Annotated in this window: 105 protein-coding genes and 1 tRNA gene (2 of these 106 only partly in view); 53 read left to right on the forward strand and 53 right to left on the reverse strand. The window is 65.1% G+C overall.

Going from position 1 to position 112,424, the window contains the following annotated elements; translation table 11 throughout:
- Together LK542_RS11995 and rpoD are read right to left on the reverse strand one after the other, a co-directional pair.
- On the reverse strand, window positions 1-206 hold the beginning of the coding sequence (locus LK542_RS11995; protein WP_227812086.1) for a transporter. The gene continues 571 nt to the left of window position 1, outside the view; 206 of the gene's 777 nt are visible here — the first part of the coding sequence; the start codon lies at window positions 204-206; its stop codon lies off the left edge, out of view.
- 192 nt (window positions 207-398) lie between these two features.
- A complete protein-coding gene (gene rpoD / locus LK542_RS12000) occupies window positions 399-3,044 on the reverse strand; it encodes an RNA polymerase sigma factor RpoD (protein WP_227812087.1) in 2,646 nt (881 codons plus the stop codon).
- Between the two features lie 577 nt (window positions 3,045-3,621).
- Here rpoD and LK542_RS12005 point away from each other — a divergent pair.
- From LK542_RS12005 to LK542_RS12015, 3 genes are all read left to right on the forward strand, one after another.
- The gene (locus LK542_RS12005) at window positions 3,622-4,155 is read left to right on the forward strand and encodes a ProQ/FINO family protein (RefSeq protein ID WP_227812088.1); all 534 of its coding nucleotides are present in this window, start codon (window positions 3,622-3,624) and stop codon (window positions 4,153-4,155) included.
- On the forward strand, window positions 4,155-4,763 hold the full coding sequence (locus LK542_RS12010; protein ID WP_227812089.1) for a 3'-5' exonuclease: 609 nt from the start codon (window positions 4,155-4,157) through the stop codon (window positions 4,761-4,763). The genes LK542_RS12005 and LK542_RS12010 overlap by 1 nt, the downstream gene beginning before the upstream one ends.
- A gap of 84 nt (window positions 4,764-4,847) precedes the next feature.
- Complete coding sequence (locus tag LK542_RS12015) at window positions 4,848-7,229, forward strand: FG-GAP-like repeat-containing protein (protein WP_227812090.1); 2,382 nt, start codon at window positions 4,848-4,850, stop codon at window positions 7,227-7,229.
- A gap of 18 nt (window positions 7,230-7,247) precedes the next feature.
- Here the strand turns inward: LK542_RS12015 and LK542_RS12020 are convergent, their stop codons facing one another.
- The gene (locus LK542_RS12020) at window positions 7,248-7,973 is read right to left on the reverse strand and encodes a methyltransferase domain-containing protein (RefSeq protein WP_227812091.1); all 726 of its coding nucleotides are present in this window, start codon (window positions 7,971-7,973) and stop codon (window positions 7,248-7,250) included.
- A gap of 109 nt (window positions 7,974-8,082) precedes the next feature.
- Here LK542_RS12020 and LK542_RS12025 point away from each other — a divergent pair, with 109 nt between their 5' ends.
- From LK542_RS12025 to LK542_RS12035, 3 genes are read left to right on the forward strand one after another with little or no spacing between them, the layout of a single operon-like run.
- Window positions 8,083-8,793, forward strand: a complete 711-nt coding sequence (locus LK542_RS12025; RefSeq protein ID WP_227812092.1) for a c-type cytochrome — start codon at window positions 8,083-8,085, stop codon at window positions 8,791-8,793.
- Window positions 8,790-10,049, forward strand: coding sequence for a cytochrome c (locus LK542_RS12030; protein ID WP_227812093.1), 1,260 nt, complete (start codon window positions 8,790-8,792; stop codon window positions 10,047-10,049). Before LK542_RS12025 ends, LK542_RS12030 begins: the two co-directional genes overlap by 4 nt.
- A 12-nt stretch (window positions 10,050-10,061) precedes the next feature.
- Window positions 10,062-10,628: a hypothetical protein gene (locus LK542_RS12035; RefSeq protein ID WP_227812094.1), complete on the forward strand. Its 567-nt coding sequence runs from the start codon at window positions 10,062-10,064 to the stop codon at window positions 10,626-10,628.
- A 24-nt stretch (window positions 10,629-10,652) separates the two neighbouring features.
- On the opposite strand, the gene LK542_RS12040 is transcribed toward LK542_RS12035, so the two are convergent.
- Together LK542_RS12040 and LK542_RS12045 are read right to left on the reverse strand one after the other, a co-directional pair.
- The gene (locus tag LK542_RS12040; protein ID WP_227812095.1) at window positions 10,653-11,417 is read right to left on the reverse strand and encodes a DUF3108 domain-containing protein; all 765 of its coding nucleotides are present in this window, start codon (window positions 11,415-11,417) and stop codon (window positions 10,653-10,655) included.
- Window positions 11,418-11,515: 98 nt separating this feature from the next.
- Entirely contained in the window at window positions 11,516-12,400 is an 885-nt protein-coding gene (locus LK542_RS12045) for an EamA family transporter (protein WP_227812096.1), read from the reverse strand.
- A 131-nt stretch (window positions 12,401-12,531) separates the two neighbouring features.
- Between LK542_RS12045 and LK542_RS12050 the strand changes: the two genes are divergently transcribed.
- The gene (locus tag LK542_RS12050; RefSeq protein ID WP_227812097.1) at window positions 12,532-13,416 is read left to right on the forward strand and encodes a LysR family transcriptional regulator; all 885 of its coding nucleotides are present in this window, start codon (window positions 12,532-12,534) and stop codon (window positions 13,414-13,416) included.
- Here the strand turns inward: LK542_RS12050 and LK542_RS12055 are convergent.
- The 3 genes from LK542_RS12055 to LK542_RS12065 form a co-directional block, all read right to left on the reverse strand.
- On the reverse strand, window positions 13,409-14,278 hold the full coding sequence (locus LK542_RS12055) for a PhzF family phenazine biosynthesis protein (protein ID WP_227812098.1): 870 nt from the start codon (window positions 14,276-14,278) through the stop codon (window positions 13,409-13,411). The genes LK542_RS12050 and LK542_RS12055 overlap by 8 nt on opposite strands.
- Window positions 14,279-14,382: 104 nt before the next feature.
- Entirely contained in the window at window positions 14,383-15,504 is a 1,122-nt protein-coding gene (locus LK542_RS12060) for a type IV pilus twitching motility protein PilT (protein WP_227800785.1), read from the reverse strand.
- A gap of 88 nt (window positions 15,505-15,592) precedes the next feature.
- Window positions 15,593-16,066: a DMT family transporter gene (locus tag LK542_RS12065; RefSeq protein ID WP_227800784.1), complete on the reverse strand. Its 474-nt coding sequence runs from the start codon at window positions 16,064-16,066 to the stop codon at window positions 15,593-15,595.
- Window positions 16,067-16,285: 219 nt separating this feature from the next.
- Between LK542_RS12065 and LK542_RS12070 the strand changes: the two genes are divergently transcribed.
- On the forward strand, window positions 16,286-17,062 hold the full coding sequence (locus LK542_RS12070) for a head GIN domain-containing protein (RefSeq protein WP_227812099.1): 777 nt from the start codon (window positions 16,286-16,288) through the stop codon (window positions 17,060-17,062).
- A 57-nt stretch (window positions 17,063-17,119) separates the two neighbouring features.
- Here the strand turns inward: LK542_RS12070 and LK542_RS12075 are convergent, their stop codons facing one another.
- Complete coding sequence (locus LK542_RS12075; RefSeq protein WP_227812100.1) at window positions 17,120-17,569, reverse strand: copper chaperone PCu(A)C; 450 nt, start codon at window positions 17,567-17,569, stop codon at window positions 17,120-17,122.
- A gap of 37 nt (window positions 17,570-17,606) precedes the next feature.
- Complete coding sequence (locus LK542_RS12080) at window positions 17,607-18,149, reverse strand: YaeQ family protein (protein WP_227800781.1); 543 nt, start codon at window positions 18,147-18,149, stop codon at window positions 17,607-17,609.
- Window positions 18,150-18,252: 103 nt separating this feature from the next.
- On the opposite strand from LK542_RS12080, the gene LK542_RS12085 reads away from it, so the two are divergent.
- The 9 genes from LK542_RS12085 to LK542_RS12125 all read left to right on the forward strand — a co-directional run bounded on the left by LK542_RS12085 (window position 18,253) and on the right by LK542_RS12125 (window position 27,316).
- A complete protein-coding gene (locus tag LK542_RS12085) occupies window positions 18,253-19,284 on the forward strand; it encodes an NADP-dependent oxidoreductase (protein WP_227800780.1) in 1,032 nt (343 codons plus the stop codon).
- Window positions 19,285-19,486: 202 nt separating this feature from the next.
- Window positions 19,487-20,053, forward strand: coding sequence for a hemerythrin domain-containing protein (locus tag LK542_RS12090; protein WP_227812101.1), 567 nt, complete (start codon window positions 19,487-19,489; stop codon window positions 20,051-20,053).
- 127 nt (window positions 20,054-20,180) lie between these two features.
- Window positions 20,181-20,507 (forward strand): KGG domain-containing protein, encoded by a 327-nt coding sequence (locus tag LK542_RS12095; RefSeq protein WP_227800778.1) that lies wholly within the window; start codon window positions 20,181-20,183, stop codon window positions 20,505-20,507.
- Between the two features lie 116 nt (window positions 20,508-20,623).
- A complete protein-coding gene (locus LK542_RS12100) occupies window positions 20,624-21,145 on the forward strand; it encodes a M48 family metallopeptidase (protein ID WP_227812102.1) in 522 nt (173 codons plus the stop codon).
- Between the two features lie 180 nt (window positions 21,146-21,325).
- Complete coding sequence (locus LK542_RS12105) at window positions 21,326-22,600, forward strand: hypothetical protein (RefSeq protein WP_227812103.1); 1,275 nt, start codon at window positions 21,326-21,328, stop codon at window positions 22,598-22,600.
- A gap of 8 nt (window positions 22,601-22,608) precedes the next feature.
- Window positions 22,609-23,046 carry a phosphate ABC transporter substrate-binding protein gene (locus LK542_RS12110; protein WP_227800775.1) on the forward strand — a complete coding sequence of 146 codons (438 nt, stop codon included), beginning with the start codon at window positions 22,609-22,611 and terminating at the stop codon, window positions 23,044-23,046.
- Between the two features lie 4 nt (window positions 23,047-23,050).
- Window positions 23,051-25,774: an EAL domain-containing protein gene (locus LK542_RS12115; RefSeq protein WP_227812104.1), complete on the forward strand. Its 2,724-nt coding sequence runs from the start codon at window positions 23,051-23,053 to the stop codon at window positions 25,772-25,774.
- On the forward strand, window positions 25,771-26,868 hold the full coding sequence (locus tag LK542_RS12120; protein WP_227812105.1) for a diguanylate cyclase: 1,098 nt from the start codon (window positions 25,771-25,773) through the stop codon (window positions 26,866-26,868). Before LK542_RS12115 ends, LK542_RS12120 begins: the two co-directional genes overlap by 4 nt.
- A gap of 64 nt (window positions 26,869-26,932) precedes the next feature.
- Window positions 26,933-27,316 carry a response regulator gene (locus LK542_RS12125; protein WP_227800772.1) on the forward strand — a complete coding sequence of 128 codons (384 nt, stop codon included), beginning with the start codon at window positions 26,933-26,935 and terminating at the stop codon, window positions 27,314-27,316.
- A 3-nt stretch (window positions 27,317-27,319) separates the two neighbouring features.
- Here LK542_RS12125 and LK542_RS12130 read toward each other — a convergent pair whose 3' ends face one another.
- The 9 genes from LK542_RS12130 to LK542_RS12170 form a co-directional block, all read right to left on the reverse strand.
- Entirely contained in the window at window positions 27,320-28,474 is a 1,155-nt protein-coding gene (locus LK542_RS12130; RefSeq protein WP_227812106.1) for a DUF1501 domain-containing protein, read from the reverse strand.
- Between the two features lies 1 nt (window position 28,475).
- Window positions 28,476-29,846 (reverse strand): DUF1800 family protein, encoded by a 1,371-nt coding sequence (locus tag LK542_RS12135; RefSeq protein WP_227812107.1) that lies wholly within the window; start codon window positions 29,844-29,846, stop codon window positions 28,476-28,478.
- Between the two features lie 129 nt (window positions 29,847-29,975).
- Complete coding sequence (locus LK542_RS12140; protein ID WP_227801136.1) at window positions 29,976-30,518, reverse strand: TIGR00730 family Rossman fold protein; 543 nt, start codon at window positions 30,516-30,518, stop codon at window positions 29,976-29,978.
- A 28-nt stretch (window positions 30,519-30,546) separates the two neighbouring features.
- Window positions 30,547-31,242 carry a TetR/AcrR family transcriptional regulator gene (locus LK542_RS12145; RefSeq protein ID WP_227800769.1) on the reverse strand — a complete coding sequence of 232 codons (696 nt, stop codon included), beginning with the start codon at window positions 31,240-31,242 and terminating at the stop codon, window positions 30,547-30,549.
- A gap of 74 nt (window positions 31,243-31,316) precedes the next feature.
- Window positions 31,317-31,790 (reverse strand): phasin family protein, encoded by a 474-nt coding sequence (locus LK542_RS12150; protein WP_227812108.1) that lies wholly within the window; start codon window positions 31,788-31,790, stop codon window positions 31,317-31,319.
- An 84-nt stretch (window positions 31,791-31,874) separates the two neighbouring features.
- A complete protein-coding gene (locus LK542_RS12155; RefSeq protein WP_227812109.1) occupies window positions 31,875-32,645 on the reverse strand; it encodes a response regulator in 771 nt (256 codons plus the stop codon).
- Between the two features lie 70 nt (window positions 32,646-32,715).
- Window positions 32,716-33,669 (reverse strand): triacylglycerol lipase, encoded by a 954-nt coding sequence (locus LK542_RS12160; protein WP_227812110.1) that lies wholly within the window; start codon window positions 33,667-33,669, stop codon window positions 32,716-32,718.
- Window positions 33,666-35,288, reverse strand: a complete 1,623-nt coding sequence (locus tag LK542_RS12165) for a GMC family oxidoreductase N-terminal domain-containing protein (RefSeq protein ID WP_227812111.1) — start codon at window positions 35,286-35,288, stop codon at window positions 33,666-33,668. Before LK542_RS12165 ends, LK542_RS12160 begins: the two co-directional genes overlap by 4 nt.
- Window positions 35,285-35,803: a twin-arginine translocation signal domain-containing protein gene (locus LK542_RS12170; RefSeq protein WP_227812112.1), complete on the reverse strand. Its 519-nt coding sequence runs from the start codon at window positions 35,801-35,803 to the stop codon at window positions 35,285-35,287. The genes LK542_RS12165 and LK542_RS12170 overlap by 4 nt, the downstream gene beginning before the upstream one ends.
- Window positions 35,804-35,965: 162 nt before the next feature.
- Between LK542_RS12170 and LK542_RS12175 the strand changes: the two genes are divergently transcribed.
- The gene (locus LK542_RS12175) at window positions 35,966-36,586 is read left to right on the forward strand and encodes a DUF6058 family natural product biosynthesis protein (protein ID WP_227812113.1); all 621 of its coding nucleotides are present in this window, start codon (window positions 35,966-35,968) and stop codon (window positions 36,584-36,586) included.
- Window positions 36,587-36,599: 13 nt separating this feature from the next.
- Here LK542_RS12175 and LK542_RS12180 read toward each other — a convergent pair whose 3' ends face one another.
- Window positions 36,600-37,361 carry an RNA methyltransferase gene (locus LK542_RS12180; protein WP_227812114.1) on the reverse strand — a complete coding sequence of 254 codons (762 nt, stop codon included), beginning with the start codon at window positions 37,359-37,361 and terminating at the stop codon, window positions 36,600-36,602.
- 176 nt (window positions 37,362-37,537) lie between these two features.
- Here LK542_RS12180 and LK542_RS12185 point away from each other — a divergent pair, with 176 nt between their 5' ends.
- From LK542_RS12185 to LK542_RS12220, 8 genes are all read left to right on the forward strand, one after another.
- On the forward strand, window positions 37,538-38,317 hold the full coding sequence (locus tag LK542_RS12185) for an inositol monophosphatase family protein (RefSeq protein ID WP_227801135.1): 780 nt from the start codon (window positions 37,538-37,540) through the stop codon (window positions 38,315-38,317).
- Window positions 38,318-38,687: 370 nt separating this feature from the next.
- Complete coding sequence (locus tag LK542_RS12190; RefSeq protein WP_227812115.1) at window positions 38,688-40,070, forward strand: DEAD/DEAH box helicase; 1,383 nt, start codon at window positions 38,688-38,690, stop codon at window positions 40,068-40,070.
- A 186-nt stretch (window positions 40,071-40,256) separates the two neighbouring features.
- A complete protein-coding gene (locus LK542_RS12195; protein ID WP_307728964.1) occupies window positions 40,257-40,727 on the forward strand; it encodes a MarR family winged helix-turn-helix transcriptional regulator in 471 nt (156 codons plus the stop codon).
- Between the two features lie 89 nt (window positions 40,728-40,816).
- A complete protein-coding gene (locus LK542_RS12200; protein WP_227812116.1) occupies window positions 40,817-42,109 on the forward strand; it encodes an MFS transporter in 1,293 nt (430 codons plus the stop codon).
- Between the two features lie 33 nt (window positions 42,110-42,142).
- Window positions 42,143-42,949, forward strand: a complete 807-nt coding sequence (gene hyi / locus LK542_RS12205; RefSeq protein WP_227812117.1) for a hydroxypyruvate isomerase — start codon at window positions 42,143-42,145, stop codon at window positions 42,947-42,949.
- 40 nt (window positions 42,950-42,989) lie between these two features.
- Entirely contained in the window at window positions 42,990-43,358 is a 369-nt protein-coding gene (locus LK542_RS12210) for a VOC family protein (RefSeq protein ID WP_227812118.1), read from the forward strand.
- A 111-nt stretch (window positions 43,359-43,469) separates the two neighbouring features.
- The gene (locus tag LK542_RS12215; protein WP_227812119.1) at window positions 43,470-44,327 is read left to right on the forward strand and encodes a hypothetical protein; all 858 of its coding nucleotides are present in this window, start codon (window positions 43,470-43,472) and stop codon (window positions 44,325-44,327) included.
- Window positions 44,328-44,346: 19 nt separating this feature from the next.
- The gene (locus tag LK542_RS12220; protein WP_227812120.1) at window positions 44,347-44,862 is read left to right on the forward strand and encodes a hypothetical protein; all 516 of its coding nucleotides are present in this window, start codon (window positions 44,347-44,349) and stop codon (window positions 44,860-44,862) included.
- Window positions 44,863-44,868: 6 nt separating this feature from the next.
- Here the strand turns inward: LK542_RS12220 and LK542_RS12225 are convergent, their stop codons facing one another.
- From LK542_RS12225 to LK542_RS12240, 4 genes are all read right to left on the reverse strand, one after another.
- On the reverse strand, window positions 44,869-45,426 hold the full coding sequence (locus LK542_RS12225) for a glycine zipper domain-containing protein (protein ID WP_227800755.1): 558 nt from the start codon (window positions 45,424-45,426) through the stop codon (window positions 44,869-44,871).
- A gap of 97 nt (window positions 45,427-45,523) precedes the next feature.
- Window positions 45,524-46,408 carry a zinc-dependent peptidase gene (locus tag LK542_RS12230; protein WP_227812121.1) on the reverse strand — a complete coding sequence of 295 codons (885 nt, stop codon included), beginning with the start codon at window positions 46,406-46,408 and terminating at the stop codon, window positions 45,524-45,526.
- 1 nt (window position 46,409) lies between these two features.
- The gene (locus tag LK542_RS12235; protein ID WP_227812122.1) at window positions 46,410-47,177 is read right to left on the reverse strand and encodes a glutathione peroxidase; all 768 of its coding nucleotides are present in this window, start codon (window positions 47,175-47,177) and stop codon (window positions 46,410-46,412) included.
- 206 nt (window positions 47,178-47,383) lie between these two features.
- On the reverse strand, window positions 47,384-47,998 hold the full coding sequence (locus LK542_RS12240) for a winged helix-turn-helix domain-containing protein (protein ID WP_227800752.1): 615 nt from the start codon (window positions 47,996-47,998) through the stop codon (window positions 47,384-47,386).
- 404 nt (window positions 47,999-48,402) lie between these two features.
- Here LK542_RS12240 and LK542_RS12245 point away from each other — a divergent pair, with 404 nt between their 5' ends.
- Window positions 48,403-49,440, forward strand: coding sequence for an OmpA family protein (locus LK542_RS12245; protein WP_227812123.1), 1,038 nt, complete (start codon window positions 48,403-48,405; stop codon window positions 49,438-49,440).
- Window positions 49,441-49,544: 104 nt separating this feature from the next.
- Complete coding sequence (locus tag LK542_RS12250) at window positions 49,545-50,495, forward strand: YihY/virulence factor BrkB family protein (RefSeq protein ID WP_227812124.1); 951 nt, start codon at window positions 49,545-49,547, stop codon at window positions 50,493-50,495.
- A 184-nt stretch (window positions 50,496-50,679) separates the two neighbouring features.
- Here LK542_RS12250 and LK542_RS12255 read toward each other — a convergent pair whose 3' ends face one another.
- The 3 genes from LK542_RS12255 to LK542_RS12265 form a co-directional block, all read right to left on the reverse strand.
- Complete coding sequence (locus tag LK542_RS12255; protein WP_227800749.1) at window positions 50,680-51,939, reverse strand: AI-2E family transporter; 1,260 nt, start codon at window positions 51,937-51,939, stop codon at window positions 50,680-50,682.
- A 45-nt stretch (window positions 51,940-51,984) separates the two neighbouring features.
- Window positions 51,985-52,299 carry a BON domain-containing protein gene (locus tag LK542_RS12260; protein ID WP_227800748.1) on the reverse strand — a complete coding sequence of 105 codons (315 nt, stop codon included), beginning with the start codon at window positions 52,297-52,299 and terminating at the stop codon, window positions 51,985-51,987.
- Window positions 52,300-52,389: 90 nt separating this feature from the next.
- Window positions 52,390-52,938: a hypothetical protein gene (locus LK542_RS12265; protein ID WP_227800747.1), complete on the reverse strand. Its 549-nt coding sequence runs from the start codon at window positions 52,936-52,938 to the stop codon at window positions 52,390-52,392.
- Between the two features lie 216 nt (window positions 52,939-53,154).
- Here LK542_RS12265 and LK542_RS12270 point away from each other — a divergent pair, with 216 nt between their 5' ends.
- Both LK542_RS12270 and LK542_RS12275 read left to right on the forward strand, forming a co-directional pair.
- Window positions 53,155-53,613 carry a glycine zipper 2TM domain-containing protein gene (locus LK542_RS12270; protein WP_227800746.1) on the forward strand — a complete coding sequence of 153 codons (459 nt, stop codon included), beginning with the start codon at window positions 53,155-53,157 and terminating at the stop codon, window positions 53,611-53,613.
- A gap of 157 nt (window positions 53,614-53,770) precedes the next feature.
- Window positions 53,771-54,133 (forward strand): hypothetical protein, encoded by a 363-nt coding sequence (locus tag LK542_RS12275; RefSeq protein WP_227812125.1) that lies wholly within the window; start codon window positions 53,771-53,773, stop codon window positions 54,131-54,133.
- A gap of 391 nt (window positions 54,134-54,524) precedes the next feature.
- Here the strand turns inward: LK542_RS12275 and LK542_RS12280 are convergent, their stop codons facing one another.
- The 6 genes from LK542_RS12280 to LK542_RS12305 all read right to left on the reverse strand — a co-directional run bounded on the left by LK542_RS12280 (window position 54,525) and on the right by LK542_RS12305 (window position 57,724).
- The gene (locus LK542_RS12280; RefSeq protein WP_227812126.1) at window positions 54,525-54,911 is read right to left on the reverse strand and encodes a hypothetical protein; all 387 of its coding nucleotides are present in this window, start codon (window positions 54,909-54,911) and stop codon (window positions 54,525-54,527) included.
- 24 nt (window positions 54,912-54,935) lie between these two features.
- Entirely contained in the window at window positions 54,936-55,322 is a 387-nt protein-coding gene (locus LK542_RS12285; protein WP_227800743.1) for a phage holin family protein, read from the reverse strand.
- Between the two features lie 18 nt (window positions 55,323-55,340).
- Window positions 55,341-55,694: a YqjD family protein gene (locus LK542_RS12290; RefSeq protein WP_267877544.1), complete on the reverse strand. Its 354-nt coding sequence runs from the start codon at window positions 55,692-55,694 to the stop codon at window positions 55,341-55,343.
- A 43-nt stretch (window positions 55,695-55,737) separates the two neighbouring features.
- Complete coding sequence (locus tag LK542_RS12295; protein WP_227812256.1) at window positions 55,738-56,271, reverse strand: bacterioferritin; 534 nt, start codon at window positions 56,269-56,271, stop codon at window positions 55,738-55,740.
- 28 nt (window positions 56,272-56,299) lie between these two features.
- The gene (locus LK542_RS12300; protein WP_227800742.1) at window positions 56,300-57,220 is read right to left on the reverse strand and encodes an OmpA family protein; all 921 of its coding nucleotides are present in this window, start codon (window positions 57,218-57,220) and stop codon (window positions 56,300-56,302) included.
- Window positions 57,221-57,304: 84 nt separating this feature from the next.
- Complete coding sequence (locus tag LK542_RS12305; RefSeq protein WP_374040136.1) at window positions 57,305-57,724, reverse strand: DUF4398 domain-containing protein; 420 nt, start codon at window positions 57,722-57,724, stop codon at window positions 57,305-57,307.
- Window positions 57,725-57,914: 190 nt separating this feature from the next.
- Between LK542_RS12305 and LK542_RS12310 the strand changes: the two genes are divergently transcribed.
- The 3 genes from LK542_RS12310 to LK542_RS12320 are packed head-to-tail and all read left to right on the forward strand — an operon-like array spanning window position 57,915 to window position 60,670.
- Complete coding sequence (locus LK542_RS12310; protein ID WP_227812127.1) at window positions 57,915-60,008, forward strand: AsmA family protein; 2,094 nt, start codon at window positions 57,915-57,917, stop codon at window positions 60,006-60,008.
- A 46-nt stretch (window positions 60,009-60,054) separates the two neighbouring features.
- A complete protein-coding gene (locus tag LK542_RS12315; protein ID WP_227812128.1) occupies window positions 60,055-60,426 on the forward strand; it encodes a BON domain-containing protein in 372 nt (123 codons plus the stop codon).
- Window positions 60,427-60,448: 22 nt separating this feature from the next.
- Window positions 60,449-60,670 (forward strand): glycine zipper 2TM domain-containing protein, encoded by a 222-nt coding sequence (locus LK542_RS12320; protein ID WP_227800738.1) that lies wholly within the window; start codon window positions 60,449-60,451, stop codon window positions 60,668-60,670.
- A 57-nt stretch (window positions 60,671-60,727) separates the two neighbouring features.
- On the opposite strand, the gene LK542_RS12325 is transcribed toward LK542_RS12320, so the two are convergent.
- Complete coding sequence (locus LK542_RS12325; RefSeq protein WP_227812129.1) at window positions 60,728-61,456, reverse strand: Crp/Fnr family transcriptional regulator; 729 nt, start codon at window positions 61,454-61,456, stop codon at window positions 60,728-60,730.
- A gap of 206 nt (window positions 61,457-61,662) precedes the next feature.
- Here LK542_RS12325 and LK542_RS12330 point away from each other — a divergent pair, with 206 nt between their 5' ends.
- From LK542_RS12330 to LK542_RS12355, 6 genes are all read left to right on the forward strand, one after another.
- Window positions 61,663-62,466 carry a glycine zipper 2TM domain-containing protein gene (locus LK542_RS12330; protein ID WP_227812130.1) on the forward strand — a complete coding sequence of 268 codons (804 nt, stop codon included), beginning with the start codon at window positions 61,663-61,665 and terminating at the stop codon, window positions 62,464-62,466.
- A gap of 153 nt (window positions 62,467-62,619) precedes the next feature.
- On the forward strand, window positions 62,620-62,844 hold the full coding sequence (locus LK542_RS12335; protein ID WP_227800735.1) for a hypothetical protein: 225 nt from the start codon (window positions 62,620-62,622) through the stop codon (window positions 62,842-62,844).
- A 102-nt stretch (window positions 62,845-62,946) separates the two neighbouring features.
- Window positions 62,947-63,093, forward strand: a complete 147-nt coding sequence (locus LK542_RS12340) for a lmo0937 family membrane protein (RefSeq protein WP_020652694.1) — start codon at window positions 62,947-62,949, stop codon at window positions 63,091-63,093.
- Window positions 63,094-63,198: 105 nt separating this feature from the next.
- Complete coding sequence (locus LK542_RS12345; protein WP_227800734.1) at window positions 63,199-63,867, forward strand: OmpA family protein; 669 nt, start codon at window positions 63,199-63,201, stop codon at window positions 63,865-63,867.
- Between the two features lie 348 nt (window positions 63,868-64,215).
- On the forward strand, window positions 64,216-67,041 hold the full coding sequence (locus LK542_RS12350) for a TonB-dependent receptor domain-containing protein (protein WP_227812131.1): 2,826 nt from the start codon (window positions 64,216-64,218) through the stop codon (window positions 67,039-67,041).
- Window positions 67,042-67,141: 100 nt separating this feature from the next.
- On the forward strand, window positions 67,142-67,720 hold the full coding sequence (locus LK542_RS12355; protein WP_227812132.1) for an NUDIX domain-containing protein: 579 nt from the start codon (window positions 67,142-67,144) through the stop codon (window positions 67,718-67,720).
- 79 nt (window positions 67,721-67,799) lie between these two features.
- On the opposite strand, the gene LK542_RS12360 is transcribed toward LK542_RS12355, so the two are convergent.
- Window positions 67,800-68,636: a branched-chain amino acid aminotransferase gene (locus LK542_RS12360; RefSeq protein ID WP_227800731.1), complete on the reverse strand. Its 837-nt coding sequence runs from the start codon at window positions 68,634-68,636 to the stop codon at window positions 67,800-67,802.
- A 123-nt stretch (window positions 68,637-68,759) separates the two neighbouring features.
- Here LK542_RS12360 and LK542_RS12365 point away from each other — a divergent pair, with 123 nt between their 5' ends.
- Together LK542_RS12365 and cls are read left to right on the forward strand one after the other, a co-directional pair.
- Window positions 68,760-70,865: a site-specific recombinase gene (locus LK542_RS12365; protein WP_227812133.1), complete on the forward strand. Its 2,106-nt coding sequence runs from the start codon at window positions 68,760-68,762 to the stop codon at window positions 70,863-70,865.
- Complete coding sequence (gene cls, locus LK542_RS12370) at window positions 70,862-72,250, forward strand: cardiolipin synthase (RefSeq protein ID WP_227812134.1); 1,389 nt, start codon at window positions 70,862-70,864, stop codon at window positions 72,248-72,250. The genes LK542_RS12365 and cls overlap by 4 nt, the downstream gene beginning before the upstream one ends.
- A 179-nt stretch (window positions 72,251-72,429) precedes the next feature.
- Here the strand turns inward: cls and LK542_RS12375 are convergent, their stop codons facing one another.
- Together LK542_RS12375 and LK542_RS12380 are read right to left on the reverse strand one after the other, a co-directional pair.
- Window positions 72,430-73,266 carry a metallophosphoesterase gene (locus LK542_RS12375; protein WP_227812135.1) on the reverse strand — a complete coding sequence of 279 codons (837 nt, stop codon included), beginning with the start codon at window positions 73,264-73,266 and terminating at the stop codon, window positions 72,430-72,432.
- A gap of 16 nt (window positions 73,267-73,282) precedes the next feature.
- A complete protein-coding gene (locus LK542_RS12380; protein WP_227812136.1) occupies window positions 73,283-74,035 on the reverse strand; it encodes a phosphatase PAP2 family protein in 753 nt (250 codons plus the stop codon).
- Window positions 74,036-74,196: 161 nt separating this feature from the next.
- On the opposite strand from LK542_RS12380, the gene LK542_RS12385 reads away from it, so the two are divergent.
- The 3 genes from LK542_RS12385 (at window position 74,197) to LK542_RS12395 (ending at window position 77,063) form a co-directional block, all read left to right on the forward strand.
- Complete coding sequence (locus LK542_RS12385; RefSeq protein WP_227800726.1) at window positions 74,197-74,409, forward strand: hypothetical protein; 213 nt, start codon at window positions 74,197-74,199, stop codon at window positions 74,407-74,409.
- Between the two features lie 274 nt (window positions 74,410-74,683).
- Window positions 74,684-75,697, forward strand: a complete 1,014-nt coding sequence (locus tag LK542_RS12390) for a sulfate ABC transporter substrate-binding protein (RefSeq protein WP_227812137.1) — start codon at window positions 74,684-74,686, stop codon at window positions 75,695-75,697.
- Between the two features lie 343 nt (window positions 75,698-76,040).
- Window positions 76,041-77,063 carry an SDR family oxidoreductase gene (locus tag LK542_RS12395; protein WP_227812138.1) on the forward strand — a complete coding sequence of 341 codons (1,023 nt, stop codon included), beginning with the start codon at window positions 76,041-76,043 and terminating at the stop codon, window positions 77,061-77,063.
- Here the strand turns inward: LK542_RS12395 and LK542_RS12400 are convergent.
- The 4 genes from LK542_RS12400 to LK542_RS12415 form a co-directional block, all read right to left on the reverse strand.
- Window positions 77,025-77,459 carry a hypothetical protein gene (locus LK542_RS12400; RefSeq protein ID WP_227800723.1) on the reverse strand — a complete coding sequence of 145 codons (435 nt, stop codon included), beginning with the start codon at window positions 77,457-77,459 and terminating at the stop codon, window positions 77,025-77,027. The genes LK542_RS12395 and LK542_RS12400 overlap by 39 nt on opposite strands.
- Before the next feature lie 94 nt (window positions 77,460-77,553).
- Window positions 77,554-78,540, reverse strand: coding sequence for a porin (locus tag LK542_RS12405; protein WP_227812139.1), 987 nt, complete (start codon window positions 78,538-78,540; stop codon window positions 77,554-77,556).
- A 343-nt stretch (window positions 78,541-78,883) separates the two neighbouring features.
- On the reverse strand, window positions 78,884-79,615 hold the full coding sequence (locus LK542_RS12410) for a helix-turn-helix transcriptional regulator (protein ID WP_227812140.1): 732 nt from the start codon (window positions 79,613-79,615) through the stop codon (window positions 78,884-78,886).
- A gap of 22 nt (window positions 79,616-79,637) precedes the next feature.
- Window positions 79,638-81,332 (reverse strand): sensor domain-containing diguanylate cyclase, encoded by a 1,695-nt coding sequence (locus LK542_RS12415; RefSeq protein ID WP_227812141.1) that lies wholly within the window; start codon window positions 81,330-81,332, stop codon window positions 79,638-79,640.
- 238 nt (window positions 81,333-81,570) lie between these two features.
- Between LK542_RS12415 and LK542_RS12420 the strand changes: the two genes are divergently transcribed.
- Window positions 81,571-82,449: a LysR family transcriptional regulator gene (locus LK542_RS12420; RefSeq protein WP_227812142.1), complete on the forward strand. Its 879-nt coding sequence runs from the start codon at window positions 81,571-81,573 to the stop codon at window positions 82,447-82,449.
- 24 nt (window positions 82,450-82,473) lie between these two features.
- On the opposite strand, the gene LK542_RS12425 is transcribed toward LK542_RS12420, so the two are convergent.
- The 4 genes from LK542_RS12425 to LK542_RS12440 all read right to left on the reverse strand — a co-directional run bounded on the left by LK542_RS12425 (window position 82,474) and on the right by LK542_RS12440 (window position 87,129).
- Window positions 82,474-83,121, reverse strand: a complete 648-nt coding sequence (locus tag LK542_RS12425; RefSeq protein WP_227800719.1) for a YitT family protein — start codon at window positions 83,119-83,121, stop codon at window positions 82,474-82,476.
- Window positions 83,122-83,417: 296 nt separating this feature from the next.
- The gene (locus tag LK542_RS12430; protein ID WP_227812143.1) at window positions 83,418-85,319 is read right to left on the reverse strand and encodes a TRAP transporter large permease subunit; all 1,902 of its coding nucleotides are present in this window, start codon (window positions 85,317-85,319) and stop codon (window positions 83,418-83,420) included.
- A complete protein-coding gene (locus tag LK542_RS12435) occupies window positions 85,316-85,903 on the reverse strand; it encodes a TRAP transporter small permease subunit (protein WP_227812144.1) in 588 nt (195 codons plus the stop codon). Before LK542_RS12435 ends, LK542_RS12430 begins: the two co-directional genes overlap by 4 nt.
- 71 nt (window positions 85,904-85,974) lie before the next feature.
- Complete coding sequence (locus LK542_RS12440) at window positions 85,975-87,129, reverse strand: TRAP transporter substrate-binding protein (RefSeq protein ID WP_227812145.1); 1,155 nt, start codon at window positions 87,127-87,129, stop codon at window positions 85,975-85,977.
- Between the two features lie 316 nt (window positions 87,130-87,445).
- Between LK542_RS12440 and LK542_RS12445 the strand changes: the two genes are divergently transcribed.
- The 5 genes from LK542_RS12445 (at window position 87,446) to LK542_RS12465 (ending at window position 94,856) form a co-directional block, all read left to right on the forward strand.
- On the forward strand, window positions 87,446-87,832 hold the full coding sequence (locus LK542_RS12445; protein ID WP_227800715.1) for a hypothetical protein: 387 nt from the start codon (window positions 87,446-87,448) through the stop codon (window positions 87,830-87,832).
- On the forward strand, window positions 87,829-89,496 hold the full coding sequence (locus LK542_RS12450; RefSeq protein WP_227812146.1) for a M48 family metalloprotease: 1,668 nt from the start codon (window positions 87,829-87,831) through the stop codon (window positions 89,494-89,496). The genes LK542_RS12445 and LK542_RS12450 overlap by 4 nt, the downstream gene beginning before the upstream one ends.
- The gene (locus LK542_RS12455) at window positions 89,493-91,055 is read left to right on the forward strand and encodes a CHASE2 domain-containing protein (protein WP_227812147.1); all 1,563 of its coding nucleotides are present in this window, start codon (window positions 89,493-89,495) and stop codon (window positions 91,053-91,055) included. Before LK542_RS12450 ends, LK542_RS12455 begins: the two co-directional genes overlap by 4 nt.
- Before the next feature lie 92 nt (window positions 91,056-91,147).
- Complete coding sequence (locus LK542_RS12460) at window positions 91,148-92,239, forward strand: acyltransferase (protein WP_227812148.1); 1,092 nt, start codon at window positions 91,148-91,150, stop codon at window positions 92,237-92,239.
- Window positions 92,240-92,306: 67 nt separating this feature from the next.
- Entirely contained in the window at window positions 92,307-94,856 is a 2,550-nt protein-coding gene (locus LK542_RS12465; protein ID WP_227812149.1) for a chemotaxis protein CheW, read from the forward strand.
- A gap of 58 nt (window positions 94,857-94,914) precedes the next feature.
- Here the strand turns inward: LK542_RS12465 and LK542_RS12470 are convergent, their stop codons facing one another.
- The 3 genes from LK542_RS12470 to LK542_RS12480 all read right to left on the reverse strand — a co-directional run bounded on the left by LK542_RS12470 (window position 94,915) and on the right by LK542_RS12480 (window position 98,111).
- Window positions 94,915-96,009: a hypothetical protein gene (locus tag LK542_RS12470; RefSeq protein ID WP_227812150.1), complete on the reverse strand. Its 1,095-nt coding sequence runs from the start codon at window positions 96,007-96,009 to the stop codon at window positions 94,915-94,917.
- 22 nt (window positions 96,010-96,031) lie between these two features.
- Window positions 96,032-96,442 (reverse strand): hypothetical protein, encoded by a 411-nt coding sequence (locus LK542_RS12475; protein ID WP_227812151.1) that lies wholly within the window; start codon window positions 96,440-96,442, stop codon window positions 96,032-96,034.
- Between the two features lie 106 nt (window positions 96,443-96,548).
- Entirely contained in the window at window positions 96,549-98,111 is a 1,563-nt protein-coding gene (locus LK542_RS12480) for a methyl-accepting chemotaxis protein (RefSeq protein WP_307728965.1), read from the reverse strand.
- A gap of 360 nt (window positions 98,112-98,471) precedes the next feature.
- On the opposite strand from LK542_RS12480, the gene LK542_RS12485 reads away from it, so the two are divergent.
- Window positions 98,472-100,241 carry a methyltransferase domain-containing protein gene (locus LK542_RS12485; RefSeq protein WP_227812152.1) on the forward strand — a complete coding sequence of 590 codons (1,770 nt, stop codon included), beginning with the start codon at window positions 98,472-98,474 and terminating at the stop codon, window positions 100,239-100,241.
- Between the two features lie 162 nt (window positions 100,242-100,403).
- On the forward strand, window positions 100,404-105,527 hold the full coding sequence (locus LK542_RS12490) for an NACHT domain-containing protein (RefSeq protein WP_227812153.1): 5,124 nt from the start codon (window positions 100,404-100,406) through the stop codon (window positions 105,525-105,527).
- A 138-nt stretch (window positions 105,528-105,665) separates the two neighbouring features.
- On the opposite strand, the gene LK542_RS12495 is transcribed toward LK542_RS12490, so the two are convergent.
- The 5 genes from LK542_RS12495 to LK542_RS12515 form a co-directional block, all read right to left on the reverse strand.
- Window positions 105,666-105,755: transfer RNA gene (locus LK542_RS12495), tRNA-Ser, on the reverse strand.
- A gap of 49 nt (window positions 105,756-105,804) precedes the next feature.
- Window positions 105,805-107,850 carry a bifunctional diguanylate cyclase/phosphodiesterase gene (locus LK542_RS12500; RefSeq protein ID WP_227812154.1) on the reverse strand — a complete coding sequence of 682 codons (2,046 nt, stop codon included), beginning with the start codon at window positions 107,848-107,850 and terminating at the stop codon, window positions 105,805-105,807.
- Between the two features lies 1 nt (window position 107,851).
- A complete protein-coding gene (locus LK542_RS12505; RefSeq protein WP_227812155.1) occupies window positions 107,852-109,015 on the reverse strand; it encodes an HDOD domain-containing protein in 1,164 nt (387 codons plus the stop codon).
- Window positions 109,016-109,117: 102 nt separating this feature from the next.
- Entirely contained in the window at window positions 109,118-109,756 is a 639-nt protein-coding gene (locus LK542_RS12510; RefSeq protein WP_227812156.1) for a response regulator transcription factor, read from the reverse strand.
- Window positions 109,753-111,117: a cache domain-containing protein gene (locus tag LK542_RS12515; RefSeq protein WP_227812157.1), complete on the reverse strand. Its 1,365-nt coding sequence runs from the start codon at window positions 111,115-111,117 to the stop codon at window positions 109,753-109,755. Before LK542_RS12515 ends, LK542_RS12510 begins: the two co-directional genes overlap by 4 nt.
- A 337-nt stretch (window positions 111,118-111,454) precedes the next feature.
- Between LK542_RS12515 and LK542_RS12520 the strand changes: the two genes are divergently transcribed.
- Window positions 111,455-112,424: the 5' portion of a carbon starvation CstA family protein gene (locus tag LK542_RS12520; RefSeq protein WP_227812158.1), read on the forward strand. 1,097 nt of this gene lie beyond the right edge of the window; only the first 970 of its 2,067 coding nucleotides appear in the window; the start codon lies at window positions 111,455-111,457; its stop codon lies off the right edge, out of view.

Consider the following 112,424-nt stretch of genomic DNA (forward strand, 5'->3'; position numbering starts at 1 on the left):
AGGGTCGGCGTCGCCACCAGGCGCTCGCGGGCGGGGCCGCTGCGGTCGCGTTCGAGCAGCAGGCTGGTTTCGACCTGCAGCCGGCTTCTGCCGACCACATTGCTCGATTCGACGAAGTCGGGACGGTCGGTGGCGATCGTGTCCTGGGCGTGTACTGCGGGAGTAGCGATGATGGCGAGCGCGGCGAGGGTGGCAGAAGGCTTCATGGGATTCCGGAAATGTACAGGGAGCAGCAGCAATTGCTATATGGCATGATCCGCCCCTTCGTAATTACACGTCAATGAATCCGACAGTTAGTGTGTCTATATTGTTAATGAAGCGTTGTGAACAGGTTGAAACAGGCAAAAAAAATACCGCCGGGCCTCAGCCGGGCGGTATTTTTTACCAAGCGGTAAAAATCACTGGTTGTGCAGGAAGGTCTTGAGCTTGTCCGAACGCGAAGGCTGGCGCAGCTTGCTCATCGCCTTGGCTTCGATCTGGCGGATGCGCTCGCGGGTCACGTCGAACTGCTTGCCCACTTCTTCCAGCGTGTGGTCGTTCGACATCTCGACGCCGTAGCGCATGCGCAGCACCTTGGCTTCGCGCGGGGTCAGCGAGTCCAGCACTTCCTTGATCACGTTGCGCATCGACGCATGCAGCGCGGCATCCAGCGGGGCCAGGGTGGTGTTGTCCTCGATGAAGTCGCCCAGCTGCGAATCGCCGTCCTCGCCCATCGGGGTTTCCATCGAAATCGGCTCTTTCGCGATCTTCATGATCTCGCGAACCTTGTTCTCCGGCATTTCCATCTTGGCCGCCAGGGTCGGCAGGTCCGGCTCGCTGCCGGTTTCCTGCATGATCTGGCGCGAGATGCGGTTCATCTTGTTGATCGTTTCGATCATGTGCACCGGCACGCGGATGGTACGGGCCATGTCCGCGATCGAGCGCGTGATGGCCTGGCGGATCCACCAGGTCGCGTAGGTCGAGAATTTATAACCGCGACGGTACTCGAACTTGTCCACCGCCTTCAGCAGGCCGATATTGCCTTCCTGGATCAGGTCGAGGAATTGCAGGCCGCGGTTGATGTACTTCTTCGCGATCGAGATCACCAGGCGCAGGTTGGCCACCGTCATTTCACGCTTGGCCTGGCGCGCGCGCTTCTCGCCTGCCGCCATCTGCTTGTTGATGCGGCGCAGGTCGGCCAGCGGCAGCGCCACGCGCGCCTGCAGGTCGATCATGCGCTGCTGCAGTTCCTTGATCGCCGGCAGGTTACGGCTCAACACGGCGCTGTACGGATAGGCGCAGTCGACTTCGCGGTCGCCCCATTGCAGGTCGGTCTCGTTGCCCGGGAAGACCTTGATGAAGTGGGCGCGCGGCATGCCGCAGCGGTTCACGCAGATGTCCAGCACGGCGCGCTCGATCGACCGCACTTCGTCCATCTGGCCGCGCAGGGTGTCGCACAGCTTCTCGACGATCTTGGCGGTGAAGCGGATGCCCAGCAGCTCGTTCGAGATGATGGCCTGGGCTTCTTCGTACTCGTCCGAACCGTAGCCGGTGGTCTTGAAGGCGTGGCCCATGCGGTCGAACTGCTGCTCGATCAGGGTGAACTTCTCCAGCGCGCTCTTGCGCAGCTGGGCCAGCTGCTCGGCCGAGTAGCCGGCCGCGCCGCCGCCGGCAGAGCCTTCTTCTTCCTCTTCCTCGACTTCTTCTTCCTCGTCCTCGTCATCGCTTGCCGCGCTGGCGGCCACCGGCGCCGGGGCCGCATCGTTGAGGTCGACGAAGCCGTCCACCACATCGTCGATCTTCATTTCGTCGCTGGCGATCTTGTGCGACAGCGCGATGATTTCCGAGATCGTCGTCGGGCAGGCCGAGATTGCCTGCACCATGTCCTTCAGGCCTTCTTCGATGCGCTTGGCGATTTCGATCTCGCCTTCGCGCGTCAGCAGCGACACCGCGCCCATTTCGCGCATGTACATGCGGACCGGGTCGGTGGTGCGGCCGAAGTCGGAGTCGACGGTCGACAGCGCGGTCGCGGCAGCGGCTTCCACTTCGTCATCGGTGGTCGCGGTCGGCACGTTATCCGACAGCAGCATCATTTCCGCTTCCGGCGCGCGCTCGTAGATGGCGATGCCCATGTCGTTGAAGGTCGCGATGATCCCTTCGATCGCTTCCGGATCGACGATGTTTTCCGGCAGCTGGTCGTTGATCTGCGCATGGGTCAGGTAGCCACGCTCCTTGCCCAGGTTGATCAGGTTCTTGATCTGCTGGCGGCGCTTTTCCAGTTCCGCTTCCGAGAAGCCGCTGTCCGCACCCATCATGCCGGCCAGGCCCTTGGCCTTGCGCTCGCGCAGCTTCGACGCGGCCTTCATTTCGGCGCGCTCGACCGCGTTCAGTGCCGCGACCTCGTCGTTCTCCGGCACGAACTCGCTCGGCTTGCGGCCGCGGCGGCCCGGGACCTTCACCTGCGGCAGCAGGTAGCCCGAGGTGTCGATCGCGGCCAGCGCGGCGGCGTCGGTGGTGGCGCTGACGGCGCCCACGGCGGTCGGGGCCGGCGCCGGCAGTGCGTTGGCGTCGGTGCGGCGGGTGCGGGTGCGCACCGCCTTCGGCGCGGCGGCCGGAGCTTCCTCGGCCACTGCCGGCGCCGGGGCTTCCGTGACAATGGCGGCGCTGTCCGCCTGCGGCTCCTCGGCGGCCTTCAGGGCAGCCAGCTTCGAACCGCGCTTCTTGACCACGACGGTCGCGGCGGCGTTCGGCACGGCGGCGGTATAGTCCTCGAACGGGGCCGGTTCGGCGGCCGGCGCCGCGGCCTCAAGCTGCGCCGGCGCAGCCTCGACAGCTTCAATCACAGCCACTTCCGGCGTCTCCAGGACCTCGTCCTGGCCGGTGCCGGCTTCCAGCGCGGCCTTGGCCGAGGCCAGGCGCGAACGGGTCTTCACCACCGTCACCTTGGCCGCCGCTTCCGTCTCGAGGAAGTAGGAGGTCGCGGTTTTCGGCACTGCCAGCTGTGCCGAAGCCTTGGCGGGCGCTTTTTTGGCGGTCAGTGTCAGTGTCTTGGCGGTGTTTTTCATAGTGAAGCTCTCTCCAGTCGAGGCGCACGGCGCGCCTGCGAAGTCAATGTTCTACCAACCCGCGGGCGGGTCCGGTGTGTTTTCGGGAAGCGGAAGTGGCCCTACCTGAGGGCGGACACGCGGACTTCAAGCACGCGTTTCCCGGCGTCGCCCACCATCCTCGAAGGATGGCAGCAGGCTAATGAGAAACGAACAGTGTTTGAAATCACGGTGTGCATGTCGGAACGAAAAAAAGCCCGTCAGGTGAAACGGGCTTGCATCTCTTGTTCAGGGAACAGAAGGAAGGCGATATTATGCCGCATTGCAAGATTTGGTGATAATTGAAATATCCGATAAGGGATATCACCACATTGAATATGACACGGAGCTCTTCGGCTATCTCCCGGCCGATCTGCGGCGGCGCAAGCCACGCGCAAGGCAAGGGGCGGATCATACACGATTTCGCGCACGCACGCCTGCCGCCGCCGCTCTATCACCTAAGTTAATCCTCAAGAATAATGGAACAAGTACAATACGCCCCGCACTGGCGTACGGGCGCCGTGCTATCCTTCGTTTTCCCGTTCTTACAATGAAGTCAATGAATACCACTACCGCTGCCGAGACCGTCGACAATACCACTCCCGCAACCCCGGATTCGCCGTCGACGACCACCCAAGCACAGGACACAGCGGCCGGCGCCGCCCCTGCAGCCGAGGCGAGCCCGGCGGCCGCGCAGCCGCTGTCGGCACGCGCCCTGCTCAAGCAGCTCCAGCAGGAGTTCCCGGCCTTCCGCGACTGCCTGCCGCTGGCAATCGGCATCGACAAGCAGCTGCTGGCCCGCATGCCCGGCCTCGACCGCAAGACCATGCGCGCCGCCCTCGGCATCCACACCGGCTCGATGCGCTACCTGCGCGCGATGGAAAAGGCGAAGCTGCGCTACGACCTGGACGGCACCGCCGGCGCCGAAGTCACCGACACCCACCGCCAGCACGCGAAAGAACAGCTGCAGCAACGCTTCAAGAAAGAAGCCGAGCGCAAGAAGGCCGAGCGCGAAGCCGCCGCGGCCGAGGAAGCCGACCGCCAGCGCCAGGAAAAGCTGAAGGCGCTGGCCTCCAAGTTCTCGCGCAATTGATGACCGCGCCCGGCGCTGCCGACCCCGACGAACTGCTCCCCGCCTACGACGGCATCCGGCTGGCCGACGTGCGCATCGTGCGCACCCCTGGCGAGGCCGCTGCCGCCCTGGCGGCCCTGTCGCAGGCCGACGTGATCGGCTTCGACACCGAATCCAAGCCGACCTTCGCCAAGGGTGAAGTCTCGACCGGTCCGCACCTGGTGCAGCTCGCGACCGACGAGCTGGCCTACCTGTTCCAGATCGGCAGCGCAGCCAATGCACAAACCGCGCTCGAGGTGCTCAAGCCGGTGCTCGAGTCCGAGCAGATCCTGAAAGTGGGATTCGGCCTTGGGGACGACCTGAAGCGCCTGCGCGCCAAGCTGGGCGTGGAAGCACGCAATGTACTGGACCTGGCCACCGCCATGCGCCGCCGCGGCGAACGCAACACGCTCGGCGCCAAGACGGCAGTGGCGCGCTTCTTCGGCCAGCGCCTGCAGAAGTCGCGCCGCATCACCACCACCAACTGGGCCCTGCCCCAGCTGAGCGAAAAGCAGGTGCTGTACGCGGCCGACGACGCCCACGTGGCGCTGCGCCTGTACCGCTACTGGCATGCGAACCCGCCGGCTTAGCGCTCGCAGGTTTTTTATTTTCTTTTAGCAATAACAACCCTACAATGAATTGTCGGGGTGATTCCCCATTTCTACGCGACGAACATGGACTATCAAGGCAGCAAGGGCGACGACATCATTGACCAGCGGGCGCTCGGCCTGCCCGACGACACGCAGATCGACGCCGGCGAGGGCAACGATACCGTCATCTTCGGACGCGCGACCGTGCTGGGCGGTCCGGGCAACGACCGCTACGTGTCCCTGGGCTCGTCCGGTGCCCTGGTATTCTGGACCTCGCCGCAAGGCATCAAGGTCGACCTGGCCAAAGGCACCGCCAGCGACGGCTTTGGCGGCACGGATACCTTGGAAGGCGTGGTCAACGTCCACGGTACCGGCTACGACGACGTCTTCATCGGCAACGCCAGCGACAACAGCTTCTTTGGCAATGGTGGCAGCGATACGTTCGATGGTAGCGCCGGCGTCGACGTCGTCAACTACCATGACGTGAAGTCGAGCGCGGTCGCGGTCAGCTACGACGCGCCCACCGACACCTTTACCATTATCAAAAAGCTTGCCAACGGCCAGTCGGCCGTCGACCGCCTGACCGGCATCGAGCGCATCCAGTTTGTCGGAGCGAACTCGGACCATGTCACGCTGGAGCGCGACCAGTTCACGCCGAACCAGGGCTTCATCCGCGCCGCGGCCGGGGTCAGCGCACCCTTGCCGGACAAGTCCTTCCTCAGCCAGATCAAGGCCGGCGATTTCAACGGCGACGGCCATGCCGACTGGATGCTCGCGGCCCAGTTCGGGACCGGCACCGCGCCGGCTCCCTTGTACTTCTTCCTGGGCGACGGCAAGGGACATTTCAGAAGCGCCGACGCCGACCTGCTTCCGGGTGGCGCACTGTCGATCGACGGCGGCGGACGTATCCTGGTGGCCGACTTCAACAAGGATGGGCGTTCCGACGTCTTCCAGTTCAACTTCGGCGACGACGCCCCGCCTTTCGATGGCGGCTACAACACGCTGCTGCTCTCGTCCGCGGCCGACGGCAAGCTGCACAACGTGTCGAGTACCCTGCCCCAGCTGCGGCAACTGAGCCACGCGGGCAGCGCCGCCGACCTCAACGGCGACGGCTATCTCGACCTGCTCATCAATACCTTGGGCCCGGGCGGCGACCTGCTCTACATCAACCAGGGCAACGGCCAGTTCACGCCACGCGCCGGCCTGCTGCCGGCAGTGGCACAAGCGCCGAACACCCATACCGCGTCCGGCATCGTCGACGTCAATGGCGACGGCGCGCTGGACCTGATCGTCGGCCGCTGGGACAACGGGCCATCCGAATCCTGGGTACTCCTGAATGACGGCAGCGGCAACTTCACGCGCCAGGCCCCTGTCACCCTGCCCGGCAGCGGTATCGCGCGCGAAATCGTCCTTGACATCCAGCCGATCGATCTGAACGGCGACAAGCTGCCGGACCTGATGCTGTCGGTGACGAACGGCGATCCCGCCAAGTTCTACCAGACCCCCGGCATCCAGCTGCTGCTGAACAAGGGACAGGGGCAGTTTGAAGACCAAACCGCGCAGCGCCTGCCGGCCTCGGTGCAGGCCAGCTTCGGCAAGGGCGGCTGGATCATGTCCCTGGAAGGCACCGACTTCAACAAGGACGGACGCGAGGACATCTTCGTGACCTCCGCGTCCGACCCCATCGATTCTTTCGTGCTGATGCAGCAGGCCGACGGTAGCTTCGCGCGCACCTGGACGTCGAATGGCGCCTCGCGCAGCATCGCGCTCGACGCCAACAACGACGGCATGGACGACCTGGTCACCTTCTACATGGATGGGCGTCCGGTCGCGATCGACCTGAACGTGATGGGGAGCCAGCTGTCCGGCGGCGCGGGCAACGACCGCTTGACGGCCACTGCGGGCAGCGACGTACTGGACGGCCAGGCCGGATTCGACCTTGCGCGCATGGCGGGCAAGCGCGATGCCTACAGCATCGTCAAGTCGGCGGGCGGGTTCACGGTGCAGGAAACCGGCAAGGCATACAACACGGATTCGCTGCGCGGGATCGAGCGCCTGCTGTTCGACGATGTCGGAGTGGCCTTCGACATCGATGGCGCGGGCGGCCAGGCCTACCGCATCTACCAGGCGGCATTCAACCGCGCGCCGGATTCCGGGGGCATCGGCTACTGGATCGGCGTCATGGACCGCGGCAGCAGCCTGGCTGACGTCGCGCTGTCATTCACCCAGTCGGACGAGTTCCGCGCCATGTACGGGGCGGCGCCGGGCAACCGTGAGATCGTCCAGCGCCTCTACCAGAACGTCCTGCACCGCGAGGGGGATACGGGCGGGATAGAGTACTGGACCGGGCTGCTGGAGCGGAAGACGCTGACGGTGGCGCAGGTCCTTGTCGGCTTCAGCGAAAGCACCGAGAACCAGGCGGCGCTGATCGGGAAGATCGAGAACGGCTTCGAGTATGGGCTGTGATGGCGCCCACGCTACGCACTAGGCGGCGCGCTTCCTGACCACGAAATAGGCTTCCGGGCAGATCGCCGTTCCCAGCAGTGGGAACGGGCTGGCGCTCGCCTTCGTCACCGCGAACTGCTCGCCCAGGGCCTTGCGGAATACGCGGTGGTCGAAACCCATGTGCTCGTTGTGGACCTCGACGTCGGGCGGCAGGTAACCGATCGGGCGGTCCTTCGGCGGCATGCCGAGCGTTGCCTTCAGGACGTGCATCGGCTTCGCATCATAGGCGCCATATCGCCGGCTCATGCGGAACATGCCCTTGTACAGGGCCGGCAGGCCGACTTCGACCGGCACGCCGAACACGGCCTCGCCGTCTTCCCTCAAGAGTGCCCCCACTTCGCCCAGCGACCTGGCGCGCATCGACAGCGGGATGTGCTCGAACACCTCGAGGCAGAACAGCAGGTCGACCTGCCCTTGCGGGATGGTGTCGAAGGAAGCGTGGAACTCGACCCGGGGCAGGCCTTTCAGCTCGATCTTCGCCTCTTCCAGCAGGTCCGAACAGGGCTCGTAGCAGATGATGGTCGCGTTGGGATATTCATGGACCAGGTACTTGCACAGCTCACCGCTGCCGGCGCCGAAATCGAGGACGCAGCGTACGGACTCGCGCGCCTGTTGCGCGAAGCCGATCGCGCTGTGCAGGCGCTGCTGCTGCAGCCAGCGTTTGATCGGATTGCGGTCCCTGAACACCCCTTCCGTATAACTCACTCCCATCCTGCGCCCCAGCGGTCCAAAGGGAGGGGATTATAGCAAGGCGACGAACACCCTCAACTCGATAAGCGTTATCATTCGGGCATTGCTACTGCCGGGTTCACTCATGAGTCATCGTCGTACGCTGTTTGTCGGTCTAACGCTGGCTGCAGGCGCCTTGCATGCCGCACCCCAGACAGTTCCCGACACCCTCGCCCAGCGCCTGGTCGCCTGCACGTCCTGCCACGCCCGCGTGGACGCGCGCGGCAATCCGGTCAACGACAGCTACTTCCCGCGCATTGCCGGCAAGCCGGCCGGCTACCTGTACCACCAGTTGCTCAACTTCCGCGAAGGCCGGCGCCAGTACCCGCTCATGACCTACCTGGTCGACCACCTGCCCGACCCTTACCTGCGCGAGATCGCCGGCTACTATGCTGCCCAGCCGCCGGCCGCGCATGCCCCTGAGACGACCAACGCCGCACCCCAGGTGCTGGAACGCGGCCGCCAGCTCGTGATGAACGGCGACAGCGCGCGCAAGGTCCCGGCCTGCGTGGCCTGCCACGGCCTGCGCCTGACCGGCGTGGAGCCCGGCATCCCCGGCCTGCTCGGCCTGCCGCGCGACTACGTCAACGCACAGTTCGGCGCCTGGCGCAACAAGGCGCGCCGCGCCCATGCGCCCGACTGCATGGCCGAGGTCACGGCGCGCCTCTCGCTCGAGGATGTGAACGCCGTCTCGAGCTGGCTGGCGGCCCAGCCGGTCCCCGCCGATCCGCGTCCGGCGGCAGCGATCGCCCGTCCCCTGCCCTTGGCATGCGGCAGCGCCCCGGAGCAGCCATGAAGAAGCTCGCCCTGCTCCTTGCCGCCCTCGCTGTCGTCCTGGTGGCCATCGCCTGGCCGCGCGAAGACTTCGTCGCCTCGACCTCGCCCGCCGCCTGGGGCCCGTCACCCGAAAACATCGCGCGCGGCGCCTACCTCGCACGCGCCGGCGACTGCATTGCCTGCCACACGGCGCGCGGCGGCGCGGAGTATGCCGGCGGGCGGGCGCTGGACACGCCCTTCGGCCGCCTCTACGGCCCCAACCTGACACCGGACATGGAGACCGGCATCGGCGCCTGGTCTGCCGACGACTTCTGGAACGCCCTGCACAACGGCAAGTCGCGCGACGGCCGCCTGCTCTACCCGGCCTTCCCCTACACGAACTACACCAAGGTCTCGCGCGCGGATTCGGACGCCCTGTATGCGTACTTCCGCAGCCTGGCGCCGCAGCGCCAGCCCAACAGGCCGCACGAACTGGACTTCCCCTACGACCAGCAGGCGCTGCTGGCAGGCTGGCGCCTGCTCTACTTCAAGCCGGCCACCTTCACGCCGCAGCCGCAGCGCGGCCTCGAGTGGAACCGCGGCGCCTACTTGGTCGAAGGCCTGGGCCACTGCAGCGCATGCCACAGCACCCGGAACCGGCTGGGAGCCTCAGGCGAGACCCTGTCGGGCGGCCTGATTCCGACCATCGGCTGGTACGCCCCATCATTGACTGCGAGCGGCGAAGCCGGCCTGGGCGACTGGGACAAGCAGCACATCGTCGCGCTGCTCCAGACCGGCATCTCGCCGCGCGGCAGCGCCACCGGCCCGATGGCCGAAGTGGTGGCGCGCAGCCTGCAGCACCTGAGCCCGAACGACCTTGGCGCGATGGCGACCTACCTGAAGTCACTGCCGCCGACCGACGCGCCACGCCAGGACAGCGGCGAGCGCGCCAGCGAGCAGCTGCTGGCCGAAGGGCGCCGCCTGTACGGGTCTTACTGCGTGGACTGCCATGGCGCCGACGGCAAGGGCAAGGCCCCGGCCTACCCGCCACTGGCCGGCAACCGCGCCGTCACCATGACCCCGGCCGTGAACGCGATCCGCATCGTGCTCAATGGCGGCTTCCCGCCGGGCACCGCGGGCAATCCACGGCCGTATGGCATGCCGCCCTACAGCCATGAGCTGAACGACGCCCAGGTGGCCGCGGTGCTGACCTATGTGCGGGGCAGTTGGGGCAACGATGCGCCGCCGGTGTTGACGCCGGATGTCAACCGGTATCGTAGCGTGCCGCTGGACTAGGAGGAACAGCAGATGAAGATGTCGAAGAACGCCTCCGCTAGTGCGCCGCTGGAGCCTCATCCGGGCCGGAACAGCGTCACATCGCCGCTCACGCGTCGGCTACCGAAAGACAGTGGCGATGTTGCCGCGGCCGCGGAGCTCGTGGCCCTTGGCTACCCGACGGTCGCGCCGGTCCTGCCGCATCTTTTTCAATGGCTGGAGACCAGCGGGTCGCCCGTCGAAATGGTGCTCCGCCCCTTCTTTTCGTCGCTGGGCGCGCCGGCGCGCGACCTGGCCTGCGAGGCGCTCCTTCGCCACAACAAGCCCGCGGTGAAGCACTGCCTGCTGCGTTACATCCTGCCGCACTGGCCCAGGGAAGTGCTCGTCACCCTGCCGCTGGAAGGCTACCTCTACTCCGGCGATGCGCATGGCCTGGATGTGTGGGCACTGAAACTGATGGTCGAAAAGCGCATCCCGACGCACGATGGGCTCCGGGGCCTGGCTGCGGCAAAGGCGTTCAAAACGGCCCACTACGAAGCGCTCCTGGCCGTACTCGACAAGCTGGAGCCGCCCGAGGACGACGCACGGGCACCCGCTTGACGCAGGTGCCGGCAGGGTTCCGCCTCAATCGATCAGCGTCTTCACCATCACCCGCCCATCCGGCAGCGGGCTTTCCTGGCGCAGCATCAGCTGGCTGCCCTTGGCAAACCAGAAGGTCGATTCGCTGCCCGGGCGGTTGTAGTCGGTCTTGAGCACCCAGCAGTCGACCGGACCGGCCGGGCCGGCAATGGTGGCCGAGCCGGTGACGCGGAAGCTGTAGCGCTGCGGCGGCGCCGTGCCGCCCGGATGGTAGAAGTTGATGCGCGCATCAAAGCTCTCGGCGAGCGGCAACGCCTGCAGGAGCTCGATGTCGGTCTCGAAGTTGTAGGTCGGCTCGCTCGACGCCACGTTCAGGTCCTTCTGCGTGTTGTCCGCCAGCTCGCGCATGCCGGTGATTTTGTCCGGTGCGAACACGAAGCCTTCGACCACGCGCTTGCCATCGCGCTCGCTGATGCGCTCGTGGCTCAGCGGGCGAAAGCTGCCGGTCTCGAACCAGGAATCGTAGGTGCGCACCGAGGGCGTGGGCAGCACGCCGTCCCAACGCTGGACGATGCGCATCAGCTTCTTGCCGTCGCGCTCCTCGAAGCGGATCTCGCGGGCCCAGATGTCGATCGGCTGGTTGGCGCCGCCAGGTGTGCGCATGAAGCGCAGGTAGTGGTGGGTGCCCGGCTTGAGCAGGGCAAAGCGCGGCAGCGGCGTGCCGACGTCCACGTTCTGGACGGCGGCGTGCGCGGACAGGGTCAGGGTGGTGGCGGCGAGGGCCAGCAGGCAATGGCGGATGGTGCGCATGGAATCTCCTTGGGGATACCGGACCGAGTATCGCCCCGCGTCATCCACCATGGCAACCGGAAATGGATATGCATGCGTCACCAATGCGGCATGCATGCTCACGCCGCCTGTGCGCGCCGCCAGAAGGCCAGCCGCGCGCCGAAGAACATCACCGCGATCCCTGACAGGATGCATAGCGCCGCCAGCAGCTTGGCGCCACCGATGGTTTCGCCGTAGACCAGGTGCGAGGTGAACAGGCCCGCCACCGGCACCAGCAGCGACAGCGGCGCGACCTGGCTCACCGGGTAGGTTTTCATCAGCGAATTCCACACCCAGTAGCCGAACAGCGTCGTCACCCAGGCCTGGAAGGCGATCGAGAACATGGCCTTTGGCCCCAGGTTCGTCGCCAGGCTGGCGAGCGGCGCCAGTCCCTTGACGCACAAGGTCAGGACAACCAGCGCCAGCGTCGCGAAAGCGCAGGCCCACACCAGGAAGGCGAACATGTCCGAAGGCCGCGCCTGGCGCACGATCACGTTGCAGACTGCCCAGGCAAACGCGGCGACCAGGATCAGCACCATGCCCCAGCTGCTCCCGCCGGCGTCGCCGGCCAACAGGATGATCGCCAGGCCGGCGCCGGCGATCGCCATTCCCAGCCACTGCTGCCTGCCGATGCGTTCGCCCAGCACGAGGCTGGCCAGGACGATGGTGAAGAAGGCGCTCAGCTGCAGCAGCAGCGAGGCCAGTCCGGCCGGCACACCCACGTGGATGCCGAGGTTGACGAGGCCCCACAGGCCGCCGCCGAACAGCGCGCCGTAGCCCGCCACGTAGCGCAGGCGGGTGCTGGGTCGCGGCACCAGCAGCACCAGCGGGAAAGCGCTCAGGGCGAAGCGCGCGCATGCGAGGGCGAAGGGATCGACGTCGGCCAGTCCGAGCCGGATCACCGAGAAGTTGGCGCCCCAGATCGCGGTAACGAGGATGCCGAGCAGGATGTGTTTGATAGCCATGGGAGTCTTTCTGGTCGAGGTGCGGTGCTACTCTACGAAGCTGTGGCGAAGGAGTCCAATCATTTTTCGGAGCCTGCATTCAGGATTGCTGATGTGTAGAATCCCGGGATAGCCACGTTCCGGAAAACCCCATGGACATCCACCAGCTCAAGTCATTGGTCACGATCGCCCGCTGCGGCACGGTCGCACGCGCGGCCGAGCTGCTGCACCTGAGCCAGCCGGCGATCAGCGCCCACATCAAGCAGCTCGAGGAAGAACTGCGGGTGCGCCTGTTCGAGCGCCACGCGCGCGGCATGAGCCTGACGGCGGCCGGCGAAGCCGTGTTCGAGCACGCCAAGCGCGCCCTGCACGCGGTCGACGCCATCCGCGACGAAGCCAATTCCCTGAACGGCGATGTGGCGGGAGAGCTGGTGATCGGCACCGTCAACGAGCCGGCCTTCCTGCGCCTGCCCGCGTTCCTGCGCCACATGCGCGAAGCCGCGCCCCACGTCGCGATCTCGCTGGTGCAGGCGACCTCGGGAGCGGTGTTGAAGAACATCGAGGACGGCGTGTTCGACGCCGGCTTCGTGGAAGGGAAGCTGGAAGGAACGGCGGTGGACGCCACCCTGCTCCAGCCGGTGGAATTCGTGGTCGGCTACCCGGCTGCCTGGCGCGAACGCATCCCAGCGGGCCCGGGCGCGTTGGCGACGGCGCTGGCCCTGCCCTGGATCGGCACATCAAGCGACTGCTCCTTCCACAAGCTCACCAAGTCGCTCTTCGCGCGCCATGGGCATGCCTTCACGCCGGCGCTGCGCACTGACGACGAGACGCTGCTGCTGGCAATGGTGGGACAGGAAGCCGGCCTCTCGCTGCTGCGGCGCGACATGCTGGATGCGCACGGCAAGGGCGACGTCTGCGCCCTCGAAGGCGTCGTGGTCGACGCCGGCATGCACTTCGTCACCGCCCAGTCGCCCGCCAAACCGGGCCTGCTGCGGGTGGCGCAGCGGGCAATCCGCCGCGCCTGGCCCGCTACATGACGGTGATGCTACTGGCCAGCTTCGCCATTCCGCCGGCAAACAGGCCGACGATCCTTCCCTGCTCCAGCTTCAGCTCGACCGTGATGCGCGAAGGCGAGGGCGTGGCCATGTAGGCGCCCTGCCTGATCAGCATCTCCGCTCGCTTGAGGCCCGCGCGGTCGTACAGGTAGCAGGCCAGCGGCCCGGCCGCCATGCCGGTCGCGGCTTCTTCCTCGATGCCATAGCAGGGCCCGAACATGCGGGCGGTGGCGGCGAACTCCCCATCGGTCGTGGCGAACACGTAGTAGCCGATCGCCCCGAAGGCCTCGCTGACCGCCGCGATTTCCTTCATATCCGGGCTCAGTTCGGCCAGTTGCGCTTCGCTTCGCACATGGACCAGCACGAAGCGGTTACCGGTGCCCACCACGCAGGGCGGCGCGGCGACACGTCCCGGCGTGAGGCCCAGGCTGGCCAGGATGCGGTTGGCGCTCACGCCAGGCGGGAAGATGGCCTCGTCAATGTAGGTCGGCGCCAGCTGCTCCATATAGGCCTCGCTACCCCGCAGGAAGATGCGCCGGGTGCCGTCGATCGTCTCTTTCGAACTCTCGGGACCCGTAACTAGTCCACGCTGGGCCAGCAGCGAAAAAGTGGCGATGGTCGCGTGGCCGCAGTGCGCGATCTGGCGGCTGGGCGTGAAGAACTCGAGCTTGATGCCGGCGACCTGCGAGCGCGAGACGAAGGCCGTTTCCGACAGGCCGACCAGCTGGGCGATGCGCAGCTTCTCGGCCGATGAGAGCGCATCCGCATCGAGCACCACGCCCGCCGGATTGCCGCCCTTCCCTTCGTCCACGAACGCGTTCACGATGTTGACGGTATGTGCCATGACTCCTCCTTGCTTGAATGAGTCGGCACTGTACGGGACCGGCTATGCACCGGTCCAATCAGCTTTGCGCAGCAGCCTTCAGGATTGCTGAAGGCCTTGGTCGTTCAGACCATGTCGGCGAAGCCCACCCGGTCGGTGGTGGCGTTGCGCGCATCCTCGACCCGCACCTTGTGCGACGCCAGCAGCCCCTCGAGCGAGGCGTTCATGGTGTGGCAGCCTGGATCGCGGCCGGCGTTCATGTGGGTGCGGATCGCGCCCACGTCGCCGGCTTCCAGCATGCGCATGATGGCCGGGCTCGGGGTCAGGCATTCGGTGGCCAGGTGGTAGCGGTTGCCCTCCACCGACGGCAGCAGCGCCTGGCACAGCACACCGCGCAGGGCGTGCGCCAGCGCCTGGGCCTGGGCTTCCGAGTTGCCGAGCAGGCGCAGCATCTTCTGCAGCCCCAGTTCGGTCGAGCGCGCGTGCAGCGTGGCCAGCACCAGCGGGCCAGATTCGGCCAGGGCCAGGGCTTCCTGCGCCGTTTCGGCGTCGCGGATCTCGCCGATCACGATCACGTCCGGGCGCTCGCGCAGGGCGTCCAGCGCGCCGAGGTAATAGCTGGCGACGTCGGCGTCCTCGCCCACTTCGCGCTGGGTGATGATGCACTTGCGCTGCGGGATCAGGGTCTCGACCGGGTCTTCGATGGTGATGATGTGGCCGGAGCGCTGCTTGTTGATCTCGTCGATCATCGACGCGATAGTGGTCGACTTGCCCTGGCAGGTATCGCCGATGATCAGCACCAGGCCGCTGGCCAGGCGCGCGAACTCCTGCTCGTCCTGCCACAGGCCCAGTTCCGACAGCGCCAGCGGCTCCTTCGGGAAGCGGCGGATCACGCAGCCCAAGCGCTTCTTGCCCTGGAAACTGAAGCAGTTGGCACGGATGCGCGCGGTATGCAGGTCGATCGAGCGGTCGAAGGCGCGCACCGTGATGCGTTCGGCCCAGTTGGGCTCGATGACGTCGAAGAATTCTTCCAGCTCTTCCTTGGTGATCGGCGAATCCGTCACCGCCACCAGCCCCTTCGGCTGGCGCAGCATCAGCGGGCTGTTCTGGTGGATGATGATGTCCGAGAACACCAGGCGCGAGTTCAGCAGGTGCAGGATCTGCTCGACCAGGGTCCCGAAGACCGGGTGGTCTTCGTTCTCGATGTAGGACAGGGTGGGGATCTGCGAGGACTGGTGGTATTCCATCTGGCCGGCACGTGGTAGAAGTTTAAACAGTGCTGGACATTATAGAACCATGCATATCCGAAATATTGCAAAAGTGAAAGAAAAATGTTTAGCGTGACATAGCTGCAACGATGCGGTCGCCGAACAGGGTGATCGCCACGCCCAGCGCCACCACGCAGGCCCCTGCCACCCGCACGCCGGAGACCTTCCTCACCGCCATGTTGACCAGGCCGAAGTGGTCGATTGCCATCGAGGTGATCAGCTGGCCAGCGATCACCAGCACGATCAGACTCAGCAAGCCGATGCGCGGCGCCAGGAACACGGTCCCGAACACGAAGGCCGCGCCCAGGAAGCCGCCGGCGAATTTCCACGCCGGCTGGCTCGCGAGTGCGACGAAGCTCGGCCCCAGGCCGCCGCGCGAGAGCGCCACGCCGGCCAGCACGATGGTGCCGCAGCCGAAGGACACCAGGGCGGCGACTACGGAATTGGCGCCGATCGAGGCTGCCAGCTGGGTGTTCACGGCCGCCTGGACCGACATGGCCATGCCCACGCAAAAGGCCATCAACAAGAGAATCAGGTTCATCGCTATCTCCACCGGCACGCTGCCGGGGCAAAAAGCGCACGATTCTAGTGCAAACCGGCGCTTCGCGATAGCCGTACCGTACACGGGGTGGATGACGGCTTGTCCCGCCTGCCGTGCAGTTCAGTGGCCCGGCACTGCACTTCGTCGCACGGACGATGCGCCGGACGCGGCATTGCCCTAGCATGGCCACATCGACAATTTGCCCTCAAGGAGACACCCATGCACAAGACCTCCCGCAGCACCACTGCCCTGCGCGGCATCGTCCTCGCCGCCGTCCTCGCCTGCGCCGCCGCCCCTTCGATGGCGGAAGGCTGGTCCTTTTTCGGCGGCGAAACGGTTCAGGGTAGCGGCGCCGTCAAGCGCCAGGCGCGTCAGGTAGCGAACTTCAAGGGCCTGGCCTTCGAGTTGCCTGGCAAGCTGGAACTGCGCCTGGGCGACAGCGAAGGCGTCACGATCGAGACCGACGACAACCTGCTGCCACTGGTCGAGACCGTGGTGGAAAACGGCACCCTGAAGATCCGCCCGTCCAAGCGCAACATGAACCTGCGCACCAAAAACCTGCGGGTGGTGGTCAGCGCACGCCAGATCGAACGGCTGTCGCTGGGCGGCTCGGGGACGATCGATGCCGACGTCCTGCGCGCGCCGCGCCTGGACATCAGCCTGGGCGGCTCGGGCGAGGTCAATGTGGGCAAGCTGGACAGTGAGCAGGCAGTGGTCACCCTGGGCGGCAGCGGCGACTTCAAGGCCAGCGGCGGCAGCGCACGCAAGCTGTCGGTGTCGATCGGCGGCTCGGGCACCGTGGACATGGGACGGGTGCAGTCCGACAGCGTCAGCATCAACGTGGCCGGCTCGGGCGAAGCGACCGTGTGGGCGCGCCAGGAGCTGAGCATGTCGATCGCCGGCTCGGGCGACGTCAACTACTATGGCGACCCGCGCGTGAGCAAGTCGGTGGTGGGTTCCGGCGATGCGCACCGGATCGCGGCGGCGCCCCGCTGATTAGATGGAATTGTAGGGTGGGCGGGTCTCCCGCCCACGCCGTCAACCACGGCACTGTTAGTGGCCGCTGTGCGCGCTGTAGGTCAGCGGCCGCACCGGCACGCTCACCTTCACGTCCTGGCGCTTGCCCGCCGCATCCTGGACCTGCAGGGTCAGGTCCACGTTCTCCCCTTCCTTCACCTGGCGCTTCAGGTCCATCAGCATCACGTGGTAGCCGCCGCTGGCCAGGTTGACCGCCTTCCCGGCCGGCAGCTCGATCGCATCCACGCGGCGCATGCGCATGGTCTGGCCTTCCATCGCCATCTCGTGCAGCTCGGCGCGGCCGGCGATGTCGGTCTGCACGCCGACCAGGCGCGCGGGCGCGGCGGACTGCACGCGCATGAAGGCGCCGGTCACCTTCTGGGCCGGTACGGTGGCGCGGATCCAGGGGTCGGACACGCTGACCTGGGCGAACACGGAGGCGGACAGCAGGCTGCCGGCGAACAGGGCGAGAATCTTGGCTTTCATGGCGACCAATGTGAGAGATTGAACGGGAATTATAGCGTCAGGGTCCGCCGCGCAGGTATTCGCGCTCGACCAGCACGGTGTCGACGCCGTCGGTCAGCCATACCTGGCCATCCTGGATCGTGCACTGCAGCTGCATGTTCCGTTTCGCCATCTTCTCCAGCTGGACGCTGGCCTCGTTCGGGATGTTCACGACCGAGACGTTCTTCGCCCGGTCGATCTGCTTGTTGACGCCCTTGAACCAGATGTCGCTGGTGGCGCTGTAGCTGTACACGACCACCTTTTCCGAGCGGCCGGCGGCCTTGAGCAGGCGCTTGTCGTCGGGCTGGCCGACCTCGATCCAGGTCTGGATGGCACCGGTCAGGTCCTTCAGCCACATGGCCGGCTCCTCGACGTCGAACAGGTCCTTGGTGAACACCAGCGCCGGGTCGGCGTGCAGCGCGAAGGCCAGCACGCGGATCATCACACGCTCGTCGGTCTCGGACGGGTGGCGCGCGATGGTCAGGCTGTGGTCGCCGTAGTAATTGCGGTCCATGTCGGCAATCGACAGGTCGGCCTTGTAGATGGTTGCTTTGAGAGCCATGGGTGAAGTGCGGTCTGAACGTGAACCCGCTATTGTCGCACGGCCCGGCACGGCGGGGGGAGAGGATGTATAGTCACGCTGATCACTATTGATGGAGACACGCATGACCAATGCATTCCCCCCGAACCAGCAGTTCCGCCTTGCCGCCCGCCCGCTCGGCCTGCCGAGGAACGAAGACTGGCAGTTCCACGAAGAGGCGGTTCCCGAAGCACAGGACGGCGGCATCGTCGTCAAGGTGCTGTACCTGTCGCTCGACCCGGCCATGCGCGGCTGGATGAACGAGGGCAAATCCTACATCCGCCCGGTGGCGATCGGCGAAGTGATGCGCGCCGGGGGTCTGGGCATCGTGGTGGCCTCGCGCTCGCCGCGCTTCGCGGTGGGCGACTACGTCGCGGGCGGCACCGGCGTGCAGCGCTATTGGTCCGGCCCGGCCGACGACAAGACCGCCGCCTTCACTAAAATCGACCCGGCCGCCGCCCCGCTCACGGCCTGGCTCAACACCCTCGGCATGCCCGGCATGACCGCCTTCTTCGGCCTGCGCGAGATCGGCCAGCCAAAGCCGGGCGAGACCGTGGTGGTCTCGGGCGCGGCCGGTGCGGTCGGCATGACAGTCGGCCAGGTGGCGAAGAAGATGGGCTGCCGCGTGGTCGGCATCGCCGGCGGCGAAGACAAGTGCCGCTTCGTGGTCGAGCAGCTCGGCTTCGACGCCTGCATCGACTACAAGGCGGGCTCGGTCCACGCCGGCCTGAAGGAGCACTGCCCGCAGGGCGTGGACGTCTATTTCGACAACGTCGGCGGCGACATCCTGGACGCCGTCCTCACCCGCATCAACATGAAGGCGCGCATCGTCATCTGCGGCGCGATCTCGCAGTACAACGCCACCAGCCAGGTCAAGGGGCCGGCCAACTACCTGTCGCTGCTGGTGAACCGCGCGCGCATGGAAGGGATGGTGGTGTTCGACTACGCGCCGCGCTATGCCGAGGGCGTGGCCACGCTGGCAGGCTGGATGCAGGAAGGCAGCGTCAAGAGCACGGAATACGTGGTGGACGGCTTCGAGCGCTTCCCCGAGGCGCTCCTGATGCTGTTCGAAGGCAGGAACCTGGGCAAGCTGGTGCTCAAGGTGGCCGACGCCTGATTCGCCCCGCCTGGCACGGCCGGGAGCGCTACTCCCGGCCCACCTCTTGATCCGCGCCGCCTGCCATTCACATTCGCTGAACTTATCCTCATATAGCGCGTCTACGTCGATTTAGCCTGCCTAAATCGTTGCGAGGTGAACATGGCTCAGTTACCACAATCGGCCACCGGCCTGGCCGACCCAGGCGCGCGGGGGTAGCGCCATGCCTGCGCACGACGCCCCCGCCCCCGAGCCGCCCGGCGGCATCCTGGCCCAGCTGCGCGCCGACCACGCCCACGTACGCGCCCTGTTCCACGCCTTCGCGATGCTCGACCGCGAACAAGAGGCCGAGCGCGAACGCGTGGTCGACGACCTGTGCGACGCGCTCGCCATGCACGCCCTGCTCGAGGACGAACTGTTCTACCCGGTGCTGCGCGCTGCGGTCGACGACAAGCTGCTCGAGGACGCGGCGCTGGAACACGACAGCATGCGCGAGCTGGTCGAGCAGCTCGAATCCCTGTTCCCCGACGATGCGTATTTCGACGTCAGCGTGGCCGTGCTGGCCGACGAAGTCGAGCGCCACGTCGCCTTCGAGGAAAACCTGCTGTTCCCGGCGCTGGCCCGCTCCGGCGCCGACCAGCTGGCGCTGGGACTGCGGCTGCACGCGCGCCGCGCCGAGCTCGAAACGAGCCTGCTTGACCAGCCCCCGGCCATCGACGGCTGCGAGCCGCGCGGGCTGCTGCACGGCGCGACCGGACGGCTGCGCGAACGGCGCTCGCGGCCACGCTAGCGCCGGTCCCGGCGTGAAGGAACTAACGCTCCAGCCTTCCCTCTAAACGGCACGAGCGCATCCATAAGGCGCTCGCGGGTTCCCGATCGAAGACTTTGACCACCTCAGGGCACACAAGGAGAGCGACATGGCGACAAGCAAAGAGAACGGCAAGGGCAACGCCCAGAAGAGCGGCGGACAGCCCGCCAAGCGCGGTTTCGCGGCGATGGACCAGAACCAGCAGCGCGAGATCGCCAGCAAGGGCGGACAGGCGGCGCACCAGAAGGGCACCGCACACGAGTTCGACTCCGAAGAAGCACGCCGCGCCGGCCAGAAAGGCGGCGAGGCAGTCAGCCGCAACCGCGCGCACATGGCCGACATCGGACGCAAGGGCGGCGAAAGCCGCCAGTCGGCACAGCGGGCAGCGGCAGCGGCCAAGAACACCGGCAACCGGCAGGGAGAAAAGGAAAGCTGACAAGCCTTCCCTCGATCCAAGCAGCGTGGCATTCACACCACGGCGCCGAGGGGCGCCGTCTACCCGGGGGGCAATCGCACAGGCCTCGACCGTCCTCGTGCTACATTGCGCCCCCTATGCGCAAACTTCCCTACCTCACCGCCTACCCCGAGCACCTGCTGGCCCAGGTCGGCCAGCTGATCGACGCCGGCCAGCTCGGCGACGTCCTCCTGCAGCGCTATCCCGCGGCGCACGGCATCCGTACCGACAAGGCGCTCTACGGCTACGTGCAGGAACTGAAGGACGATTACCTGCGCCAGGCCGATCCCGTATCCAAGGTCGCCTTCGACAGCAAGATCCACGTGGTGCAGCATGCGCTCGGCCTGCACACCGCCGTCTCGCGCGTGCAGGGCAGCCGCCTCAAGGCCAAGCGCGAGATCCGTATCGCCAGCGTGTTCCGTGACACCCCGCTCCCCTTCCTGCGCATGATCGCCGTGCACGAACTGGCCCACCTCAAGGAAAAGGAACACGACAAGGCCTTCTACAAACTGTGCTGCTGGATGGAGCCGGCCTACCACCAGCTCGAATTCGACCTGCGGCTCTACCTCACCTGGCTCGACCTGGGCGGCCGCCGCTTATGGAGCGAAGAAGCGGCCTGAACGGCGCAGCAGTCTGTTCAAGTTCTTTCGTTGCCATCAAACAACAACGATTGTCAGATTGATTCGTTGCCTTTTGTAAATATCTCGACTTTCATTGTTGCGTTAGGTAAAGTCTGGACGTCGCATGCCCGTGCGGGCAGCCCTCGCTCTTCCGTGCCGTTCCGGCCGCAATCTGACATCATGGCGTACCAGTTTACTTTCTCCGGCAATCCCCTTCCGGCTGCCCTGCGTGGCGGCGTGCTTGCCTGCGGCCTGCTGGCCACCGCGGCCACCGCGGCCGCCGACGCGGCGGACGCCGCCGCGCCAAGCTGGAAGTTCTCCGGCTTCGGCACGCTGGGGGCGGTGCACGCCAGCGTGCGCGACGCCGACTTCACGTCGACGGTCATGCGCGCCAACGGCGCCGGCCGCAGTGAGCGCTGGAGCCCCGACGTGGATAGCCGCCTGGGCGCCCAGCTCGACCTGGCGCTGGGACGCTGGTCGGGCGTGCTGCAGGTGGTCAGCGAACAGAATTTGGAAGGCAACTACCGGCCGCGCGTCGAGTGGGCCAACATCAAATACCAGGCGAGCCCGGACCTGGCGCTGCGCATCGGCCGCATCGCGCTGCCGGTGTTCCTGGCGGCCGACTACCGCAAGGTCGGCTACACCATGCCCTGGATCCGTCCGCCGGTCGAAGTCTATGGCGCCCTGCCAATCTCCAGCAGCGACGGCGTCGACGCCACCTGGCGCTGGAGCGTCGGCGACACCCGTCACGCCACCCAGGCCTTCTTCGGCCGCACCGACAGGCACCTGTACCTGGACCGCCGGCTGGAAGCGCACGGCATCGCCGGCCTGTCGCACGGGATCGAGCACGGCCCGCTGAGCGTGCGCCTGTCGGCGCTCACCGCGCACCTGACGACCGGGATCGGCACCGAGGTCTTCACCGCCCTGCGCGCCTTCGGTCCGCAGGGCCAGGCGCTGGCCGCGCGCTACGCGATCGAGCACAAGCGCGTGAGCATGGCCAGCGCCGGCTTCAGCTACGATCCGGGCCAGTGGTTCGTGAGCGCCGAGGCCGGCCACGCCCACACCCATTCTCTCCTGGGCAGGACCAGCACCATGTATGCCGGCGGCGGCTACCGCTTCACCACCCTGACGCCCTACCTGGGCTTTTCCAAGGTGCGCGCCCATGGCGCCACCCGCGATCCCGGCCTGCCGCTGGCCAGCCTGCCGCCGCAGGCACGCCCGCTGGCGGCCGCGCTCAATGCCGGACTGAACATCTACCTCGCAACGATTCCAATCCAGACCACGGTCAGCACCGGGATGCGCTGGGACCTCGCAACCGATGCTGCGCTGAAGCTCCAGTACGACCGCGTCCGCCCGACCGACGGGTCGCGCGGCACCCTCATCAATACGCCGTTCAGCTTCCGCTTCGGCCAGACCGTGCACGTGGCAAGCGTCGCGCTCGACTTCGTGTTCTGAGGCGGACAATGGCAATCCGCATCCGACACCTGGCGGCCGCCGCCGCCCTGCTGCTGGCGCAGGTGGCGCCTGGTACCGCGTCGGCCGAACTGGTCGTGATCGTCTCGGCGCGCAATCCGCTGCCGGCGCTGTCCGGCGACCAGGTCGCCGCAATCTTCCTCGGCCAGGCAGGTCGCTTTCCCGACGGCCTCGAGGCGGTCGCGCTCGACCAGCGCCTCGGCACGCTGGAGCGCAACCAGTTCTACGCCCAGGTCACCGGCAAGTCGCCGGCCCTGCTCAAGGCGCACTGGTCGAAGATGGTCTTCACCGGCCGCGGCCAGCCGCCGCGCGAAGCCGCCGACAGCGCCGCGGTGCGCCGCATGGTGGCCGACAACCCGTCGATGATCGGCTACATCGACCGCGCCGCGCTCGACGCCAGCGTGCGCCCGGTGCTGATACTGCGCTGAGCCCATGGACACCCTCGCCCCTTCCGTCCCTGCCCAGCCGCCGGAGCGCCGCACGCGCCGCACGGCGCTGGTGCGCTGGCTCGGGCGCGGCCTGGAAACCCACATCTCCCTGCCGCTGTTCGCGCTGCTGCTGGTGGCCGCGCTCTGGAGCGCGGCCCTGCACATGATCCGCGCCGAAGAGCGCGCAGCGCACGAAGCGGCCGGGGAAGCCACCCGCGAACTGGTGGACACCTACGAAGCCCAGATGGCGCGCAGCCTGAGCGGCATCGACCAGACCCTGCGCGTGCTGCAGTACGCGGTCGAGATGAACGGCCCCGGCGCCGCCCTGGAAGCGATGAGCGCCAAGGGCCTGCTGCCGCCCGGCCTGGTGTTCCAGGTGGCGCTGGTCGGCGCTGATGGACGCGTCCTGGCCAGCAATCCGCACACGCGCATCGGCGGCGACGTCTCGCGCGCCACCTGGTTCACCTGGCACCGCGAACACGACCGCGACCTTCCTTTCGTGAGCCAGACCATCGGCCGGCGCGAGCCGCACGTGGTGTTCTCGCGCCGCATCGAGGACGGCGCCGGCCGCTTCGCCGGGGTTGCCACGGTGGCGCTCGACCCGGCCTATTTCACCAGTTCCTACGAGCGGTCGCGCCTGGGCGAACACGGCCTGCTGGGCGTCACCGGCAGCGACGGCGTGGTGCGCGCGGCGCGCAGCGGCGAATACGTGTCCTGGGGCCAGCGCCTGGACCTGGACCAGGCCGACCGCGTGCGACTCACCCCGAGCGCCATCGACGGCGAGCTGCGCTACACCAGCACGCGCGCCCTGGGCGGCTTCCCGCTGGTGGCGGTGGTGGGGCTGTCCGAGGCCGAGCAGATGGCCGAGTTCCGCGCCCGCCGTCGCACCTGGCTGCTGGCCGCAAGCGCCGGCACCGCAGTCCTGATCCTGCTCGTGACCCTGGTCAGCGCCTGGTCCTGGCAGCTGGCCAAGGCGCGCCGGCGCGAGCGGCTGGCGCAGGAAACCTATGCTGCCGCCTCCGAAGGCAGCCTGGACGCCTTCTTCGTGCTGCGCACCGTGCGCAACGACAGCGGCGCGGTCATCGACTTCCTGGTCGAGACCACCAATACCCGCGCCGAACAGCTCACCGGCCTGCCCAAGGCGCACATGGAGGGCAAGCACATGTCGGTGCTGCTGCCCAGCTACCTGGGCCTGGGCGTGTTCGCCGACCTGGCGGCAGTCGCCAGCGACGGCGTGGCGCGCGAAGCCGAATGGCTGGCGGAGCTCGCGCCAGTTTTGAACCGCTGGCTGCACCGCCAGATCGTGCCGGTCGAAGGTGGCGTGGTGGCGATCGTGCGCGACATCACCGAACGCAAGCTGGCCGAGCAGCGCATCCGCCACCTGGCCCACCACGACGAGCTGACCGGGCTGCCGAACCGCAGCCTGCTGCGCGACCGCCTCGGCCAGGCCATCCGCGACGCCGAGCGCAAGGGCAACGCGGTCGGCCTCGCCTTCATCGACCTGGACGGCTTCAAGCTGGTCAACGATGGCCTCGGCCACAACGCCGGCGACGAACTGCTGAAGGTGGTGGGCGAGCGCATGGTGCGCTGCCTGCGCCGCAACGACACCCTGGCGCGCTTCGGCGGCGACGAATTCGTGATCCTGCTGCCCGACCTGTCGGGCGACCCGATGGCGATCACGCCACTGCTGGAAAAGGTGCGCCAGGCCGTCACCGAACCGGTCGAGGTCGGGGGCCAGGAAGTGCAGGTCAGCTGCAGCATGGGGGTCGTGCTCTACCCACGCGACGGCGGGGACGCCAACACCCTGATGATGAACGCTGACGCCGCCATGTACCGCGCCAAGGAGAACAAGGACAGCTTCCAGTTCTACGCCAGCGAGATGAACGCCAGCGTGGAAGAGAAGCTGGTGCTGCTGGAAGGCATGCGCAGCGCGCTGGAAGCCTGCGGCGATCCCGCCCGCGGCGACGGCGCCGGCCAGTTCCAGCTGCTGTACCAGCCGAAGCTCGACCTGCGCAGCGGCCGCATGTTCGGGGTCGAGGCCCTGATCCGCTGGAACCACCCCGAGCAGGGCATGATCTCGCCGCTGCGCTTCATCGGCCTGGCCGAAGAGAGCGGCCTGATCGTGCCGCTGGGCGAATGGGTGCTGCGCACCGCCTGCGCCCAGGCCCAGGCCTGGCGCGCGGCCGGCTTGCCGCCCCTGAGCATCTCGGTGAACGTGTCGGCCCGCCAGTTCGAGGAAAAGCGCCTGGTCGAGCGCATCGCCGGCGCCCTGCAGGATAGCGGCCTGCCGCCCGCCTGGCTGGAGATCGAGGTCACCGAAAGCTCGATCATGCGCGACCTGGGGCGCGCGGTGGACAAGATGCGCGAATTGAAAAACATGGGCCTGTCGCTCTCGATCGACGACTTCGGCACCGGTTACTCCAGCCTGTCGGCCCTCAAGTCCTTCCCGATCAGCCGCCTGAAGATCGACAAGAGTTTCGTGCGCGACCTGGCTGACAGCCCGGATGACCAGGCCATCGCGATGGCCGTGATTTCGCTCGGCCACAAGCTGAACCTGCGCGTCATCGCCGAAGGCGTCGAAACCGAACAGCAGCGCGCCTTCCTGCGCGCCAACGACTGCGACGAGATGCAAGGTTACCTGTTCAGCCGCCCGGTGCCGCCGGAACGCATCGCCGAACTGCTGGCCGCGGCACCGCCCGTCCCCAATCACCCGCTGGAGCTGCCATGACCCTGCTGCGCCGCCTCGCTGTCCTGCTGATCGGTAACGACCCCGGCCTGCGCCGGATGCTGCAGTACTGGGGTGCGACCTGCATCCTGTACGTGGCTTGCATCGTGCTGCTGCTGGCCCAGGTGGCCGAGGGAATGACGGACCCGGTGGCGGCGCACCGGCTGATCGGCTACGGCGGCTGCGGCGCGGTCTGCTTCTACCTCCTGATCCGGGCCAGTGGCCGCATCGGCCTCAGGCCCGACCAGCTGGCCGTGTCGCAGGCCGTGTTTTCGCTGGTGTGCAGCATGGTGGCGTATGCGATCTCCGGACCGCTGCGCACGGCCATGCTGGTAATGACAGTGGTGGTGATCGTGTTCTGCATGTTTGCCGCCCGTCCGCGCCAGACCCTGCTGCTGGCGGTCGTGGCGCTGGCCGGCATGGGCGGCACCATGTTCTGGCTGCAGGCGACCGACCCGGCGCATTTTCCGCCGGTGACCGAGGCGATTACCTTCGGCTACCTGGCCGGCGCCCTGCTCTCCACCTCGGTGCTGAGCGTCGAGATGAGCAAGCTGCGTTCGCGCCTGAAACAGCGCCGCATCGAGCTGAGCGAAGCGCTCGACACGATCCGGGTACTGGCCACGGTCGACGACCTGACCTCGCTGGTGAACCGGCGCCACATGCACGAAGTCCTGGCGGCCGAGGAGCGGCGCCAGCCGGAAGGCCGCGGCAGCTGCATCGCCCTGCTCGACATCGACTTCTTCAAGCGGGTCAACGACCAGTACGGTCACGCCGCCGGCGACGCCGTGCTGCGCAGCTTCTCGACCACTGCGCGCTCCTGCCTGCGCGCCAACGACGTGCTGGCGCGCTGGGGCGGCGAGGAATTCCTGCTGCTGCTGCCCGACGCCACGCTGGACGACGCGCGCATGGTGCTGGAGCGGATGGCCGAGCGCGTGCACACCATGCCGGTGCCGGGCGTGGAAAAGCGCCGCATCAGCTTCTCGGCGGGCCTGGCCGCCCGCGGCGCAAGCGAGCCCTTCGCCGATGCGATCAGCCGCGCCGACAAGGCGCTGTACCAGGCCAAGGAGGCCGGGCGCGACCGCATCGTGCTGGCCTGAAGGCCGGCATCGGCCCAGCCATTATCGTGCGGCGGCCGCACATGCGCTTTGCTAGCATGGCGGCATGGCAATCAATGTACTGTTGGTCGACGACCTGATGCTCGACGTGGCCCTGACCCGGCGCGCGATGGAGGAATGCAGCATTGCGCACCGCATCGTGGTGGCGGCCGATGGTGAGGAAGCGCAGCGCCTGGCCGGCGAGGCGGCGTTCGACCTGCTGCTGGTCGACATCAAGATGCCGCGCGTCGACGGCTTTGAACTCATGCAGCGCCTGCGCGAACGCGCCGGCCTGCCCCTGCCCGTGATCGTCCTGTCCGGATCGTCCCTGTTCACCGACCGTGCCCGCGCCGAGGAGCTGGGCGCGATCGAATACGTCCACAAGGCGCTCGACTTCGGCGAGTTCCGGCACGCGCTCAAGGCCGCCCTGGGGCGGCACGGCTTCTGCTAGGGCCTAGGCCTTCAGCAGACGCGGCAAGCCCTTGCCCCGCACCAGGTCCGGGAACAGCGCGCGCGCCACCTTGCCCGGCTCGACCCGGAAGGTTTCGGCGCAGACCTGGGCGATCAGGGTATCCAGGCCCAGGGTCGGGCGCAGGTCGCGGCCCTCCAGCAGGTCGGCGGGTCGCAAGCCCGGCCAGTCGGCCAGTACCCGTCCGCCCTGCACCGCGCCGCCCGCCAGCATCGCCGCCGCACCGGTGCCGTGATCGGTGCCGCCGGTGCCGTTGGCGGCCGCGGTGCGCCCGAACTCGGTCGCGACCAGCACCACGGTCTGGTCCCACACCGGCCCCAGGCCTTCGCGCAGGCCCTTGACCAGCTCGTCCAGGTTGCGCAGCTGGCCCGAAAGGCGGCCGTTCTGGCCGCTGTGCGTGTCCCAGCCGCCGGTCTCGATCATGGCGATGCGCGGGCCATCCGACCGCGCCAGGAAGCCGGCCGCCATCCGCCCGGTGTCTTCCGGCTTCTGGCCGCCCTTGCGTCCATCCAGGCCGCCCGCCATGCCGCGCGCGGCGAGCGCCGCCGACCACAACGCGTGCAGCTGCGGATCGCCCGCGTAGAGCTGGGCCACGCGCCCCATCAGGTCTTCGTTCGGCTCGGGCAGCCCGGATGGGGCGTAGGACGCCACAGGCAAGGCGCCGCGCAGCGCCTGCGGCACCGTCGGCGCGAACGCGATCGCCTCTTTCCCGCGCGGCGACAGGAGGCCGGCCATGCGGTTCATCCAGCCGTCCTTCAAGGCATACGGCGCGCTGCCGCCGGTCTCCAGGATGTTCTGGCCGTCGAAGTGCGAGCGCTCGCGGTAGGGCGAGGCGACCGCATGGAAGAAGCTGGCCTGGCCGGCCTGGTACAGGGCGCCCAGCCCGGACAGCGACGGATGCAGCGCGAACGTGCCGTCGAGCCTGATGGCGCTCTCCGGCTCGATCGCAAGCGCTCCGCGCAGTTCCGCATAGGCCGGATCGGCGTAGGGAATCACCGTGTTCAGGCCATCGGCCGCGCCGCGCTGGATGATGAAGACGAAACGGCGCTCGGTGGGCAAAGCGGCCTGGGCGAAGGCCACGCGCGGGGCCGCCGCGAGGCTGGCCACCCCGGCCAGGAAAGCACGTCGGTGCAAAGCCATCTTACCTCCTCAGGAAGTCGGGGGAAGCCAGCAGCAGCGCCAGCGCCGTGGCCGGGCTGTCGGAACGGGCGATGGCCTGGCGCGTGCCCTCGGCTAGGCCGGGCAGCACGCTTGGCGCCAGGCGCCGCGCATCGACGCTGGCGCCTGCCTGGGCGCCGAAGCGCTGCGCCACCTCGACCCGGCGCAGCAGCGCATCGGGGGCGGCCCAGGCGCCGGCACCGTCGCCCCAGCCGGCGGGCGAGCCGGGACGCCAGACCGGCTGGCCCAGCTGGTTCATCAGGTTGGCCGCCTGCTGCGGGGGCATCTCGCGGCGCTCGAGCGCGCGCAGGCTCGACACCGCCCAGTCCCAGGGCGACTTGAACTTGCCGGGACCCGGGGCCCAGGCTTCCTGCGCCAGCACCAGTTCGCGGTAGACGCTGGGCAGGTCGCCACCGGTCTTTCTGAAAGCGGCGGCCAGGCGCAGCACCAGGCTGGCGGGCGGCTCGTCGGCGACGAAATGGCGCGCCAGCTTGAGCGCGATGTGCTCGGCCGTGCTGGGCGCCGCGGCCAGGTCGCGCAGGATGGCGCGCGCCTGCTCCTCGCCGCCGGCCGCGTAGCTGCGCCCCAGCACGCGGCGCTCGCCCGGTTCGTGCTGGTAAGGCGCGAAGCGGAACGGCGCCACGTCGTCCGCGACCGGCGCCTTGTCGCCGTCGTCGGGCAGGGTCCAGCCGGTGAGCGCGCGCGCAAGCTCGGTAACATCCTGCTGGGTGTAGCCGCTGCGCACCCCGAGCGTATGCAGTTCGAGGATTTCGCGCGCCAGGTTTTCGTTCAGGCCCACGTTGTTGCGCTGGCGCTGGCGGGCGCGCACCCCGGCCGGGCTGTCCGGGCCGGTGGAACGGGCCTGGTCCAGGAACACCAGCATGGCCGGATGGCGCACCGCGGCCAGCAGCAGGTCTTCGAAGCGGCCCAGGATGTGGGGACGGATGGCGTCGGCCTCGAAGCTGCCGGCCAGTCCCGTCACCGGGTTCTTGTCGACCGAGACGGCGAAGTGATTGGACCAGAAATGCACCAGGCGTTCGGCAAACGGCGTGGGCGTCTGGAGGGCGCTGGCGACGCGCGCACCGATGGCGACGCGATACGCCTCCTGCTCCCTCTTGCGCCAGGCCTCGCGCACGGCGCTGCGCCCATCCTCGGGGCTTCTGCGTATTTCGCGCTGCTGGGCAACCCATTCGGCGGCGACGCGGCTGCTGCGCGGGATGGGACGCCAGGGCGCGGGCAAGGGGTCATAGGCGTCGAACTGGGACAGCAGCCAGCGGCGCGGGTCGGCAGGCGGCTGCTCGCCGGGGCGGGCGCCCAGGCCGAAGCGGTTCAGGGCAATCGATTCAGGAAGCATGGGCGGGGCCTTCGCTGCAGGGCTTGCGGTCGCGGGAACGTATGCACATCCTCCTATTCCCGGCTCGGCCTGGAATAGTTCCAACTTTTTTCAAACTACCATGCCCTGCCCCTGGGCCGCGCCGGCGCCTCAGGCGCCGCTGCGCAGGCTGCGGATCAAGGCATCCGGATCGGCCTCGACCCGCATCAGGCCAAGGTGCTCGGGACGCACGAATCCTTCTGCGCTCTGGTGGCGCACGAAAGCCACCAGGCCGTCCCAGAAGCCGCCCGCGTTGAGCAGGCCGACCGGCTTGGCGTGGATCCCGAGTTGGGCCCAGGTCAGCATCTCGAACAGTTCTTCCAGCGTGCCCATCCCGCCCGGCATGGCGATGAAGCCTTCCGACAGTTCGGCCATCATCGCCTTGCGCTCGTGCATGTCCTTCACCACGAACAGGCGGGTCAGGCCGGCATGGCCGACTTCGCGCTCGACCAGGGCCTTGGGGATCACACCGGTGGCTTCGCCACCCAGACGCAGCACTTCATCGGCGATCACGCCCATCAAGCCGACCTTGCCGCCGCCGTAGACCAGGCCGATGTTGTGATCGACTAGGGCGGCGGCCAAGGCGCGCGCGGCATCGGTGTAGAGAGGGTTGACGCCGTGCGAGGCGCCGCAATAGACGGCCAGGGTCTTCATCGTAAAACCGGATAAATGATGTAAATCGTTACAGGAAATCGGCGCCGGGCTTCGCCTCGGCGGACAGCTTCTTGAGGTATTCCTCGGACAGCTTCTCGAACAGCAGGCGGGTGTCGCCGCGCAGGTAAGGGCCGACCATCGACAGCACCTGGTAGCAGCCGCGCGCCAGCGCGTCGGCGATCGCCTGCTGCTCGCTGTACTTGCGCGGATTGCGCACGTATTCGTAGGACAGCCAGTAGGTCGCCACCACCACCATGTTGGTCGCCATGGCGCCGATCTGCTGGTCGGAGGCTTCCAGCGAGCCTTCGCTGCGCAGGTCCTCGCACAGCTGGCGCGCCACCTTGATCTTGTGGGCCAGGATCGCCTTGAAGTGCAGCTCCAGCTTGCGGTTGCGCGACAGCAGGTCGTTCAGGTCGCGGTAGAAGAAGCGGTAGCGCCAGATCAGTTCGAACATCAGGTGCAGGTAGAGCCACACGTCTTCCATGTTCGAGCGGCGCCCGGCCGGCACGGTCAGGATGCGCTCGATCTCCATCTCGAACTGGACGAAGATGGAGTTGACGATGTCGTCCTTGTTCCTGAAGTGATAGTACAGGTTGCCGGGCGAGATATTCATCTCCTCGGCGATGACCGTCGTCGTGATGTTCGGCTCGCCGAACTCGTTGAACAGCCTGAGCGAGAGCTCGAGGATGCGTTCGCGGGTCCGGCGCGGAGCTTTTTGTTGCATGAAGGGCGAAGTTTGTGATTCCAGCCGCGAGGATAACACCAAATGCTGTCAATGAGACAGCATCGCGGCGGGCTTCACGCCCCTTCGTCCTCGTCGGCCGGGCCAGGCTTCGGTGCGCGCCGCGTGCGTTTCTTCTGCGTGTCGCTTGCGGGCAGGCGCCCGGCCAGCTCGGCCAGCATCATTTCCAGTTCGTCGACGCGGCGCCGCAGCGCCTCGACCTCGCTGGCGGCGGGCACGCCGATGGTGGCCAGGGCACGCGCCACGCGCTCCTCGAACACCTGTTCCAGCTTGCCCCAGGAACCGCTGCTGCGCCGGGCCGCGCGCTCGGCGGCGCGCGCCACAGTGCCGGTGGCTTCTTCGACTTCGCGCGCACGCCGGGCCAGCACGCTGCCGTCGCGCACCAGGCGCGTGAACGAGCGGCCGCCCTCGCCCGCTTCCTGGGCCTTGGCAAAGGCCCCGAGTCCCGCCTGCCAGATCTGCTGGGCCGACGTCCGCACGGCTCTGGCCAGCGCTTCGTCGTCGTCCTCTACGGGGAGTTTCTTGCTCATGTCCGTTCCTCGTTTTCCTCGTGCGGCCATTGTAGGCAGGCACGGTAGAACGGGGCTTCTAAAGGCGCTGTCAGCGCCCGCGCTTCATTCGCGGGAGCGGCTGCGCTGCAGCGCAAGCGCCGCGCGGACGTGTTCGCGCAAGCTGGCCGCCGATACCGGCTTGGCGTAGTGGGCGTCGGCCAGGCCCGCTTGCAGCGCGGCCTCGATCTCGGCCAGGTCCTGCTGGCCGCTGAGCATCAGACGCACCGTGCGCGGGTGGCGCGCGGCCACCTGCGTCATGAGCTCGGTACCGCGCATGCCGGGCATGTCCTGGTCGCACAGGATCACCTCGACCGGTTCGCGCGCCAGCAGCGCCAGCGCGTCAGGCCCGGACGACGCGCTGAGCACGCGCAGCGGCTCGTCGCCGAGCATGTCGGCCAGCACCGCCAGCATGAAGGCATCGTCGTCGACCAGCAGCACGGTCGGCCGCGCCGGCTGCGCTGGCGGCGGCGCGGCGGGCAGGAAGGCTTCGAGTTCGGCCACGAAGCTGTCCGGTTCGATCGGTTTGCTGATGTAGCCGTCGAAGCCGGCCGCCAGCACCTTTTCGCGGTCGCCGGCCATCGCCAGCGCCGTCACGGCCAGCACCGGGATGCCGGACAAGGCCGGTTCGGCCTTGAGCGCGGCCAATACCGCGAAGCCGTTCATGTCGGGCAGGTTGACGTCGCAGGCGACGAGATCAGGGGGTGTGCTGCGGGCAGCAGCAAGGCCCCGCGCGCCGTCAGGGGCACTGACGGCGGTGTGGCCATAGGCGGTGAGCAGAAACGCCATCAGCTCAACGTTGGCTGGGTTGTCTTCGATGATCAGGATGCGGGCCACGTGGGCGCTCCAGTTTTCGGCGTTGAGCTTACTTTAACACGCCGCGCGTAAATACACCTTGTCCGGCACGCTAATGAACCGCTTCTCCCTGCCCGTGCACCGCGGCAAGCTCCTCCATCACGATGTCCAGCACGCGCCGGTTGCGGCCGAGCGCCACGTGGCCGACGCCGCCGACGGCGAGGTTGCGTGCACCCGGCAACTCGCTCGAGGTCTGGGGAGCGATGATGTTGTCCTGGTGCGAGAAGATCGAGGTGACCAGGGCGCGCGCCGCCGCATCCTCACCCTGCGCCAGACGGCGCAGCCAGGCGCATTCGGGCGGCTCGTCGCGCAGGGTCCTTCTCATCTGGGCGGCATTCAGGCCCAGGCCGAAGGCGGCCAGGCAGGTGCCGTGGTGCGGGGTGCCGAGCGTGATCACGCGTGCGACCTTGCCGGTGCCGCAGGCGCGCATCCAGGCGCGCGCCACCAGCCCGCCCATGCTGTGCGCGACGATCACGACCCTGCTGGCGCCGGTGGCCGCAAGCAGGGCGTCCACCGCGCGCTCGACCAGTGGCGCGTAGCCGTCGATGTCGCCCATCAGGGGCTCGAGGTCGACCGTCGCGTGGCTGATGCCGGCGGCGTCCAGGCGCGGCAGCAGCTGCGACCAGTAGCCGCTGTTGCAGCCGTAGCCGTGCAGCAGCAGGACCGGTGGCGCGTTTGAAGCGGGATGGATGCGGGTGCAGGCGCTGGCGCGCGGCATGGTCCAGGAAGACTGCAGCATGCTGGCGCTGAACTCTTCCCAGAACAGGCGCAGGCGCGCGCCCAGGCCCCGGACCCGGTATTCCTCGGGCGTCGGACTGGCAAAGCGTGCGCTCATCAGGAAGTTGTTGGCGTTGATGCACAGGCGTACCAGCACCACGCTGCCCAGGCCCGCGGCCAGGCCCTGCCAGCGGCTGGCGCCAAAGATCTGCACTGCGGCCAGGCCGATGCCGAGGGCCGCAAGCGCCTGCACGAGCAGGATTAGCTGGAGCAGGCGGCGCGCGCTCATGCCGCCAGCCGGGCCGCCGGCCGTCCCGTGAGTGAGGCCGCCAGGCCGCTGGCCAGCCTGGCCGTGAAGCCGTAGATCGACAGCTGCGGATTGGCGCCGAGCGAGGTCGGGAACAGCGAGCCGTCATGCACGGACACATTGGACAGGCCGCGGTAACGCCCGTCGGGCGCGACTACGCCGAGGCGCTCGTCGCCCGACATCGCGCAGCCGCCCATCACGTGGGCCGAGGCCACGCGCGTGAGCTGCAGGCCCTGCGGCAGCGCCGCGATCGCGGCCTTCGCTTCCCGCCAGCTGTCATAGCGGCGCGCGATCTCGTGGGCCGGCTGCACGCCCGTCGCACCCGCCGCGAACTGGATCTCGGCCATGGAAAGCAAGGCGCGGCGCGCGCCGTCCCACAGGTAGTCCGTCAAGGGATAGTCGAGCTCCGGACCGCCGTCGCCGCGCAGGCGCACGCTGCCACCAGGCGCATCCTCGTGGAAGCCGTCGCGCAGCAGCGCCAGCATGCCGTGCAGGTGGGGGAAGTCACGCATCATCTGTGCGTGAGTCTCGCCGAAGCCGTTCATGGTGGTGGCCAGCAGCAGCGGGTGCAGCGGCGGCGCTTCCAGCTTGTAGCCCATCGGGCCGTCCGGCGCACCGGCCAGGAAGTGGTCGGAATAGACCGTCTGCGGCGCCCCGGCCCAGGCCTCCACCCGCTGCGGGAAGAACGCGGCCGAGATCACGGTCGGGTGCAGGAAGGTGCGCCGGCCCAATTGGCCGCTGGGGTCGGGTGCATCGGAGCGCAGCAGCAGCGCCGGCGAGTTGATGGCGCCGCCCGCCACGACGTAGTGGCGCGCGCGCAGGCGCAGACTGCGGCCGTTCGGATGAACGCCGGCCGCATCGAGCCCCTGGCACAGCAGCTCGTCGGCGCGCTCGCCCTGGAACACGAAGCGTTCGGCGCGGGCGCGCGTGACCAAAGTCGCGCCATGCTCCAGCGCGGCCGGGATGGTGGTCACCAGCATCGACTGCTTGGCATTGGTCGGACAGCCCATGCCGCAATAGCCCAGGTTCCAGCAGCCCTTGACGTTACGCCGGATCAGGCCTGTTGGGATGCCCAGCTTGCCGGCGCCGCGGCGCAGGATGTCGTTGTTCTCGTTGGGCGCCCCTGGCCAGTCGGCGATCTGCAGGCGTGCTTCCATCATCGCGAACCAGGGCGCCATCGCCTCGGGGCTTGCGTCAGGGAGCGCATAGTGACGGCGCCACCAGTCGAGCGTGGCGGGCGGCGTGCGAAAGCTTGAGGTCCAGTTGACGGTGGTGGAGCCGCCCACGGTGCGGCCCTGCAGGATGTTGATTCCCTTGTCCGCCGTCTTGCGCGCGGCCGACTCCTGGTACAGCCCGGGATAGGCCTCGGCCTCGCGCATCTTGAAGTCGCTCGAGGATTTCAGCGCGCCCTCTTCCACCACGATCACGGACAGGCCGGAGCGCGCCAGGATCTCGGCCGTGACACCGCCGCCGGCACCGCTGCCGACGATGACGACGTCGGCTTCCAGCGTGCGGTCCTTGGTAAGCGTGGCGGCATCGATGATCTTCCAGCCCTTGGCGATGCCGGCGTGGATCGGGTCCGGAATGATGGGTGTGCTCACGACAGCTCCTTCATCGGTCCCGGATAACCGGTGGCGGCCCAGCTGGCCGGCTGCGCGTACCAGGCGCCCAGCACCAGGTCGTGCAGCGCGTGGTAGGCGCTGCGCAAGAGGCCCAGGCGGTGCAGGCGCCAGTCCTGCAGGAAGGCGTTCACGTCTTCCACGCGCGCTTCAGCCCAGCCGCCGGACACGCCGGTGAGCAGACGCCGCGCCGGCGCCAGCGCGAGCAGGCCGAACAGGTCCTGTACTTCCTTCTGGGTGACGGGCGGCAGGCCAAGGATGGCCGCGTGCACGCCCTCAATGGAGCTGTTCAGCGCCGCTGCACGTCCGCCGCCGCCCGGCAGCGCGCCCGCGAGGATCGCAGGCGCGATCGCGTGCAAGGCCGCGCGCGCTTCGCCATCGAGCGCAAAGTGGTGCGGTGGCGCCGTATGCGTAGCGCGGTACAGCGCGCCGCCGGCCGCCAGCGCGAGCGCGCCCAGGCCACCGGCTTTCAGGAAAGTCCGTCGTGATGTCCCCATGTGCTGCCTTTTGTGTTTTTCCTAGTGTACGCCAAAGGAAATTCACGTCCGAGCGTGAAACTAGAGGAAGCAGTCTAGGCAGCGCCTCCGCTCTTCGCCCATACCGAAAGCTTCGATCCTGGCCGAAGCATTCCACCGGCTCGAGTGGGTAGCATGCCCGGCATGGAACTCCTCGACTACCTCAAACAACACTTCCTCACCCGCGCCCAGCTGCTGGCGGCCAGCGGCATCACCTCTGCGCGGCTCGACGCCCTCACCGAGGGTGGCGGCATGCCGCGGCCGTCCTACCGCATCCGGCTCGACCTGCGCTGCGCGTCCTTTTTCGGCGAGCATGACGAAGAGGCCAGCGCCGAGTATTACGCCACCGGCTATCCCTCGTGGATCGGCGTACTGGAAGCGACGGCAGAAGACCCGTTCACTATCTTCGCGCGGCGCTACCGCACTGCACTGGCCTCTCTGCCGCTAACAACGACCGACCCGACGCTTGGCGACGGCCTCGACGCGCACCTGCGCGACGAATGGGGCCACTTCCTGGCCGGGACCTATGGCCTGTGCACGCGCTCCGGCCTGCCGGAAGATATCGCGGCCAAGGAGCTGGCGATCTGTGTGATCAAAAAACTGACGGCGATTGACAATGCACAGCCGGACCGCAGGCGCCTGCGCCAAGCCGTCGACCTCCTCGACCGCGCCAGTACGCCTTTCGCACCGCACGAACGGGCGCGCAGCTCGCGCCACCGCTACGTCGACGCGATGCGCCTGCGCTACGGCCTGCCGACGCCCTAAGAAACCCGCAAGCTTATGCCTTGGGCGCGCGCTCGAGGATGGCGCGCGCAATCCCGCGCAGGATGTTCACTTCTTCGGTTTCGAGCCCGGTGCGCGAGAACAGGCGTTTCAGGCGCGGCATCAGCTTCTTCGGATTGTTCGCATTCAGGAAACCGATCGCCACCAAGGCTTCTTCCAGGTGCGCATACATGCCGTCGATCTGGGTCACGCTGGCGGCGTCGCCGTGGAAACCGACGCCGCGGTCCTCGACCGTGTCGCCGCTGGCGGCCAGCCGCGCCTCATAGGCCAGCACCTGGGCCGCCTGCGACAGGTTGAGCGAGGAGTAGTCGGGATTCGACGGGATGTTGATCAGGACGTTGCAACCCTCGACGATCTCGTTCGGCAGTCCGACCCGTTCGTTGCCGAGGATCAGCGCGGGACGCAGCTCGGCCTGCCCCGCCGCGTGGCTGGCAAAGGCGCGCGGGGTCCACACCGGCGGCGAGAACTCGCGCAGGCGCGCCGACACCGCGGCGGCGAAATTGCAGCCCTCGAGCGCTTCCTGGACGCTGCCCACGATGCGCGCCTTGGTGAGCACGTCGCCGGCTCCGCTGGCAAAGGCCACCGCTTCCGCGTCCGTCAAGGGGTCGGCGCAGCGCGGCGCGACCAGCACCAGGTCAGAAAATCCCATCGTCTTCATGGCGCGCGCCACCGAGCCCACATTGCCGGCCCGGCTGGTTTCGACGAGCACAAATCGAAGCCGTTTGAAGAGAGATGTGTTGATTTCGGTCGGGTTCATTTAAAATAGCGCCAACGCGCGGTGCGGGCTGTTGTAATTCGGGGCTGGAAAGTCCCGGATTGTAACGGGTTCGGCACCGCTTTGCTCTTTGTCATTCTCTATTCAGCAGACCGTTCACGGCGCTTTGATGCGTGGTGGGCGTTCGCGTTTTTTCCACGGAAAGCCTTATGCACCCAATGCTCAACACGGCCGTCAAGGCCGCTCGCCGCGCCGCCACCGTCATCAACCGCGCGTCCTTCGACCTCGATCGCATTACCATTTCTGAAAAAAATCACAACGATTTCGTCACCGACATCGACCAGGCGTCGGAACAGGCGATCGTGGAAACGCTGCTGAAGGCCTACCCTGACCACGCCATCCTGGCCGAGGAAAGCGGCGCCTCGAAGAACCTGAATGACGAGAGCGAAAACGTGTGGATCATCGACCCGATCGACGGCACCACCAACTTCCTGCACGGCTACCCCAACTACTGCATCTCGATCGCCCTGCAACAGAAAGGCGTGATCACCAATGCCCTGGTCTACGACCCGGTGCGTAACGACCTGTTTACCGCCACCAAGGGCGCCGGCGCCTACCTGAACGACAAGCGCATCCGCGTGAGCAGCAAGGATCGCATCGGCAAGGCCCTGCTGTCCTCGGGCCACGGCGCCGATCCGCGCGCGCTGGCCGAATACCTGCGCATGTACGAAGTCGTCGCCTCGCGCTGCCACGGCGTGCGCAGCGGCGGCTCGGCCGCCCTGGAACTCGCGAACGTGGCCGCAGGCCGCATCGACGGCTACTACGAAAAGGGCCTGAAGGTGTGGGACATCGCGGCGGGCGCCCTGCTGGTGACCGAAGCGGGCGGCATCGTCGGCGAGTTCAACGGCGAATCGGAATACCTGCACAAGGGCGACATCATCGCCGCCGGCCCGAAGGTGTTTGGCGCCATGGTGCCGCTGCTCGCCGCTTTCGCTTAAGAGCACCTAACAATTCCCCCCATGGCTGCGTTGCATCGTCTCGCCGTACTAGCGTATTGTCTTCGACGATGCGCCTTGCCCTGGGGGTTTTGTCAGGCGCTCTAAGGCTGGACTGCGCGATTTCGCGTAAAATACACCCCGTGCTTCCGGGCGAGGCGTTTTAGAGACCCTTGCCCGCGTCACCAGCTGGAAGGTCCCGGTCATAAACTTTCCATAGAGAAACAAACTCCTCTATAATCCCGGCTGTGCGCCTTGTGGGCGACAGCGCCCGGGTAGCGGCTCCCTCATCGGAGCCGAGCCTGCATGACTAATCCGATGTTCCTGGACTGGCGCCACTTTTTGGCGACGGGCCGACCTTTATTGAGAATTTATGTCCTTTTCTACTCTCGGTTTGTCCGACGCGATCGTACGCGCGGTAACTGAACAAGGCTACACCAATCCGACCCCGATCCAGGCCCAGGCGATTCCGATGGTCCTGAATGGCGGCGACCTGCTGGCCGGCGCCCAGACCGGTACAGGCAAGACCGCAGGCTTCACCCTGCCGATCCTGCAGCTGCTCTCGACCGACAAGGTCGGCAGCACCCTGAAGAACAAGACCGCACCGCGCGCCATCCGCGCCCTGGTACTGACCCCGACCCGCGAGCTCGCGGCCCAGGTCGAGGAAAGCGTGCGCCTGTACGGCAAGTACACCAACCTGAATTCGGCCGTGATCTTCGGCGGCGTCGGCATCAACCCGCAGATCAAGTTGCTCAAGCAAGGCGTCGACATCCTGGTCGCCACCCCTGGCCGCCTACTGGACCATGCCGGCCAGCGTACCGTCGACCTGTCGCAGATCGACATCCTGATCCTGGACGAAGCCGACCGCATGCTGGACATGGGCTTCATCCACGACATCAAGAAGGTGCTGGCCCTGCTGCCGCCGAAGCGCCAGAACCTGCTGTTCTCGGCCACTTTCTCGGACGACATCAAGGCGCTGGCCGACAAGCTGCTGAACAACCCGCAATCGATCGAAGTGGCGCGCCGCAACTCGACCGTGGAAGTGATCGCGCAAAAGATCCACCCGGTCGATCGCGACAAGAAGCACCCGATGCTGTCGCACCTGATCAAGGAAAACAACTGGCACCAGGTGCTGGTGTTCACCCGCACCAAGCACGGCGCCAACAAGCTGGTGGAACAGCTGGGCCGTGACGGCATCGGTGCGATGGCGATCCACGGCAACAAGAGCCAGTCGGCGCGCACCAAGGCGCTGGCCGAGTTCAAGGACGGCAGCCTGCAGGTGCTGGTGGCAACCGACATCGCGGCGCGCGGCATCGACATCGACCAGCTGCCGCACGTGGTGAACTACGACCTGCCGAATGTGCCGGAAGACTACGTGCACCGCATCGGCCGTACCGGCCGCGCCGGCGCGACCGGTGAAGCCGTGTCGCTGGTGTGCGTGGACGAGCACCAGATGCTGAAGGACATCGAAAAACTGATCAAGCAGACCCTGCCGCGCCAGGTGATCCCGGGCTTCGAGCCGGACCCGACTGCGAAGGCGCAACCGATCCAACTGCGCAGCGGCGCCCCGGGCCACCCGAACCGCGGCCGTCCCGGCGGCAGCCGTGGCGGCAACGGCCAGCCGCGCGCTGCCGGCGCCGGCAACGGCAACGGCGGCCGTCCGGCGGCTGGCAACGGCGGCAACCGCAACGGCAACAGCGCCAACCGCGGCCCGCGCTCCGGCTCCGCCCCACGCCAGGGCGGCCGCGACCGCTAAGCGACAGCTCCGGGCAGATACCTGCCCGCCCCAAGGGTCAGCGTGCAAGGTACGGGAAAGCTTGTTAGATTTCCTGTGATTGCACCCTGGCCCTTTTTTTATCTCGATACTTGATTACTCAAAGAGTTGCCAAGTGTCGATATTCAGTATATATTTGAGTGATCAACTATCTCTCAAGGAGTGAGCATGACCGACATGAACGATGGCACCGGCGACAGCGGCGGAGTGCTCGACAGTCCGACCAGCGAGTTCTGCCTGCGCATGGCGCGCGCATGGGCGACCGTGTCGCGGCGTCTTGACAGCGCCCTTGGCGCCCACCACGGGATCAGTTTTGCCGACTATCAGTTGCTGCTCAGCCTGCAGCGGGCGCCGGGCGGGCGCCTGCGCCGGGTCGACCTGGCGGAAAAGCTGGGACTCACCGCCTCCGGCGTCACCCGTTCGCTGCTGCCGCTGGAAAAAATCGGCCTGGTCGGCCGCCAGAGCGATCCGCGCGACGCCCGCGTCGGCTACGCGATCATCACGCCCACCGGCAGCGAGCTGGTGACGAACGCAAGCGTGGTGGTGGACAACGTCAGCCGCATGCTGCTGGGCGCACCCGCGCGCGCCCGGATCGAGGACACATCCAGCCTGTTCGCCCAGCTCAGCGGCGACAAGTAAGACCCCGGCAGCCACGGCTGCATTGATTGCCGTTGGCAAGGGGCGCGCTCGCGCCTGCCGCCGGCAAGCGACATGGAGACGACAAGAACATGAACAACACCAGTGCGCTGCGGCGCGACCCGAATTTCACCTGGCTGATGAGCGGCGGCGTCATTTCCGCCCTCGGCGACCAGTTCACCCTGATTGCCCTGCCCTGGCTGGTGCTGCAGCTGACCGGGGACCCGCTGGCGCTCGGCATGATGGTTGCCATCATGGGCGTCCCACGCGCGATCCTGATCCTGTTCGGCGGCGCCGTGGTCGACCGCTACTCGCCCAAGAGCGTGCTGATGCTCACCAAGCACGTGAACACGGCGCTGCTGGCCATCCTGGCCGCGCTGGTGCTGAGCGGCACCGCCACGCTGTTGCCGGTGGCGCTGCTGGCGGTCGGCCTGAGCCTGGCCTCGGCCTTCAGCATTCCGGCCGGCACCTCGATGCTGCCGCACGCGGTCGCGCCCCAGCACCTGGCCGCCGCCAACGGCGCCATGATGGCAATGCGCCAGCTCACCATGCTGGCCGGGCCGCTGCTGGCCGGCCTGCTGTTCGCTCTGGGCGGCGACGGCAGCGCCGGGATGCAGGATGCACGCGGCCTGGGCCTGGCCTTCGCGGTCGACTGCGCCACCTATGCGATCTCGGCCTGGACCCTGTCCAGGGTCAAGCCCTTGATGGCGGCGCAGCCGGACAAGGTGCAAGAGCCGGTGCTGCGCGCCGTCCGCGCGGGCCTGGCGACCGTATGGCGCAGCCCGAACCTGCGCGCGGCCTTTCTCTACTGGGGCCTGTGCGCCTGCGTGGTCGGCAGCGTAATGCAGGTCGCCCTGCCGCTGCTGGCCAGCGAACGCCTGCACGGCGCTTCCGCCCTGGCCCTCTTGATGGGCGCGCACGGCGCCGGCTCGCTGGCCGGCATGGCGGCGTCCAGCATGCTGGGCAAGCGCCGCGTCGTCAACCTCGGCATTACCCTGCTGCTGGTGGACGGCCTGGTCGGCCTGTTGCTGCTGCCGATGGGCCTGGTCACCCAGGGCTGGCAGGGCATGCTGCTGCTCCTGGCGATCGGGGTGCTGGGCGGCTTCGTGCAGGTGGCGGTGTTCACCTGGATCCAGCAATGCGTGCCGCAAGCCATGCTGGGCCGGATGATGGGCATCTTCATGTTCGTCTTCATGGGCCTGGCGCCGCTGGGCGCGGCCGGCGCCGGCTGGCTCGCCAGCCTGGTCAGCCTGGGCGTGCTGTTCGCGGGCGCCGGACTGTTCCTGCTGGTCGCGGCCCTGCTGGCCTGGCTGTTCACGCCGATGTCCACCTTGGTCGACGCCCAGGTGGGGCCAGTCCCGGGGTTTGATGCCAGGATCGGCTAAGATGGCCGGATCGCTCACCCATATCGATCCGGAATGCCGAAGTTTGCTGCCAACCTGAGCCTGATGTTCAACGAAGTGCCCTTCCTCGACCGCTTCGCCTGCGCACGCGCCGCCGGCTTCGATGCGGTCGAGTTCCTCTTTCCCTATGCCTTCGAGCCGGAACAGATCGCGGCCCGCCTACGGTGCTACGATCTGGAGCTGGTGCTGCACAACCTGCCGGCCGGCGACTGGGCCGCAGGCGAGCGCGGCCTGGCTTGCGACCCGCGCCGCACTGCCGAGTTCGAGGACGGCGTCGGCCTTGCGCTCGACTATGCGCTAGAGCTCGGCGTGCGCCGCCTGCATTGCCTGGCCGGCAAGCTGCCGCCGAACCTCCCCCACGAGCGCGCCCACGCGACCTATGTCGCCAACCTGCGCCACGCCGCGGCGCGCTGCGCCGAACACGGCATCGCGCTGCTGATCGAGCCGATCAACGACCGCGACATGCCCGGCTACTTCCTCACCGGCACGCGCCAGGCCGCCGCCGTCATCGCGGAAGTCGGCGCGCCCAACCTGTTCCTGCAGTACGACATCTACCACATGCAGCGCATGGAGGGCGAACTAGCCGAGACCATCCGCCACCAGCTGCCCCTGATCCGCCACATCCAGCTGGCCGACGTGCCAGGCCGCCACCAGCCGGGCACCGGCGAGATCTGTTTCCCCTACCTGTTCCGGCTGCTGGACGAGCTCGGTTACGAGGGCTGGGTCGGCTGCGAATATGCGCCGCTGGGCGACACCGGCGCCTCGCTGGCCTGGCTGGAGGAAGAACGCAAGGCCTATGCGGCTTGGCTGGACAAGGCCTGATCGTTCGTGCAACATCAGCGCTCCACCCAGCCGAGGAACCATGATGATCCAGGGATTACGCACAGTCATTTACCCCGTCACCAACCTGGCCGAAGCGAAGGCCTGGTATGAACAGGTCCTCGGCCGCGCGCCCTACTTCAACGAAGCCTTCTATGTCGGCTTCGAGGTCGGCGGTTTCGAGCTGGGCCTGATCCCGGACGGCCAGCCCGGCAGCACCGGCGCCACCGCATACTGGGGCACGGAAGACATCGACGCCGAAGTGGCGCGCCTGAGCAGCCTGGGCGCCGAAGTGCATGCGCCGGTGGAAGACGTGGGCGGCGGCATCCGCGTCGCCACCGTGCGCGACCCCTACGGCAACCTGTTCGGTGTGATCCAGAACCCGCACTTCGATCGCACGAAAGTCGCCTGAGCCACCATGAGCTCGATTCCTGCGAGAACTTGAGCGCCAGCAAGACTTCACGAAACGGAGTTTGAAACAATGGGATCTTTCCGGCTGCGCCGCGGCCAGGGAGGTCCCGACATGCTGCGACATCTTTCGATCCGCCTGTTTCTTTCCTTCGCCCTGCTGCTGGGCGGCTGCGGCACCACCGGGGGCGGGCCGGTCAGCCTGCAGGAGGTGCGCGAATTCGCCGACGCCTCGGCGCGCCTGGGCGGCTACGCCGAACTGGCGCGGCGCTACCGCGACACCTACGAGCGCGAGCAGCCCTACCTGTCCCCGGCCGCCGACAAGCTCGCGCGCGAAAACGACGCCAGGCGCCGCGCCGTTTTCGAAGACTTCATGGCGATCCAGAAGACGCTGGTGCTGTACATGCAGACCCTGAGCCTGCTGGCCGGCGACGCCAGGTACGACCTGTCCGAGCGGATCGACGACCTCGGCAACGGTTTGAAGGCGAATACCGAATCGGGCCTAACCCAGCGCCACATCACCGCCTATACCGGCATGAGCCGGCTGCTGACGCGCGTGATCGCCTCCGGCTACCAGAACCGCAGCGTGGAAACCATGGTGCGCGACGGCGACGCGGACGTGCAGGCGCTGCTGGATGCCATGATCTCGCTCACCCGCCTCTACTACAAGACCAACGAGAATGAGAAGAAGACGATCCTCGGCATCTTCGACGTCGAGATCCCCTTTTCGACGCGCAACTCCGACCGCATGCTGGTAACCCTGGCCAAGGTGCATTACCTGAACAAGGCCACCGAATACAAGCTCGTCGACCGCCGCTACGAACTGGCCCTGCAGGGCCTGACCAAGGTGGCGCTCGGGCACCAGAAGATGCGCGAGAACCTCGGCAAGCTGTCGGAAGCGGAAGTGCGCCGCCTGCTGGCCACCTACGGACGCGACCTGCGCACCATCCGCGACGGCCTGTCCGGTGACTGAGGCGACCCCAGGAGAACACATGACTACTACCCAGAACCCCGCCAGCAGCGCCGCCGCGGATGCCCCGCCGCCGCCCGGCGCCGCCCTGTCCAGCCCCGACAAGATTGCGGAACTGGCCGACCAGCTCTCGAAGTGCGCCGACGAGATCCACGAGCGGGTGATGAAGGAAATCCGCAGCTATGGGGGCGGGCCGGTACCCGAAAAGGTGCAGGACAGCGCGCGCGCCCTGTTCGACGACGAGGTCCTGCTGCGCCAGCGGGCCAACAGCCTGTACGCGGACGCGGCCGCCTTCATCGTCAAGGGATTGGGCAAGCCGCAGGCCAACCTGGTCAAGCTCACCGCCGATGCGGCCGAGAAGATCCGGAAAATCGGCGTCATCGGCGAAGTGACCGGCCTGGTCGGCGGCCTGCTGGCCCTGGCCGGCGCAGCCGCAACCGGCCAGCCGGTGACCATCCTGGCGGCGATCGAGAAGATCGACAAGCACGGCAAGGCGCTGGACGCGCTCAAGCCCAAGCCCCCGGCGAAGCCGGCCTAAAGCGAATCAGTTGATCAGCTCGGGGCGGCTGGCAGGATCAAAGTCGGCCCAATCGCCATCGACGATATTGCCTTCGGCGCGTTCGATATGGTGGGCGCCCAGCTGGCGCAGTACGTCGACCGCCCGGTCGGCCATGCCGGCGTCATCGAAAGCGACGGCCACCAGCATCCCCGCTTCGCGCGGCGGCACGCGGTTCTCGCTGCTGCCTGCTTCCGACTCGCCCCGTTCCTTCATCTTGGAAAAGCTGAACAGCGAGCCGACGTGGCCGCCCACCAGGCCGCCGACGACCGGACCCAGCGGCCCGGTGACCGGTGAGGTGGCGGCGCCGATGGCCGCGCCCACCGCGCCGCCGGTGGCCACACCCTGCACCACGCCCTGCGGCGTTTCCTTGGCGCCGGGCGACTGCAGATGGTCGCCGCCGATCGGGGTCTGGTCGTGCTGGCCGGGCTGGGTCAGGTAGAAGCCGCTGATCCGACCCTCATCGAAGCCCGCGTCGAGCAGCGCGCGGCGCGCGCGGTCGACTTCATCCTGAAGCTGGAAACGCCCTGCAATGATTGTGGACATAGGATCTCTCCTGGGTTGTTGTTTGCTCAACTATGCCCGCCACCCGTGTATTGCTCTGTACGGAGGCGCACGCAGCCTGCCGCAGGCCCAGGGCGGCTCAACGCCATTGTCCGTAGACCACCTGGCCCCCGAAGGGCTCGTCGAACACCGGCTGGGGTTCGGCCATCCAGTTGCGCGGGTCGACTCGGAAATACTTCAGGAATTCCTCGTACAGGTCGGGGTGGCGCGCGGCCAGCTCCCAGGGCTGCTCGAAGAAGCTCTCAGTGGCCACCGCAAAGAACTCGGCCGGGCTGCTGGCGCCGTAGTGGTCGAGCACGCCCCGCTGTCCCCACATCGCGTCACGCCGCAGCTCGGCAAAGTTGCGCGACAGGACTTCGGACCAGCTGCGGTAGCGCGCCGTGCTCCCCAGGTAGGGGGCGCCATTGGTGCTGCCCGATTCGCTATCGAGCTGGTGGGCGAACTCGTGCAGCACGACGTTGTGAGAGCTGTCCTCCATCCCGGCCCGGCGCACGTGGTCCCAGGACAGGATCACGCGGCCGTCGCCCCAGGATTCGCCCAGCAAGTCCTGGCGCTGCTCGGTGACGACGCCGGCGACGTCCACTTCGCGGCGCGGCACCAGGAAGGCGCCGGGATAGACCAGCACCGCGTGCAGCGAGGGGTAGACGAGCGCCGGGACCTCGTCGCCGGCCCGTCCCAGTACCAGCATGCAGGCCTGGCCTGCGATGGTCACGCGCATCTCGTCGGTGATCTCGAGACCGGCGCAGCCGACAAAGGATTTTTCGTGCAGGAACTGCTGGACCAGGCGCTGCAGGCGCTGCCGCTCGCCCGGCTCCATGCCGGCGTACTGGGCCAGGTTGCGTTCGAGGATGGCGACCAGATCCGGGGCAAGCGGACGTGCCAGGGCCCGGCGCAGGCGCCACTTGGGCAGCAGCCAGGCCGCCAGCAATCCGGCCGCCAGCAGGCCGGCAACAAACCCTTCCATATCAGGCTTCCCGGATCGAGGCGACCCAGGCCTGCACCTCGTCGGCGCCGCCGATCAGCCTGCCGCCGATGAATACCTGCGGCCAGGTGAGGCGCCCCGTCACGCCGCGCAGGACGCTGGTCGTGATTTTCTGGTCTTCCGAAATGTCCGTGAAGACGATGTCATTCTCGCGCAAAGCGGCCTTGGCGCGCGCACAATGCGGGCAACCGGGACGCGAGAACATGACGACAGGCTCGGGAATCTTCGCGTTCGGGTTGATATGGCTCAGCATCGTATCGGCGTCGGAAACCTCGAACGGGTCGCCTTCGCGATCAGGCTCGATGAAGATTTTGTCGATCACGCCGTCCTTGACCAGCATCGAGTAGCGCCAGGAACGCTTGCCGAAGCCGAGCTCGCGCTTGTCGACCAGCATCCCCATGCCTTCGGTGAAGTCGCCGTTCCCGTCCGGGACAACCGTGATGTTGGCGGCATCCTGCCCCGCCTGCCACTGGTTCATGACAAAGGCGTCGTTCACCGAAATGCACAGGATGTCGTCGACGCCGTTCTGGCGCAGCACCGGCGCCAGCTCGTTGTAGCGCGGCAGGTGGGTCGAGGAGCAGGTCGGGGTGAAGGCGCCCGGCAGCGAGAACACGACCACGGTCTTGCCCTTGAACAGCTCGTCCGTGCTGAGGTCCCGCCACTGGTCGTCCACGCGGGCCTTGAAGGTCACCTGGGGGACCGGCCTGCCCTGCAGGGCCTCGGCGGTTGGTAATGTGGCGCTGGTTGGCATCGGTCTTCCTTTCCTGTAGTGGCGGCAGCCTCGGCCGCATTGGGAGGGAGGTAGGGACTATTGACCGTATTTCAACGCGTCCATGACAAATAATTGTTCAGCTGAAAAAAAACAAAGCCGCGCACGGGGCGCGGCTGAAATGACGACAGCGATCGTCTGGACCGGCCGGGCCGCGGGTCTCTACCGCGGCTGGCCGGGACGCACCTTCAGGCGCGTTCCTTGGCGGTCTGGCTCGGGGCCGGGCCGAACAGTGCGGCGACCAGCGGATCGCGGGTGACCGGGCTGCGGTTCACGCGAATCGCATAATGGGTATCGTCCGCCAGGATGTGGAAATGGCGGCCGCTGCCGGCCATGTTCTGCTCGCGCAGGCCCGGACGCTCCTTGCGCGGGGCGGCGCCTTCGCGCTTCGGCTGGCAGATCGCGGCCAGGAAGGCCTTGACGCGGTCCTGGTCCGGGCAGATCTGGTACACGGCCTTGCCCAGGTAGGTGGCGGTGCCTTCGATGTAGCGTGCCAGTTCGATGACGCCGGCTTCGCGCAGGTCACGGATGTACTTGCGTGCGCCCGACGGCGAAAATTTCAGGAACCATGCGATTTCGTCGGCCAGCATTTCGTGGGTCGACAGTTCGTTGATCAGCTTTTGCATGTTTTCGATCCGGCGCTGGGTGGCCGACGTCGAACGGACGCGTTCGATCGGCGCCAGCGAAATCGGCGCGCGTTCGGTCGGTTGCGGGGGAACGCGTTCGATCAGCGCAGAGTTGCTGGAAGTGTGCACCGCGCCGATGTCGCCTTGCACCGCGTTGTGATGGGTCGTTGCATGCATATTGGTGAGCTCCGTTATAGAGTGAGACTGTGTGGTCCGGGTCGCTGTGTGCCGTTTGACACCCTGACAACACCTCGGGTTCCGCTTAACTAGCCTCAAGATTGCCTGCGTCAGACACCCCGGTCTGTGCGCCATCCAACATTCAAGTACGTTCCTGCAAGCATTTTTGACAATCGCGCTTGCCGAACGCGTCAATACATGCGCAATGCAATCTGCATAATGAACCAGGATGGGGCGCACGCTTGAGTCCTGTGGTAAATCTGCCACTGTTGTAAAATTGCACAGGACATCCTCGCTGGGTGCGGTACCGCACCGAGAGCATGGAACTTGCACTGTTATTCTTTATCCAACATCTGTGTCAAGGCATGCGATGTCAACAACCCTTCACCTTATGGGAGTAACCTGTGAATAATACGAAGAAGATCGCCCTGGCCGCCGCCATCCTGTGCGCGGCTGGCACCACCATGGCCCAAGAAACGACGCCAATCAATCCATCGTGGTATATCCAGCCGAGCGTCATTCATGCCAAGCCGGACGGCCGTTTTGGCACGAGCGACCGTGACTGGGGCGGCGGCCTGAAGTTCGGCAAGGCCGTGTCGCCGATGTGGGACATCCAGTTTGGTGGCAGCCAGGTCCGTTTCGAAGACGGCCCTGCCCGTTACCGCCAGACCCTGCTGGGCGCTGATGCCCTGCTGATGTTCTCGCGCGATCGCTTCCGTCCGTTCGTGCTGCTGGGCCTGGGCGTCGAACGCGACAAGGTGCAGAACCCGCTGCGCAACGTCGGCAAGAATTCGCCGTACGCCACCGCCGGCCTGGGCTTCCAGGCATCGCTGACCGACCAGTGGTCGCTGCAGGCCGACCTGCGCGCCGTGCGTGGCTTCCTGCGTGACCACGAGCAGTTCGGCTTCCGCCGCAGCAACAACAAATACCTGACCATCGGCCTGAACTACGCGTTCAACCCGCCGCCGGCACCGGTCGTGGCCGCCCCGGCCCCGGCTCCGGTTGCTGAACCGGCACCGGCGCCAGCTCCGGCACCGGCTCCGGTCGCTCCGCCGCCGCGCTTCGAGAAAGTCACCCTGGAAGCGACCAAGCTGTTCGAGTTCGACAAGGCCGACATCATCATGCCGTCGCCGAAGCTGGACGAAATCGCCGCCGCACTGCAGGCTGATCCGAGCGTCACCGACGTCGACATCACCGGCTACACCGACCGCCTGGGTTCGGAAAAGTACAACCTGAAGCTGTCGGAGCGCCGCGCCAACGCCGTGCGCGACTACCTGGTCAGCAAGGGCATCGACAGCAACCGCCTGAAAGCCTACGGCAAAGGCGAAGCCAACCCGCTGGTCCAGTGCAACCAGAAGCAGCGCAAGGCCCTGATCGACTGCCTGGAACCGAACCGCCGCGTCGAGGTCGAGCAGATCACCGTCGAAAAGCGCGTTCAGTAATCGCCTGCCGGCATGCCGGACCGTTTCCGTCCCCGGGATGGAAACGGCCGGGTATGCAGGTGTGCAAGGGGGCTTCGGCCCCTTTTTTATTTGGAGGATAGGACATGGCTGTCAACAAATGGGTTCCCTATTCGCGCGAGCTGCTCAAGGTGATGCGCTGCGCGGTAATGGAATGGCTGGACCACCGCGCCTCCAGCAAGGGGGCGGCGCTCGCCTTCTACACCCTGTTCTCGCTGGCGCCGGTACTGGTGCTGGTGATCGCCGTCGCGGGCTTTTTCTACGGCGCGGAAGCGGCCCAGGGCCAGCTGCTGACCCAGCTGCGCGGCCTGGTCGGGGTGCAGGGTGCGGAAACGATCCAGGCCATCCTGGCCGGCGCGCGCAACAAGGAAGACGGTTTGTTCGCCACCATCGTCGCCTTCATCCTGCTGCTGGTCGGCGCCACCAGCGTATTCGCCGAGCTGAAGGACAGCCTGGACGAGATCTGGGACGTGCCGCCGCCCAAGGACGCCGGCTTCTGGAACCTGGTGCGCACCCGCCTGCTCTCCTTCGGCCTGATCCTGGTGCTAGGTTTCCTGTTGATGGTCTCCCTGGTCGTCAGCGCGGCGTTGGCCGTGGTGGAAGAATATATCGGCGGGATGTGGAAGGAAGCAGCCGTGATCATGGGCTGGGTCGCCTGGGCCGTCAGCTTCCTGGTGATTGCCACCCTGTTCGGCGTGATCTACAAGCTGCTGCCACGCATCAAGCTGTCCTGGCACGACGTGACCATCGGCGCGCTCGGCACGGCGGCAATGTTCACGCTCGGTAAATTCGGCATCGGCCTCTACATCGGTAACAGCGGCGCGGCCGACAGTTTCGGCGCGGCCGGTTCGCTGATCGCGCTGCTGCTATGGGTGTATTACTCGGCACAGATCTTCTTCCTCGGCGCCGAATTCGCGCGCCAGTATGCCCTGAAGCTGGGCAGCCTGAAGCACAAGCCGGCCGAGGAAACCGGAGACAAGAAGAAAGAGGTTCCGCCGGAACCGACGGCCACTTGGAAGAACGGCCGCGCGGTATAAGCTACGCGGGACATGGTAGCGTGCTCGGCTTCGCCGAGCACGCGTTCAACACATGGTGAGATGAGACGCATCGTCCATTTCCACGCTGCTTGGACGCGCGGTCGGCATAGCGTAATCTAGTCCACTGGACCGTAATCTAGTCCACTGGACCGTAATCTAGTCCACTGGACTAGATTACCCCCTACTATTCACCCAGCAGCTCCGCAACGACTTCCATCCCCTCCACCCGCTCGGCCACCACCTTCAGCACCATCACCACCGGCACCCCGAGCAGCAGTCCCCACATGCCCCATAGCCAGCCCCAGAACAGCAGGCTGACGAACACGGCCGCCGGGTTCATCCGGGCGATCCTGCCGGTCATCCAGGTGGCGACCACCATGCCGACCAGGGTGGCGATGCCGAGCGAGGAACCGGCGACCAGGATCACCATGCGCAGCGATTCGTACTGGAAGAAGGCCACGGCGCCGGTCGCGATCGTGATCAGGAGCGGCCCGAAGTAAGGCACGATGTGGGCCACGCCGGCAAAGGCGGCCCAGGCGCCGGCGTTCTCCAGGCCGATTGCGCGCAGCGCGGCCCAGGTCAGGAGCGCCAGCAGGACGTTGGTCACGAGCAGCATGAACATGTAGCTTTGGATCGCATTGTTCATGTCGTCCAGGATGTGCACGGTGACCTTCTTGCGGGTCAGCGAGGGGCCGGTCAGCTTGACCAGCTTGCGCTTGAAGGTGTCGCCCGAGAGCAGCAGGAAGAACACCAGGAACACCACCATCGTGGCCTGCGACAGGAAGGTCGCCAGGCTGACCGATCCGGCCAGCACCCAGTCCATCACGCGGATGCTCGAGCCGCCCGTGCCGGGCACCGGCGGCACCGACTGGGTGCGCTTCTGGATCGCGCGGCGCTGGTCGCCGCCGGTCGCGCTGGAGGCGGCGCGCTCGATCTCGGCGGCCGCGGCCTGTACCTGCTGGATGGTCGAGCGCTGGCCGGTGTTGTTGGTGAGGATGCGGGTGACCTTGTGGGTCAGAGTCGGCAGTTCGTCGATGATATTGAAGAATTCGTCCTGCAGCCGGTACAGGGTGCCGCCCAGGGCGCCCATGATCAGGGCCGTGACCAGGGTCGCGCCGATGACGCGCTTGACGTGCCAGCGTTCGAGCCAGCGCACGACCGGGTTGAGGGTATAGGCGATGAAGATGCCGAGCAGGAGCGGCACGAAGAATTTCTGCGCCCACTGGAGGGCGAACACGCAGGCAATGGTGGCAAGGATGCCGAGCGAGAGCCCGCGCGCATTGACATGGATCGGCAGCCGCAGGCCGCCCACGTGCATCGTGAGCTCGTCGCCTGCAGGGCCGGGCTCGGCGCCTGACTGGGTCGGCGCCGCCGGGGCGGCATTGTCGGATGGCGTCACAGGTGCAGCAGCAGGCTGGACTGGTTCAGGTGGTGCGAGCTGCATGGATCGTGCCTTGACAATGGAGCCGGGCCGCCCCGGCGCATGGGATTACTTGACGCGGATGTCGTTCTTCACCGAGGTTACACCTTTCACGCCGCGGGCGATTTCCACGGCGCGCTGTGCGTCACCCGGCTGGGCCACGAAGCCCGACAGCTGGACGTCGCCCTTGAAGGTTTCGACGTTGATTTCGGTGGCCTTCACGGTCGGGTCGGCAGCGAAGGCAGCCTTGACCTTGGTGGTGATCACAGCGTCATCGACATATTCGCCGGCGCTCGACTGGGTCGGCGACGATGCGCAGCCGACGGTGGTGATGGCGACAGCAGCGGCGAAGGTGGCGGTGATGAGGCGTTGTGCGATTTTCATGGTTAGCTCCTTTAAAAAACTGCGGATGGTCAAACTACAAACGAAGCCCAATGCGGGCGAGTGGGCGGTACCGGCGCGCCGGCCCGCAATTCATTTACCGAACGCGGTCTTGGCAGCATTGACGCACTGGTCCTTGACGGCGCCGGCATAGGCGTCGCATTTTTCGATGGCGACGCGGTATTCGGCAGCAAGCTTGTCCTGGCGCGCATCCTGGCGCGCCTCGATGGTCTTGCGGTCGGCCTTGGCATCGGCCTGGGCCGCGATCAGGGTGGCCTTGGCCTGTTCCAGGCAGACGTCGCGGTCGTTCCCGGTAACCGCGGCGCAGCGCACCTTGTCGCGGTCATAGTTGGCCGAAGCGATGCGCATGCGGGCCTGGGTATAGGCCGACAGGGTGTTCTTGTAGGCCGCCTCGGCTTCTTCCTCGACCCGCACGCGGGCTGCGCGGGCTTCGGCCATGCACAGGTCGTGTGGGTTGCCGGCGATCTGGTCGCAGCGCGCCCTGGCCGCCTTGAAGTTCGCTTCGGCCGTGGCCTTTGCCCCTTCATAGACCGCTTTGGCGTCCGGCACGGCCTGGGCTCGCGCCGAACCTGCCCAGGCGAGCGCGGCGCCGACGAGCAGGAAAGCATGGGATGTTTTCATTTTTTATTCTCCATTTGTCAACACGCTAATGACGTTTTACACGTCGAACGGTCGCGTTTCTGTTCGGTGCCGAACACAGCAACGTTCCCGCAACAGCTCATCCATATTTCGCTCAAATAGGTCGGCCGAAACGCCGGGCAAGGACGGTTAGGCAACGCACAGACCCTCTGCACGACAGTGACTAAGCTGAACCTACACTTTTGTCAGGAGAACAACATGAAAGCAACCCGTACCCTTGCTGCTGCTGTGCTGGCAACCACCGCCCTCCTCACCGGCTGCGCCAGCACTTCGTCGCAGCCGTATAACAACGGCTACAACACCGGCTACAACAACGTTTCGATGGGCTACGGCACCATTGAATCGATCCAGGTGACCCAGGGCGCCAACCGCACCAGCGGCGCCGGCGCGATCCTGGGCGGCGTGGTCGGCGCCCTGGCCGGCAACCAGGTCGGCAGCGGCAGCGGCCGTACCGCGGCTACCGTGGCAGGCGGCGTCGCAGGCGCAGCGATCGGCAACAACGTCGAGCGCAACCGCCAGGCTGGCGGCGCCGAGCTGTACCAGATCAACGTGCGCATGGATAACGGCGAATACCGCACCGTGACCCAGGACAGCGTCTACGACCTGCGCGTGGGCAACCGCGTCCGCATCGTCGACGGCCGCGTCTACCGCTACTGATCCGGCAGGCCGGGACCGGCTGCGCGCCGCCCCGGCCAACTGAATGCGGGCCCCGCCCGCCCCGGTGACCGAGCGTCACCGCGCTGGCCTTGCGCCGGCATGTTCACCGCCGCAGGCTCGCACCGCGGCCCTGCACCACCACTCGCTGGAGGACAGCATGCGACACTCATCCATCGTGCTGCGCGGCGCCCTCGCCTGCCTGCTCGGCACCTTCTCCCTGGCCCACGCCCAGACCACCAACACCGACGCCGTCGTCGATCCCACGGCCGCCAGACAGCAGGCGCGCGAGATCGCCCAGGGCGACCCGGCGCGCTGGTACCGCGAGGACGCCACCCGCCAGGCCCAGCTGCGCACCCTGCACAAGGAAATCGGCGCCGCCCTGCAGGAAGCCAAGAACGCCTGCAAGAAAGTGCCTGCGGCCGAGCGCAACGCCTGCCTGCAGGAAGCGCGCGCTACCTACCAGCGCGACATGGCACAGGCCAAGACGCAGGTGGATGGGCTGGCGCAGACGACACCCTGAACTGCCAGTCCAGACATCCGTTGATCGTAGCGTCTTCGCAGGGTGGGCGGCTTGACCGCCCACGCGGTCGGTTGCCGAACTTTCGCCGCGCGGCGCGCGCAGGTCCCGCTTCACGCATCCTTACGTTCAAGTTTCGCGAAGGCATCCACGCCGGCTGACCGCGTGAGCGGAAGACTCACCCACGCTCCAACCATTCCTTGGTGACCATTGTCGAGATCACGCTTCGCGCCCACGTAGGCGTCCGTTGACCGCGTGGGCGGCCAAGCCGCCCACCCTACGACAGCGAAACGACTACTCATCCGTTACTGCAAAAAAAAACGGCGTGCAATCAATGATTGCGACGCCGCTCAAGCCCCACCATATTGGGTCGAATTGTTCTGCTCTCGCCGTGTCAGTTCAGACCGTTCTGCTGCACACGGCGCTTGTTCATGTACCAGCCTGCCACGCCCAGCAGGATGGCGGCGGCGCCGGCCGGCTTGCCGAGATTGCGCTGGCGAATGAAATTAAACAGCGCCAGTCCGTAAGGCATCAGCACAGAGACGCTGGTGCCGGTCGGTTTCAGCAAGGCATCGGCGCGCGCGCGCAGGGCCCAGGTGGCGTGGTCGATCACACCGTGCAGCATGACCTCGGGGCGCGCCCCGTGGCGGATCTGCGCCCTCGCATGCGCCACGCCGCTGCGGAAGAATTCGCCTTCGCGCAGCAGTTCCTGCTTGCGTGCCACCGGATCCAGGCTGTGCTTGTGGCCGGCCAATCCGGTCGTTCCGTCATGATTGTGCATGTTTCCCCTCCTTCGTGTCGCCGCTTAGAGCAGCATGTCGCGGTCGTTCTTCAGTTCCTTCATGGTCGCCGGGAAGGAGAGCTTGTTCTGCTTGAGCAGGGCCAGGCCCTTCGCCACCAGGACGCCGGTGATGATCAGGAACACGACGAACAGGATCAGCAGGATCTTCCAGCCCATCTCGTCCCAGGCCAGCGCGACGATGGTCGCGGTGCCGTAGGCGATGGCGAACCAGATGGCCAGGATGGCCGCACCGAACAGGGCGACGAGCTCGATCAGGTGGTTGCGCACCTCGGATAGTTCGAGCGCGGCCAGTTCCACGCGCGACACGACCAGGCCGAACAGGCTCTTCATCAGGCTGGAGATCCCGCCCATGAGGCCGGGGGTATGCACGACGGTATCGTCTTTTTGCATGTCAGTCCCCGGCGGCGCTTATTGCTTACGGCTCAGGAGGACGCCGAGCAGCAGGCCCAGGCCGGCTGCGACCGCCAGCGTACGGTAGGGGTTGTCCTTGACGTAGATATCGGCCTCGTGCGCCAGTTCACGGCCCTTTTCCATCGCCTGGCCTTGGTACTGGCTGGCGCGGCCCAGCGCGCGGTCGAGCAGCTCCATGCCGCGGCTGCGCAGCTCGTCGGCCTTGTCGCCCGTCAGCGCAGTGGCGGCGCTCAGCATCGACTGGGCGTCGCGCACCAGGGCCTTCATGTCCGACGATGCGTCCGATGCATTGCTGTCGAACTGGTAGCCGTGGGCCTGGGATTTGAAGTTGCTGCGGGTGGTGTCTAGCATGGTCTACTCCGGTAGTGTTGTGGTTGTTGAATGTTCGCTGGATTCAGGCCAGCAGGTCGCGCATATCGTCGGCGTGCTCTTCTTCGACGGCCATGATGTCGACCAGCAGTGCGCGGGTGGTCGGGTCCTTGTCGCCGATCGCTTCGATCATCTGGCGGTAGGACTCGATCGCCACGCGCTCGGCGATCAGGTCGGCGCGCACCATGGCTTGCACGTCGTCGGAATCGTCGTACTCGGCATGGCTGCGCGCGGTGAGCGTGGCCGGGTTGAAGTTGGGTGATCCGTTGAGCTGGACGATGCGCTCGGCGATGCGGTCGGCGTGGTCCTGCTCCTGCTGCGCGTGCTCGAGGAATTCGGCCTTGATGTGGCCGGTGTTGGGACCGCTTACCGTGTAGTAGTGACGCTTGTAGCGCAGTACGCACAGCAGCTCGGTGGCAAGCGCATCGTTAAGCATCGCGATGACCGCTTCGCGGTCGGCCCGGTAGCCCTCGGTGACGGCGCCGTCATCGAGGTTGGCCGCCGCGCGGCGGATCGCCGCGACGTCGAAGCCATGCGCCAGCTTGCTTGTTTCTTCCATCATGCTTCCTCAGATCAAAAAAGCCGGCTCAGCGCCCCGCCGTGCGCGGCGGAATCTGCGCGTTCTCGTTCGACAGCACGATCTCGACACGGCGGTTGAGCTGGCGGTTGGACGCCGTATCGTTCGGTGCAACCGGGAAGGCTTCGCCATAGGCCTTCATGGCAACGCGATCGCGCGCCACGCCCATCGAAGACAGTGCCGATGCCACGGCTTCGGCACGGCGCTGCGACAGTTCCTGGTTGTAAGACGAGCTGCCGGTACTATCCGTAAACCCTTCGACCAGCACGGTACGGTTTGGGTTCTGCGACATCACGTCGGCCAGTTTGCGCAAGGTCGACATGCCGTTCGGTGTCAGGGTCGCCTGGTTGGTGGCGAACAGCACGTCGCCGATGGTCACGATGTAGCCGCGCTCGGTCTTGACGGCCTGCAGCTCGACCAGCAGCGCTTCCAGCACGGCGGCGCGCTGGGCCAGCGCGGCATTCTGTTGCTGGGCAGCAGCCGCTTGCTGCTGGGCAGCCTGGGCCTGCATCTGGGCCTGGGCGGCCTGCGCCTGGGCCGCTTCGGCCTCGCGCTTGGCGCGGTCGGCCTCCGCGGTGCGGGCGGCCAGGCGGACCTGGTCGCGCTCGCGCGATGCGTTCGCGATGTCGGCTTCCGCCGCTTTCGCCTTCGCCACTTCGACCGCGGTGGCGACACGTTGCTTGGCCACATAGGCCAGGCGGTCGACGTCGGCCACCGCCTCGCGGCGGGCGGCGGCGGCATTGGCCTGGTCGAGCGCATCGCTGGCCTGCTTGAATTCCAGCGGCGCGTATTGCGACACCTGCGGGTTGTTGTTGGCGGCAACGAAATCGGCGCGCGCCTCGTCCAGCGTCGGGGTCGTCATTGGGGTGGTGGCGCAGGCCGTGGCCAGCACGGCGGCGGCCAGCAGCGACATCATCGAACGGTTTTTCATCTTGCAGTCCTTTTTTCCTGGGCGCCGCCAGCCTTGGCTGCGGCGGTCAATGAAGGGAACTTCTTCTTGGTGCGTTGGCAGTGCTTACTGCGTCGAGGTCGTCGACGACGAGTTGAGGCGATCGACTTCCTGGCGCAGCACGCGCAGGTCTTCGTCGAGCGCATTCGCGGCCGAGGTGGCCTTGGCCGAATTGGCCTTGCTCTGCGCCAGCTTGGCGTCGGCCTGGGCCTGGATCGCCAGTTCGCGCGCCAATTTATAGTCCTTGGCGGCCAGCGCCTGGTTGGCGCGTACCATCTTGTCGCGCGCGGCAGTGATCTCGGCCGGGGCCAGCTCGGCGGCGCCGGCGGAAACGGCGTTCTCGACAGCGTTGCGCGACACCGCCACGTCGGCAGTGGCAGGCGCCTTCTGCGGGCTGGCGCAGCCGGTCAATACCAGCACGCCGGCGGTGCCGGCGGCCAGGGCGGCCGATTTCAGCAGGCGGGTCATTGGATGTTGTTGGTCCATCGCTTCTTCTCCTGTTGATGAGGAAATGTCCTTGGTAACGTTATAAACCTGTTATCTCCCCGCTTCGGTTCGCTGCCGCACATTGCTCCTCGGGTGGTGCCCTGCTCTACGGCAGAGCGTTAGGCAGCGCACAATGGCGGCGCAGGCCTTTGCGCTAATCTGATTCAAACTTCACCAGCGAAAGTCCGCCATGGCAGATACCGACAAGCCGGCGGCGCAGGGCCGTCATCCGGCGCGCCGCACGAGCAGCAAGAGCAGCAAGAAGATCATCCTGAGCATCCTGGGCGTCCTGGTCGCCATTCCGGTGATCCTGGTCGTCTTCATCCTCACCTTCGACTGGAACCGCGCCCGCCCCTGGATCAACGCCAAGGTCAGCGACGCCATCGACCGTCCCTTCGCGATCCGCGGCAACCTGAAGGTCGAATGGGAACGGCCGGCCGAGACCATGCGCCCGTCCGAACGCACCTGGCGCGACCACATTCCCTGGCCGCACCTGATCGCCAACGACACCCACATCGGCAACCCGGCCGGGATGCCGGCGCAGGACACGGGCAGCGCGCGCCAGTTCTCGTTCTCCGTGAACCCCTTTGCCCTGCTCTCGCGCACCATCAATATCCCGCTGCTGCGCTTCGACGGGCCGCGCGTCGACCTGCTGCGCACGGACGAGACGCACAACAACTGGACCTTCAAGCGCAAGGAAAAAGAGTCGCGCTGGACACTGGACCTGGAACGCGTGGTGCTGACCGATGGCGTGGTCCACATCAAGGACGCGGTGACCAAGGCCGACGTGACGGCGCACGTGCGCACCCTGGACCGGGACCCGCGCTACGGCGTTGCCTGGACGCTCGACGGCACCTACAACGGCGCCAGGGTGGAAGGTGGCGGCAAGGCCGGCGCCGTGCTCTCGCTGAAGCAACAAAGCACACCGTATCCGGTGCAAGCCGATATGCGCTCCGGCAAGACGCGGATCGCCGTCGAGGGCACCGTGACGCGGCCTTCGAAGCTGGCCGCGATCGACCTGAAACTCGAGCTGGCGGGGCCCAGCATGGACCAGCTGTACGCCTTCACCGGCGTGGTGCTGCCGACGACCGGTCCGTTCACGACCTCGGGTCGCCTGACCGGCACCCTGGGTGATGAAGAGAACGGCAAGCGCGCCTCGCGCTGGGTCTACGACGGCTTCAAGGGCAAGGTCGGCTCCTCCGACATTGGGGGTCGCCTCGAGTACGCCACCGGCCAGCCACGGCCCAAGCTGTCCGGCAACGTCCGCTCGCAGCAGCTGGTGTTTGCCGACCTGGCCCCGCTGATCGGCGCAGACTCGAACGCGGCCAAGAAAGAACGCAATGCCGACGTCGTGCAGCCGAGCGGAAAAGTGCTGCCGGTCGAGGAATTCAAGACCGCGCGCTGGAACAAGCTCGATGCCGACGTGCGCTTTTCGGCCGATCGCATCGTCCGCGATACCGCCTTCCCGATCAACAAGCTGTCGACCCATCTCAAGATGGACAATGCGGTGCTGAACCTGGAGCCGCTCGAGTTCGGCATGGCCGGCGGCACGGTGCGCTCGAACATCCGCCTCGACGGCCGCGGCCGCGAAGGATCGAAGGCGATCAAGGCCCAGGCCAAGGTCACGGCGCGCAAAATCGAGATCAAGAAGCTGTTCCCGAAGATCGAACAGCTGCAGGCATCGGTCGGCAGCATCAGCGTCGACGCCAACCTGACCGCCCAGGGCAACTCGGTGGCCAGCCTGCTGGCCGGCTCGAACGGCGAACTGAAGACCCTGATCAGCCAGGGCCAGGTCAGCAAGATGATGCTGGAAATGATGGGCCTGAACGTGGCGAATATCGTCATCACCAAGCTGTTCGGCGACAAGCAGGTGCAGCTCAACTGCATGGCCTCGGACTTCGCCGTCACCAATGGCATCGCACGCACCCGCTACTTTGTCATCGACACCAAGGAAGCGCTGGTCAATGTTGCCGGCGCCATCAACCTGGCCGACGAGCAGATGGACCTGCGCATCGATCCGAAAACCAAGGGCCTGCGCCTGATCTCGCTGCGTTCGCCCTTCTACGTGCGCGGCCCCTTCAGCAAGCCGGACGTGTCGGTCGACAAGGGTGTGCTGGCAATGAAGGCCGGCAGCGCCATCGCCCTGGCGGCGGCCACGCCGCTGGCCGCGCTGATTCCGCTCATCAACACTGGACCGGGCGAGGACAGCGACTGCGCACGCCTGCTGGCCGATGCCCGCGAGAAGCCGCAGGCGCCGCCGCCGGGCAAGACCGCACGCAAGTGATACAGGAAATTGTGCGAAACGTGTGTTGTCGAACAGACCAGATTGGATGACGACACTATCCTGCACACATGGACTCGACGAACAGCGCGGCGGCATGAAAGGAAGAAGGAAGCAAGCCTGCATCGGCGCCGCGCTGGTGATGCTGCTGGCCCTGGGCCAGTTGACTGGATGTGCGATGTCGGGTGGCGGCGGACCGGTTGCAGCGGTCGTCGACGACGCCACCATCACCGCCGGTGTCCGGGCCGCCATCGTGGACGACCCGATGCTGAAGGTGGCCGACATCGCCGTCGAGACCGAGCAAGGCGTAGTACAGCTGAGCGGATTCGTCAGCTCGGCGGATAGCGTGGCGGCCGCGGCATCGGTTGCCCGGACCGTAAGAGGCGTGAAATCGGTCAGGAATGACCTGCGTCTGAAATAACCCCACCGTAAAGGAGATCAACATGAAAACCATCAAACAACTGGTAGTGACCGCATCGCTGGCAACCGTCGCCCTGGGCCTGACCGGCTGCGCCGGCATGTCGCAGCAAGACAAGAACACCGCGATCGGCGCCGGCGCCGGCGCAGTGGTCGGCGGCGTGCTGACCGGTGGCAGCGCAGTGGGCACCGTGGGTGGCGCAGCCGTGGGCGGCGTCATCGGCAACCAGGTCGGCAAGACCAACTAAGCAGTACCACGGAGCGACACAAGGAAGCCTGGCGATGCCAGGCTTTTTTGTTGCCTGCTACATGGCGTCATGCAGCGCGTGGGCGCCGGCTTCCCGGACGATCTCGTAGCAGGTGCAGGAGGCCGCGGCCAGGCCTTCCGGATCGAGGATCTCGATATTGCCGCGGCTGTAGATGATGAGCCCCTGCTGCTGCAGCGCGCTGGCGGCCTTGGTGACGCCGACCCGGCGCACGCCGAGCGCATGCGCGAGGAATTCGTGGGTGAGGTGAAACTTGTCCGACTGCAGGCGGTCGCGCGTGATCAGGAGCGAACGCGCCAGGCGCGCTTCCAGCACGTGGAAGCGGCTGCAGACGGCGATCTGGATGGCCTGGGCCAGCAGCGTGTCGGTGTAGCGGTACAGCACCCGCTGCAGCGAGGGGTTGCGCCCCACCTCGTCGCGAAACGTGCTGCTGTCCATGCGGCTGGCGCTGCCCGCGCGCTGGACGATGGCGCGCACCTGGGTGGTGTCATGGCCCAGGGCCACGGTGGCGCCGACCATGCCTTCGCGTCCTACCAGGCCGACCTCGAGCGTCATGCGCCCTTCGGCCACGCCCATCAGCGAGATCAGGCAGTCGTGCGGGAAGTAGATGTGGCGCAGCGGGTCTCCCGCCTCGCACAGCACGTCGCCGACCTCGACGGTGACCGGATCGAGCAGCGGCAGGATACGGCCCAGTTCCTGCGCGGGCAGCGCGGCCAGCAGCAGGTTGCTATTGTGTTCGGCAATCGGCGGCGGTGCGGCAAAATTCATCAGTGTCTCGCGTGGGGGATGCATGAGCCAGGCCGTCGGTCAGATACATTTGCAAACAATTTCAGCCAGCGTAACCGCGCCCGCCGGGGGTGGTATGTACGGTGACGCACGGAAGCGCTTGTTGTTCCTGAGGACAATCATTCAATGAACAGGCCGCCCGTGTTGTTTCCATCGGGCTCGACAAGGACACTCCGAAAGGACGCACCATGAACACTTCCCCCAACCCGTCCGTACGCGGACGCATGCACCCCCTGATGATCCTGGCCGCGCTGGCGGTCCTGCTGTTCTGCCTGGTGGGCACCGCGGCCATCCTGGGCTGGATCCCGTCTTCGGTGGGCGGCAACAGCGAACGCCAGCTGAGCGAATCCGAGCGCATGGCGCTGGCTGCCAGCCTGCCGCAGGGCGCACAGCCGGGCATGCTTGCGGCCGCGCCAGGCCAGCAAGCGGCCGCCGGTTATGTCCAGGCCCCTGGCGGCGCCGTCACCACCGCGCCGGTCCAGAACTACGCGCCAGCAGCTGCCTACGCGCCTGCGCCGGCGGCCGCCTACGCCCCTGCTCCGGCAGCGGCAGCCGCGGCCGCGACCGCAGCCGCGCCCGTCGTCTACGAGGAACCGGTGAGCAAGCCGGCGAAGAAGGCGGTCCAGGTGGCCGCCGCCGACACCGGCCGCAACTGGTGCTCGAACTGCGGCAATGTGGAATCGGTACGCACCATCAAGCAGCGTGCCCAGGGCAGCGGCCTGGGCGCAGCCGGCGGCGCCGTCATCGGCGGCCTGCTGGGCAACCAGATTGGCGGCGGCACCGGCCGCACCATCGCCACTGCGGCCGGCGCGATCGGCGGCGCCGTGGTCGGCAACCAGGTCGAAGGCAATATGAAGGCCACCACCAGCTACGAAATCCGCGTGCGCCTCGACGACGGCACCCTGCGCACCTTCCGCCAGAGCAGCCAGCCGGCATGGCGCAGCGGCGACCGTGTACGCATCGTCAAGGGACGCCTGCGCTCGGTTGCCTGAGTTTCCTTTTTCCTGCCGAAAGCCGGGATCGCGCAAGCGACCCGGCTTTTATTTCGTCTGGGTAATTTTCTGTGAAGCAATGTGCGGCAGCGCACGGACCAATGGATGAGCTAACCCGACAATACAGCTACAATACACTTAAGGGGAAACATCATGAACAGCATGGCGTGGATCGGCATCATCATCTGGGGTGTGATCGTGGCGGGCTTCGGTCTCCTGTCGGCCCATCCGCCCGGCGAAACGTCTGCCGGCGGCCTGCAGCCGCAAGACGTGGTGTTCCTCGTTGCAGGCGGACTCGTCACCTGCCTGATCGGCGTCACCGGCCTGCTCGGCTTCATGGGCTGGATCCCCGGCCTGCGCGACAAGGGCGCGGCCTGATTTTTTGTCAATAAGTACGCCATCGTACAGAGGCCAGCAGTAAGGATCGGCATACTGGAATCACGACGCCGAAAGCGCGTATTCCAGTAAAGGAGCATCATTATGCTATACACAATTGCCGTTATCCTGATCGTGCTGTGGCTGCTGGGCCTGGTGACTTCGTACACCATCGGCGGCTTCATCCATATCCTGCTGGTCGTTGCCGTGATCATGATCCTGGTACGCCTGATCAGCGGACGAGGCATATAGCGTTGTTGAAGTCGACTGACGCAGAGTTTGCAAGACCCAATCCGTTTCGCAGTCGTGCCCGGTGGGCATGACCGCGAAGCGGATTTTTTGTTCAAGGAGATCACGATGCACACCAAACTGACCAAATCCGTCCTCGCCGCCTCCCTGGTGGCACTCACCGCGACCGGCTGCGCCGACATGAGCCAGACCCAGCGCGGCACCGCCCAAGGCGCCGGCATCGGCGCCGGCCTGGGCGCCATCATCGGCGCCACCACCAGCGGCGGTGGCAGCGGCCGCGCCACCCGCGGCGCGGTGATCGGCGGGGCCCTTGGCGCCGTCGCCGGCAACATCTGGTCCAAGCGCATGGAAGCGCAGAAACAGGCGATGGAGCAAGCCACGCGCGGCACCGGCGTCCAGGTCAGCCAGACCTCGGACAACCGCCTGAAACTGGAAATCCCGAGCGACGTCTCGTTCGACACCGGCCGCTCCGACATCAAGTCAAACTTCCAGCCGGTGCTCGACCGCTTCGCCACCACCCTGCAGGAAAACCCGGCCACCCTGGTCACGATCATCGGCCACACCGACAGCACCGGCACCCCGGACATCAACCAGCCGCTGTCGGTCGACCGCGCGGCGCGCACCCGCGACTACCTGGCCGGCCGCGGCGTGAGCCCGGGCCGCATCACGATCGAGGGCCGCGGCGAGCGCGAACCGATCGCTTCCAACGCGGACGCCGCCAGCCGCGCGCGCAACCGCCGCGTGGAGATCTACGTTGCGGAGCGCGCCCAGGGCTGAAGCATGGCGTGAATAATCACGCTCTTATCTAGACAAGGGCCGGTATTGCCGGCCCTTTTTCTTGAGCTATGCACAAGTTTTACTAATGCATTTACGCGCAATCCATAACAAACGCGAAGCCAATACATGAGTACAGCTCATGGGTGTCGCAATTAACAAACAAATTACCAAACATATTTGACTTTTGTCTGTCCGGGATGCTTTGATGCTGGGCTTGGTGAATATTCACTTTGCCAAGCACATTCGATTAACAAAGGTAAGACGCCGCTCCGCTCCCGCAGGCGGTTGTGTTTCAGAAGTTTCGGAGATATTTTGTCTAAGCAGCAGCAACTCGTAGTAAAGCGCAGCGTGATCGCTGTCGCCGTAGCCCTGGCTTCTGGTGCCGCGTTTGCCCAGCAAGCCGCTGAAGCACCGGTCCAGAAAGTGTTCGTGACCGGTTCGAACATCAAGCGCGCCGACAAGGAAGGTTCCTCGCCGGTCGCCACCATCAATGCCAAGCAGATCGCCGCCACCGGTGCCAACACCGTGTCGGAACTGCTGCATTCGATCCCGGCCTTCGGCTCGGGCACCTCGAACGACATCACCGACGGCAGCTTCTCGAAAGGCGCCTCCACCGCGTCGCTGCGCGGCCTCGGTTCGTCGTCGACCCTGATCCTGCTCAACGGCCGCCGCATCACCGCCTCGGCCTACGCCGACCCGAACCAGGGCAAGTCGGCCGTGTATGACCTGAACACGATCCCGGTCTCGGCCATCGAGCGCGTCGAGATCTTCAAGGATGGCGCTTCGGCCGTGTACGGCTCGGACGCGATCGCCGGCGTGATCAACTTCATCACCAAGACCAACTACCAGGGCGCGGAAATCACCGCCTCGACCAGCGCCAACGACAACCTTGAGTTCGCACGCCGCAACGTGTCGGGCGTGTTCGGCTTCGGCGACCTGGAATCGGATCGCTACAACGCATTCCTGACCTTCGACCTGTCCTCGCGCGACCAAACCCGCATCCGCGATGCCCGCGACGTCAAGCAGCACATGTACGCCGACATCAACGCGCGCCTGAACGAATACGGCAGCTATCTGTCGGACCAGCCGTTCTTCTTCCGTGAACGCACCGCCGGCGCACGCAACTTCGCCACCACCCTGGCCAACGGCGCGGACATCATCAACCGCACCGGCTGCGACGCATCGCAGCAGATCACCGGCAATCGCGACAAGCACAACCTGTCGGCCACCTCGATGCTGAACGGCCGCACGTTCTGCAACTACGACATCTGGAACAACTACGAAGCGCAAAGCAAGGGCAACGACGCCAACCTGCTGGGCAAGCTGACCTTCCAGGTGACCCCGGACATCACCGCCTTCGTCGAAGCCGGCTACACCCGCACCGAGCGCGAATACGTCGGCAACTCGTCGACCATCCTGTCGACCTCGCCGACCACCGTGTTCCGCGCCGACGGCACCGCCAGCGACTACCAGCTGATCCTCCCGGCCGGCCATCCGGACAACCCATGGTCGACCTCGCGCGCAGCTGTCGGCTACCGCTTCAGCGGCGTCGACGGCGGTTCGAAGAACGTCAACCAGTCGGGCCGCCTGCTGGCGGGCCTGAAGGGCACCACCGGCCAGTTTGACTGGGAAACCGCCCTGCTGCTGAACCGCAGCGAGCGTACCGAGACCATGAACGGCATGCTGTACCGCCCGACCATCGAGCGTATCCGCAGCGAGAACCGTACCCTGGCCCAGACCGCCGCTGATCCGTCGGCCTACCGCAACGTCGTGAACGAAGGCTACGCCCAGGTGAGCCAGTTCGACGCCAAGGCATCGACCACCATCGGCACCCTGGCCGGCGGCGACATCGGCCTGGCCTTCGGCGGCGAAATCCGCCAGGAAAAGCTGGCGCTGACCCCGGACTACGAGACCCAGGTCGGCAACATCATCGGCCTGGCCAACTCGCTGGTCAACGGCAAGCGCATGGTCAAGTCGGCCTTCGTCGAGCTGCGCACCCCGTTCACCAAGAACTTCGAGATGGACTTCGCGGGTCGCTATGACAAGTACCCGACCGAGAACAGCTTCGTGCCGAAAGTCGGCGCCAAGTACATCGTCAACGACAAGCTGACCTTCCGCTCGTCCTACGCCGAAGGTTTCCGCGCCCCGGCCCTGTCGCAGATCGCCGAAGGCGGCGTCCAGTCGTTCTCGACCGTCGTCGACAGCGTGCGTTGCCCGGACGGCAAGAACCCGCTGCCAGGCGGCGACTCGTCGGACTGCTCGCGCCGCATCTCGTCGCGCTCGAAGGCCAACCCGGACCTGAAGCCGGAAACCTCGAAGAGCTTCTCGTTCGGCGCGATCATCGCCCCGACCAAGAACCTCGACATCCTGATCGACTACTACCGTATCCGCAAGGAAGACGAAACCGCCCTGCTGTCGGCCGGCTACGTGATCGATCACCCGGACCTGTACCCGGGCCTGGCCATCCGTGACACCAACCCGGTCAACCAGCTGATCGGCGCCAACGGCCAGCCGATCCCGAACTCGGGCCCGCTGACCGCGGTCAACCGCTACTACGTGAACCAGGGCGCAACCGAGACCTCGGGCCTGGACTTCGAAGTGGCGCACCGCCTGAACCTGGGCGACAACGGCCGCCTGACCACCAAGTTCGACTGGTCCTACGCGCTGACCTTCAAGCGTTCGGAGCGTCCGGGCGAGCGTGAAGCGAACGTCGTCGGCACCGCCGGCGGCTATTCGGACTGGGCGATCACCGTTGGCGACATCCCGCGTCACCGCGCCAGCCTGTCGAGCAACTGGACCCGTGGCGTGCACTCGCTCACCGGCTCGGTGGACTTCGTCTCGCCGGTCTCGCTGCTGCGCCGTACCGACAACGACGTCACCTACCCGGTGCCGTACTGCCACTACGGCAAGGGCCAGCCGGCCGGCGCCTACAGCCTGGGCGGTCTGGAGAAGTTCAGCAACTGGGTGAGCGATTGCTCGGTGCCGGAATGGACCACCTTCAACGTCGCGTACAGCTACACCGGCTTCAAGAACTGGACCCTGTCGGCGAACATCAAGAACCTGTTCGACACCGCAGCCCCGTACGATCCGCGTTACCCGAACGAAGGCTTCAACACCCAGCTGCACAACGCAATGGGCCGTTACTTCCGCGTGAGCGCAAACTACAAGTTCTGATCGAACGACTGGTTTGAGCAAAGCCGCCCGGTGCGAACCGGGCGGCTTTTTTTATGGCCCAAGGCTATAGTCGTCGTCAACACGCACCCCAAGGCTTACCATGCATGACGACGACCCGATCCGCATCCTCAGGCAGGAAACCCTGTCCACCAATTACTTCGAGCTGAAGAAGGTCACCTTCTCGCAGCGCCGCCAGGACGGCAGCGAGCAGGAAGAAACACGCGAGGTCTATCACAACGCCGGCGGCGCCGCGGTGCTGCTCTACAACCCGTCGACACGCAAGGTGCTGTTGACGCGCCAGTTCCGTATCGGCGCCCGCATGGCCGGCCACGACGGCTTCATGATCGAAGTCCCGGCCGGCATGCTGGACGATGCCGACCCGGGCGAGCGCGTGCGCGCCGAACTGTGCGAAGAGACCGGCTTTCGCGGCCACGGCCTGCGCAAGGTGATCGCGTTCTTTCCCAACCCCTCTTCGCTCACGGAGACGGTGCACTGCTTCCTGGGCGAATACGGGGAGCGCGACCGCAAGGGCGAAGGCGGCGGCAAGGAAGAGGAAGGCGAAGACATCGAAGTCCTGGAGATGGACGTCGACGAGGCGTGGCGGCAGGTAAAGGAAGGGGGGATCGTCGACGCCAAGACGGTGATCCTGCTGCAGTTCCTGAAAGACGAATTATCGTAGGGTGGGCAGATTCTCTGCCCACGCGGTCAGTTCGCGTGTGCGTTGACCGCGTGGGCGGGGAACCCGCCCACCCTACGGATTACGTCGTCTCAGTAAAGGCCAGGTACAGCTCGCGCGCACGGCGCGCCACCGGGCCCGCCTCCAGCGTGCAATCCTCGTAGCGCGTGCACGGCGTCACCTTGCCGTAATTACCGGTACTGAAGATCTCGCGCGCCGTCACCAATTCTTCCGGCGCCACGCTGCGCTCTTCCACCTGCACGCCTTCCGAAGCGAGCAGCGCGATCACGCGCGCGCGGGTGATCCCGGCCAGGAAGGTGCCGTTCAGCTTCGGCGTCACCACGGCGCCGTCCTGCGTCACGATGAACAGGTTCGAGGCCGCGAACTCAGCCACGTTGCCCTCGGCATCGAGCATGATCGCCTGATCGAAACCGCGCGCCTTGGCTTCGCGCATGGCGCGGGTCGAGTTGGCGTACAGGGCCGAGGCCTTGGCGTCGGTCGGGGCCATGCTGGCCTGCGGGCGGCGCAGGGTCGAGAGGCAGGCGGAGAAACCGGCGAAGGGCGGCAGCGGGGCATCGAACAGCGTCAGCGCGAACTGGCTGGCCTCGGCCACCGGGATCAGGAAGCCCTCGGTGCCGAACACCAGCGGGCGGATGTACAGCTCGGCGTCAGGCGGGAACTTGGCCACGCCTTCGCGCACCAGCGCTTCCATCTCGCTCACTGTCAACGGGCAGCGCAGGCCCAGCTTCTCGGCGGATGCGATCACGCGCTCGAGGTGCGGGCGCAGGTCGGGCAGCTTGCCACGCATGGCGCGCGCGCCGTCGAAGACCGAGGAACCCAGCCACAGGCTGTGGTCCATCGCGCCGTACAGCGGCACATTGCCTTCAGTCCACTGGCCGTTGAAATAAGTCAGGTACATGCTTGCCTCTTTTCATGAATACAGCCTCTCAGTGTACCTCTTTCAGCAGGTTCATTGTTCGGTGGCGAACCATGCAGTTCAGATGCCTCGCGTACACTGTAGCTTTCCAGAGTCAACACGTCCATGCTTCACATTCTCGAACGGATCGATCCAAACAGCGACCGCATCGACCTGCTGGTCGACCTGGTCGATTGCCTGCGCCCGCGTCACCGCTGGGTCTGGCAACAGGCGGACGATCCGGTGCAGGCTGTGCGCACCCTCACCCAGCTGCTCAAGGGCAATCCGACCCAGGCCTGGGCACTGCGGCGCTACATCACGACCCTGCTCGAGCACCGCCGCCACACCAGCCTGTACAGCGACATTGGCATCCTGTCGAACGATGGCTTCGTTACCGAGCTCAAGCGCCGCATCACCTACCGCTTCCTGCCGCCGGCGCTGAACGACCTGTATCTGTCGGACGCGCTCGACCAGGTGCTGTACGACGAGGAGGATTACGCCTGGATCCGGATGGTGCCCAACGCCGACTGGATGGCGCTGTTCGACGTCGTCGCCGATGCCCCGCCGCCCCTGGACGCCACGCCCGACCGCGCGCGCTACGTCACCCTGCTGGGCCTGCTGGACGCGATCCGCACCCTGTCCTGCCGCATCTGCGCCTTGGGCCTGGAGCCGCGCCTGGTGCACAGCTACAGCGAGATCGAGGATTTCGACTCGCCCTTCCTGATGCAGAACATCGAGGTCAACCGCTACCTGGACGAGTACGGACGCTACCTCGACGGCAAGATCGCGCAGCCGGAAGACGCCCGCCACCTCCTGGTGATGCTCGACCAGTGCGGCGAAGTGGTGGCCAAGATCCGGCGCAGCGCCCAGTCGAGCGGTACCAGTGTCGCCCTCACCTACCTGCTGGTGGCCTTGCAGCAGAGCATCGACCGCCTGCACAAGCTGCTCTACCTGGTCGACCTCAGCGGCGACTTGCCGAGCGCGCCGACGGTCGACCTGGATGCCGTCGCCAGCTCGGTCGCGACCTCGAGCGGGACCGTGGTCAGCGACCGCCGCCTGGCCGCGATCGCCCTGGCCGAAGAACTGATCGAAGGACACAACACCAAGTACCGGATCCGCGGGCTGCTGCGCGACAACGTCGACCTGCTCGCACGCAATGTCACCGAAAACGCCAGCCGCACCGGCGAGCACTACATTGCCGAGACCCGGCGCGACCTGCGCCACATGTTCGTGGCGGCGTCCGGCGCCGGCTTCATCGTCGGCTTCATGGCGATGTTCAAGATCATGCTGGGCTACCTGGGCACGGCGCCGCTGGTCGAAGCCTTCCTCTTCAGCCTCAACTATTCGCTGGGCTTCATCCTCATCTACGTGCTGCACTTCACGGTGGCCACCAAGCAGCCGGCCATGACGGCCCAGCACATCGCCGCCTCGCTGCAAAAGGCCGACAACGGCCGCGGGCTCGACGTGGAGAGCCTGGCCACGCTGGTCACGAAAGTGTTCCGGACCCAGATCGTGGCCGTGCTCGGCAACGTGGTGCTGGCCTTTCCGGTGGCCTGGCTGATCGCGGTGGGCTACCAGATGCTCAGCGGGCGCCATATGGTGAGTCCCGACAAGGCGCACCACCTGCTGCACGACATCGACCCCTTCCACGGCCCGGCGCTGTTCTATGCCGCGGTGGCCGGTGTCTGGCTATTCGTGGCCGGCCTGATCTCCGGCTACTACGACAACAAGGCCCTGTACACCCGCATGGGCCAGCGCGTGCGCCAGCTGCGCGGCCTGCGCCGCGTGCTGGGCGTGGCGCGCCTGGACCGCTTCGCCCGCTACATCGAAGACAACCTGGGCAGCCTGATGGGTAACTTCTTCTTCGGCTTCATGCTGGGCATGACCGGCTTCGTCGGTTTCCTGCTCGGCCTGCCGCTCGACATCCGCCACGTCACCTTCTCGACCGCCAACTTCGCCACCGCCCTGGTCGGGCTCGACTACGCGCTCACCTGGCACCAGATCGGCACTGCCTCGGCCGGAGTAGCCCTGATCGGCACCATTAACCTCCTGGTCAGCTTCGGGCTGGCCCTGTGGGTGGCGATGCGCGCCCGCAAGATCCGCTTCAAGCGCGGCATCCTGCTGCTGCAAGCCCTGGGCCGGCGCTTCATCACAGCGCCGGTCGAATTCTTCCTTGGCCCCAAGGCCACCACCCCAAGCAGTGAACTCATCATCATGAGGGACACGAAATGAACAACAAGCGCCTGAGCACCTTCCTGGCATGCCTCGCCTTCCTGTGCGTGGTGGCTTCGTGCAAGAGCCTGCCCGACGCCGAAACCCTGCCGGACAGCCCGACCAAGGCGGTGCCGGCGGTAGCGACGCCGCGCGGCATGCTGCAGCCCAAGCAAGCTTCGCAGTTGCTCGCCAAGCGCTGGGCGAATGCCTCGCCCGACCTGAAGCAATTGGCGGTGCTGGAAGAACAGGCGACCGGTGCGCCTCTCATCCCCGGCAACAAGGTGACGCTGCTGTTCGACGGCCCTGCCACCATGCGCGAAATGATGAACGCGGTACGCGAGGCGAAATCCTCGATCAACCTCGAGACCTACATCTTCGACCGCGACCCGATCGGCCTGCAGTTCGCCGAGCTCTTGATGGAAAAGCGGCGCCAGGGCGTGATCGTCAACATCATCGCCGACGGCGTCGGCACCCTGGCTACGCCGAAGGAATTCTTCGACCGCATGCGCACGGCCGGGGTCAACGTGGTGATCTTCAACCCGGTCGACCCGACCAAGCGTCCCGGCAACTGGCAGCTGAACAACCGCGACCACCGCAAGATCATGGTGGTCGACGGCCAGATCGGCTTCACCGGGGGCATCAACATCAGCGAGACCTATGCCAACAGCTCGCTGTTCCGCTCGCGCAAGAAGCCGGAGACCGTCGACAGCGAACAGGTGGGCTGGCGCGACACCCACATCCGCATCGAGGGGCCGGCCGTGGCCGCGCTGCAGTACGCCTTCATCGACAACTGGGTGCGCCAGGATGCCGGCGAGCTCCCGCAGGCCGAATACTTCCCGCGCCTGGCGCCGGTGGGCGACAAGGTGATGCGAGTACTGGCCACCACGCCGGACCGCGATTCCGAGATCTACAAGTCGCTGATGGTGGCCATGAACGAGGCTAAGAAGTCGATCCACATCACCTCGGCTTATTTCGTGCCGGACCAGCAGATCGTCGACTCCCTGATCGCGGCCGCGCGCCGCGGCGTGGACGTGAAGCTGGTGCTGCCTGGGGTGTCGGACCATGACCTGATCAAGTACGCGGGCCAGGCCTTCTACGACCAGCTGCTGGCGGGTGGGGTGAAGATCTACCAGCTGCAGGTGGCGGTGCTGCACGCCAAGACCGCCGTGATCGACGGCATCTGGTCGACCATCGGCTCGGCCAACATCGACCGCCGCAGCTTTATCCATAACTACGAGCTCAACGTCGTCGTGCTGGACCCGGCGTTTGGGAAGGATATGGAGGCGGCGTTCAACGAAGACCTGCGCAGCTCCAAGGAAGTGACGCTGGACCAGTGGCGGCACCGTCCGTGGAAGGACCGGATCCGCGAGTTCATGGGGCGCCTGGCCGAGTACTGGATTTGACTTGGCTGGCGTCCGCTGATCTGACGCGAATCGTAGGGTGGGCAGGTTTTCTGCCCACGCGTCCAACCAGCAGAGGAATTGCCGCGCCGACCGTGTGAGCGTGATGTGAACGCGTGGGCGTTCGTAGTTCGGGCCACTGGCCTGAACTACCCCGCCCACCCTACGATAAACCGGCGTGCTTACAGCCCCGCCGCCATCAGGCCGTCGTTGTGCGGCGTCCAGACGTTCCCGCTGCGCAGGAACTTGTCGGTATCGACCAGCTCGAAGTGCTTGTGCACCACGTCCCAGCCGTAGCGGTCGATCTCGACCTGCTGTGACTCCACCCGCAGCACATTGAAGGAATTGACTTCGCCGCGTCCGCGCGTGGAAGTCGCCGTCCCCGCCTGCACCACCAGCGCCGCGTATTCACTCATCTGGTAGCGCGCCGCCGTGCTGCCCGCGTGGCTGGCGTGCATGTGGCCGCCCATCAGGATGTCGACGCCGCATTCCGAAAACGCCTGCATCGCGCGCGGCGCCCGGTTGACCAGGTCGCGCTCCTCGAAATGGTCCGGCAGATCGAAGGGATGGTGGGCCACCACGATGCGCGTCACGTCGGACGGCACCCCGGCCAGCTGCCGGCGCACCGCCTCGAGCTGGTCGCGGCTCACCTTGCCGTCCTTGATCGTGAATGAGCGCGCCGTGTTCACCCCCACCACGGCGATCTCGCCGTCGATGTAGCACGGGTCGAGGTCGTCCGTGATGTAGCGCTTGTAGCGGTCGAGCGGCTTCACGAAGCGGCGGAACACGTTGTACAGCGAGATGTCGTGGTTGCCCGGGACAATGATCTGCGGGCCAGGCAGCGTGTCCAGATAAGCGCGCGCCTCTTCGAACTGTTCGGGCTTCGCCCGTTGGGTCAGGTCGCCCGAGACCACCAGCACGTCTGGGTCGATGCGCTCGATCAGTGTCCGCAGCGGCGCGAGCAAGGCGTGGTCGACGCGGCCGAAGTGCAGGTCGGAGAGGTGTACGAGTGTGCGCATCCTTGTTTCCTATTTGTCAGATTTCTTGCCGCTCGACGGGCGCGCCGGCCCGCCCTTCGCGTGCGCGGCGGCGCCGGTTGAGGGTGGCGGCGCCGGTGATGCAGATTGCCAGCCAGCCGCAGCCTTCGGCGAAGGCCGCCAGTACGTCGGACAAGTAATGGACTCCAAGATACATCCTAGAGAACGCGACCGTCGCCACCATCAGCGCCGCCAGCACGAAGGGGAGCACCCTGCCCGCCCAGGAACGCGCATGGCGCGCCGCATAACAGGCGAGGAAGCCATACAGCACGGTCGCCCCCATCGCGTGGCCGCTGGGAAAACTGTAGGTGCCCAGTTCCAGCAGCGGTTCGGCGAAGTGCGGCCGTGCGCGCTCGAAGGTGTGCTTCAGCAGCACGTTGAGGATCTGTCCGCCTGGCACGCTGGCCACCAGGGCGATCGGCCAGTAGCGGTGCCCCGTGCGGTAGAGCCAGATGCCGGCCAGGGCGGCCATGATCAGGATGCCGGGCGTGCTGTGCATGTGGGTTACCAGCAGCAGGAAGCCGCGCAGGCCCTCGTTGGTGCGGGCGTGGGCGTGCAGCCAGTTGGCCACTTCGACGTCGAGCTGGGTGATGGGCGCGCCGGCGACGACGGCGCCGGCCATGTGGGCGAATACCGCCATCGCGAGCAGCAGCATGGCGACGCCGGCGGTCAGGTGCAATCCGTATTCGCCCTCAGGGGAAAAGCGGGCGGCGGCGAAGCGGTGGAGTCTGGGGAGGCGCTCGTTCGTCATGCTGGTTGCCTGGGTTGATGGGTCAAGGCTTGATATAAGGCCAATTGGCGAAAAAACCACGAAAATAAAAATTTACTGTACATCCGCACAGTAACTGTAGATTTATACAGTGGTTGTGATATTCTTTACCCACTTCAACGATTTTAATAAAAGGAAACACCATGACCACTCTGAACAGCTCTTTCGGCCTGGAATATGCACCTGTCCCTTTTATGGTCCGCATCGGTCGTCGCGAGGTCCTGATCACCCGTGATTTCCGCAAGCGCTTCTATGCAGTGAACCCGATCATCGAATGCGATACCGGCGTCGAGCCGGGCCACCTCGAGGTCCTGCTGTTCAAGCGCTGGCTGCTGATCCTGTCGAAGGCTCATTAAGAACCTATCCCAGTAGGGAATGAGTCGCTTTCGGCGCGCCTGGCAAGCGGGTGCTGTGTAGCATGGCACCCCATGCCATGCTACCTCGTCGTTGCATGGCTAGCCATGCGGCCTCCTCGCGCCTTGCCCGCGCTTGCCAGGCATCGCCGCTAGCTTCCTCCTCCCTACTGGGATAGGTTCCAAAAAACGCATATTGTTAAGCGAATATATTCGTTCCTTCAGGGGCAACTGAGCCGTAGTCTAGAGGCTCCAAAATGCCCCCTGAAAGAACGACATGCTTCGCAAAACCTTTCTCCGCTCGCTGGCTGCACTGACCCTGCTGGCGCCGCTGTTCAGCCAGACCGCCGCCGCCGCGGACATCACCCTGCTCAACGTGTCCTACGACCCGACCCGTGAGCTATACCAGGACATCGACGCCGCGTTCGCCCGCCAGTACAAGGCGAAGACCGGCGACACCGTCACCGTCAAGCAGTCGCACGGCGGTTCGGGCAAGCAGGCGCGCGCCGTGATCGACGGCCTGCAGGCCGACGTGGTCACGCTGGCGCTGGCCTACGACATCGATGCTATCAGCGAAAAAGGTTTGATTGCGCCCGGCTGGGAGAAGCGCCTGGCCTACCGCAGCGCGCCCTATACCTCGACCATCGTGTTCCTGGTCCGCAAGGGCAATCCGAAGAAGATCCGCGACTGGGCCGACCTGATCAAGCCGGGCGTGGCCGTCATCACCCCGAACCCGAAGACCTCGGGCGGCGCACGCTGGAACCACCTGGCCGCCTATGGCTACGCGCTGCGCCAGCCGGGCGGTTCGCCGGCCACGGCCAAGGACTACCTGTCGAAGCTTTACAAGAACGTGCCGGTGCTCGACTCGGGCGCCCGCGGCGCCACCACGACCTTCGTCGAACGCGGCATCGGCGACGTGCTGCTGGCCTGGGAAAACGAAGCCCTGCTGGCCCTGCGCGAGCTGGGTCCGGACAAGTTCGAGATCGTCGCCCCGTCGATCAGCATCCTGGCCGAACCGCCGGTCGCCGTGGTCGACAAGAACGTCGACAAGAAGGGCACCCGCAAGGTGGCCCAGGCCTATCTCGAGTTCCTGTACACCGACGAAGGCCAGGACATCGTGGCCAAGAACTACTACCGTCCGGCCGTGGACAAGTTCTCGAAGAAGTACGCCTCGCAGTTCCCGAACGTGAAACTGTTCCCGATCAGCGAACTGGGTGGCTGGACGCAGGCGCAGAAGGCGCACTTTGCGGATGGCGGCTTGTTTGATCAGATCTACCAGCCGGGCAAATAATCGCAATTCGCGGGCCGATCGTCGCACATGGCACGGCCCGCTCTCCCCTCCTCCCGTTGATCCGTCGTCCCGGCGCAGGCCGGGACCCAAGTTTGTTCCGTACCCTCTAGCCTTTGCGGTACTGCCTAAGAAACTGGATCCCGGCCTTCGCCGGGATGACGGCTCATGCGTTAGCGGTCAGAAATCTGCTAGCGAATCTTTCCAGCAACTGCTTCCAACAAGCAACCGAAAACGCCGATTTTGCCAGCCGGGCTAGGATAGTGGCCGTTCATTAACCTGGCCTGTCCTTGCGGCCGGACGCCGCAGGCAGTCCTCTTCACCCCACCTTGAAAAGGATCACGTCATGGCAATCAGACTCCGGAAACTCCACGACCAGGTTATGGTCATCACCGGCGCCACCAGCGGCATCGGCCTGACCACCGCCCGCATGGCCGCCGCGCGCGGCGCGCGCCTCGTGCTGGCCGCACGCAGCAAGGATGCGCTCGACGAACTGGCCGACGAGCTGCGCAGCCGCGGCGTCATGGTCGAGACCGTGGCAGCCGATGTCGGCGACATCGCCGATGTCGAGAAGATCGGCGACAAGGCGATTTCGCGCTTCGGCCGCATCGACACCTGGGTCAACAATGCCGGCATCTCCGTGTTCGGCCGCCTGGAAGAAGTCAAGCCGGAAGACCATCACCGCCTGTTCCAGACCAACTTCTGGGGCACCGTCAACGGTTCGCTGGAAGCGGTGCGCCGCATGAAGCACCGTGGCGGCGGCGCCATCATCAACGTCGGCAGCGAGGTGTCGGAACGTTCGATCCCGATGCAGGGCATGTATGCGTCCTCGAAGCACGCAGTGAAAGGCTTCACCGACGCACTGCGCATGGAACTGGAAAAGGAAGGCGCGCCGCTGGCCGTCACCCTGGTGCGCCCGGCTGCGATCGACACCATGTTCGCGGTGCACGCCCGCAACTACATGGACAAGGAACCGGCGCTGCCGCCGCCGATCTACGCACCGGAAGTGGTGGCCGACGCCATCCTGTACTGCGCGGAAAACCCGAAGCGGGACGCCTATGCCGGCGGAGCCTCGAAGATGATTGCGGCCGGCTCCAAGCTGATGCCGGCGCTGTTCGACAAGTACATGAACGCGAGCATGTTCAAGCAGCAGAAATCAGACCGTCCCACCGCGCCGAACCGCCGCGACGCACTCTACAAGCCCGATCCATCGGCCGAACTGCGCCAGCGCCAGGGCATGCCGCAGAACGTCCACGAGCGCAGCCTGTACACCAAGACCAGCCTGCGCGCCTCGCCGCTGACCACCGCGCTGGTGGCCGGCGGCGCACTGTTAGCCGCCTTCAGCGTTTCGCGGCGGTTTAGTCGATAGGAAGTCGGTGTCCTCCTCGGTCAGCGGCAGATCGGGGATGGACACCACCTGGTCGGTGTCGATGTCGGCGCCGTCCTTCGCGACGTTGTCGCGTCCCGCGGCGGCGCGCTCGCCGGTGCCGCCCATGTCGCTATCGCCCGAGAAATCGGCGTCGCCGACGTCCGGTCCGGCGGTGCCGCCCGCATGGCTTTCTTCCATGTCGGAGGTGGTGCCGTGGTCGAAGTCGAGGGTCTGGTCCGCATCCAGCGCCTCGGCAAAGCCGGGGCCGCCGACCACGTCGCTGCCGGTATCGGAAATGTCGCTCGGACCGAGGGAATCGATGCCGTGTCCCTTGCCGAGACTACGGTCTGGACGTTCGGGGAAGTTATCCGGATCAAGTGTGCTTGCGCCTGTCATGTTGCCTCCAAAACGGTAGTTGAACGTATCAAGTCTTGGAGACAGGCTACCGTTTTTTGCAACATCGCGTCGCCGTGCAGGGACGCGCGCATGCTCAGAAAGCGCGGCGCATCCCGAGGTTGATCGCTCCGCCGCCGCCGTTCCTGGTATTGGCATTCGGGATGCCGCTCTGGTGCCGGATGTGCGAATAGGCGGCGTAGAAATCGAGCCTGCGCGACACCGCATAGGTAGCGCCGATCGCGACCTGGCGCGCGTCGCGGTCGGCCGGGTCGCGGTCGTTCTTGCGGATGTAGGAAGCCAGCAGTGTGGTGCCGCGGCTGACCGGCACCGCCACCCCGGCCAGCACGTCACGGCTGTCGGTGGAAGGCACCGAGGTGATCCCGGCGCCGTAGGGATTGTCCGGATTGAACAGCGGCGAGTTGACCCAGCCGCGGCTGGCGCTGTAGGCGGCGTAGGCCGTGCCCCAGCTGAAGCGCATGTTGGCGGCGACGATGGCATTCCTGGCGGCCATGGTGATGTCGACTGGATTGATGCGGGTGACCTTGGCCACGTTGCGGTTCTGGTAGGCGGCGCGAATGGTCAGGGGACCGAGGTTGTAGCCGGCCGACATGCCCCAGGCGCGGCCTGAAGGCGAACCGTCGATGTCGCCCTTGCCCCAGGAGGAGCCGGCGGTAAAGCCGTTGAATTCGCTCTGGTAGGTGACGCTGTCGGTGGTGCGGCGCGGCTCCAGGGCGCCGCTGCCACTGGCGGCCAGGCCGCCGTGGAAGGGATCCCCCACATCGGACAAGGCCAGGAATTCGAGATCATACTGGCGTCCCACGGTGAGCACCTGGGTCTCGGCAGTGCGGCGCTGCTCCTTCTCATGCACGGTTTCCACCGTGAAAATGGCTGGTGCATCGCCGGTGCGGGCAGACGCAGCGCTGCCGCCGGCTCCACCGGACGGTGCCGCGCATCCCTTGGCGCAGACAGTTTCCTTAGCAACCCCGGCGACGGTGCTCCCATCGGGCGCAGCCGCATTCTCGGCCGAGGCGCAAGCCGCGCTCGCTCCGAGCACGGCACATGCGACGATTGACATCTTCATGGCGTCATTCCCTCTTTGAAGCCATCATTCCCTTCTTTGCCAAGCTCATCTGTCTAGTAGCGCACATAAAACAGCAGCCGTGCATACAAATTGTGGAACGTCCGCACTGCATGCTTCGAGGCCGAACTTTTCGGCCTAGTTAAGGTTCTACACCGTGCAATGAGTGGGCACAAGAGGCTTTCACAAAACCAGAGGAGAGTCAGTGTCGTTTGTTGCCCAAGCGCCTTCCGAGGGACCCATGGGTAAGGGGCGGGGTGAAGAAAAGGCGTCCTGCGTTAACGAAACAGGGGATCAGTGCCAGCCGGCACTGATCCCCCATTCCCTTGCGCAGCGTTGGCTCGACCTAGCGTCGCAACTCCGCAAACGCGAGCGGCTCCCACTCCCGCAATGCCAGCAGCAAGCCGGTCCCGCAGCGCTGGGGTAGCGGCGCCGCCAGGCTTTCCTCGTGCAGCTGCGCGAAGCGTGTCCGCAGCTGCCGCAGTTCTCCCTGCAGCTTGGCGCGCGCGCTTTCCGTGAGCATGCCGTGCACGAAATCCAGCGTGTCCCCTGGCTGCCCGAAGGCGCTGTCGATAAAGTCCGGCATGCCCTGCTCGCGGAAATACTGGCGGATCGGTCCGCCCGGCAGCCAGTCGAAATCGCGCGCCACATTCAGGCGGATGCGGTTGCCCGGCAGGAGCGTGATCAAGGCCAGGCGATCCAGGCGCAGCAGCAGCTGCACGCATTCCGCTTCGCTCAGGCGGTACACCTGCAGCATCTGCGCCATGGTCCAGTGGTTCAGCGCGCACACCGCCACCAGCAGCAGGCGCGTGTCCGACACCAGTTCGCGTTCCTGCGCCGGGCTCAGGGTGCGCAGGCGCTGGTGGCCCTGCCCGGCTTCCTGCGCCAGCTCGGCCAGTGTCAGGCCGACCAGGGAGCAGATCTCGACCAGGCGCTCGAGGGTGAACTGCTCGCTGGCAAACAGGCGCTTGACGCTCGGTTCGGACAAGTCGAGCGCCTCGGCGACGTCGCGGTAGGTCTTGCCCTGCTGTTTCAGTTCGCGCTTGAGCGTGGCGATGAGTTGGGTGATCTCGGACATGCGCTGTGCAATGAGTAAGGATTCAGACAGTGGCCGCCAGCGCCACGCCGTTCTTGCCGGTGCGCTTGACCGCATACATCGCGTGGTCGGCGCGCGCCAGCCAGGCGTCCACGTCGACCGGCTCCTCCGGGCGGTGCAGCGCGATGCCGATGCTGGCGCCCACGGTGACGGTGGCGCCGCGCAGCATGAAAGGCGACTTCAGGCGCTCGAGCAGCTTGCGCGCGGTGTCTTCGGCATGGGCGGCGTCGGTCAGCATCTCCAGCACCACCACGAATTCGTCACCGGCCAGGCGCGCCACGATGTCGGTCTTGCGCACGCCCTGCAGCAGGCGCTCGCCGAACTGGCGCAGCAGCTCGTCGCCCTCTTCGTGGCCATAGCTGTCGTTGACGGCCTTGAAGCCATCCATGTCGAGGAACAGCAGCGCGCACGGGCGTCCGACGCGGCGCGCCCGGCCCATCGCCTCCGGCAGGGCTTCCAGCAGCGCGCGCCGGTTCGGCAGGCCGGTCAGCACGTCGCGCAGCAGCAGCGCCTGCAGTTCGGCGGTGCGCTCGGCCACCGCCGCCTCCAGCCGCTCGTTCAGGGCCAGCAGCGCGTGGCGGTGCGCCGTCTCGCTTTTCACCAGGTCGCGCATGGTGCTCGACAGGATCTGCGTTTCCAGGAAACCGTCCACCTGCGGGATCGGCGGCGGCTCGCGGCCGGCTTCGGTGGCTTCGGTGACAAGTTGGATCGCCCTGCGCAGCTGCGCCATCGGGCGCGTGAGGCGGCGCGCCATGAGGGCGGCGGCCACGGCCAGCAGCAGCGCCAGCAGGAAGCTCCAGCCCAGCATGCGCTGTTTCAGGTCGACGGTGCCTTCCATCGCGCGATCCTCGGTCTGGCGCACCAGCACGCTCCAGCGCAGCGAGGCCGGATCGAGCATGTCGCCGGTCTGGCTGTAGCCGGTCAGGTAGGCGCGGCCGTCCGGCCACACTTCGCGCAAGGATCCGATCTGGCCCTTCTGCGCCAGGCGCAGGCTGGTGGTGTCGACCTTGGTCTCGACCAGGCCCTCGGGACCGAGGATGACGGTGCCGTCGTCGCGCACCACGAGGATCTCGGCGCCGTATTCGCGCAGCGCCGGCGTGAGCAGCTTGCGCGCATGGACGCGCGCCCACTCCCAGCTCATGTGCAGGCCGAGCACCGCGACCGGCTTTCCGCCGGCATCGAGGATCGGGCCGGAGGCGTCGACGAAGCGCCACGGGTCCTGCCGGCGCGGCAGCATCTTCTCGAGCAGCACGGCCGGATGGTAGTCGCTGGCGTGCACGCCGCGCATGCCGGTGGCGAACCAGGGCCGCTTGCTGACGTTGGCCCCTTCCAGCATGCGGCCGGTGGAGGCAGTCACCTTGCCGTCCAGGTCGGCGATGCCGATCCAGGCGTAATCGGGGAAGGTGCGCTGCAGGCTTTCCAGCACCGCGCGCGTCTCGTCGGGGTTGCGGGCGTAGCGCAGCTGCGGCAGCTCGGCCAGCAGGCGGGTGTCGCCGGTGGCCTGCTCGATCACACGGTTGAGCGAGTCGCGCATCTGCCAGGAGAGCTGCTGTAGCCGCAACTGGGCTTCGTCCCCGGCCTGGCGCACGGCGAAATGGTTCACCAGCGCCAGCTGCAGCGCGACCGTCAGCGCGACCGTGGCGCAGACGGCCAGGGTCATCAGGCTGGACAAACGCAATTTACCGAAGAAGCCGCTCATGTAGGAAATGGTAACGTTACCGTTGGAATAACCGGTTATTCTGCCACTTTCCTGTCGTCAAATAAATACCTTTGCGCATCATTTGTTGCTGAGTTTGCTATTTTTGTCGCGGCGCAACAAATTACATAAAGATATTACACAGCAACAGTTGTTGAAGTGAATACCTGGGCTACACTGGCCTGCATTATTCCATTAGGGAAAATAATCACATGAGTACGCAGATGGACCGTTTCCAGAAATGCGGATCTTCGCGCGCATCGTCGAGCGTCGCAGTTTTACGCTGGCGGCCGAAGACCTGCAGCTGCCGCGCGCGACGGTGACCAATGCCATCAAGCGGCTGGAAGCGCGCCTGGCCACGCGCCTGCTGGAGCGCACCACCCGCGTGGTGGCGCCGACCCTGGACGGCCAGGCCTACTACGAGCGATGCGTGCGCCTGCTGGCCGACCTGGCGGAAATGGAGAGCGTATTCAGTCACGCCGAACCCGTCGGACTGCTGCGCGTGAACCTGCAGGCCACCCTGGCGCGGCAGGTGCTGGCGCCCGCCCTGCCCGCCTTCCTGGCGCGCTACCCGGGCATCGTGCTGCAGATCGGCGAAGGCGACCGCCTGGTCGACCTGGTGCGCGAAGGGATCGATTGCGTGCTGCGCGTGGGGAACCTGCAGGATTCGTCGATGGTGGCCAGGCAGGTGGCGCAACTGACGCAGGTGACCTGCGCCAGCCCGGCCTACCTCGCGCGCCATGGGCGTCCCGCGCAGCTCGATGACCTGGAGCGCCACCTGGCGGTGCACTACATCTCGTCGGCCACCGGCCGGCCCTACCCGCTCGAATTCACGGTGGGTGGCGAAGTACGCCAGGTCCTGCCGCCGGCAGCCGTGAGCGTCAGCGGCGCCGACATGTACACCGCGACCGGAATCGCGGGCCTGGGCATCGTGCAGGTGCCGCGCTACCGCATCGAGCACGAACTGCGCAGCGGCCAGCTGGAAGCGCTGCTGCCGGCGCTGGCGCCGCCGGCGCTGCCGGTCTCGGTGCTGTATCCGCAAAGCCGCCAGCTGTCGCCGCGGGTGCGGGTGTTCGTGGATTGGGTGACGTCGGTGTTCGCTGGTTTCCCCGGCCTGTAGGCGGGCCGGGGAAGCCTGGCAGGATCAGTTGCCGAAGTAGCGTCCCGGGCGATGCCAGGCCATGACCATGCTGCTCATGGCGATCGCGCTCAGCGACGACCAGCCGACCAGTTGCGGCGATACGATCGCCAGTGCGGCCAGCAGGATCACGCCGTCGATCAGCACCTGCGTGCGGCCGGCATTGATCGCGTACTTCTTCTGCAGCCACAGGGTGACGATACCGGTACCGCCTACGCCGGCGCCATGGCGCGCCAGCGCCAGGATACCCATGCCGCAGAAGGTGCCGCCGCCGAGCGCCGCCACCATCGGGTGGATGTGGCCGATCACCAGGCCGCTGGGCATCAGCTTGAGCATGGCCATGATCAGGACACTGCCGACCAGGGATTTGATGGTGAAGCGCGCGCCCATGAACAGGTAGCCGAACAGGAAGAACGGCAGGTTGATGAGCATGAAGAGCAGGCCGACCGAATGGCCGGACAGGTAGGACACCAGCAGCGAGATGCCCGCCACGCCGCCCGTGATCAGGCCCGCGGCCTGCAGCAGCAGCACGCCCATGGCGACGAACAGCACGCCCACGGTGATGCCGTAGACGTCATCGAACAAGGTATGCGGCTTGACCACTGTCGGACGGCTCGCCTGTACCGGTTGCGACTGCAGGGCGCCCTGCATCATCGCACCACCGCTGCACGAACGGCGACAGAACCCAGGGCGCTCGGGCGCTGGGAAGTATTCGGGCCGGACAGGGGTCGAAGCTTCATTTTCCTCACAGTTCTCAGGGTTGGAACGATCGCAAGATCGGGGAAAGTGGACGTTACTGCTGTGTATAGCCCCTTATTATGTAGCATGTTGCAACGCAATGTAAGTGCGTAAATTCACATGTCGGTCATTCGCGCTGCGAATATCAGGCTGGAGAGGGGCGTCGCGGAGAGAATGGGAAGCGGCAGCACCAGGCCGCTTCCCTTTGCTGCTTATTTATAGAGCACGCCAGGCAGCCACATGCCGATGGCCGGGAAGGTGTACAACAGGATCACGCCGAGCACCTGCAGGCCCATGAAAGGCAGCATGCCCAGGAAAATCTGGTTCAGCGTGACGTGCGGCGGCGACACGCCCTTCAGGTAGAAGGCCGACATGGCCACCGGGGGCGACAGGAAAGCCGTCTGCAGGTTCATCGCCACCAGCAGGCCGAAGAACAGCGGGTCGATGTTGAAATGCGCCAGCAGCGGCACGAAGATCGGCATGAAGATCACGATGATCTCGGTCCACTCGAGAGGCCAGCCGAGCAGGAAGATCACGACCTGGGCCAGGATCATGAACTGGATCGGGGTCAGGTTCATGCCCAGCACCCAGTTATTGATGATCTCCTGCCCCCCGAGCAGCGCGAACGCGGCCGAGAAAATGCTGGAACCGACGAACAGCCAGCACACCATGGCCGTGGTCTTGGTGGCCAGGTGGGCCGACTCGCGCAGCAGCCTGAAGTTGAACCTGCGGTAGGCGATCGCCAGGATCAGGCCGCCGAAGGCGCCCATCGCCGCCGCCTCGGTCGGCGTGGCCAGCCCGAACACAATGCTGCCCAGGACCGCCAGGATCAGGATCGCGAGCGGAAACAGGGAGCCGAGCAGCATCTTGAAGATCTCGAGCCGGGCAAAGGTGAACAGCAGGTAGAACACCGCCATCGCGGCCGCCAGCACCGCCAGCGTGATCCAGAAGCCAGTGGACGCCGGCTTGGCGACCGGGTCGGCGGATGCGGGCGTCGGGATCGCGGCCGTAGCTTGGGGCGCCGGCGCCGCGGCTGCGGCGGGGGCGTCGGTCGGCGGTTCGGCCAGTCCACCTTCGACCGGCGGCTCTTCCAGCCCACCGGCATCAACGCCTGATGCGGAATCGAACTCCTGCTGGGCGCCCATCTCGACCAGCTGCGTGGCGGGCGCTTCCGGCGCCGTCGCGATCCGGTAGCTGATGCCCATGATGGCAACGAAAGCCAGCGCCGGCAGCAGCGCGACGAACAGGTTGGTGGCCAGCGTGCGCTGGGTCCCGTTCGCGCCCTTGAAGGAGCGCAGCAGGCCGGGCACCGCCATCCGGTGGTAGGCGCCGGGGATCGCATCAAGATAGGCCGGCAGCGCCACCACGCGCTCGTGCGCCGGCAGCGGCGGCGCCATGCTGGGCTTCAGCTTGGCGATCAGGAGCACGTAGCCGACGTACAGCGCCGCCAGCATGATCCCGGGGAAGAAGGCGCCCGCATACAGCTTGACCACCGAGACCCCGGCCGTCGCTCCGTACACGATCAGCAGCACCGAGGGCGGAATCAGGATGCCCAGGCAGCCTCCGGCCGTGATGCAGCCGGCCGACAGCTGGGTGCTGTAGCCGGCCTTCAGCATGGCCGGCAGCGCGAGCAGTCCCATGAGGGTCACGACCGCGCCGACGATGCCGGTGGCGGTGGCAAAGATGGCGCAGGTGACGATGGTGGCCACCGCCAGCGAGCCGGGTACGCGCGCCATCGCCAGGTGCAGGCTTTTGAACAGGCGCTCGATCAGGTTGGCCCGCTCCACCAGGTAGCCCATGAAGATGAACAGCGGGATCGAGATCAGGACGTCGTTGGCCATCACGGAATACGCGCGCTGCACCATCAGGTCGAGCGTGAGCTGCACGGCCTGGCCGGGGTCCTGGCTGTGGAAGGCGAACCAGGCGAACAGCACCCCCATGCCCATCAGTGTAAAGGCGGTGGGGAAGCCGAGCATGATGGCGACCACCACCAACGCCAGCATCAACAGCCCAAGGTGGCCGTTGCTCATGTCGGCGGGGGCGGGCATCAGGGCGAACAGGGCGACCACGATCGCCACCAGTATCGACAGGCCGAACCAGATTTCCTTCCTCATGCCCTGCCCTCCCCGGCTGCACCCCTGACCTGCGCCTTGAGCTGGTCGACGTCGACTTCCTCGACGTCCGGCTCGCGCGCCGGCCAAGCGCCATTCTTCAGGCAGACCACGCAGCGCACGATCTCGACGAAGCCCTGCAGCAGGAGCAGCACGCCGGCGAAGGGAATCACCATCTTGAAGGGATACAGCGGCGGACCGTTGGCGGTGAGCGTCGAATGCTCGCGGATGGCGAAGGACTCGGCGGCATAGGTGTAGCCGGCCCAGACCAGCGCCACCACGCCAGGGATGAAGAAGACGAAGTACAGGATCAGGTCCAGGCCGGCCTGCAGGCGCGGCGGGAAGAAGCTGTACAGCACGTCGCCGCGCACGTGGCCGTTCTTGGCCAGCGTGTAGGCGCCGGCCATCATGAAGGCGGCGCCGTACATCATGATCATCAGGTCGAAGGCCCAGGGATTGGGCGTGTTCAGGGCGTAGCGCGCAAAGACTTCCCAGCTGATGAGGAAGGTGAGCGCGACGATCAGCCAGGAGAAGGCCTGGCCGACCCAGCTGCTGACCCGGTCGACAAAAAACAAAACGTTTTGCATGGGGCTGCTCCGGTTACTGCGACAGGGATGGCGTAGGGTGGTCGGCTATGCCGACCACCCTACAAAAGCGCTTACGCCTTTTTCGGCGGAGCGCCCTTGCGACCGAAGTAGTGGTTATAAGCCATCCGGCGCGGATTGTTGGTGTCCATGTCCCACTTCATCGCGCGCTCGGCAAAGGCGCGCATCGAGGCCTCGACCTTCTTGAACAGCGGATTGTCGGCGCCCTTCTTGGCCACCACCTGGTCCCATACCGCGAGCTGCGCCTGCAGCACTGAGTCCGGCGTTTTGTAGAATTTGACGCCGTTCTGGGCCTGCATGCCGGCGTAGTCCTTGGAATAGCGGTCGACCGCCTTCCACGACATGTCGGCGGACGCCGCCTCGACCGCATTCTCGATGATCGCCTTCATCTTGGCCGGCAGCGCGTCGTACTTGGTCTTGTTGAAGGTGATCTCGAACTGCTCGGAGCTTTGATGGAAGCTTTGCAGCATGCAGATCTTGGAGACGTCCGGGAAGCCCAGCACGCGGTCGGAGCTGGCGTTGTTGAATTCGGCGCCATCCAGCAGGCCGCGGTCCATGGCCGGGACGATCTCGCCGGCCGGCAGCGCATTCACCGCCGCACCCATCGCCGTGAACATGTCGATCGCGAGGCCATTGGTGCGGAACTTCAGGCCCTTCAGGTCGTCGACCTTGCTGATCGGCTTCTTGAACCAGCCCAGCGGCTGGGTCGGCATCGGGCCGGTGAGGAAGGACACGACATTGGCGCCGATGGACTTGTACAACTCGGCCAGCAGCTGCTTGCCGCCGCCGTACTTGTGCCAGGCCAGCACCATGTTGGCGTCCATGCCATAGGCCGGACCCGAGGTCCACAGCGCGATCGCGCTCTGCTTGCCGTAGTTGTAGCCCATGACGCCGTGGCCGCCGTCAAGCGTGCCCTTGGAGACCGCGTCGAGCAGGCCGAAAGCCGGGACGACGGCGCCGGCGGGCAGCACCTCGATCTTCAGTTCGCCGCCGGTCATGTCGTTGACCTTCTTGGCGAAGTCGAGAGCGTATTCGTGGAAGATGTCCTTGCTGGGCCAGGTGCTCTGGAAGCGCATCTGCTTCGGTGTCTGCGCGGTGGCGATCATCGGGACCGCGAGGGTGGCCCCGGCGGTGCCGGCGGCTGCGGTGCCGAGGAATTTACGGCGGGTGGATGCTGGCTTCTTTGAATCGTCGTTACGCTGCTTCATCGTCTGTCTCCATTGTGGTTTTTTACGAGGATGAACCGGAACACGTACAACTGCGACTTTGAAATAGATCTCCTTTTACGAGTATTGACACACCGTCACGCAGGATGGGCTTGTTTCCTTACGGATTACTTACACGGGGCTTACACAGTAGCGCTTCCCCGGCGCCGTTCACAGTGAGCGCCTTGCCCGTGCTACCCAACATGAATGAGTTCGCGTATTTCCTGCCACATACATACCATTCTCCTTGCTATTAAAATAATTTCCAATAAATAATGCTGTTCCATTTCTTATAGCGTAAATATCTGGGAGATCGCTCGTGGCAACAGCATGCAAAGCCGGTGCAATCCTTTCCTTGGCCTGGGCGGCATTGGCTTGGCCGGCGGCATCCGCCGCAGCCGATGATGTCGGCGCCATCGTTCGCGTCACGGGTGTCACCAGTCCGCGCCTCGCCCTGTATGAGCGCGCCAGCAACGACAGCAAGCTGAAGGATCTCGACAAGGAAGGCGTGAAACTGCCGCTCGACGTCTTCGATACGGCCGACGAGGATCGCTTCCTGAAAGTGAAGATCGATGGCGACAGCGTCTGGGTCAAGAAGTCGCAAGTCAGCGTCCTGCGCGCCATCAGCGCCGGCTGCCTGGCGCAGACGGCAGCACCCGTACTCGGTGGGGGCATCCGCGGAGGCAACCGCGGTTGCGGTAAATGATGCGGCCGCGCCTGCGGGCAGTGCTGCTGGTAACCGCGACGATGCTTGCGGCTTCCGCCCATGCGCAGGAAACCGCGGAACCCGCTGCCGGCAACTTCTTCACCCGCCTGTTCGCATCGAACGACAAACCGGTGCTCGCCAAGTTGACTGGGCAGCCCTTCAAGCCGTCGAGCCAGGCCATCGGCGCCGACCGCGACCTGCTCAACCAGCGCGCCAGCGGCTATGGCCTGATCGCTTCGGACAGTCTCGAGGCCTACGCCAACGGCGTGCTGGAGAAACTCAAGGCGCAGGCGGGCATCCCTGGACTGCCTGGCAAGGTCTACCTGTCGGCCACCGACGACCTGGCTGCCGTCACGACGGCCGACGGCAACATCTACATCGGTTATCGCTGGTTCGAGAACCTGAATGCGGCGAGCTTCAAGTACGGACAGGAAGACACCCTGGCGGCCCTGCTGGCGCATGAACTGGCTCACATCGCCCTCGGTCACCACAACAGCGATTTCCTGGCGAACGCCGGCAAGTGGCTACAGCGCTACTATGCCCAGGGGATGGCGATCAAGACCGCGCTCGACCAGAAGCTCCAGGGCACGATCGCCCTGCCCGAGCGCGCGACCAACAACCTCAGGAAGATGCAGTACATGGTCGAGATCATGGACGGCATGCTGCATCCCGCCTGGAAGCGCGGACAGGAAGAAGAGGCCGACGCCGTCGCCGTGGACTTGACACGGGCGGCCGGCTATTCCTATCAGGAAGGCGTCAAGCGCTTCCTCGAACTGAACAGCAGCGCCGAACTGGTGCAGAAAGAACGCGACGACGCCCGCCTCAAGACCATGCGCGACGACGTCGAGTCCTCGCTCAAGGAAGGCAAGATCGACGCCGCCATCAACGGCATCGCCGGCCAGCTGGGCGAACAGTTGCAGGGCATGCTCACCGCGACCCATCCCGACCCGGCGGCGCGCCTCGCCAAGGTGTCGAGCTACGTGGCCAAGCACTATCCCGCCGACTGGTACGAGGACGCCCAGGCGCCGGTGTCGACCGACTACCGCAAGGTGGCGCTCGACAAGCGCAATGTCGAGCTCTTCGAGATGTACAACAATGCCTTCCAGCTGGAGAACCTGTACTCCAGCATGAAGCCGGACGACATGAGGGCAGCTATCACGCTCGGCGACAAAATCACGCGCAAGATCGGCCTCGCGCACGTGAACCGCAACAACTGGCTTCTGTTTTACGGGTATGCCCGGGCGGTGCGCTATTCCAGCGCACTCGCGCCCGAGGTCGCGAGCGCCATGCTGCCTCCGGCGCCCGCCAGAAAGGGCAGGAAGGCCAAGGCCGCTCCTCCGGTACCGAGCGACCCGTCGGCGCAACTTGCGCTGCGCGCCGACGAGCTCGAACAGGCCCTGATCGCGAGCGAGGCAGCCATGAGCTTCAAGCCTTACGAGGACAGCATCAAGCTCGCCCTCGAAACCGGCAAGCGCGACCGCGCCCTGCAGCTGCTGGCAACGACCGACAAGAAATTTGAACTGGCGCGCAGCACCCTGCCGAAAACCATCGGCCTGTACGCCCGGGCCAACGAATCCAAGCGGGCAAGCGAACTGGTGACGTACTGCCATACCACCTATATCGATATGCGTGACGAATGCAATAAGGCGAGCGTCGTCAAATGAGCGGACTGTCGCTGGTGAAGACCGCATCGACGGAGGAAGAGCGCAGTGGTTTCTGGCGCCTGCTGTCGATCTACGTGGTCCTTGGCCTGGCCTGCGCCTACCTGTCGCAATGGATGCCGGCGGCGGAAGGCGCCAAGCGGGTGATGACCCGGATCTGGGGACCGATCCTGACGGACAGCTACCCCACCACCGGGCGCGACCGGATCACGGTGATGGTGATCGATGACCAGGACCTCGCTGCCTACGGTGAGGTCTGGCCGGTGCCGCTCGGCTTCCACGAGCGGCGCCTGCGCGAGCTGCTCAACTACCAGCCGCGGGCGGTCTTCTTCGACATCATCTTTCTCGACGACCGCAAGGATCCCGACCTGGCCGGATTCATCGACGCGGCCTGCGCAGCGCGCGTGGCCGGTGTCCCGGTCTTCGTCGGCTCCTTCGGCAGCGCCGGATTGACGGCATCCCGAACCGAGCGGGCGATGCTGGATCGCCGGGTCGAGGTGGCGGGCCGCCAGCTCCCCTGCATCGAGGCGGCCTACCTGAACCTGCGGATCGACGGCTACGACCAGTCGGTGTGGGAGTACGATCTCGACGTTCCTGCCACGGGCGGCGCCGGCGCGCGCCCATTCCCGTCGCCGGCCGCGCGCCTTTACCAGTTGGACCACGTGCTGGCGCCGGCAGTAGCGGCCGAGCCGATGGCGCTGGTGTGGGGAACCGCCAGCGATCCGCGCAACCTCGAATGGCTCAACAGCGACGTGCGGCCGGGCGGTCCCGGCGCCCCATGCTCCGCCTCATGGCACTGGACGCGCTTGTCGCCGATCGGCAAACCGAGCGATCCACTCTGCCCCTACCAGCAGCAGCTGCCGGTGCGCACGCTCAAGCGCGTGCACGGGCTCGACGAGGATGGGCTGGCTGATGCCATCCGTGGCAAGTACGTGATCTACGGCACCCATTTGCAAAGCAATGCCGACGTGATCCTCTCTCCCTACCACGGCAGGATCCCCGGCCCCTTCCTGCATGCCATGGCGCTGGACAACCTGCTGTCCTTCGACGGCGCGCCGAAGACCGGCGGTGATTTCGGCCAGCCATGGTGGGGCCTTGCAAGCCTGTTCACCGTGCTCGCGGTACTGGTGATTTCGGCGGTGATCGCCGCCAAGCTGGCGTTCGACCTGCCGGAGCGAGTCCGCAAGCGGGTCGCGAGACGCCTGGCCGGTTGGCAACCGGGATCCTCCCGCTACGACAACGCGTGGCAGGCCGGAATGGGGCAACTGGCGCTCGCCTTCAAGCATGGCATCGAACGCCTGGCGCCGCACCTGCTTCTGGCGACGATCTATGCGGTGGTCATCCTGGCGCTGGTGGGCGTGAGCTACTACTGGTTTGCCCTGGGGCCGCTGGTGTGGATCGAATTCGTCCTGTTCCCGATCGGAATGGAATTCCTGCATCTGGGCGACAGGTTCGATGCCGCCCTCAAGGAGGCCATGGCCTACCTGCGACGCGCCAGATCGGCCGTACTCGCCGCGGGGCACGCGCCTGCGGACAGTGACGATGAACCCATGCAGGCCTGAGTCGGCGCGCCGGCAAAGTTTTCGTATGCACAACAAATTGTAGATAGACAATTGATTAATTAGCAATGTAAGATTGCAAAATTGTCAGCATCATGTCCAATATGCATTTGTCGCCGCTCTTACAACAACGCATTTCGCTACTTCGTTTTCTCATGATTTTCGGGGTGGTGTTGTTGCATACGCCACCTTACGTCCGGCTCGAGGATGTCGGCACGGGTCCATTCGACTTCGTGGTGGCCTTGTGCCAGCATGCGATCTTCCGCACCAGCGTCCCGGTTCTCACTTTCATTTCCGCATACCTGCTGTTTCGCGCCGGGCTCGACCTCCGTCCTGTCGAACTGTTACGCAAAAAATCCCGGTCGTTGCTGCTGCCTTACCTGGTGTTCAATCTCGGCGTACTGGCGGGCTTCCTGCTGGTCAGGGAAATGCTCGGCGTGACGACGCCGGCTGTATCCCACACAGGACTGGCAGGGTGGCTGAACGTCGCCTTCGGTCTCGCAGGCCCGCCAATCAACTACCCTTTGAACTTCCTGCGCGATTTGCTGGTCCTGATGCTGCTTGCGCCCCTGTTCGGCTACCTTTTGCGCAAGACGCCCTTCCTGGGGCTGATCCTGGTCCTGCTGGTGTTCTACAACAATCTCGACGGCCCGCTGGTGATGCGCGATGTGATGGGTCCGGTCTTCTACCTGGGCGGGCTGGCCGCGGTGCTGAGATGGGACATGGAAGCCCTGGACCGTTTCGCACCTGCCTTGCTTGCGGTATTTTTCGCCTGCTGCGCTGCGGTCGTGTACTTCAAGATCATCAATACCAACTACCTGCGCCTGGTGGCGCCGGTACTGGTTTGGCCCGCCGCATCCCTGCTGGTACCCACGGCGTTCGGGCAATGGCTGGCCCGAATGGGCAAGTACAGTTTCTTCCTGTTCCTCGCGCATGCGCCGATCCTGGTGGGTGTCAATCTGCTGTACCGCCGCTTCGGCGACTTCATCCCCTACCCGCTCTATTGGATCATGGCGCCGGTGATCGTCACGCTGATCGTGGTCGGCCTGTATGCGCTGGCAATGCGCTCCATGCCCGGCATATTCTGCACGCTGATCGGCAAGGGCCGGCCGGCCGGGGTCAGCTCCGACAAGGCAGCACCTGCCATCCACCCCGCACAGGAACTGGGCGACGTGGTCAAGGTCTGAGCCTGCGCCGCCCAGCCGATTGGCACGCATTTTGCTCTTAGGAAAGAATTCTTTTCATGAGCAGAACATGGACCACGAACCAACCGAGCAGCTTGTCGACACCCTCCTTCCCTGCATGCCCGACGTCGCACAGCGCCAGGCGGCGCTGCACGAGCTGCACCAGACCTGGCGCCTGATCGAGGCCTCGGCCAAGATGAATTGTCCGTCTGAGGCACGCCTGCTGTTGCCGGCGGTCCTGGCCACCCGCACCGATCTGGTGCAGCTGGAACGCGACCTGGTCGCCAACATGGTGGCCGAAAAGGTGCGCCAGGTGCTGGGCGAGGCCGCCACCCGCGCGCAGTACGCGCTCGATCTCCTGGTGCGCAACCTGTTCGAGCGCACCGCCGATGTCGGTTTCCTCGCCGTCGACCGCGACCTGTGCCGCTTCGTCGCGGGCCAGAGCACCGACCGCGCCGCGGCGCAACGGCGCTTGGCGGCCTACCGCGACAAGTACACGGTATATGACGACATCCTGCTGCTGGCGCCGGACGGCACGATGCTGGTGCGGGCGGCTCCCGACGCACCCCTCTCGTGCAGCAGCGACCCGCTGGTGGCCGCGACCCTGGCCGCGCCGGGCTACCTCGAGACCTTCCGTGCCAGCGACCTGCGGCCCGGACAGGAGCGCGCGCTGCTGTATTCCCAGGCCATGCGCCACCCGGATACAGGCGCCGTGACCGGCGTGCTGTGCCTCAGCTTTCACTTCGCGCACGAACTTGCCGCTGTCTTCGCCGCCTACGGCGATCCCGAGGGACGCGCCATCATGCTGCTGCTCGATGCCGACGACCGTGTCATCAGCAGCGCCGATCCGCTGTGGATCGCGCCCGGCGTCCGGGTTCCAGTTAACCTGGAAGCCACGGCGGCGCCGCGCCTGTTTGCCGGCCGCGAATACCTGGTGAGCACCCTGGCGTCAGGCGGCTACCAGGGTTATCCCGGTCCGCCGGGCTGGAAGACGCAGGTCATGGTGCCGCTCGACTTGGCCTTTCGCCGTCCACGCCGCGATGCGGCGTCGCAGCTGGCGCCCGAGATGCTGCAAGGGCTGTTGTCGCATGCGCGCAGCTTCAACCCGGCGCTGCATGCCTTGATGTCCTCGGTAACAGGCGCGACCCAGGCCATCAAGCGCATCGTCTGGAACGGCAAGGTCACCAGCATCCGCACCGGCAGCGATGACGCCGGCGACATCCGGCGCCTGTACCCCGTGCTCGACGAGATCACCGAGACCGGCGAGCGCAGCGACGCGGCTTTCTCGCAATCGATCGAAGGCCTGTACCAGACCGTGCTGGCGTCGAGCCTGCAGGCCGCCGCATTCACCGCGCAGCTGCTGGTCGACATGCTGGATCGCAGCCTGTACGAGCGTGCCAACGATTGCCGCTGGTGGGCCCTGGCCGGACCGCTGCGCCAGGCACTCGCAGCCACAGACGCGGGCCAGCAGCGCGTCCAGATCGGCGCCCTGCTCGCCCACATCAACGGCCTGTACACCGTGTACAGCCGCCTTGTGGTGTACGACCGCCACGGATGCATCGTGGCCGCGACAGGCCCGCAGGACCTTGTCGGCAGCCACATCGCCGACGACACCCTGCGCGCCGTGATGGGCCTGCGCAGCGAGTCGGACCATGTTGCCGAAACCTTCGGGCCGTCGCCGCTGTATGACGGCCGCCCGACCTTCGTCTACCACGCCGCGATCCGCCACCCCGAGCACGATGCGAACGTCATCGGCGGTATCGGCATCGTCTTCGACAGCGCTGTCGAACTGCGCAACATGCTCGACGGCGGCGTGGCCGGACGCGCCGCCATGCATGCCTTTTTTGTCGAGCCAGGCGGGCGGGTGCTGTCCGGGACGGACGCCGGCTACCCGGCAGGCGCGGTACTGGCGCTGGACGCAGACCTGTTCGACACAGCGGCGCAGCATGGCCGCGCAGCGCGCATCGTCGTGCATGACGGCCAGTACTGCGTCGCTGCATGCGCCAGTGCGCAGGGCTACCGCGAATTCCGGACGATCCCTGGTCGCGAACAGCCCGTGTTCTCGGTCGTGCTGCAATCCTTCGGCCCGGTGCGCTCGCAGGCCGAGCTGGCACGATCAAGCCAGGTGCGCGTGCGCACCGAGCACGAACAAGGGCGTGACTATGCCCTGTTCCTGGTCGACGGCGCGCTGATGGCCCTCGACGCCGCCGCCGTGGTCGAGGCAGTGCCGTTCGCGCGGGTCAAGCGCGCCCCTGCTTCCGGCGGTGCGATCGGCATGCTCGATGCCGGGCCGGACCAGGGCCGGCGCCATTTCGTGTGGGTGTTCGACCTGGCGCGCATGGTGTCGGGCCAGGAGCGCGCGTGGCCTCTCGATGGGCAGGTGATCCTGGTGCGGCATGGCGCGGGCACGATCGGCTTGCTGGTAGACGATGTGCACTCGGTGCAGCGCTTTGCGCCCGAGGTGCTGAGCGCGTTTGGCGCGCCGGCTGCGGCAGGCTTGACCGCCGGTCTGATCAAGGCGAATGGCGGCGAACTGCTGATCCAGGAGATCAGCACCGAGCGACTTCTTGCATGGATGCGCGCTGCAAGAACGACAGGCGACCAGCAGCGCACAGGGTGATACTGCGGTCCACTACCGGCCCGGCGAAGTGTGGGGCCGGCAGTGACCGGGGGATGGATCAGAACAGCACGTCCATCGTCACCGTGAACATCTTGGCGTTCTTGGTGAAGTCATACGCGCTCGAATCCTGGACCGAATCCCACTGCACTTTCAGGTCCATGTTCTTGCGGAAGTCCCAGCGCACGCCGACGAAGCGCGTGCTGTCGTTCTGGGTCTCGGTGTACGTCGGGGTCAGCTTTTCCTCGTATTTGGAGAAGCCGACCATCGGCGTGAACTTGCCGTAGCGGTAGCCGACGGTCGCGGTCAGGCTCTTGGACTTGTAGTCCAGCGAAGGACGCATGAAACGGTTCGCCTCGGCGCGGACCATCCAGTTGCCGTAGTCGATGCTGCCGGACAGGCCGATGATGCGCTGGCGCGTGCCCTTCTGGTAGACCGGCTCTTCGCCCGGCTCGTAGATGCCCAGGTTGATCGAGTTCTGCATGTAGATCAGGCGCGCGCCGAACACCTCGTTCGAGACGTCGACGTAGCCGCCCAGGATGTTCTTCCAGTCGTCGTCGACGCGGTGGCCGTAGAATATCTTGCGCTGCTCGATATTGTCGCGGGTGGTTTCCTGGCCGGCAAAGACGTTGCCGGTCACGGCCCAGTCGCCGACGCTGCGCGAATGGCGGATGTTCACGCCGTTGTAGGCGCCGATCTCCCAGCCGTAGATATCCTGCGGCACGCGCGCCCAAGGCAGCGTGTAGCCGATGTAGACGCTGTCCGAATAGGCGTAGATCGGCAGGCGGCGGCGGCCGGCCTGGATCGTGGTCTCCGGCGTCAGGTCGTAGGACAGATAGGCCCAGTCGACGTCGGGCTTGCTGTTTTCGGATGCGCGCAGCACGGCCTGCACGGTGCCCGACAGCTTGTCGGTGAACTGGTACTTGGCCTGCAGGCCGACCAGCGATTCGTTGGTCCAGCTCCAGTTGCCCTTGTTGTAGACGGCGCCGTGCTCGTAGTTGCCGATGAAGCAGGGGCAGGCATTGCCCATGTATTCGCCCTGCGAACCGCTGTAGGCCTTGCCCGCGGTGAGGGTTGCGAAGCCCGAGAAGGTCAGGTCGTCGGCATGCGCCATGCCTGCGCTGGACAGCAGCGCGGCGATAATCAGTTTCTTCATTCTTCGTTCTTGCTCATCTGGGTTAATTGGCGGTGGCGATGACTTTGACGCTGGCGTCCGCATCCTTCTTGTCGATGTAACCGACGGCGTTCGGGTCGGCGGCAACGGCCTTCTTCATGGCCTCGACGCTGCCCACTTCGCTCGGCGGCGTGCCGGTGCCGGTGAAGATCAGCTTGCCCCACATCGCCTGCACCTGGACCGGATCCTTCTTGCAGGCCTTGGCGAAGAATTCGTCGCGCAGCGGATTCTTCTCGCTGAGGTTGATCGGCGTGGGCGACTTGACCTTGCCGAGGAAGGCCTGACACACCTGCGCCAGCTGGGGCGCCTGGGTCGATTTGGCGGAGACGATGACGCCGATCTCGGCGTGCGCCGGCGACGCGGCGAGCATGGCCAAGGCGAGCGCGCAGGCCGCTGCTGTAGAAGCTTTATTCATGTTGTCGTGGTTGGTGGTGATGAAGCCCCGGCCGCGAGGCCAGGCGTGGGTCGGCAAGCGCCCCGGCGTCAACCGGGACGATTACAGAAAACGGTTGGGGGAAAGATCAGGCGCGGCGTCGGGCCGATGCCTCGTTCGCCGCCAGCGCCAGCGGCTTGGCGCCTGCACGCGGCGCGGCCGGCGCCGCTGGTGCCGCTGCTGCCGATGCGTCACGCGCCAGCACGAACACGCTTACCGCCTGGGCCAGATTGGCCGCCTGCTCGCGCAGCGCGGCCGCGGAGCCGGACGTCTCTTCGACCAGTTCGGCGTTCTGCTGGGTGTCCTGGTCCATCTGGGCGACGGCATCGTTGATGTGCGAGATGCCGGTGGTCTGTGCGCTGCTCGCCTCGGCGATCGCGCCCATGATCTCGGTGACGCGGCGCACGCTGCCCACGATTTCGTCCATCGTGGTGCCGGTCTGCCCCGCCAGGCGCGTGCCCAGTTCCACCTGCTCGACCGAGCGGCCGATCAGCGAGGTGATTTCCTTGGCCGCCGCCGCGGAGCGCTGCGCCAGGTTGCGCACTTCGCTTGCCACCACGGCAAAGCCGCGACCCTGTTCGCCTGCCCGCGCCGCCTCAACCGCGGCATTCAGCGCCAGCAGGTTGGTCTGGAAGGCGATGCCTTCGATGACGCTGACGATATCGGCGATCTCGCGCGAGGAGGCGTGGATCGCATCCATGGTCGCGATCACGCGGCCGACCACTTCCCCGCCCTGGGTCGCCACGCCGGCGGCGAAGCCGACCAGCTCATTCGCCTGCACCGCATTGTCGGCATTCTGGCGCGCGGCGCCGGTCAGTTCGCCCATCGCGGACGTGGTCTGCACCAGGGTCGCCGCCTGCTGTTCGGTGCGGGCCGACAGGTCGCCATTGCCCTGCGCGATCTTCGCCGAGTTGACGGCGATGGTCTCGGTGGCCGTGTGCACCTCGCCGACGATGCGTACCAGGCTGCTGTTCATGTGCTTCAGTGCCTTGAGCAGCTTGCCGGTTTCGTCGGTGGCGCTGTCGTCGATGGTGCTGGTGAGGTCGCCCGCGGCCACCGTCTCGGCCACCTTCACGGCCTGCTGCATCTGGCGCAGCAGCGTGCGTGCTACCAGGACGGCAAAGGCCAGCGTCAGGGCCAGGCCGATGGCGCCGATCAGCGCGCCGCCGAGGATGGCGCGGTCTGCGGCCGCGGTGGCGTCGCCCACGGTGGCAACAAAACGCTCCTTGGCCGCGCTGCGGAAGCTCGCTGCGTCCTTGCGGTAAGTGGCCAGCGCGGCGGCCATGGCCTGCATCTTGTCCTTCGATGGCATACCGGTCTGCTGCGCCATCATGTCGGACACGTCGCGTGCGATTTTGTAGTAGCTGCCAAATTCGTTTGACAGGCGCGCCAGTTCGTCGGCGCGGGCGGTATCGATCTTGCCCAGGCGCTGGTAGTTGTCCTTGACCTTGGCGGCCAGGGCGTCGGCTTGGGCCAGCTGTTCCGGCTCGCCTGCCGCGGCGGCGGTGTTCAGGACGTCGATGATCTTGTCAAGGGCAGCTGCGTTTTCCGTCATCGCATCGAGCGCGGGGTACTGCACGTCGCGGACGTCTTCGAGCCTCACGTTATTGTTTTGGAATACGACGACGGTGAAGGCGAGGTAGATCGCCATACACACCATGGCAATTCCTGGAGCAACCAAGACCTTCCACATTACGGGCAAACGGTTCAGCATTTTCAATCAAAACCTCAGGTAAGACTGACGGCCTGATTGGCCATCTGACAAAACGTATTTGCACATGGTAAGGCCCGGTCATTCCCTGTGGCAAGTTTTATATTGCGAACATTTAATTCTCGTGACTCAGGTGCAACTAAATCGGCATTTCGCAACAAAAAGCTCGAAAATGCGTCAAACAGTACGCATAAGTTCACTTTCTACTTATCAAAACATTAATACAGCCGAATTTGAATATCTAAAAAAGGCTTTCCAAACTACAATAACTGGTGGCCCAACAATAATGAACAAGCGCTCATGACCATTCCTCATTACGACCAGCATGCAGATCAACTGGTTGAACAATATGAGTCGCTTGCTTTCGAGGACGTGCACGGCGACCTCCTCGACATCCTGCCGCCGGCCGGCGCAACAGTGCTCGACGTCGGATCCGGTTCCGGCCGCGATGCTGCCTGGTTTGCTGCGCAGGGGTATGACGTGGTCGCTGTCGAGCCGTCAGAGGCCATGCTCACCCGTGCGCGCCAACTGCATCCCTCTAACCGCATCCACTGGATCGCCGACAGCCTGCCGGACCTCGCGAACGTTCGTCGCCTGGGCCTGAGTTTCGACCTCATTCTCCTCTCCGCCGTGTGGATGCATGTTGCGCCTGCAGCGCGTGAGCGCGCGTTGAGAAAGCTGGCAACCTTGCTGGCGCCGAAGGGACGCGTCGCGATCAGCCTGCGGCTTGGCGCGCCCGACACCGAGCGGGCGATGTATGCAGTCTCCCTGCCCGAGTTGTCGAACCTGGCCCTACAGTTCGGCTTGCGCATCGTCTGCACCAGCGACAGCGCGGACAGGCTTGGCAGGAGTGAGGTGTCATGGACCACCGTCGTTCTGGGCCTGCCCGACGACGGGCTGGGCGCCCTCCCCTTGCTGCGGCATCTGATCTTGACCGACAGGAAGTCCTCGACGTACAAAATCGGACTGCTGCGCGTTCTGGCGCGCATTGCGGATACCGCGGCCGGCCTGGCGCGCCATGAAGCGGATGTCGTTGTCGTCCCGCTCGGTGTGGTCGCGCTGTTCTGGATGCGCATGTACAAGCCGCTGATTAAAAACGACTTGCCGCAAATGTCGGTCTCTCGGCTGGAGACCGGACCCGGTTTCATCAACGACGACTTCACGGCACTCATGCCCATTTCGCCGATCGAACTGCGCATCGGCTCCGTGTTTCATGGGCAGACTGCAAAACACCTGCATCGGAGTCTGTCGAAAATTTCGGAAGTCATCCGCGATATGCCGGTCACGCACCTACGCTGGCAATCCAGCGACGAGCAGGTCTTCAACGTATCGCGGCGCCGCATGATTTCGACGCCTGCCCAGTTGCAGATCGATGAAGCGTTCCTGTGGTCGTTCGGTGACTTCCGTATCCCGCTTGAGATCTGGCAGGCGCTGACGCATTACAACGTGTGGATCGAGCCTGTGCTGGTCTCGGAATGGGTCAGATTGATCGAGTCCTACTGCAATGACGGCCGCCCAGACATCCGCACGCTCGCGTACTCAATGCTCACCTGGGTGGACCCTGCGCGCGATACCAGCTTTGCCCGGGCTGCGGTGGAACGCATGCGCGCAGCCGGCAAGCCGGTGTACTGCGTCTGGTCAGGCCAGCGCCTGCGCGACGAATACGACGTGGACCACTGCTTCCCCTTTGCTGCGTGGCCGTGCGGAGATGCGTGGAACCTGATGCCGGCGGCACGGCAGATCAATATCCAGAAATCGAATCGACTCGTTACTCAGGCTGCGCTGGAGCGTGCGAGCGACACGATCAGCGCATGGTGGAGCGAGGCATTCCTGAGCGAGGGTGATGGTCTGCGCCGTCAGTTCTTCCTCGAAGCGCAGCAGACCTTGCCGATTCTCGTTACCGATCCCGACCTGACCGACGTCATCGATGCCATGAAGGTCCATCGCATCAGGCTCAGCAAGGATCAAGGACTGCGACCTTGGGATCCAAGTGTCGAACGCAATCGAACAGTATTCGCCGGCGCTCCAATCAAAGCTCAAATAATCCACAACTATGATACCTCGGCATAATATCTCGACCTCGGCCTAAATTCTGAACGTCATGCTTGTATTCATTATCGTTCAAGCGCTGAAACTTAAGCTAAGGAATCCACTCAACCACATGCAACACGCGGTAATACCACTCCACTCAGATCAGCGCTCTACTAATGCCCACTTTGCCTAACGCAACCAATGGAAAAAATCAAAAAAATGCCAAATAAACATAATGGAAAAAATGTGCCGCTTAGCCGCGCAAAAGCGTCGAATGCATTCAATCGCATACGGGATAAAATTCCTCAGAAGGTCTTGGCACTGATTAACGAGTTAACCGCAAAAATGGACGAGGACGGCTCCGTACTCGTCCAGGTCGTACACGAGACCCTCTTTCCTTTAGCCGACACCACCAGCGCAAACGCGCAACTAGAAAAACTTTTGAACACAATTGAGACTGCGGCACAACAAAACTCCCTAAATATTAAAGCTGCATTCAGAGGCGGCAGAAATAAAAATATTGCTAACCAGCGCTTATATTTTGTTGGCGTGCAACCAGACCTGAAGGCTGATGTCGAAGGCCTACGTGCTATTGAACCCAGCAGGCTAATCCCCGGACAAGTCGGGCAAGTAGTAGTCGGCGCGCGAAACGTAGTGTTAGTTACCTTTAATGACTACGAATATGCTGCGATCCGGAAGACATTTTGGCAGAACGAGGGCGAACCAGTCGTTCGACGCGACGAAGGAGTTGCTGTCGACGATTTGGGTTTGCACGGTGGACTCACGGTTTTGCACTACCACTGCCATCACCAAGGAAACCATGCATCGCAACGTGCAGTAAGTGATGTATATAGAGCGTATAGTCCCGCGGCGGTAATCGCAGTTGGAATCGCGTTCGGAGTGGACGAAACAAATCAATCACTTGGTCAAGTATTAGTCTCGAACTTCATTTGCAATTATGAACTGGCGAAAGTTCATAGGAACGGACTAGTGAGTTTTCGAGGGGCAAGGCCTCCTGGCTCACGAGCATTAATTAAAGCACTGCATCACCTAGATCAACGATATCAGAACAGTATAACGGGGGCATTCTGGCCACAGGTGAGGTTTGGCGGTTTGTTAAGTGGTGAAAAACTAGTCGACAACATCGACTATAGAGAAAGTTTAAAGAAAGAAGTTGGGCAGGACGACATTATCGGCGGAGAAATGGAAGCGGTAGGAGTCCATGCTGCTCTCGACGGACATCCAGTCGACTGGGTTGTCGTAAAAGCAATTTGCGATTGGGCCGACGGAAACAAGAGCAAAAATAAAAAGCGGCAACAACAGGATGCTGCAGCAAATGCTGCGCAGGTTGTTAAAGCGCTACTAGCCGATGGTGGCCTTTATAACGAAGGCGATGCAAAGAACAAGACCTCGTCGCGCCCAGATGGAGTAAGTCAGTCTAAAGTTCGAGCCTCGCGTAGCTTATCGCATCGCCAAATGTTACTTGATTCCAAGGGATTGCCCCATTGGGTTGAGCGACAAACAGCCTTGCCCTTTAATCTCGATTCGATTTCAGAACCTCCAGATGCATGGAATACGGAACGAACAGAGGCTGCCCCGACGGTTGTCGCATTTGATGACATAATCAGTTGGGTTCAAGATCCGCAAGGTAGGCCTTTATACGCCCTACTTGGTGACTACGGTATGGGCAAGACTATTACATGCCAACGGATCGCCCAAGCATTACACGAGCGCCGTGAACGTGGCGAGCAGTTACCAGCGCCCTTATATTTCGACCTTCGAAAGGTCGAGAGGGTCGTCGCTGCTTCTTCAAATAGCCCTGGACATGTTCCAACGCTACAAGAAAGCATTGAGGACTGTCTTCGGCACGGATATTTGCACGAAGGAGGTGAATCACCTCGATACGAAGAGGTGCTACGTACGATTGATCAAGGTGCCGTGGTCATCTTTGATGGCCTTGATGAAGTATTGTCACGCATTGGAGAGAAACAGGGGCTAAGCTTTACCGCAAACCTGCTAAAAATACTTCCCGAGGCTCGCGCAAGGTCTACTAACCAAAATCCGAATGAGCAAGTACGTGTACTGTTGACCTGCCGAACCCAGTTCTTCCGCAACTTTGCAGAACAAAATGACCACCTTGTTGGGAATCATCGCGGAGCAAGTCCGGCTCAACAATATCGTGCCTTACTGTTACAGCCATTTCGCGATGATGATATTCGCGCTTATTTGCAAGCTGTCATCCCGAGCGAGGATCCTGAACGACTAATGCAGCTTGTCGAATCAGTACACAATTTGCGCGAGCTAGCAGCTCGTCCGTTCACGCTGAAGCTCGTTGCACAGTTTATTCCGCGTATTGAACAATGGCGAACGGAAGGTCGTCAAATTACTGGCGCAACACTATACCGGGAAGTCGCACGAGAATGGCTTATCCGCGACAAAGAAAAGCAAAGTTTTCAACCTGAGGACAAAGAGCGTCTCGCCGGAGATCTCGCGGCACACTTGTGGAAAATAAGCCGACGTGGTTTGCGGGCGCATGATCTGGAGTTATGGTTAGGACAATGGCTAGCCGATCAAGGTCCACACGCAGATTTTCAGAGACTTCCACGAGACTTACTCCAGGAAGATCTGCGCAATTCCACTTTTCTAAAAAGACATGACGGCCAAAAGCCGGAAGACAGTCGCTTTGAATTCGCGCATAGTTCACTGCAGGAATTTTTTTTAGCCGATTATCTTCTGCGCGCGCTTAAATCGCAAAGCAACATTGGAATTGAGGCGAGAAACCTTTGGGCCATGCCGCTAGTAAGTGACGAGACCCTCGACTTCCTTGGTCAAATGCTCATGGAGGATTCGACGGCGGAACCAAGCCCTGCGGCTGGAAAAAGTGCTTTAGCCATTCTATCCACATGGCGCACTCCATATCTTAAGTACGCAAGCGAAATGCAACTGTCATATGCCCTCCGCGCTTATCGAAAAGGTTGGCCTATGCAATCGGTGGTAGGCATGGACTTGCGGAGCGCTGATTTAAGCGACTGGCATTTTGGCGTACTAGATGAAGCAATTTTAGATTCTGCGCAAGCTCGTCCTCGCTTTAACATGAATCGAGCTAAGTTTTCTAATGCGCGGCTTCGTCGCGCCCGATTTTGGCACGTATCTCTTGAAGGCGCACAACTCAATGATGTGGTAGCAACGCAGATTGAATTTCTAAACTGTCGCGCGGAAAAGGCTTCTTGGTTGAACGCAGATTTGAAAGGATCTGTATTCCGAAACACATCAATCGAGAAAGATGTTCCGCCAGACATGAGTTCGCGGAAGCAGGAGCAAGTATTGCCACAGTACTGGACTGGCGCGCAGCTAATGGGGGCACACTTTCTCCAATGCCCGGTAACGCCCGATGGGATGGACGCCTCGCGTTCCCGCTTCATCGGCGAACGGCCCGGTGGGCCGGGGACTTTGACGCTGTCACAAGGGCACGTAAACTGGACTTCATGCTGCGCGATATCGCCGGATGGGCTTACTCTAGTATCTGGTGCCGGAGACAATACATTGCGACTCTGGAACAGTCAAACGGGCGAACGATTGCTACTTTTGCATGGACATCACGCCCCAGTGAACTGCTGCGGATTTACACCAGACTCGAGTTTAATAATATCAGGTTCGCGGGATGGTACACTTCGCATTTGGAATGTTAAAACCGGTAAATGTACGCGAATACTTAGTGGCCATAATGCGAGCATTGAAGCATGTGTAATTTCGCCAGACGGAAATTTGCTTATTTCATCATCTATGGATTCCACACTGCGAATCTGGGAGTTGGCATCCGGTAAATGTTTAAGTCACTTAGGCGATGGCTTGTATCCTATTGCATCGTGTGCGTTCTCGCCTGATGGGGCCCATTTCGCTACCGGTGGAGTTGACCATAAACTAGCAATTTGGAACTTGGCAAGTGGCAAGATTGTTCGTGATTTTGTTGGGCATACTGAAGCAGTCACCTGTTGTTCGTTCTCGAGTGATGGTCGCATGCTTTTGTCAGGTTCGATAGATTGCACTGTGAGGATTTGGGATGCTGCATCGGCAGAGTGTCTTAACATCCTCGATTCACATGTCGCTTCAATAACTAGCCTCGCCATTTCCCCTGATGACAAATTGGTCATCTCAGGCTCTGACGATGGTTTCCTCCAAGTTTGGGACACCACAACTTGTGAATATGTCGGAGTATTTATTGGTCACGATGACGGAGTCGATGACTGTAGCTTTTCATCTGACGGTTCGAAAATCATTAGCATTGGCGATAATACGTTGAAGCTATGGGATACCGGCTCGGGAGAGTGTTTACTCGAAATGGGTGGTCGTATAGATTGGGTGAATTCTTGTGGAGTATCCCAAGATGGTCGTCGTTTAATAGCAGCTTCGCATGAGGCTCTTCGTGTCTGGGACATTTTTTCTGAAGCCCCCCCTCGTCTTTTGCAAGGACATCATGCCTCTGCTTCGACTTGCGCAATCTCTGCAGACGGCAGAAAATTAGCATCAGGCTCATACGATCAGACCATACGTATTTGGGATGGCGAATCAGGACAGTGTCTTCATATTTTAACCATTGAATCTGCCCACACTGAGCATTGTGAATTCGCATATGATGGACATCGATTAATAACCGGATCTTTTAATGGAACGCTCCAACTCTGGGATACAAGTTCAGGCAATTGCCTTCGCATCTTTACTATACCGGACGAAAAATTGCTCAGTTGTGCAATATCGCCCTGCGGCTCTTTCGTAATGGCAGGCGGCACTAATGGTACCTTAACGGTTTGCGAAGCAAACACCGGGGTAGTGCTCCATAAGCTTGAAGGACATGAGAATGGAATTGCTGCATGTGCCTTTTCGGCTGATAGTACCTACCTCATTTCAGGAGGGCATGACAGCGATTTACGTCTTTGGGACTTGCAATCAGGTAAATGTTTGGCGACTCTTTCGGGCCACACAAGTGCAGTTAAGTCATGCGCCACGTCGGCAGACGGACGCAGACTTGTCTCTGCATCGTGGGACGACTCGATTAGAGTATGGGACTTGGTGTCTAGAGAATGTATTCGGGTAATCTGGGGACATGAGAGCGGCGTGATCTCATGCGATATTTCAGCGGATGGTAGAAGAATCGTCACCGGCTCGTGGGACGGATCGGTACGGGTCTGGGACACCGACAGTGGAGAATGCCAATGCGTACTTGTAGGAGATGCTCAAGGGGCGGTCGGATGGGTACCAAACGAACACAAGATTCTTCATTTGCAAGGCAATGCTTGGCGACACGTTGTCTGGCAGCCGACGCAATGATTTTGGTACCTTCTCGCCATGCAAAAATGCATGGAACCGCATTTACACAATCCTAAAAAAATAATTGACAGCTCGGCAATCGTCCAGAAATTGTACGGTTGTCGAATTAGAAAACGTTTTATTGGACAGTTGTTAATGTGGCGGAAGCGGTGAGATTCGAACTCACGAACGGGTTCCCCCGTCGGCAGTTTTCAAGACTGCTGCCTTCAACCACTCGGCCACGCTTCCTTTGAGGAACGGGCATTATACATAAAACATCTGTGCCCGGTGAAGGGAATCAGGCAACCAGCAGCCAGTTCTCCCTCAGGCTACGCTCGAAGTCCGCCGCCGGCAGCGGCTTGCTGTACAGGTAGCCCTGCACCTCATCGCACCCCGACTCGCGCAGGAAGGCCAGCTGCTCCAGCGTCTCTACCCCTTCAGCAATCACCCGCAGCCCGAGTTGCTGCGCCATGCTGACAATCGTCCCCGCAATCGCGCAGTCGCTCTGGTCTTCCGGAATCCCGGTCGTGAACGAGCGGTCGATCTTCAAGGTATCGATCGGGAAGCGCTTCAGGTAGGACAGGCTAGAATACCCCGTGCCGAAATCATCGAGCGACAACGCCACGCCCAGCTGGTGGATGTCGTCCATGATTGCGGTGACGCGCTCGAAGTCGTGCATCAGCGTGCTCTCGGTGATCTCCAGCTCGAGCCAGGACGCATCCAGCTGATAGCGCGCCAGGGTATCGGCCACGCGTCCCGGCAGCGAAGGCGTGAACTCGCGCGCCGACACGTTCACCGCCAGGCGCAGCGGCTCGATGCCCGCCCTCTGCCAGATCGCAGCCTGGGCACAGGCCTGCTCCAGTACCCACTCCCCAACCTGCACAATCAGTCCCGTACTCTCGGCCAGCGGAATGAATTCGCCCGGCGGCACGATGCCGCGCTCCGGGTGCACCCAGCGCACCAGCGCTTCGGCGCCGACGATGCGGTCGGTGCCGATCTCGAACTTCGGTTGGTAGTACAGGGTGAGTTCACCGTTGCCCAGCGCGTGGCGCAGGCCGGATTCGATGCGCATGCGTTCCTGCATGCCCTGGTTCATGTCCTGGCTGTAGAAGGCGACGCTGCGGTCCGGGTTGGCGTCGAGCTGCTTGGCCCGCTCCATCGCGATGTCGGCGAGGCCCAGCAGGGTCTCGGCATCGCTGCCGTCCTGCGGATAGACGCTGATGCCGATGCTGGCCCCCACGCGCAGGTCGTGGCCCGCGATGAAGAACGGCGCGTCGAGCGCGGCCTGCAGCTTCTGCGCCACCGTGGTGGCCTCGAAGTGCTGGCGGATGTCGAACAGGCCCACGGCGAATTCGTCGCCGGACAGGCGCGCCACCACGTCTTCGTCGCGCAGGGTGTCGCGCAGGCGCTGGGCCACCTGGCGCAGCAGTTCGTCGCCGATCTTGCGGCCCAGGGTGTCGTTGATGCGCTTGAAGCGGTTCAGGTCCATGAACAGCACGCAGCCGGCGGCCTCGTTGCGCTGGGCGACCATCAGGGCCTGGTCGACCAGGCGCGCGAACAGGGTGCGGTTTGGCAGACCCGTGAGTTCGTCGTAATAGGCCAGATGGTGCAGCTGTTCCTCGGCCTGCTTGCGCTCGGTGATGTCGGTCAGGTAGGCGATCAGGCCGATTGGGCGCTCGGCCAGGTCGCGCAAGGGAGACAGCGACAGGCTGGCCCAGAACACGTCGCCGGACTTCTTGCGGCGCCGCACTTCCATCATGCGCCCGCCCCGCTCGGCGAAGAAATCCTGGAATTCCTCTTCCTCGTCGGCATACAGGAACAGGATGTTACGGCCGATCGCTTCCAGTGCGGTGTAGCCGAACAGTTCTTCGGCGCCGCGGTTCCAGCTGGTGATGTAGCCCATCTGATCCATGGTCAGCACCGACTCGTGGATCTGGTCGAGGATTTGCGATTGGTGCGCGAGCTGGGCTTCCATTTGCGCGTAGGCGTGGGTCGAGCGCACCGCCAGCGAATGCACTTGCAGCATTGATGCGGTCAGGTGGGCCAGGCCCGCCAGCAGGCGCGCATCGTCGGGGCCGTAGGCGTCGCGGCCGGTCACTTCATAGATGCCGAATTGTTCGGTGCTGCCGGCCACCACCTGGCGCAGCACGGGGCCGATGCCGGGAGCGGTGCCGATGCCGGCGCCGGGCAGGAAGCGGCCGTGCGGGCTGGCGAGCAGGTCGGCCGCGATGCGGCCCAGGGTCTCGTGCAGGGCTTCGCCACGCAGGCGCAGCACGGCATCACACACGGCGCCCGTACCACCGACAAAATCAAGAGCTGCGTCTACTGGTACGAGTGCGTGCATATCAGACATTCCGGCCCACCTGGATGGCCCAGTGGTAGGCATTCAACTGGCTGTTCCACCAGTCGGCGGGGGCAATCCCCGCCGCCTCGAGGTCCGCTCGGGACGGGTGGGCTTCGGTTAGGCGCAGCCAGGCGCCCAGTTGTCCGCTGCGCGCCAGGAGCGCGCTGGATACGTGCTCCGGCAGGTGCAGGTCGGCGACGATGTCCGCCATCGGCATGTGCAGCAGCCGGTCGAGCAGCGAGAACACGCCGGCCATGAAGGCCAGGTCGCAGGCGTCGCGGTCTCCCCCGCTCTCCTTGCATAGCGCCTCCAGCTGGGCGCCGCGGCGCGCCGCCAGCGGCAGCAGCAGGTTCGGCAGCCCGTCGGCGTGCTGGCGCGCGTACAGCAGCAGTTGCAGCCAGCGCTGCAGCTGGCGCCTTCCCAGCAGGCTGATGGCCTGGTTGAAGCTGGTGATTTGCGTGCTCACGGCAAAAGCGGCCGAGTTGACCAGCTTGAGCAGGTGGTAAGACAGGGCCGGATCCTGCTTGAGCTGCAGTTCGAGTTCGCGCGAATCGGCGTCGCGCGACAAGAGGCCCAGCAAGGTCAGGATGCGGCGGCGCGATGTGCCGTCGTTGGTGTCGCCGGCGGCGGCCGGGTCGCAGGGATAGTCGCCGCTGAACCAGTCGAAGCCTGCCATTTCACTGTCTGCGAACGCCTTGACGCTGTCGACGCCACGCACCATGTGCGGGCCGAACAGCGCCGCCGGGCGTGCCGGCGGCAGGCCGTCGCGCCGGTAGTCGCGCGCGATGGTGCGCAGCGCGGGCGGCACGGCCACGCCGGCCGGCGGCGTGCCGTCCAGCCACAGGCGGTAGCCGAGTTCGTGCAGTTCGGTGAGGCGGCGCGCGACGCCATCTTCCGCCAGCGTAGAAGCAGCGACGACGAAGCCGATACGGTTGGCCGGAGTCAGTGCCAGTACCGGCGGGGTCAAGGCGGCGGGATGGTCGAGCATCAGGAGCCCGTCGAGCGGCGCGATGGCGGCCAGCAGGTCCGGCGTGCCGAAGACGGCCTGCAGCTCCTGCGCCAGGTTCGCGCCCGGCTGGATCCGCAGGCAAAGCGCAACCCACTCGTTCTGCCCATTGGCGACCGGGTCGATTGCTACCAGCGGAAACGGGTCCAGCTCGGCCATGGGGTTCTCAGTGCGGCTCCGAATGATATTCGGTCAATCTTATTCGACGGATTATCAGAAAGCAACACCTTTTGTTTCTTTATAGATACTATTCGTACATACTCACGGATAACCACCATTTTCCGCACGCTGGACGGCGAAGCGGATCAGCTCTGCCTGCCCTTCGATCCCGAGCTTGCGCTTGATGTTGAGGCGGTGGGTTTCGACCGTACGCACCGACAGGTCGAGGGCTCGGGCGATCTGCTTGTTCGACTGGCCATCGGCGATGTGCCTCAGGACTTCCTGCTCGCGCAGCGTCAGCAGCGTGTCCTGCGGCGCCGGGTTGGCCAGTTGGCGCGCCAACGCGGCGCTGTAGTAGATGCCGCCGCCCATCACGGTGTCGATCGCCAGCACGATGTCCTTGCCGGGCGCGTCCTTCAGCACGTAGCCGCGCGCGCCGGCCGCCATGGCCTGGGCCACGTATTCGGGCTTGTCGTGCATCGACAGGATCAGCACCAGGATGTCGGGATAGTGTTCGAGCAGGCGCGCCGTGGCTTCGATGCCGCTGCCGCCTTTCATGTTCACGTCCATCAGCACCAGGTCGGGACGGCAGGCGCCGGCCTGCGCGATGGCTTCCTCGCCTGACCCGGCCTCGCCCACCACGCGCAGGCGCGGCGCCGCTTCCAGGCGGGCGCGCAGGCCGTCGCGCACCAACGGATGGTCGTCCACCAGCAGGATCTTGATGTCAGAAGCGTCGCTCATGTCTGTTCCTTCAAATCGATGCTGGCCACCACGCGGGTGCCGAGCGGCGATGACTCGATCGCGAGCAGGCCGCCGATGGCTTCCATCCGTTCCATCATGTTGCGCAGGCCGATGCCGCGCTGTGGGTGCTGGGCGATGCCCTGGGCGTCGAAGCCGACGCCGTCGTCGGCGATGCTCAAGCTGAGGCAGCGGCCGCGGCGCGCCAGCAGCATCTCGACCTGGCGCGCGCCGGCATGGCGCTCGGCATTGGTGAGCGCTTCCTGGGCAATGCGAAACAGCACCGTGCCCGCCATCTCGGGCAGCCCGTCGACTGTCCCTTCGACGTGGAAGCGCACCGGAGTGCCGCTGTGGCGTCCAAACTCGCTGGCCAGGTGGTCGAGCGCCGGCGCCAGGCCCAGGTCGTCCAGCAGGGCCGGACGCAGGTCGTGCGAGATGCGGCGCACCTCGCCCAGCACCGACTTGACCTGGTCCACCGTGCGTTCGAGCGCGTCGCGCGCGGCCTGCTGCTGGGTGGCGTCGCCGTCCAGCCGGATCAGGCCCGCTTCCAGCTGCAGCTTGACCGAGACCAGGGCCTGGCTGATCCCGTCGTGCAGGTCGCGCGACAGGCGTGCCCGCTCTTCCTCCTGCGATTCGACCACGCGCTGGGCCAGGGCCTTGAGCTTGGCGTCGGCCACGCGCAGCTCGCGCAGGTTCAGCACCAGGCCGCCGCTGGCCACCGCCACCGAGGCCAGCACTGCGAGGCCAGCGATCCACAGCAGGGTCTCGCCGATGTTGCGCGACTGCTGGGCGTCGACCTGGGCCAGCGCGGCTTCGACGTCGTCGAGGTAGATCCCGGTGCCCATCATCCAGCCCCAGTGCTCGATCGGCACCACGTAGCCAAGCTTGGGCGCGGCGCGGTTCGATGAGGGCTTGGCCCAGGTGTAGCGGTGAAAGCCGCCGCCGGCGCGGGCGCGTTCGATCAGGCGCCGGATGGTGGGCACGCCATTGGCGTCACGCCAGTCCCACATGTCGGTGCCGACCAGCTCGGGCTGGCGCGGGTGCATCAGGCTGCGGCCCTGCATGTCGTACACGAAGAAGTAGCCATCGTCGCCGAAGCTGAGCGAACCGAGGATGCGCTTGGCCTCCTCCAGGGTGGCGGCGTCCTTGCGGCCCGAGCGCACCAGGTGGCCGATCGATTGCGTGGCCAGGGCCACGTAGTGGCGCAGCTCGGCCTCCTTGCTTGCGAGGTAGGCGCGCTGGATGGTGGCGCGCTGCTGCTGCGCCAGTTCGGCGGCCTGCTGGCGCACGAACAGGGCGATCGCGCACAGGGCCACGATCAGCGGCCCGATCGCCAGCACGATCACCTTCTGCCTGAGTTTCATATTTGCGTCGTAGGGTGGGCGGATCTCCCGCCCACGCGGTCGACCAGTGGTGAAATCATCGTACGTGGCGCTTTCCAGCTAACTATCACCGCGTGGGCGGAAAATCCGCCCACCCTACGGTTGTGTCAGCCCGACATTTTACGGTGGAAACTGCAAGGCTGCCGGGCCCGGCAGCTACGTAGTACTACGCAGGCACTGCGTAATCATGCGCTTGCGGTGCTGATATTCGTGCAACATACTCGCCGGTACGCTGTCCCTAAAACCGCCGGTCAATACGCATGCGGCCGGCCACGATAAGTAATCAATACGGATTCCAATCCATCCTCGGAGGAGCACCATGAAACGAATGTCGAGCTCGCTCGGCTGGATCGCCCTGTCGATCCTCGGCGCCTTTTCGCTCGGGTTCATCGCCGTCAAGCGCGGCGAAACCATCAACGCGATCTGGATCGTCGCCGCCGCGATTTGCGTCTACCTGATCGCCTACCGCTTCTACAGCAAATTCATCGCCTACAAGGCGCTCGGGCTCGACCCGCTGCGCCAGACCCCGGCCTACAAGTACAACGACGGCCTGGACTACGTCCCGACCAACAAGTACGTCCTGTACGGCCACCACTTCGCGGCGATCGCCGGCGCCGGCCCGCTGGTCGGCCCGGTGCTGGCGGCCCAGATGGGCTACCTGCCGGGCATGATGTGGATCCTGGCCGGCGTCGTGTTCGCCGGCGCCGTGCAGGATTTCATCGTCCTGTTCATGTCCACCCGCCGCGACGGCCGTTCGCTCGGTGACCTCATCAAGTCCGAGATGGGCGAGATCCCGGGCCTGATCGCGCTGCTGGGCTGCTTCATGATCATGGTGATCATCCTGGCCGTGCTGGCCCTGATCGTCGTGAAGGCGCTCACCGGTTCGCCGTGGGGTTCGTTCACGGTGATGGCGACCATTCCGATCGCGCTGTTCATGGGTATCTACTCGCGCTACGTGCGCGTCGGCCGCATCGGCGAAGTTTCGATCATCGGCTTCGTGCTGCTGATGCTCGCCATCATCGGCGGCCAGTGGGTGCACGATTCGCCGACCTGGGGCCCGGCCTTCACCTTCACCGGCACCGAACTGACCTGGATGCTGATCGGCTACGGCTTCATCGCTTCCGTGATTCCCGTCTGGCTGCTGCTGGCGCCACGCGACTACCTGTCCACCTTCCTCAAGATCGGCACCATCGTGGCGCTGGCGATCGGCATCGTGATCGTCGCGCCGGAACTGCGCATGCCGGCCACCACCAAGTTCATCGACGGCACCGGTCCGGTGTGGTCGGGCA

Origin of the sequence: Massilia sp. IC2-477 (assembly GCF_020707265.1) — a bacterium.
Taxonomy (GTDB): domain Bacteria; phylum Pseudomonadota; class Gammaproteobacteria; order Burkholderiales; family Burkholderiaceae_D; genus Telluria.

What these genes read in the sequence shown, in the direction of transcription:
- rpoD (WP_227812087.1), bottom strand. Translation starts at nt 3,044, where the DNA reads ATGAAAAACACCGCCAAGACACTGACACTGACCGCCAAAAAAGCGCCC.
- LK542_RS12005 (WP_227812088.1), top strand. Translation starts at nt 3,622, where the DNA reads ATGAATACCACTACCGCTGCCGAGACCGTCGACAATACCACTCCCGCA.
- LK542_RS12010 (WP_227812089.1), top strand. Translation starts at nt 4,155, where the DNA reads ATGACCGCGCCCGGCGCTGCCGACCCCGACGAACTGCTCCCCGCCTAC.
- LK542_RS12015 (WP_227812090.1), top strand. Translation starts at nt 4,848, where the DNA reads ATGGACTATCAAGGCAGCAAGGGCGACGACATCATTGACCAGCGGGCG.
- LK542_RS12025 (WP_227812092.1), top strand. Translation starts at nt 8,083, where the DNA reads ATGAGTCATCGTCGTACGCTGTTTGTCGGTCTAACGCTGGCTGCAGGC.
- LK542_RS12030 (WP_227812093.1), top strand. Translation starts at nt 8,790, where the DNA reads ATGAAGAAGCTCGCCCTGCTCCTTGCCGCCCTCGCTGTCGTCCTGGTG.
- LK542_RS12035 (WP_227812094.1), top strand. Translation starts at nt 10,062, where the DNA reads ATGAAGATGTCGAAGAACGCCTCCGCTAGTGCGCCGCTGGAGCCTCAT.
- LK542_RS12040 (WP_227812095.1), bottom strand. Translation starts at nt 11,417, where the DNA reads ATGCGCACCATCCGCCATTGCCTGCTGGCCCTCGCCGCCACCACCCTG.
- LK542_RS12045 (WP_227812096.1), bottom strand. Translation starts at nt 12,400, where the DNA reads ATGGCTATCAAACACATCCTGCTCGGCATCCTCGTTACCGCGATCTGG.
- LK542_RS12050 (WP_227812097.1), top strand. Translation starts at nt 12,532, where the DNA reads ATGGACATCCACCAGCTCAAGTCATTGGTCACGATCGCCCGCTGCGGC.
- LK542_RS12055 (WP_227812098.1), bottom strand. Translation starts at nt 14,278, where the DNA reads ATGGCACATACCGTCAACATCGTGAACGCGTTCGTGGACGAAGGGAAG.
- LK542_RS12060 (WP_227800785.1), bottom strand. Translation starts at nt 15,504, where the DNA reads ATGGAATACCACCAGTCCTCGCAGATCCCCACCCTGTCCTACATCGAG.
- LK542_RS12065 (WP_227800784.1), bottom strand. Translation starts at nt 16,066, where the DNA reads ATGAACCTGATTCTCTTGTTGATGGCCTTTTGCGTGGGCATGGCCATG.
- LK542_RS12070 (WP_227812099.1), top strand. Translation starts at nt 16,286, where the DNA reads ATGCACAAGACCTCCCGCAGCACCACTGCCCTGCGCGGCATCGTCCTC.
- LK542_RS12075 (WP_227812100.1), bottom strand. Translation starts at nt 17,569, where the DNA reads ATGAAAGCCAAGATTCTCGCCCTGTTCGCCGGCAGCCTGCTGTCCGCC.
- LK542_RS12080 (WP_227800781.1), bottom strand. Translation starts at nt 18,149, where the DNA reads ATGGCTCTCAAAGCAACCATCTACAAGGCCGACCTGTCGATTGCCGAC.
- LK542_RS12085 (WP_227800780.1), top strand. Translation starts at nt 18,253, where the DNA reads ATGACCAATGCATTCCCCCCGAACCAGCAGTTCCGCCTTGCCGCCCGC.
- LK542_RS12090 (WP_227812101.1), top strand. Translation starts at nt 19,487, where the DNA reads ATGCCTGCGCACGACGCCCCCGCCCCCGAGCCGCCCGGCGGCATCCTG.
- LK542_RS12095 (WP_227800778.1), top strand. Translation starts at nt 20,181, where the DNA reads ATGGCGACAAGCAAAGAGAACGGCAAGGGCAACGCCCAGAAGAGCGGC.
- LK542_RS12100 (WP_227812102.1), top strand. Translation starts at nt 20,624, where the DNA reads ATGCGCAAACTTCCCTACCTCACCGCCTACCCCGAGCACCTGCTGGCC.
- LK542_RS12105 (WP_227812103.1), top strand. Translation starts at nt 21,326, where the DNA reads ATGGCGTACCAGTTTACTTTCTCCGGCAATCCCCTTCCGGCTGCCCTG.
- LK542_RS12110 (WP_227800775.1), top strand. Translation starts at nt 22,609, where the DNA reads ATGGCAATCCGCATCCGACACCTGGCGGCCGCCGCCGCCCTGCTGCTG.
- LK542_RS12115 (WP_227812104.1), top strand. Translation starts at nt 23,051, where the DNA reads ATGGACACCCTCGCCCCTTCCGTCCCTGCCCAGCCGCCGGAGCGCCGC.
- LK542_RS12120 (WP_227812105.1), top strand. Translation starts at nt 25,771, where the DNA reads ATGACCCTGCTGCGCCGCCTCGCTGTCCTGCTGATCGGTAACGACCCC.
- LK542_RS12125 (WP_227800772.1), top strand. Translation starts at nt 26,933, where the DNA reads ATGGCAATCAATGTACTGTTGGTCGACGACCTGATGCTCGACGTGGCC.
- LK542_RS12130 (WP_227812106.1), bottom strand. Translation starts at nt 28,474, where the DNA reads ATGGCTTTGCACCGACGTGCTTTCCTGGCCGGGGTGGCCAGCCTCGCG.
- LK542_RS12135 (WP_227812107.1), bottom strand. Translation starts at nt 29,846, where the DNA reads ATGCTTCCTGAATCGATTGCCCTGAACCGCTTCGGCCTGGGCGCCCGC.
- LK542_RS12140 (WP_227801136.1), bottom strand. Translation starts at nt 30,518, where the DNA reads ATGAAGACCCTGGCCGTCTATTGCGGCGCCTCGCACGGCGTCAACCCT.
- LK542_RS12145 (WP_227800769.1), bottom strand. Translation starts at nt 31,242, where the DNA reads ATGCAACAAAAAGCTCCGCGCCGGACCCGCGAACGCATCCTCGAGCTC.
- LK542_RS12150 (WP_227812108.1), bottom strand. Translation starts at nt 31,790, where the DNA reads ATGAGCAAGAAACTCCCCGTAGAGGACGACGACGAAGCGCTGGCCAGA.
- LK542_RS12160 (WP_227812110.1), bottom strand. Translation starts at nt 33,669, where the DNA reads ATGAGCGCGCGCCGCCTGCTCCAGCTAATCCTGCTCGTGCAGGCGCTT.
- LK542_RS12170 (WP_227812112.1), bottom strand. Translation starts at nt 35,803, where the DNA reads ATGGGGACATCACGACGGACTTTCCTGAAAGCCGGTGGCCTGGGCGCG.
- LK542_RS12175 (WP_227812113.1), top strand. Translation starts at nt 35,966, where the DNA reads ATGGAACTCCTCGACTACCTCAAACAACACTTCCTCACCCGCGCCCAG.
- LK542_RS12180 (WP_227812114.1), bottom strand. Translation starts at nt 37,361, where the DNA reads ATGAACCCGACCGAAATCAACACATCTCTCTTCAAACGGCTTCGATTT.
- LK542_RS12185 (WP_227801135.1), top strand. Translation starts at nt 37,538, where the DNA reads ATGCTCAACACGGCCGTCAAGGCCGCTCGCCGCGCCGCCACCGTCATC.
- LK542_RS12190 (WP_227812115.1), top strand. Translation starts at nt 38,688, where the DNA reads ATGTCCTTTTCTACTCTCGGTTTGTCCGACGCGATCGTACGCGCGGTA.
- LK542_RS12195 (WP_307728964.1), top strand. Translation starts at nt 40,257, where the DNA reads ATGACCGACATGAACGATGGCACCGGCGACAGCGGCGGAGTGCTCGAC.
- LK542_RS12200 (WP_227812116.1), top strand. Translation starts at nt 40,817, where the DNA reads ATGAACAACACCAGTGCGCTGCGGCGCGACCCGAATTTCACCTGGCTG.
- hyi (WP_227812117.1), top strand. Translation starts at nt 42,143, where the DNA reads ATGCCGAAGTTTGCTGCCAACCTGAGCCTGATGTTCAACGAAGTGCCC.
- LK542_RS12210 (WP_227812118.1), top strand. Translation starts at nt 42,990, where the DNA reads ATGATGATCCAGGGATTACGCACAGTCATTTACCCCGTCACCAACCTG.
- LK542_RS12215 (WP_227812119.1), top strand. Translation starts at nt 43,470, where the DNA reads ATGCTGCGACATCTTTCGATCCGCCTGTTTCTTTCCTTCGCCCTGCTG.
- LK542_RS12220 (WP_227812120.1), top strand. Translation starts at nt 44,347, where the DNA reads ATGACTACTACCCAGAACCCCGCCAGCAGCGCCGCCGCGGATGCCCCG.
- LK542_RS12225 (WP_227800755.1), bottom strand. Translation starts at nt 45,426, where the DNA reads ATGTCCACAATCATTGCAGGGCGTTTCCAGCTTCAGGATGAAGTCGAC.
- LK542_RS12230 (WP_227812121.1), bottom strand. Translation starts at nt 46,408, where the DNA reads ATGGAAGGGTTTGTTGCCGGCCTGCTGGCGGCCGGATTGCTGGCGGCC.
- LK542_RS12235 (WP_227812122.1), bottom strand. Translation starts at nt 47,177, where the DNA reads ATGCCAACCAGCGCCACATTACCAACCGCCGAGGCCCTGCAGGGCAGG.
- LK542_RS12240 (WP_227800752.1), bottom strand. Translation starts at nt 47,998, where the DNA reads ATGCATGCAACGACCCATCACAACGCGGTGCAAGGCGACATCGGCGCG.
- LK542_RS12250 (WP_227812124.1), top strand. Translation starts at nt 49,545, where the DNA reads ATGGCTGTCAACAAATGGGTTCCCTATTCGCGCGAGCTGCTCAAGGTG.
- LK542_RS12255 (WP_227800749.1), bottom strand. Translation starts at nt 51,939, where the DNA reads ATGCAGCTCGCACCACCTGAACCAGTCCAGCCTGCTGCTGCACCTGTG.
- LK542_RS12260 (WP_227800748.1), bottom strand. Translation starts at nt 52,299, where the DNA reads ATGAAAATCGCACAACGCCTCATCACCGCCACCTTCGCCGCTGCTGTC.
- LK542_RS12265 (WP_227800747.1), bottom strand. Translation starts at nt 52,938, where the DNA reads ATGAAAACATCCCATGCTTTCCTGCTCGTCGGCGCCGCGCTCGCCTGG.
- LK542_RS12270 (WP_227800746.1), top strand. Translation starts at nt 53,155, where the DNA reads ATGAAAGCAACCCGTACCCTTGCTGCTGCTGTGCTGGCAACCACCGCC.
- LK542_RS12275 (WP_227812125.1), top strand. Translation starts at nt 53,771, where the DNA reads ATGCGACACTCATCCATCGTGCTGCGCGGCGCCCTCGCCTGCCTGCTC.
- LK542_RS12280 (WP_227812126.1), bottom strand. Translation starts at nt 54,911, where the DNA reads ATGCACAATCATGACGGAACGACCGGATTGGCCGGCCACAAGCACAGC.
- LK542_RS12285 (WP_227800743.1), bottom strand. Translation starts at nt 55,322, where the DNA reads ATGCAAAAAGACGATACCGTCGTGCATACCCCCGGCCTCATGGGCGGG.
- LK542_RS12290 (WP_267877544.1), bottom strand. Translation starts at nt 55,694, where the DNA reads ATGCTAGACACCACCCGCAGCAACTTCAAATCCCAGGCCCACGGCTAC.
- LK542_RS12295 (WP_227812256.1), bottom strand. Translation starts at nt 56,271, where the DNA reads ATGGAAGAAACAAGCAAGCTGGCGCATGGCTTCGACGTCGCGGCGATC.
- LK542_RS12300 (WP_227800742.1), bottom strand. Translation starts at nt 57,220, where the DNA reads ATGAAAAACCGTTCGATGATGTCGCTGCTGGCCGCCGCCGTGCTGGCC.
- LK542_RS12305 (WP_374040136.1), bottom strand. Translation starts at nt 57,724, where the DNA reads ATGGACCAACAACATCCAATGACCCGCCTGCTGAAATCGGCCGCCCTG.
- LK542_RS12310 (WP_227812127.1), top strand. Translation starts at nt 57,915, where the DNA reads ATGGCAGATACCGACAAGCCGGCGGCGCAGGGCCGTCATCCGGCGCGC.
- LK542_RS12315 (WP_227812128.1), top strand. Translation starts at nt 60,055, where the DNA reads ATGACGACACTATCCTGCACACATGGACTCGACGAACAGCGCGGCGGC.
- LK542_RS12320 (WP_227800738.1), top strand. Translation starts at nt 60,449, where the DNA reads ATGAAAACCATCAAACAACTGGTAGTGACCGCATCGCTGGCAACCGTC.
- LK542_RS12325 (WP_227812129.1), bottom strand. Translation starts at nt 61,456, where the DNA reads ATGAATTTTGCCGCACCGCCGCCGATTGCCGAACACAATAGCAACCTG.
- LK542_RS12330 (WP_227812130.1), top strand. Translation starts at nt 61,663, where the DNA reads ATGAACACTTCCCCCAACCCGTCCGTACGCGGACGCATGCACCCCCTG.
- LK542_RS12335 (WP_227800735.1), top strand. Translation starts at nt 62,620, where the DNA reads ATGAACAGCATGGCGTGGATCGGCATCATCATCTGGGGTGTGATCGTG.
- LK542_RS12340 (WP_020652694.1), top strand. Translation starts at nt 62,947, where the DNA reads ATGCTATACACAATTGCCGTTATCCTGATCGTGCTGTGGCTGCTGGGC.
- LK542_RS12345 (WP_227800734.1), top strand. Translation starts at nt 63,199, where the DNA reads ATGCACACCAAACTGACCAAATCCGTCCTCGCCGCCTCCCTGGTGGCA.
- LK542_RS12355 (WP_227812132.1), top strand. Translation starts at nt 67,142, where the DNA reads ATGCATGACGACGACCCGATCCGCATCCTCAGGCAGGAAACCCTGTCC.
- LK542_RS12360 (WP_227800731.1), bottom strand. Translation starts at nt 68,636, where the DNA reads ATGTACCTGACTTATTTCAACGGCCAGTGGACTGAAGGCAATGTGCCG.
- LK542_RS12365 (WP_227812133.1), top strand. Translation starts at nt 68,760, where the DNA reads ATGCTTCACATTCTCGAACGGATCGATCCAAACAGCGACCGCATCGAC.
- cls (WP_227812134.1), top strand. Translation starts at nt 70,862, where the DNA reads ATGAACAACAAGCGCCTGAGCACCTTCCTGGCATGCCTCGCCTTCCTG.
- LK542_RS12375 (WP_227812135.1), bottom strand. Translation starts at nt 73,266, where the DNA reads ATGCGCACACTCGTACACCTCTCCGACCTGCACTTCGGCCGCGTCGAC.
- LK542_RS12380 (WP_227812136.1), bottom strand. Translation starts at nt 74,035, where the DNA reads ATGACGAACGAGCGCCTCCCCAGACTCCACCGCTTCGCCGCCGCCCGC.
- LK542_RS12385 (WP_227800726.1), top strand. Translation starts at nt 74,197, where the DNA reads ATGACCACTCTGAACAGCTCTTTCGGCCTGGAATATGCACCTGTCCCT.
- LK542_RS12390 (WP_227812137.1), top strand. Translation starts at nt 74,684, where the DNA reads ATGCTTCGCAAAACCTTTCTCCGCTCGCTGGCTGCACTGACCCTGCTG.
- LK542_RS12395 (WP_227812138.1), top strand. Translation starts at nt 76,041, where the DNA reads ATGGCAATCAGACTCCGGAAACTCCACGACCAGGTTATGGTCATCACC.
- LK542_RS12400 (WP_227800723.1), bottom strand. Translation starts at nt 77,459, where the DNA reads ATGACAGGCGCAAGCACACTTGATCCGGATAACTTCCCCGAACGTCCA.
- LK542_RS12405 (WP_227812139.1), bottom strand. Translation starts at nt 78,540, where the DNA reads ATGAAGATGTCAATCGTCGCATGTGCCGTGCTCGGAGCGAGCGCGGCT.
- LK542_RS12410 (WP_227812140.1), bottom strand. Translation starts at nt 79,615, where the DNA reads ATGTCCGAGATCACCCAACTCATCGCCACGCTCAAGCGCGAACTGAAA.
- LK542_RS12415 (WP_227812141.1), bottom strand. Translation starts at nt 81,332, where the DNA reads ATGAGCGGCTTCTTCGGTAAATTGCGTTTGTCCAGCCTGATGACCCTG.
- LK542_RS12420 (WP_227812142.1), top strand. Translation starts at nt 81,571, where the DNA reads ATGCGGATCTTCGCGCGCATCGTCGAGCGTCGCAGTTTTACGCTGGCG.
- LK542_RS12425 (WP_227800719.1), bottom strand. Translation starts at nt 83,121, where the DNA reads ATGATGCAGGGCGCCCTGCAGTCGCAACCGGTACAGGCGAGCCGTCCG.
- LK542_RS12430 (WP_227812143.1), bottom strand. Translation starts at nt 85,319, where the DNA reads ATGAGGAAGGAAATCTGGTTCGGCCTGTCGATACTGGTGGCGATCGTG.
- LK542_RS12435 (WP_227812144.1), bottom strand. Translation starts at nt 85,903, where the DNA reads ATGCAAAACGTTTTGTTTTTTGTCGACCGGGTCAGCAGCTGGGTCGGC.
- LK542_RS12440 (WP_227812145.1), bottom strand. Translation starts at nt 87,129, where the DNA reads ATGAAGCAGCGTAACGACGATTCAAAGAAGCCAGCATCCACCCGCCGT.
- LK542_RS12450 (WP_227812146.1), top strand. Translation starts at nt 87,829, where the DNA reads ATGATGCGGCCGCGCCTGCGGGCAGTGCTGCTGGTAACCGCGACGATG.
- LK542_RS12455 (WP_227812147.1), top strand. Translation starts at nt 89,493, where the DNA reads ATGAGCGGACTGTCGCTGGTGAAGACCGCATCGACGGAGGAAGAGCGC.
- LK542_RS12460 (WP_227812148.1), top strand. Translation starts at nt 91,148, where the DNA reads ATGTCCAATATGCATTTGTCGCCGCTCTTACAACAACGCATTTCGCTA.
- LK542_RS12465 (WP_227812149.1), top strand. Translation starts at nt 92,307, where the DNA reads ATGGACCACGAACCAACCGAGCAGCTTGTCGACACCCTCCTTCCCTGC.
- LK542_RS12470 (WP_227812150.1), bottom strand. Translation starts at nt 96,009, where the DNA reads ATGAAGAAACTGATTATCGCCGCGCTGCTGTCCAGCGCAGGCATGGCG.
- LK542_RS12475 (WP_227812151.1), bottom strand. Translation starts at nt 96,442, where the DNA reads ATGAATAAAGCTTCTACAGCAGCGGCCTGCGCGCTCGCCTTGGCCATG.
- LK542_RS12480 (WP_307728965.1), bottom strand. Translation starts at nt 98,111, where the DNA reads ATGGCGATCTACCTCGCCTTCACCGTCGTCGTATTCCAAAACAATAAC.
- LK542_RS12485 (WP_227812152.1), top strand. Translation starts at nt 98,472, where the DNA reads ATGACCATTCCTCATTACGACCAGCATGCAGATCAACTGGTTGAACAA.
- LK542_RS12490 (WP_227812153.1), top strand. Translation starts at nt 100,404, where the DNA reads ATGGAAAAAATCAAAAAAATGCCAAATAAACATAATGGAAAAAATGTG.
- LK542_RS12500 (WP_227812154.1), bottom strand. Translation starts at nt 107,850, where the DNA reads ATGCACGCACTCGTACCAGTAGACGCAGCTCTTGATTTTGTCGGTGGT.
- LK542_RS12505 (WP_227812155.1), bottom strand. Translation starts at nt 109,015, where the DNA reads ATGGCCGAGCTGGACCCGTTTCCGCTGGTAGCAATCGACCCGGTCGCC.
- LK542_RS12510 (WP_227812156.1), bottom strand. Translation starts at nt 109,756, where the DNA reads ATGAGCGACGCTTCTGACATCAAGATCCTGCTGGTGGACGACCATCCG.
- LK542_RS12515 (WP_227812157.1), bottom strand. Translation starts at nt 111,117, where the DNA reads ATGAAACTCAGGCAGAAGGTGATCGTGCTGGCGATCGGGCCGCTGATC.